At 64.0% G+C, this 115343-nt stretch carries 95 protein-coding genes, 1 tRNA gene, 1 rRNA gene and 1 pseudogene (1 of these 98 running past the window's edge); 70 read left to right on the forward strand and 28 right to left on the reverse strand.

The genetic code is table 11. The features are described from left to right. Positions 1-87 precede the first annotated feature (87 nt). The 10 genes from rrf to AB0Y14_RS00050 all read left to right on the forward strand — a co-directional run bounded on the left by rrf (position 88) and on the right by AB0Y14_RS00050 (position 10935). Positions 88-205 (forward strand): 5S ribosomal RNA (rrf, locus tag AB0Y14_RS00005). 281 nt (positions 206-486) lie between these two features. Next, entirely contained in the window at positions 487-1704 is a 1218-nt protein-coding gene (locus AB0Y14_RS00010) for a CaiB/BaiF CoA transferase family protein (protein ID WP_436587262.1), read from the forward strand. A 12-nt stretch (positions 1705-1716) separates the two neighbouring features. Then, positions 1717-2919, forward strand: coding sequence for an acyl-CoA dehydrogenase family protein (locus AB0Y14_RS00015; protein ID WP_436587263.1), 1203 nt, complete (start codon positions 1717-1719; stop codon positions 2917-2919). 142 nt (positions 2920-3061) lie between these two features. After that, positions 3062-4285, forward strand: coding sequence for a hypothetical protein (locus tag AB0Y14_RS00020; protein WP_436587264.1), 1224 nt, complete (start codon positions 3062-3064; stop codon positions 4283-4285). A gap of 7 nt (positions 4286-4292) precedes the next feature. Further along, positions 4293-5291: an HAD-IIA family hydrolase gene (locus AB0Y14_RS00025; RefSeq protein WP_436587265.1), complete on the forward strand. Its 999-nt coding sequence runs from the start codon at positions 4293-4295 to the stop codon at positions 5289-5291. Continuing rightward, a complete protein-coding gene (locus AB0Y14_RS00030; protein ID WP_436587266.1) occupies positions 5288-5632 on the forward strand; it encodes a hypothetical protein in 345 nt (114 codons plus the stop codon). The genes AB0Y14_RS00025 and AB0Y14_RS00030 overlap by 4 nt, the downstream gene beginning before the upstream one ends. Beyond that, positions 5629-6423, forward strand: a complete 795-nt coding sequence (locus AB0Y14_RS00035) for a TlyA family RNA methyltransferase (protein ID WP_436587267.1) — start codon at positions 5629-5631, stop codon at positions 6421-6423. The genes AB0Y14_RS00030 and AB0Y14_RS00035 overlap by 4 nt, the downstream gene beginning before the upstream one ends. An 81-nt stretch (positions 6424-6504) precedes the next feature. Continuing rightward, positions 6505-7449: an NAD kinase gene (locus tag AB0Y14_RS00040; RefSeq protein ID WP_436587268.1), complete on the forward strand. Its 945-nt coding sequence runs from the start codon at positions 6505-6507 to the stop codon at positions 7447-7449. Then, complete coding sequence (recN, locus tag AB0Y14_RS00045) at positions 7446-9170, forward strand: DNA repair protein RecN (protein WP_436587269.1); 1725 nt, start codon at positions 7446-7448, stop codon at positions 9168-9170. The genes AB0Y14_RS00040 and recN overlap by 4 nt, the downstream gene beginning before the upstream one ends. A gap of 67 nt (positions 9171-9237) precedes the next feature. Next, on the forward strand, positions 9238-10935 hold the full coding sequence (locus AB0Y14_RS00050; RefSeq protein WP_436587270.1) for a CTP synthase: 1698 nt from the start codon (positions 9238-9240) through the stop codon (positions 10933-10935). Between the two features lie 5 nt (positions 10936-10940). Here the strand turns inward: AB0Y14_RS00050 and AB0Y14_RS00055 are convergent, their stop codons facing one another. Further along, on the reverse strand, positions 10941-11492 hold the full coding sequence (locus AB0Y14_RS00055; RefSeq protein WP_436587271.1) for a hypothetical protein: 552 nt from the start codon (positions 11490-11492) through the stop codon (positions 10941-10943). Between the two features lie 528 nt (positions 11493-12020). Between AB0Y14_RS00055 and AB0Y14_RS00060 the strand changes: the two genes are divergently transcribed. Together AB0Y14_RS00060 and xerD are read left to right on the forward strand one after the other, a co-directional pair. Beyond that, positions 12021-12716 (forward strand): NUDIX domain-containing protein, encoded by a 696-nt coding sequence (locus AB0Y14_RS00060; protein ID WP_436587272.1) that lies wholly within the window; start codon positions 12021-12023, stop codon positions 12714-12716. Further along, the gene (xerD, locus tag AB0Y14_RS00065; RefSeq protein WP_436587273.1) at positions 12709-13707 is read left to right on the forward strand and encodes a site-specific tyrosine recombinase XerD; all 999 of its coding nucleotides are present in this window, start codon (positions 12709-12711) and stop codon (positions 13705-13707) included. Before AB0Y14_RS00060 ends, xerD begins: the two co-directional genes overlap by 8 nt. 369 nt (positions 13708-14076) lie before the next feature. On the opposite strand, the gene AB0Y14_RS00070 is transcribed toward xerD, so the two are convergent. From AB0Y14_RS00070 to AB0Y14_RS00085, 4 genes are read right to left on the reverse strand one after another with little or no spacing between them, the layout of a single operon-like run. Continuing rightward, positions 14077-15222, reverse strand: coding sequence for a bifunctional 2-methylcitrate synthase/citrate synthase (locus AB0Y14_RS00070; RefSeq protein ID WP_436587274.1), 1146 nt, complete (start codon positions 15220-15222; stop codon positions 14077-14079). A gap of 50 nt (positions 15223-15272) precedes the next feature. Beyond that, positions 15273-16196, reverse strand: a complete 924-nt coding sequence (gene prpB / locus AB0Y14_RS00075) for a methylisocitrate lyase (RefSeq protein WP_436587275.1) — start codon at positions 16194-16196, stop codon at positions 15273-15275. A 1-nt stretch (position 16197) separates the two neighbouring features. Then, the gene (locus AB0Y14_RS00080; RefSeq protein ID WP_436587276.1) at positions 16198-17718 is read right to left on the reverse strand and encodes an MmgE/PrpD family protein; all 1521 of its coding nucleotides are present in this window, start codon (positions 17716-17718) and stop codon (positions 16198-16200) included. 49 nt (positions 17719-17767) lie between these two features. Continuing rightward, complete coding sequence (locus AB0Y14_RS00085) at positions 17768-18460, reverse strand: GntR family transcriptional regulator (protein WP_436587277.1); 693 nt, start codon at positions 18458-18460, stop codon at positions 17768-17770. Positions 18461-18697: 237 nt separating this feature from the next. On the opposite strand from AB0Y14_RS00085, the gene AB0Y14_RS00090 reads away from it, so the two are divergent. Next, positions 18698-20611: a propionyl-CoA synthetase gene (locus tag AB0Y14_RS00090; protein WP_436587278.1), complete on the forward strand. Its 1914-nt coding sequence runs from the start codon at positions 18698-18700 to the stop codon at positions 20609-20611. Between the two features lie 13 nt (positions 20612-20624). On the opposite strand, the gene AB0Y14_RS00095 is transcribed toward AB0Y14_RS00090, so the two are convergent. Then, positions 20625-21314 (reverse strand): response regulator, encoded by a 690-nt coding sequence (locus AB0Y14_RS00095; protein WP_436587279.1) that lies wholly within the window; start codon positions 21312-21314, stop codon positions 20625-20627. Next, on the reverse strand, positions 21311-22606 hold the full coding sequence (locus AB0Y14_RS00100) for an ATP-binding protein (RefSeq protein ID WP_436587280.1): 1296 nt from the start codon (positions 22604-22606) through the stop codon (positions 21311-21313). Before AB0Y14_RS00100 ends, AB0Y14_RS00095 begins: the two co-directional genes overlap by 4 nt. A 172-nt stretch (positions 22607-22778) precedes the next feature. Here AB0Y14_RS00100 and AB0Y14_RS00105 point away from each other — a divergent pair, with 172 nt between their 5' ends. The 12 genes from AB0Y14_RS00105 to AB0Y14_RS00160 all read left to right on the forward strand — a co-directional run bounded on the left by AB0Y14_RS00105 (position 22779) and on the right by AB0Y14_RS00160 (position 35352). Then, complete coding sequence (locus AB0Y14_RS00105) at positions 22779-24209, forward strand: cation:dicarboxylate symporter family transporter (RefSeq protein ID WP_436587281.1); 1431 nt, start codon at positions 22779-22781, stop codon at positions 24207-24209. A gap of 147 nt (positions 24210-24356) precedes the next feature. After that, positions 24357-25220, forward strand: coding sequence for a ParA family protein (locus AB0Y14_RS00110; RefSeq protein WP_436587282.1), 864 nt, complete (start codon positions 24357-24359; stop codon positions 25218-25220). A gap of 98 nt (positions 25221-25318) precedes the next feature. Continuing rightward, positions 25319-26146: a segregation and condensation protein A gene (locus tag AB0Y14_RS00115; protein ID WP_436587283.1), complete on the forward strand. Its 828-nt coding sequence runs from the start codon at positions 25319-25321 to the stop codon at positions 26144-26146. Beyond that, on the forward strand, positions 26143-26838 hold the full coding sequence (gene scpB / locus AB0Y14_RS00120) for an SMC-Scp complex subunit ScpB (protein ID WP_436587284.1): 696 nt from the start codon (positions 26143-26145) through the stop codon (positions 26836-26838). Before AB0Y14_RS00115 ends, scpB begins: the two co-directional genes overlap by 4 nt. A gap of 75 nt (positions 26839-26913) precedes the next feature. Continuing rightward, positions 26914-27984 carry a pseudouridine synthase gene (locus AB0Y14_RS00125; protein WP_436587285.1) on the forward strand — a complete coding sequence of 357 codons (1071 nt, stop codon included), beginning with the start codon at positions 26914-26916 and terminating at the stop codon, positions 27982-27984. A 2-nt stretch (positions 27985-27986) separates the two neighbouring features. Next, positions 27987-29117, forward strand: a complete 1131-nt coding sequence (locus AB0Y14_RS00130; RefSeq protein ID WP_436587286.1) for a prephenate dehydrogenase — start codon at positions 27987-27989, stop codon at positions 29115-29117. A gap of 49 nt (positions 29118-29166) precedes the next feature. Beyond that, positions 29167-29967: a (d)CMP kinase gene (gene cmk / locus AB0Y14_RS00135; protein WP_436587287.1), complete on the forward strand. Its 801-nt coding sequence runs from the start codon at positions 29167-29169 to the stop codon at positions 29965-29967. Then, positions 29960-31522 (forward strand): ribosome biogenesis GTPase Der, encoded by a 1563-nt coding sequence (der, locus tag AB0Y14_RS00140; RefSeq protein WP_436587288.1) that lies wholly within the window; start codon positions 29960-29962, stop codon positions 31520-31522. Before cmk ends, der begins: the two co-directional genes overlap by 8 nt. Positions 31523-31596: 74 nt before the next feature. Beyond that, a tRNA-Pro gene (locus tag AB0Y14_RS00145) sits at positions 31597-31670 on the forward strand. A 210-nt stretch (positions 31671-31880) separates the two neighbouring features. After that, the gene (locus AB0Y14_RS00150; protein WP_436587289.1) at positions 31881-32870 is read left to right on the forward strand and encodes a serine hydrolase; all 990 of its coding nucleotides are present in this window, start codon (positions 31881-31883) and stop codon (positions 32868-32870) included. Positions 32871-32938: 68 nt separating this feature from the next. After that, entirely contained in the window at positions 32939-34780 is a 1842-nt protein-coding gene (recQ, locus tag AB0Y14_RS00155) for a DNA helicase RecQ (RefSeq protein WP_436587290.1), read from the forward strand. Positions 34781-34845: 65 nt separating this feature from the next. Further along, the gene (locus AB0Y14_RS00160) at positions 34846-35352 is read left to right on the forward strand and encodes a hypothetical protein (RefSeq protein ID WP_436587291.1); all 507 of its coding nucleotides are present in this window, start codon (positions 34846-34848) and stop codon (positions 35350-35352) included. Here the strand turns inward: AB0Y14_RS00160 and AB0Y14_RS00165 are convergent. Both AB0Y14_RS00165 and AB0Y14_RS00170 read right to left on the reverse strand, forming a co-directional pair. Then, the gene (locus AB0Y14_RS00165) at positions 35349-35954 is read right to left on the reverse strand and encodes a methylated-DNA--[protein]-cysteine S-methyltransferase (protein WP_436587292.1); all 606 of its coding nucleotides are present in this window, start codon (positions 35952-35954) and stop codon (positions 35349-35351) included. The genes AB0Y14_RS00160 and AB0Y14_RS00165 overlap by 4 nt on opposite strands. Beyond that, the gene (locus AB0Y14_RS00170; protein ID WP_436588777.1) at positions 35951-36520 is read right to left on the reverse strand and encodes an RNA polymerase sigma factor; all 570 of its coding nucleotides are present in this window, start codon (positions 36518-36520) and stop codon (positions 35951-35953) included. Before AB0Y14_RS00170 ends, AB0Y14_RS00165 begins: the two co-directional genes overlap by 4 nt. 204 nt (positions 36521-36724) lie before the next feature. Between AB0Y14_RS00170 and AB0Y14_RS00175 the strand changes: the two genes are divergently transcribed. Continuing rightward, positions 36725-38131, forward strand: a complete 1407-nt coding sequence (locus tag AB0Y14_RS00175; protein WP_436587293.1) for an MFS transporter — start codon at positions 36725-36727, stop codon at positions 38129-38131. Here the strand turns inward: AB0Y14_RS00175 and AB0Y14_RS00180 are convergent. Further along, the gene (locus AB0Y14_RS00180; protein ID WP_436587294.1) at positions 38128-39168 is read right to left on the reverse strand and encodes an arsenic resistance protein; all 1041 of its coding nucleotides are present in this window, start codon (positions 39166-39168) and stop codon (positions 38128-38130) included. The genes AB0Y14_RS00175 and AB0Y14_RS00180 overlap by 4 nt on opposite strands. Position 39169: 1 nt before the next feature. Continuing rightward, positions 39170-39742 carry a helix-turn-helix domain-containing protein gene (locus AB0Y14_RS00185; RefSeq protein ID WP_436587295.1) on the reverse strand — a complete coding sequence of 191 codons (573 nt, stop codon included), beginning with the start codon at positions 39740-39742 and terminating at the stop codon, positions 39170-39172. 70 nt (positions 39743-39812) lie between these two features. Between AB0Y14_RS00185 and AB0Y14_RS00190 the strand changes: the two genes are divergently transcribed. Next, on the forward strand, positions 39813-41342 hold the full coding sequence (locus AB0Y14_RS00190; protein ID WP_436587296.1) for an FAD-dependent oxidoreductase: 1530 nt from the start codon (positions 39813-39815) through the stop codon (positions 41340-41342). On the opposite strand, the gene AB0Y14_RS00195 is transcribed toward AB0Y14_RS00190, so the two are convergent. Both AB0Y14_RS00195 and AB0Y14_RS00200 read right to left on the reverse strand, forming a co-directional pair. Next, entirely contained in the window at positions 41339-41524 is a 186-nt protein-coding gene (locus tag AB0Y14_RS00195; protein ID WP_436587297.1) for a PspC domain-containing protein, read from the reverse strand. The two genes, AB0Y14_RS00190 and AB0Y14_RS00195, sit on opposite strands and share 4 nt — an antisense overlap. An 86-nt stretch (positions 41525-41610) precedes the next feature. Then, complete coding sequence (locus AB0Y14_RS00200; RefSeq protein ID WP_436587298.1) at positions 41611-43299, reverse strand: ABC-ATPase domain-containing protein; 1689 nt, start codon at positions 43297-43299, stop codon at positions 41611-41613. A gap of 77 nt (positions 43300-43376) precedes the next feature. Here AB0Y14_RS00200 and AB0Y14_RS00205 point away from each other — a divergent pair, with 77 nt between their 5' ends. Continuing rightward, on the forward strand, positions 43377-44393 hold the full coding sequence (locus tag AB0Y14_RS00205) for an NADP-dependent oxidoreductase (RefSeq protein ID WP_436587299.1): 1017 nt from the start codon (positions 43377-43379) through the stop codon (positions 44391-44393). Positions 44394-44404: 11 nt separating this feature from the next. On the opposite strand, the gene AB0Y14_RS00210 is transcribed toward AB0Y14_RS00205, so the two are convergent. After that, the gene (locus tag AB0Y14_RS00210; RefSeq protein ID WP_436587300.1) at positions 44405-45253 is read right to left on the reverse strand and encodes a PhzF family phenazine biosynthesis protein; all 849 of its coding nucleotides are present in this window, start codon (positions 45251-45253) and stop codon (positions 44405-44407) included. Positions 45254-45415: 162 nt separating this feature from the next. Here AB0Y14_RS00210 and AB0Y14_RS00215 point away from each other — a divergent pair, with 162 nt between their 5' ends. From AB0Y14_RS00215 to AB0Y14_RS00225, 3 genes are all read left to right on the forward strand, one after another. After that, positions 45416-46318, forward strand: a complete 903-nt coding sequence (locus AB0Y14_RS00215; RefSeq protein ID WP_436587301.1) for an alpha/beta hydrolase family protein — start codon at positions 45416-45418, stop codon at positions 46316-46318. Between the two features lie 33 nt (positions 46319-46351). Continuing rightward, entirely contained in the window at positions 46352-46831 is a 480-nt protein-coding gene (locus AB0Y14_RS00220; RefSeq protein WP_436587302.1) for a MarR family winged helix-turn-helix transcriptional regulator, read from the forward strand. A gap of 170 nt (positions 46832-47001) precedes the next feature. After that, on the forward strand, positions 47002-48327 hold the full coding sequence (locus AB0Y14_RS00225; protein WP_436587303.1) for an MFS transporter: 1326 nt from the start codon (positions 47002-47004) through the stop codon (positions 48325-48327). Between the two features lie 169 nt (positions 48328-48496). Here AB0Y14_RS00225 and AB0Y14_RS00230 read toward each other — a convergent pair whose 3' ends face one another. The 5 genes from AB0Y14_RS00230 to AB0Y14_RS00250 form a co-directional block, all read right to left on the reverse strand. Continuing rightward, positions 48497-49222, reverse strand: coding sequence for a DNA-3-methyladenine glycosylase I (locus AB0Y14_RS00230; RefSeq protein WP_436587304.1), 726 nt, complete (start codon positions 49220-49222; stop codon positions 48497-48499). After that, on the reverse strand, positions 49219-49944 hold the full coding sequence (locus AB0Y14_RS00235; RefSeq protein WP_436587305.1) for an alpha-ketoglutarate-dependent dioxygenase AlkB: 726 nt from the start codon (positions 49942-49944) through the stop codon (positions 49219-49221). The genes AB0Y14_RS00230 and AB0Y14_RS00235 overlap by 4 nt, the downstream gene beginning before the upstream one ends. A gap of 131 nt (positions 49945-50075) precedes the next feature. Then, positions 50076-51605 carry a glycerol kinase GlpK gene (gene glpK / locus AB0Y14_RS00240; protein ID WP_436588778.1) on the reverse strand — a complete coding sequence of 510 codons (1530 nt, stop codon included), beginning with the start codon at positions 51603-51605 and terminating at the stop codon, positions 50076-50078. A gap of 96 nt (positions 51606-51701) precedes the next feature. After that, positions 51702-52508, reverse strand: coding sequence for an MIP/aquaporin family protein (locus AB0Y14_RS00245; protein ID WP_436587306.1), 807 nt, complete (start codon positions 52506-52508; stop codon positions 51702-51704). 141 nt (positions 52509-52649) lie between these two features. Further along, positions 52650-54401, reverse strand: a complete 1752-nt coding sequence (locus AB0Y14_RS00250) for an FAD-dependent oxidoreductase (protein WP_436587307.1) — start codon at positions 54399-54401, stop codon at positions 52650-52652. A 141-nt stretch (positions 54402-54542) separates the two neighbouring features. Here AB0Y14_RS00250 and AB0Y14_RS00255 point away from each other — a divergent pair, with 141 nt between their 5' ends. Then, entirely contained in the window at positions 54543-55529 is a 987-nt protein-coding gene (locus AB0Y14_RS00255) for a sugar-binding transcriptional regulator (protein ID WP_436587308.1), read from the forward strand. A 4-nt stretch (positions 55530-55533) separates the two neighbouring features. Here the strand turns inward: AB0Y14_RS00255 and AB0Y14_RS00260 are convergent, their stop codons facing one another. After that, positions 55534-56427 carry a LysR family transcriptional regulator gene (locus tag AB0Y14_RS00260; protein ID WP_436587309.1) on the reverse strand — a complete coding sequence of 298 codons (894 nt, stop codon included), beginning with the start codon at positions 56425-56427 and terminating at the stop codon, positions 55534-55536. Positions 56428-56633: 206 nt separating this feature from the next. On the opposite strand from AB0Y14_RS00260, the gene AB0Y14_RS00265 reads away from it, so the two are divergent. The 5 genes from AB0Y14_RS00265 to AB0Y14_RS00285 all read left to right on the forward strand — a co-directional run bounded on the left by AB0Y14_RS00265 (position 56634) and on the right by AB0Y14_RS00285 (position 62865). Next, a complete protein-coding gene (locus tag AB0Y14_RS00265) occupies positions 56634-60080 on the forward strand; it encodes a bifunctional proline dehydrogenase/L-glutamate gamma-semialdehyde dehydrogenase (protein WP_436588779.1) in 3447 nt (1148 codons plus the stop codon). Between the two features lie 99 nt (positions 60081-60179). After that, complete coding sequence (gcvH, locus tag AB0Y14_RS00270) at positions 60180-60566, forward strand: glycine cleavage system protein GcvH (RefSeq protein ID WP_436587310.1); 387 nt, start codon at positions 60180-60182, stop codon at positions 60564-60566. Positions 60567-60816: 250 nt separating this feature from the next. Next, entirely contained in the window at positions 60817-61269 is a 453-nt protein-coding gene (locus tag AB0Y14_RS00275; protein ID WP_436587311.1) for an FHA domain-containing protein, read from the forward strand. A gap of 12 nt (positions 61270-61281) precedes the next feature. After that, positions 61282-62025 carry a transcriptional regulator FtsR gene (gene ftsR / locus AB0Y14_RS00280; protein WP_436587312.1) on the forward strand — a complete coding sequence of 248 codons (744 nt, stop codon included), beginning with the start codon at positions 61282-61284 and terminating at the stop codon, positions 62023-62025. 258 nt (positions 62026-62283) lie between these two features. Further along, a complete protein-coding gene (locus tag AB0Y14_RS00285) occupies positions 62284-62865 on the forward strand; it encodes a MerR family transcriptional regulator (protein WP_436588780.1) in 582 nt (193 codons plus the stop codon). A 69-nt stretch (positions 62866-62934) separates the two neighbouring features. Here AB0Y14_RS00285 and AB0Y14_RS00290 read toward each other — a convergent pair whose 3' ends face one another. Then, positions 62935-63732: a ParA family protein gene (locus AB0Y14_RS00290; RefSeq protein ID WP_436587313.1), complete on the reverse strand. Its 798-nt coding sequence runs from the start codon at positions 63730-63732 to the stop codon at positions 62935-62937. A gap of 271 nt (positions 63733-64003) precedes the next feature. Here AB0Y14_RS00290 and AB0Y14_RS00295 point away from each other — a divergent pair, with 271 nt between their 5' ends. Further along, entirely contained in the window at positions 64004-67450 is a 3447-nt protein-coding gene (locus tag AB0Y14_RS00295) for a pyruvate carboxylase (RefSeq protein ID WP_436587314.1), read from the forward strand. Positions 67451-67647: 197 nt separating this feature from the next. Then, the gene (locus AB0Y14_RS00300) at positions 67648-69066 is read left to right on the forward strand and encodes a mycothione reductase (RefSeq protein ID WP_436587315.1); all 1419 of its coding nucleotides are present in this window, start codon (positions 67648-67650) and stop codon (positions 69064-69066) included. Between the two features lie 101 nt (positions 69067-69167). Here AB0Y14_RS00300 and AB0Y14_RS00305 read toward each other — a convergent pair whose 3' ends face one another. Continuing rightward, on the reverse strand, positions 69168-71003 hold the full coding sequence (locus AB0Y14_RS00305; protein WP_436587316.1) for an AMP-dependent synthetase/ligase: 1836 nt from the start codon (positions 71001-71003) through the stop codon (positions 69168-69170). Then, the gene (locus AB0Y14_RS00310) at positions 71000-71857 is read right to left on the reverse strand and encodes an alpha/beta hydrolase (RefSeq protein ID WP_436587317.1); all 858 of its coding nucleotides are present in this window, start codon (positions 71855-71857) and stop codon (positions 71000-71002) included. The genes AB0Y14_RS00305 and AB0Y14_RS00310 overlap by 4 nt, the downstream gene beginning before the upstream one ends. 143 nt (positions 71858-72000) lie before the next feature. Between AB0Y14_RS00310 and AB0Y14_RS00315 the strand changes: the two genes are divergently transcribed. Both AB0Y14_RS00315 and AB0Y14_RS00320 read left to right on the forward strand, forming a co-directional pair. Beyond that, the gene (locus AB0Y14_RS00315; protein ID WP_436588781.1) at positions 72001-72981 is read left to right on the forward strand and encodes a 1-acyl-sn-glycerol-3-phosphate acyltransferase; all 981 of its coding nucleotides are present in this window, start codon (positions 72001-72003) and stop codon (positions 72979-72981) included. 124 nt (positions 72982-73105) lie between these two features. Continuing rightward, entirely contained in the window at positions 73106-74497 is a 1392-nt protein-coding gene (locus AB0Y14_RS00320; protein ID WP_436587318.1) for a class II 3-deoxy-7-phosphoheptulonate synthase, read from the forward strand. A gap of 63 nt (positions 74498-74560) precedes the next feature. On the opposite strand, the gene AB0Y14_RS00325 is transcribed toward AB0Y14_RS00320, so the two are convergent. Then, positions 74561-75970 (reverse strand): protein kinase domain-containing protein, encoded by a 1410-nt coding sequence (locus AB0Y14_RS00325; RefSeq protein WP_436587319.1) that lies wholly within the window; start codon positions 75968-75970, stop codon positions 74561-74563. A 66-nt stretch (positions 75971-76036) separates the two neighbouring features. Here AB0Y14_RS00325 and AB0Y14_RS00330 point away from each other — a divergent pair, with 66 nt between their 5' ends. Then, positions 76037-76405 (forward strand): Rv2175c family DNA-binding protein, encoded by a 369-nt coding sequence (locus tag AB0Y14_RS00330; RefSeq protein WP_436587320.1) that lies wholly within the window; start codon positions 76037-76039, stop codon positions 76403-76405. 54 nt (positions 76406-76459) lie between these two features. On the opposite strand, the gene AB0Y14_RS00335 is transcribed toward AB0Y14_RS00330, so the two are convergent. Beyond that, complete coding sequence (locus AB0Y14_RS00335; RefSeq protein ID WP_436587321.1) at positions 76460-77599, reverse strand: polyprenyl synthetase family protein; 1140 nt, start codon at positions 77597-77599, stop codon at positions 76460-76462. 98 nt (positions 77600-77697) lie between these two features. Between AB0Y14_RS00335 and dinB the strand changes: the two genes are divergently transcribed. From dinB to nrdR, 25 genes and pseudogenes are all read left to right on the forward strand, one after another. Then, a complete protein-coding gene (gene dinB, locus AB0Y14_RS00340) occupies positions 77698-78999 on the forward strand; it encodes a DNA polymerase IV (protein WP_436587322.1) in 1302 nt (433 codons plus the stop codon). Between the two features lie 94 nt (positions 79000-79093). Beyond that, positions 79094-79489 (forward strand): DUF3040 domain-containing protein, encoded by a 396-nt coding sequence (locus AB0Y14_RS00345; protein ID WP_436587323.1) that lies wholly within the window; start codon positions 79094-79096, stop codon positions 79487-79489. A gap of 328 nt (positions 79490-79817) precedes the next feature. Continuing rightward, the gene (mraZ, locus tag AB0Y14_RS00350; RefSeq protein WP_129315338.1) at positions 79818-80249 is read left to right on the forward strand and encodes a division/cell wall cluster transcriptional repressor MraZ; all 432 of its coding nucleotides are present in this window, start codon (positions 79818-79820) and stop codon (positions 80247-80249) included. A 169-nt stretch (positions 80250-80418) separates the two neighbouring features. Then, positions 80419-81429 carry a 16S rRNA (cytosine(1402)-N(4))-methyltransferase RsmH gene (gene rsmH / locus AB0Y14_RS00355; protein WP_436588782.1) on the forward strand — a complete coding sequence of 337 codons (1011 nt, stop codon included), beginning with the start codon at positions 80419-80421 and terminating at the stop codon, positions 81427-81429. Continuing rightward, positions 81426-82181 (forward strand): hypothetical protein, encoded by a 756-nt coding sequence (locus AB0Y14_RS00360; RefSeq protein ID WP_436587324.1) that lies wholly within the window; start codon positions 81426-81428, stop codon positions 82179-82181. The genes rsmH and AB0Y14_RS00360 overlap by 4 nt, the downstream gene beginning before the upstream one ends. Before the next feature lie 207 nt (positions 82182-82388). Further along, positions 82389-84239, forward strand: a complete 1851-nt coding sequence (locus tag AB0Y14_RS00365) for a peptidoglycan D,D-transpeptidase FtsI family protein (RefSeq protein ID WP_436587325.1) — start codon at positions 82389-82391, stop codon at positions 84237-84239. Positions 84240-84334: 95 nt separating this feature from the next. Continuing rightward, positions 84335-86035 carry a UDP-N-acetylmuramoyl-L-alanyl-D-glutamate--2,6-diaminopimelate ligase gene (locus AB0Y14_RS00370; protein ID WP_436587326.1) on the forward strand — a complete coding sequence of 567 codons (1701 nt, stop codon included), beginning with the start codon at positions 84335-84337 and terminating at the stop codon, positions 86033-86035. Continuing rightward, a complete protein-coding gene (locus tag AB0Y14_RS00375) occupies positions 86032-87516 on the forward strand; it encodes a UDP-N-acetylmuramoyl-tripeptide--D-alanyl-D-alanine ligase (RefSeq protein ID WP_436587327.1) in 1485 nt (494 codons plus the stop codon). The genes AB0Y14_RS00370 and AB0Y14_RS00375 overlap by 4 nt, the downstream gene beginning before the upstream one ends. Positions 87517-87534: 18 nt before the next feature. Then, positions 87535-88656 carry a phospho-N-acetylmuramoyl-pentapeptide-transferase gene (gene mraY / locus AB0Y14_RS00380; RefSeq protein ID WP_436587328.1) on the forward strand — a complete coding sequence of 374 codons (1122 nt, stop codon included), beginning with the start codon at positions 87535-87537 and terminating at the stop codon, positions 88654-88656. Then, positions 88656-90218 carry a UDP-N-acetylmuramoyl-L-alanine--D-glutamate ligase gene (gene murD, locus AB0Y14_RS00385; RefSeq protein ID WP_436587329.1) on the forward strand — a complete coding sequence of 521 codons (1563 nt, stop codon included), beginning with the start codon at positions 88656-88658 and terminating at the stop codon, positions 90216-90218. Before mraY ends, murD begins: the two co-directional genes overlap by 1 nt. Continuing rightward, positions 90215-91477, forward strand: coding sequence for a putative lipid II flippase FtsW (ftsW, locus tag AB0Y14_RS00390; RefSeq protein WP_436587330.1), 1263 nt, complete (start codon positions 90215-90217; stop codon positions 91475-91477). Before murD ends, ftsW begins: the two co-directional genes overlap by 4 nt. 66 nt (positions 91478-91543) lie before the next feature. Beyond that, a complete protein-coding gene (gene murG / locus AB0Y14_RS00395) occupies positions 91544-92659 on the forward strand; it encodes an undecaprenyldiphospho-muramoylpentapeptide beta-N-acetylglucosaminyltransferase (protein WP_436587331.1) in 1116 nt (371 codons plus the stop codon). A 2-nt stretch (positions 92660-92661) separates the two neighbouring features. Further along, on the forward strand, positions 92662-94170 hold the full coding sequence (gene murC, locus AB0Y14_RS00400; RefSeq protein WP_436587332.1) for a UDP-N-acetylmuramate--L-alanine ligase: 1509 nt from the start codon (positions 92662-92664) through the stop codon (positions 94168-94170). Beyond that, positions 94167-95279: a cell division protein FtsQ/DivIB gene (locus tag AB0Y14_RS00405; RefSeq protein WP_436587333.1), complete on the forward strand. Its 1113-nt coding sequence runs from the start codon at positions 94167-94169 to the stop codon at positions 95277-95279. Before murC ends, AB0Y14_RS00405 begins: the two co-directional genes overlap by 4 nt. Before the next feature lie 246 nt (positions 95280-95525). Further along, the gene (ftsZ, locus tag AB0Y14_RS00410; RefSeq protein WP_436587334.1) at positions 95526-96785 is read left to right on the forward strand and encodes a cell division protein FtsZ; all 1260 of its coding nucleotides are present in this window, start codon (positions 95526-95528) and stop codon (positions 96783-96785) included. A 105-nt stretch (positions 96786-96890) separates the two neighbouring features. Beyond that, positions 96891-97685, forward strand: a complete 795-nt coding sequence (locus AB0Y14_RS00415; RefSeq protein ID WP_436587335.1) for a polyphenol oxidase family protein — start codon at positions 96891-96893, stop codon at positions 97683-97685. A 43-nt stretch (positions 97686-97728) separates the two neighbouring features. Further along, entirely contained in the window at positions 97729-98547 is an 819-nt protein-coding gene (locus AB0Y14_RS00420; RefSeq protein WP_436587336.1) for a YggS family pyridoxal phosphate-dependent enzyme, read from the forward strand. A 110-nt stretch (positions 98548-98657) separates the two neighbouring features. Next, positions 98658-99395, forward strand: a complete 738-nt coding sequence (gene sepF / locus AB0Y14_RS00425) for a cell division protein SepF (protein ID WP_436587337.1) — start codon at positions 98658-98660, stop codon at positions 99393-99395. 45 nt (positions 99396-99440) lie between these two features. Next, positions 99441-99743 carry a YggT family protein gene (locus tag AB0Y14_RS00430; RefSeq protein WP_436587338.1) on the forward strand — a complete coding sequence of 101 codons (303 nt, stop codon included), beginning with the start codon at positions 99441-99443 and terminating at the stop codon, positions 99741-99743. A gap of 232 nt (positions 99744-99975) precedes the next feature. Continuing rightward, entirely contained in the window at positions 99976-100782 is an 807-nt protein-coding gene (locus tag AB0Y14_RS00435; RefSeq protein ID WP_436587339.1) for a DivIVA domain-containing protein, read from the forward strand. A gap of 121 nt (positions 100783-100903) precedes the next feature. After that, positions 100904-101458 (forward strand): signal peptidase II, encoded by a 555-nt coding sequence (gene lspA / locus AB0Y14_RS00440; protein ID WP_436587340.1) that lies wholly within the window; start codon positions 100904-100906, stop codon positions 101456-101458. Next, positions 101455-102429, forward strand: coding sequence for an RluA family pseudouridine synthase (locus AB0Y14_RS00445; protein WP_436587341.1), 975 nt, complete (start codon positions 101455-101457; stop codon positions 102427-102429). The genes lspA and AB0Y14_RS00445 overlap by 4 nt, the downstream gene beginning before the upstream one ends. Before the next feature lie 69 nt (positions 102430-102498). Continuing rightward, positions 102499-106014, forward strand: a complete 3516-nt coding sequence (gene dnaE, locus AB0Y14_RS00450; protein WP_436588783.1) for a DNA polymerase III subunit alpha — start codon at positions 102499-102501, stop codon at positions 106012-106014. 84 nt (positions 106015-106098) lie between these two features. Next, a complete protein-coding gene (gene hisD, locus AB0Y14_RS00455; protein ID WP_436588784.1) occupies positions 106099-107430 on the forward strand; it encodes a histidinol dehydrogenase in 1332 nt (443 codons plus the stop codon). Between the two features lies 1 nt (position 107431). Then, positions 107432-107896: pseudogene (gene nrdR / locus AB0Y14_RS00460) on the forward strand (transcriptional regulator NrdR); the annotation flags it as partial. A 454-nt stretch (positions 107897-108350) separates the two neighbouring features. Here nrdR and ppgK read toward each other — a convergent pair. Both ppgK and map read right to left on the reverse strand, forming a co-directional pair. After that, the gene (gene ppgK / locus AB0Y14_RS00465; protein ID WP_436587342.1) at positions 108351-109235 is read right to left on the reverse strand and encodes a polyphosphate--glucose phosphotransferase; all 885 of its coding nucleotides are present in this window, start codon (positions 109233-109235) and stop codon (positions 108351-108353) included. A 37-nt stretch (positions 109236-109272) separates the two neighbouring features. Next, positions 109273-110187: a type I methionyl aminopeptidase gene (gene map, locus AB0Y14_RS00470; protein WP_436587343.1), complete on the reverse strand. Its 915-nt coding sequence runs from the start codon at positions 110185-110187 to the stop codon at positions 109273-109275. Between the two features lie 43 nt (positions 110188-110230). Here map and AB0Y14_RS00475 point away from each other — a divergent pair, with 43 nt between their 5' ends. Beyond that, on the forward strand, positions 110231-110443 hold the full coding sequence (locus AB0Y14_RS00475) for an SPOR domain-containing protein (protein WP_436587344.1): 213 nt from the start codon (positions 110231-110233) through the stop codon (positions 110441-110443). Between the two features lie 19 nt (positions 110444-110462). Here AB0Y14_RS00475 and panB read toward each other — a convergent pair whose 3' ends face one another. Continuing rightward, positions 110463-111326, reverse strand: a complete 864-nt coding sequence (gene panB / locus AB0Y14_RS00480) for a 3-methyl-2-oxobutanoate hydroxymethyltransferase (protein WP_436587345.1) — start codon at positions 111324-111326, stop codon at positions 110463-110465. An 89-nt stretch (positions 111327-111415) separates the two neighbouring features. On the opposite strand from panB, the gene glnA reads away from it, so the two are divergent. Both glnA and AB0Y14_RS00490 read left to right on the forward strand, forming a co-directional pair. Further along, entirely contained in the window at positions 111416-112756 is a 1341-nt protein-coding gene (gene glnA, locus AB0Y14_RS00485) for a type I glutamate--ammonia ligase (RefSeq protein ID WP_436587346.1), read from the forward strand. Positions 112757-112760: 4 nt separating this feature from the next. Then, positions 112761-115343 carry the 5' portion of a bifunctional [glutamine synthetase] adenylyltransferase/[glutamine synthetase]-adenylyl-L-tyrosine phosphorylase gene (locus tag AB0Y14_RS00490; RefSeq protein ID WP_436587347.1) on the forward strand. Its footprint extends 504 nt past the window's final position, so the window shows 2583 of its 3087 coding nt (coding positions 1-2583); it begins with the start codon at positions 112761-112763; its stop codon lies off the right edge, out of view.

Consider the following 115343-nt stretch of genomic DNA (forward strand, 5'->3'; position numbering starts at 1 on the left):
TTTTGAAGCAACGACCTGTTGTGGGTGTGTTGTTTGATTGGTTTTCGCCATGCTGGCCCGTGTGGGTTGGTGTGTGTGTTTGGTTTTTTCGGTGGTTATGGCAAGAGGGGTACACCCGGTCTCATTCCGAACCCGGTAGTTAAGGCTCTTAGCGCTGATGGTACTGCACCCGGAAGGTGTGTGGGAGAGTAGGTCGCCGCCGAAAATGTTTTTGGTGTGGGGGAGTGGTGTTGTCTGCCTGTTGTGGGCGGGTGGCACTGTTCCCCCACCTTTTTTGTTTAACCGTGTTTGAATCGCGTGTGTTCTTTGGGCCACGCCTCCACCGCTGCCGGGTCAATGCCCCGGGTAGTCGGTGGAGGCGTGGCCCTTTTTTCGTGCCATCAGGCGGGCCATCCTTTTGTGACCCGTCCTTTCCTCCGCGATTTGTGATCCGCATCCCGCCGGTGGTTATGTGGTCCCTGGCACATCTCGATGAGGAGGCTATGGATGTCCGATCAGGGGACCACGCTCGATCGCGATTCCGGAGGACCATTGTCCGGTATCGTCGTCGCGGATTTCTCGCGTGTGTTGGCGGGACCGTATTGCACGATGTTGTTGGCGGACCTCGGAGCGACGGTCATCAAGGTCGAAGGACCGACCGGGGACGATACCCGGCAGTGGAAGCCCCCTCAGCGAGACGGCGAAAGCACGTACTATCTCGGCGTGAACCGGGGCAAGCACGGTCTCCAATTGGACATGAAGGACCCGGAGGACCTGCGAACGGCCTACAGGCTGATTGATACCGCCGATGTCTTCATCGAGAACTACAAACCCGGCGGGCTGGAGAAATTCGGGTTGGATGAGGAATCGGTGGCCCGGAGGTGGCCCCGTCTCATTCATGCGAGCATCACCGGGTTCGGAACCCAAGGCGGTGCCGCACTGCCTGGATATGATCTGCTGGCACAGGCCGTTTCCGGCATGATGGACCTGACCGGGTCCGCCGACGGTCCTCCTCAGCGCATGGGCGTGGCGCTTTTCGACGTCGTCACCGGGTTGCACGCGGCCGTCGGCATACTGGCTGCACTGCGTGAGCGGGAGACCTCCGGCCAGGGTCAGCATCTGTCCCTCGATCTGCTCTCGTCGGCGCTGTCCGGACTGGCGAACCAAACGTCGGGTTACGTCGGTGCGGGCAACGTACCGCACAGGATGGGCAACGAACACCCCAGCCTCTTTCCGTACGGACCTTTCGACACCCACGACGGGCAGCTCGTCATTTGTGTCGGCAACGATGCCCAGTTCCGTGTGCTCGCGGGAGAGCTCGGGCGGCCGGAACTCGCAGAGGACCCGAAATACTCGACCATGCCCGAGCGCAACCGGCATCGTTCCGAGTTGAGGGGGATCATCGAAGAAGTTCTGCGTGGACAGAGTTCCGACGCATGGTTCCGGCAGCTGAGGGAAGCTGGGCTCCCGTGCTCTCCGATTCTCGACGTCGCCGGCGGAGTCGACTTCGCCCACGAACTCGGGCTCGACCCTGTGGTGAACGCAGGCACGGACGACGACGGCGTCCCCAGCATCAAGAACCCTATTGGTTTCAGTCGCACCCAGGTTTCCTACTCGAAGAGGCCCCCGGGCCTTGACCAGGACCGCGAAGCGATCCTGGCCTGGTTGGCACGGCGCGCCGACCACGGCACCGAATCCCCCGTCGAACAGACCACAGCAGAGTAAGGAATTCATCTCATGTCGAAACACCCCACCGATTTGCTCAACATCGAATCACAATTCACGGACACCGAGCTCGAGGTCAGGGATCGTGTAGCGGAGTTCGTCGACCGGCGGATTCGCCCCAGGATCGCCGAATGGTTCGATCAGGCAATACTTCCCACCGAGCTCTTGCCCGAGATGGCGGAGCTGGGTCTGTTCGGGATGCACTTGAACGGATACGGTTGCGCGGGACGGTCTGCCGTCGAATACGGTCTGGCGATGCAGGAGCTCGAGGCGGGCGACGCAGGGTTACGCACCGTCGTCTCCGTCCAAGGTTCTCTGGCCATGTCTGCCATCTACAAGAACGGCTCCGAGGAGCAGAAGCAGAAATGGTTGCCGAAGATGGCCTCGGGCGAGATCATCGGGTGTTTTGGGCTCACCGAGCCGACCGCCGGCTCCGACCCGGGGTCCATGCTGACCAACGCCCACAAGGAGGGCGACGAGTGGGTGCTCAACGGCCACAAGCGCTGGATCGGCCTGGCCAGCATTGCCGGCGTCGCCGTGATTTGGGCCAAGGTTCCCGCCGAGGATTCGGGTACCCCTGGTCACGGAAAAGACGGTCACGTCGTCCGCGGATTCATTGTCCCGACCGATACGCCTGGTTTCACCGCGGAGCCCATTCAACAGAAACTTTCTATGCGTGCGTCCTTGCAGTGCACCATTGATTTCGACAATGTGCGGTTGCCCGCCGACGCGATTCTCCCGGAGAACCCTGGATTGCGGGGGCCGTTCGCGTGCCTGACCGAAGCGAGATACGGGATCATCTGGGGTGCCATGGGGTCGGCCCGCGATTCCGTGGAGGCCGCCTTGGAGTATGCGCAGGAACGCGAACAGTTCGGTCGACCGCTGAGCTCCTACCAGTTGACGCAGAAGAAGCTGGTGGACATGTCCCTGGAGATCAACAAGGGACAGCTTCTGGCGCTGAGGATCGGGCGGGCCAAGGACGAGGGGACGATTGAGAACCACATGATCTCCGTCGGAAAGCTGAACAACGCCCGAGCTGCGATCGAGATCTGTCGCGAGGCGCGTACCGTGTTGGGCGGTAACGGTATCACTGGTGACTACCCGCCACTGCGGCATGCCAACAACCTCGAGTCCGTCAGGACCTATGAAGGAACAGATGAGGTTCACACGCTGATTCTTGGGCAGAAACTCACGGGACAGAATGCATTCCGGTAAGACGCCGAGGCGTACGTCATGCGCGAAGTCCGGTGGCCCGATGCCCTGAACGGCATCCGGGGTGCGTAAACTTTGTCCCAGGACCGGGCGGCGTCGACCGACGTCGACGCCGCCCGTACAACGCAGACAGAGGAGAACCAATTTGGCTCAGGACGACCGCAGGGATTCGCAACGCGGGGGAGACCGGAACCGTGGGTCGGAGCGGGGCGCCTTCGATCGCAAGGGCGGCAAAGCCTACCGGAACAGGGATGGCGGCCGCGGCAGCGATCGGGAGCGCCGCTTCAACGACCGCAAACCGTACGGCAGCTCCGACCGGGACCCGCGGCGCCGCGACCAAGATCCTCAGGGCCGATTCGAACGGGACCACCGTGAGCAGAAACCATCGAGGGCCGGTTATCGTCAGTCCCGTCCCAAGGCCCCCGAGATCGACGAAGAAGTCACCGGTAGGGAGCTGGACAAGTCGGTCCTGCGCGAGCTGCGTGTCCTGGAGAAGGACAACGCGGAGGCCGTCGGCAAGCACCTGGTCATGGTCAGTCAGTACCTCGAGGTCGACCCGGAATTCGCTCTCGAGCACGCTCAAGCAGCGGTGCGCCGCGGAGGCCGAGTCGCAGCAGTGAGAGAAGCTGCCGCGATCGCAGCCTATGTCGCGGAGCGCTTCGACACGGCGTTGCGGGAGCTCAGAACCCACCGCCGCATGACCGGCAGCAATGAGCACATTGCCCTGATCGTGGATTCGGAGAGAGCCCTCGGACGGGAGAAGAAGGCCCTTGAGACGGCTCAGGACCCGAGCCTCACTGATCTGAGCGGCTCACAGAAGGCGGAGCTGGCCATGGTCGTCTCCGGAATCTACCGGGACCAAGGTGACCTCGAGAAGGCCAAATCCGCCCTCGAGATCCCTGAGCTGAACCGCAACAAGGCATTTTCCTACAGTCCGCGCTTATTCAGCGCCTACGCGGACGTGCTCGAGGACATGGACCGCTCTAAGGAGGCAACCTCGTGGGCGCGCCTGGCGGTCGTCGCCGAAGCGGCCCTGGGCCAGGGGCAGTTCGAAGAACCGGAAATCTACGAGATCGAGGTTCTTCCGGACGAAGAACCTGCCGCACCTGCTCCGGACGGCGAAGAAGGCGTCGATCTCACCGAGGCCATGATCGACCAGAAGGAGACAAGGGCTCCAGGCCCCACGGACGAGCTGTCTTCTCCCGATCATGAGGAGCTGACCCCGGCCGGCGGACCGAATCCTGACCCTGAGGCCGTCGAGGACACCGCACAAGAGGCGAAGGAAGAGGGCGATGTCGTCGAACGAGACGAGACCGGCCGCGATCCGGAGACGCAACCCGTCCAGGAACCCCGTGGAGAGGACAACTGATCCGTCCATGAGTTCGCTGATTTCCTCTTTCGACGCGATACTCTCCGACCTCGATGGTGTGGTCTACGCGGGCCCGGATCCGATCGACGGCGCGGTCGAATCCCTGAACCGCGCGGCCGCCGACGGCATCGCGGTCGCCTATGTGACCAACAACGCCTCACGTTCGGTTGGTGCCGTGGCGGATCATCTGAACTCCCTGGGACTCTCGACCGATGGTCACCACGTCGTCAGCTCCGCCCAGGCCGCCGCCAGTCTCGCAGCCGACCACTTGGGCTCCGGCGCATCCGTGGGCATCTGCGGTTCCGAGGCTCTGGCCGAATGCGCGAGGTCGGCCGGGCTCGACGTGGTCGGGCTCGAGGACGGTCCTCAAGCCGTTCTCCAAGGATTCGACCCGAGTCTGGGCTGGCAGGAGCTCGCCGAAGCCTCGTACGCGCTGGCCGACAAGGACGTTCTGTGGGTCGTGTCCAACACGGACATGACGATCCCCAAGGAACGCGGTATTGCCCCTGGGAACGGGACCCTGGTTCATGCGGTGGCCACGGCCACGCGTCGCGAACCACTCGTTGCCGGCAAGCCCGGTGCCACTATTTTCTCCACGATTGTCGAGAGGCTCGACGTCGAACGCCCCGTCGTCATCGGTGACCGCCTGGACACGGACATTTCCGGCGCACACCAGGCGGGTCTCCCCAGCATCGCCGTCATGACCGGTGTCCAGTCGATGAACGATGTGTTGGAGGCACGGACTGAGGAGCGCCCCACGTACGTCGTGGGCAACCTGAGGGAACTGTTCGATGAATACCGGAATCCCGAGGTCCGTGGAGGCGAGGGGGCCGCGGTCGCTGAGATCGACGGTGCCGCCCGGGCGGAGGCCGACGCGACCACGGTCCGTACCCAGGTGAGCGAGGGGACTCCCAGCATCCTGGGCTGGAGGACGGCCATGGCTGCATGGTGGGCCGCGCACCCCCGGGAGAACGAAGCGACCCGTTCGGAGACCGTGTGGTCATGAGCGAGGTAGAGAACACGGCGGGCGGGGCATACGACGCCGGCCAGGAGTATGCCGACGCCGAAGAATTCTCAGACACAGGGGAGGCCCGCGCCGAGCAGCGAACGGCGGCTCTGGATGCTTTCGCGCATCGGGGTACCGCGGACTCGCTCGATGAGATTCTGGATCTGCTCGATGAGTCGCCCGTGGACGAGCACGCCGAAATCTTCGACAGGTTGCACGGGGAATTGCGTCGCCTGCTGGACCAGGACCCCTCGGCTCTCCCGAAGGGCCTCGTGGACAGCATCGCCAGACCCGCCGCGGCCGAGGGAGACGACCCGAAGACCACGGACGGGACCGAGTGAGGCTGGATAAGCACCTGGTGCTGCTCGGGAGCGCATCGTCGCGCACGCTGGCCACGAAAATCGTGGCCGATGGGCGGGTCGCCGTGAACGGGAAGATCATCCGCAAGGCCGCACACGAGGTGAACGACGGGGACGAGATCACGATCTCTCCGTCGGTCGACCACGAATATGTCAGCCGCGCGGGCCACAAGCTCGCGGGGGCGCTTCGGGCCTTCCCGGACGTCGTCGTCCGCGACCGCAGGTGCCTTGACGCTGGTGCCTCGACGGGCGGTTTCACCCAGGTCCTGCTGGAAGCAGGAGCCCGCCACGTTGTCGCGGTGGACGTGGGGCACGGACAGCTGAGCCCGGTGGTGGAACGCGACCCGCGGGTTGAGTCCATCGAGGGACTGAACGTTCGGAACATCGTTCCGGAGGCGATCGGCGGACCGGTGGACCTGACGGTCGGGGACCTCTCCTTCATCTCACTGACCCTGGTGATCGGCCCCTTGTCCGATGTCACACGCCCTGGCGGCGACCTGATCCTGATGGTCAAGCCGCAGTTCGAGGTCGGTCGGTCGAAGCTCGGCAAAGGTGGCGTGGTGCGAAACCGGGAGGACCGCACGGTGGCCATCGACGCGGTGCGCGCTGCCGCTCTGGAACACGGTCTCCAGATCGTGGCAGGCCAGGATTCGAGCCTGCCGGGCCAGGACGGAAACCTCGAATATTTCCTGCATCTTCGCAGGCCGGACACGGCACCGACGGGGCAAGCGGCCAACGCGCCGCCGGCGGGCACCGCATCCGGAAAGCCTTAAAGTGTCAGTCTCGTCGCCTAATGTAGGAATACGGATTCCGCATCGGAACCACACTTGCTCCCATCGGAAGGCACACAGCACATGAGTCGGAAGATCCTCTTGTTCGCGCACACCGGACGCCCGGAAGCCACCATGGCGGCGGCCCAGGCGTGCGTGCGCCTCCGGGAGGCCGGGTTGATCCCGGTCATGAGTCGAGGGGACCTGGAAATTATTCGGGGCACCGAGGCCGAATCCGTGGGTGTGCAGGTGATCAACGAAAACGTAGCTCTGGACGACATCGAATTGGGCGTCGTCCTGGGCGGTGACGGGTCCATCTTGCGGGCGGCCGAAATCATCCGTCACACCGATATTCCCCTGATCGGCGTGAACCTGGGGCACGTGGGATTCCTTGCCGAATCCGAGCGGAGCGATCTGGACGAGACGGTGGATCACATCGTCAACAGAACGTACACGGTCGAGGAACGTATGGCGATCGACGTCGTCGTGTGGAGCCAGGGCCAGATCCTGACCCACACCTGGGCTCTCAACGAGGCGTCCATCGAAAAGGGCAACCGGGAAAAGATGATCGAAGTCGTGATCGAAGTCGACGGGCGCCCGCTGAGCACTTTCGGGTGCGACGGCGTGGTGATGGCCACCCCCACCGGGTCCACCGCGTACGCCTTCTCCGGTGGGGGCCCGATCGTGTGGCCGGAGGTCGAGGCCATGCTCATGGTCCCCTTGAGCGCCCACGCGCTCTTCGCCCGCCCGATGGTGACTGCTCCGTCCTCGACGATGGCCGTGGAAGTTCTCCCGGCCAACGGTCACTATGGGGTCCTATGGTGCGATGGGCGCCGGACCAATGAGCTGCCCCCGGGATCCCGCATCGAAGTGAAGCGCTCGGACAAGCCGGTACGGCTCGCCCGGATCCACCCGGCGCCGTTCTCCGAGCGGCTGGTCAAGAAATTCGACCTCCCGACGCGGGGCTGGAGAGGACCCGTACGTCGGCACCGTGGCGACAACGACCGTGAGGAGACACAGGACTCATGATCGAAGAAATCCACATCCGGGACCTGGGCGTCATCACGGATGCGACCCTCCCGCTGGGACCAGGCCTGACGGTTCTGACGGGCGAGACCGGCGCGGGCAAAACCATGGTCGTCACCGCGCTGGGCATGCTTCTCGGCGCCAGGTCCGACGCCGCCGCGGTCCGTTCCGGCGCGAAATCGGCGTTGTCCCAAGCCGTCGTCCGCCTTCCGGATGATCACGCTGCCCTGAAACTGACAGATGAGGCCGGAGGTGAAGCCCACCCGATCGAAGGAGACGACCTCGCGGACAAGCTCCCTCACGAGCTGATCCTTTCGCGCACCGTCAATGCCTCCGGGAGGTCCAGGGCGACCATCGGCGGTGCCGCGGCCCCCATCGGTGTCCTGGCACGCGTGGGTGAGACCCTCGTGGCCGTCCATGGGCAGTCGGACCAACTCCGTCTGCGCTCCGCCGAAGCGCAACGCAGCGCGTTGGACTCCTATGCGGGCAGCAAGCTGGCGACCTCTCTCAAGAAATACCGCGCGAACTACGAAGAATACCGTTCTGCGGCCCGAGAGCTCCGTGAGGTCAGGGAGAACGCCAGGGCGCGAGCCTTCGAGGCCCAGAGCCTCGGCCAGGCGCTCAAGGAAATCGACTCCGTCAAGCCGCAACCGGGGGAGGAAGAATCTCTCGACGCCGAATCCGCGCGGCTGACCAACCTCGAACAATTGCGCGGGGCAGCTCAAACGGCTCAGGGCGCACTCGTGGGCGGGAACGACGCCGACCTGGAAGCCGTCACCGTGTCCGTGCTCCTGGATTCGGCGCATAGGGCGCTCGCCCAGGAGGCGGAAGAAGACCCCGCGCTCGCCGCACTCGCCAAAAGGGTCCGCGACCTGATGATCCAGGCCTCGGACATCGGGGATGAGCTCTCGGGTTACCTGTCGGACCTCAACGCCGAGGGGCCGGGGAGACTGAGCGAGGTCGAAGCCCGGCGCTCGGCGCTGAAGAAGCTCACTCGGAAGTACGGTGCCGACATCGCCGAGGTCCTGCAGTGGGCCGAGACCAACAGGGCTCGCCTCGACCAACTCAGTGATGATCCCGCCCGTTCCGAGGCTCTCGAGGAAAAACTGCGGACCCTCCGTCGGGACATGCACCAGCAGTCCCTGGAACTCATGGACTTGCGACGCGTTGCGGCCAAGAAACTTGCCGCCGCGGTTTCCACCGAGCTGAAAGCCTTGGCCATGCCCAACGCATCGCTGGTCGTGGAGATCGAGGAAGCCGAAAAATTCGGACCCGACGGCAAGGACACCATCGCTTTCAAACTCGCACCTCATCAGGACGCGAGCCCTCGGCCCTTGGGCAAGGGTGCCTCGGGCGGCGAGCTCTCGCGCGTCATGCTGGCTCTCGAGGTCGTTCTCGCGGAGGTCGATCCGGTGCCCACGTTTATTTTCGACGAGGTGGATGCCGGCGTGGGCGGCAAGGCCGCGGTGGAGATCGGAAAGCGACTCGCGCATTTGGCCAAACACGTCCAGGTCTTGGTGGTCACGCACCTGCCGCAAGTCGCGGCCTATGCGGATCGTCACGTGTTGGTTCTGAAGTCCGATGATTCAACGGTGAGTCAGGTCAACGTGCTCTCGGTCGACGAACGAACCGTGGAGCTGGCCCGAATGCTCGCGGGGCACGAGAATTCCGAGGCCGCACGCGCCCACGCGAAGGAGCTTTTGCAGGACGCTGACCAGCTGTGACGTCCCTTCCGGGTCGTCGCGGACACCTGCCTCCGGTCATAATTCCTGGGCAGGCAGAGACCCTCGCGTGCTAGGCTTGAATTCCGTGGTGAACGATACTCAGACATCCCCGGCAAGTACTCCAAACGACGAAAAACTGACTCGCCAGATCTTCGTGACGGGTGGTGTCGCGTCGTCCCTGGGCAAGGGGCTGACCGCGTCAAGCCTCGGTCGCCTTCTGCGATCCCGCGGTCTTTCGGTGACCATGCAGAAACTGGATCCCTATCTGAATGTGGATCCGGGAACCATGAATCCCTTCCAGCACGGCGAAGTCTTCGTGACCGACGACGGTGCCGAAACGGACCTGGACATCGGGCACTACGAGCGATTCCTGGATGAGAACCTGGACGCCTCGGCCAACGTGACCACCGGCCAGGTCTACTCCTCCGTGATCGCGAAGGAGCGCCGCGGCGAGTACCTGGGGGACACCGTCCAGGTCATCCCGCACATCACGGACGAGATCAAATCCCGCATGAGGCGCCGGGCCACAGGGACCGCCGACGCCCCGGACATCATCATCACCGAGATCGGCGGAACGGTCGGTGATATCGAGTCCCAGCCTTTCCTGGAGGCGGCACGCCAAGTACGCCGCGACGTCGGACGCAAGAACGTCTTCTTCCTCCACGTCTCGCTGATCCCGTACATCGGGCCCTCGGGCGAGCTCAAGACCAAACCGACCCAGCACTCCGTGGCCGCGCTCCGCGGGCTGGGTATTATCCCGGACGCCCTGGTCCTCCGGTGCGTTCAGGACATTCCGGAGCCGCTCAAGGCCAAGGTCGGGGGAGCGTGCGACGTCGATACCGAAGCCGTGATCTCCTGCCCCGACGCACCCAGCATCTACGACATCCCGAAGACCCTGTTCAACCAGGATTTGGACACCTACATCCTCGACTACCTGGGCCTGGACCACCAGGACGCCGACTTCGAGGAATGGGACAAATTGCTCAAGGTTGTCCACGAGCCGACGCACGAGGTCACGGTCGGTTTGGTCGGCAAGTACATCGATCTGCCCGATGCGTATCTCTCGGTCTCGGAAGCGCTCCGGGCCGGCGGTTTCGCCAACGATGCGAAGGTCAGGCTCAAGTGGATCGCTTCTGACCTCTGCGCGCAGCCGGACGGAGCCGCCCACCAGCTTGGCGACGTGGACGCGATCTGTGTTCCCGGCGGATTCGGGATCCGTGGTCTCGAAGGAAAACTCGGCGCGCTCACGTACGCCCGGGAGAATGGCATTCCCGCTCTCGGTCTGTGCCTGGGGCTCCAGTGCATGGTCATCGAGTACGCCCGGAACGTCGTCGGCCTCGAGGATGCGTCCTCGACCGAATTTGAACCCGAAACGACGACCCCGATGATCGCGACCATGGAGGAACAGAAGCAGTTCGTCGAGGGCGCCGGGGACTTGGGCGGAACCATGCGACTGGGTCTGTACCCAGCCAAGCTGGTCGAGGGGTCCGTGACCGCTGCGGCCTACGGCACGACGGAGGTCGAGGAGAGGCACCGTCACCGCTACGAGGTCAACAACGCCTACCGCGCGGATCTCGAAAAGGCGGGACTCGTGGTCTCCGGGACAAGCCCCGACGGGCGTCTCGTCGAATTCGTGGAGCTACCCGCCACGGAACATCCGTACTACGTGGCGACGCAGGCTCACCCCGAGTTGTTGTCGCGCCCGACACGGTCGCACCCGCTGTTCAGCGGACTGGTCGCGGCGGCCCTCGAACGCACCAAGTAGGCCGCCTACCAGAGGACGCAGGGTCGTCGCCTCCCGATCACGGGATGACGGCGGCCCTGCGTTTCCGTGCGGTCAGGACCTGGCCGGGACCGCGAACTGGTCGAGGTCCACGACGCGATCGCAGGGACCGGAACCCGACACAATAGTCCCAGAGCCACGAGCCTGCCCGCGAGTGCGGTGGCGATGAAGAACGCGGTGAATGCGGCGTAGACGGCAAGATAGATGCCGAATGATTCCACGGCGGTGACCACGTAGCCCGGGGTGAAGGGAGAATACCCGTTGTCCAAAAGCCTCTGTGAGTGATGCTCGGGATTGGTGATCAGGAGGTGCAATTCCGCCCCGCCGGCGGAAGATTCGGGGCTGTCCAGAAACTTGGCGATATTCAGGTGCCGGTTTCTGGCCACATCCTCCAGCCTGCGGACGAGCTTTGGAGTGGTCGCCGGGGTTTTGGCCGCCGGAGCATTGATATCCGAGGCAATCCACAGGACGTGACTCGCGATGAGAGGCGCGGAATTTTCGATAATCCAGAGTGATGCGAAGGCAAAGATGGCCGCCACCAGCGGGACGAAAAGCAGAGTGAGGAATCTTCAAAGGAAATTCATGGGTGACCTACTGATAATTTCGATGGAATAGGGATTTCAGCAGTAATTCCAGTACACTTTGTTGCCTCTCGGTGCCCTTGGTGCGGAGGCTGTTGCCCACCCCCCCGCTGGGTGCTGAAACCCTGCTGTCGGCCTCCTGGTCGCCGCGACTCCGTGGCGCCGTGGCATGAGATGGTGTGCCGACAGCCGGACCAGACATGACGGCGATCCACGCCGATCGAGCATAGTGTTGCGTTTCGCGATCGGTCGCTTTTCATATGCAACAGCAGGTTGGTGACAGGACTGTAATACACACCACGGAATCGCGGGCAGCACTTTTCGGACGAGTGTGCGGAAAGTTGCTTCGGAAAAATTGCGTCAACCATTTTTTTGCGTTAAACCCCCAGGTCAGTCAAAACTTTTCTCCTGCCTCGGCGGATGCCCCGCTCTTGTCCCGCGGAGGCCGACTCCGGGGAACCCTCGCTCCGGCGGTAGCCTGGGGGCATGACTGCATCCCACGACGAGACCCAGACCCCCGACCTTTCGGCCATCGGGCTGCCTCAGGACAGGGTCAATCCGCGCAAGCTCATCTCCCGGGAGACCGCGTTCGAGGGCCAGATCTTCGACGTCGTCCGCGAGACATTCGCCCTCACCGAGGGCGGTGACGAACTCGTCCGCGATTACATGCGGCACCCCGGCGCCGTCGCGATTGTTGCCCTCAACGAGGACAACGAAATCCTGCTCATCAACCAGTACCGCCAACCGGTGGAAATGAACATGTGGGAGATCCCCGCGGGCCTGCTCGACGTTGAGGGCGAATCTCCTCTCGCCGCGGCCCAGCGCGAGCTGGCGGAAGAGACCGATCTCAAGGCATCGACCTGGCACACGCTCGCCGAATTCAACAATTCGCCGGGATGCTCGACCGAGGCGAACCGTATTTTCTTGGCCCGCGGAATCAACGACGTCGCGGAAGAGGACCTGACTGAGCGCACGGATGAGGAGGCAGAGATCGTGAAGAGGTGGGTTCCCATGGAAGAAGCCGTCAGCGCCGTCCTGGCCACTGGTCTGCACTCACCCACCGCCAATATCGCGATCCTCGCGACCTGGGCGAGTATTCACCGCGACCACGCCGATCTGCGTGACCCCGAAGAGCCCTGGCCGGCGCACAAACATCTGCGTGAGTCGAAGTCCGGTGAGTGAGCAGGAACGCCCCACGGGCCTCGATCGACCCGTTCGCCGCTATCTCCAACACCTCACCGTGGAACGCGGACTCTCGGACAACACGCTGACCTCGTACCGCCGTGACCTCGACCGATACCTGAGCTTCCTCGTCGGTCAGCGACACGTGCGGGAACCTCGTGACATCACCACGGACGATGTGCGGGATTACATCCAATACTTGGCACGGCCCAAGACTGACGGCGGCTGCGGGTTGTCGACCCGAAGCGTTGCACGCGGCGTCGTCTCGGCGAGGGGGCTGCACAAATTCTGGTTGCTCGAGGGCCTCACGGAGCACGACCCTGCCGAAACCGTCACACCGCCCAGCGCAGGGGAGCGTCTTCCCAAGGCATTGCCGGTCGAGACCGTGACCAGGATACTGGAGGCCCCCGACCGGGAAACGCCTGCCGGACTTCGTGACGCCGCACTCCTGGAATTCCTGTACTCGACGGGCGCACGAATCTCGGAAAGCATCGGCGTCGACCGGGACGACCTGTCCTCGGATTTCGGCCCGGATGGCCGCGACGTCCAGGAAGATCCGAACGGCGACCCTGTGGCGGGCGGCGTCGTACGATTGCTGGGCAAAGGAGGAAAAGAGCGTCTCGTACCGGTGGGCTCCTACGCGCACGAGGCAATATCCTCTTATCTCGTCCGGGCCCGTCCGCTCTTTGCATCCAAGGGAAAAGGCACTCCCGCGCTCTTCCTCAACGCACGCGGGGGGCGCCTGACCCGGCAAGGAGCCTGGCTCGTGCTCAAGAAGGCCGCGGAGCGGGCAAACATCACGGCCGAGCTTTCCCCTCACACGCTTCGGCATTCCTTCGCGACGCACCTGATCGAAGGCGGTGCGGACATTCGGGTCGTCCAAGAGCTGCTCGGTCACTCGTCGCTGACCACGACACAGATATATACCAAGGTCACCGCCGATACCCTCCGCGAGGTGTTTCTCACGAGCCATCCGCGGGCACTCGGTTAGGCGCTACGGCAGACCGCCCCTAGGTGGGTGGGATCGCACAGGGGCGGTCCGACGTCTCCATCGCGCTCGCCGAGCACGAGTGCCCCGTTGAGAGTCGGCGAAAAGACGGTCCCGAGCGCGCGATCCGATGCCGACGACGTTGAGAAGATCCTTGTCCGGACACCGGAAACCTACCGATCTCGTCTGCCTGGAGACCTCGGAGAGAAGGCCACGTACGGCGCCTTCCGAGCCTCCGGTTGACGGTCAGGGCCAGAAAGATCGAGGTTCTGGGCGGCAGGCGGCGCAACGAGCAGTGGCGCGCACGCAAGATACGCAGGTCTCGCATGCGCGCCACGGCTCTCCTCGGGTCCGGTCGTGAGGTTCAGGCCATCACTTCTCGACGTGGCGTTCGTCCGGTCCGTTGTAATCGGACAGCGGGCGAATCAGCGAGTTGTCGGCCAGCTGTTCCATCACGTGTGCCGTCCAGCCCGTCATGCGAGCCGCCACGAAGAGCGGCGTGAAGGTCTGGGTATCGAAACCCATGAGGTGATAGGTCGGACCAGCGGGGTAGTCCAGGTTGGGCTTGATGCCTTTGGCCTCGTCCATCGAGTTGGCCAGACCGTTGTACAGGCCCAGCATCTCTTCCCGGCCGAAGTACTTGATCATGTCGGTCAGGGCGTCCTGCATCGTGGGAACTCGGGAGTCGCCGTTCTTGTACACACGGTGTCCGAATCCCATGACCTTCTTCTTCTGAGCCAGGGCATCATCCATCCACTCCTTGGCCCTCTTCTCGGCCTCCTGCTCGGACTCATCCTTCCGGATCCCGATCTCGTCGAAGGTTTCCATCACAGCCTCGTTGGCACCACCGTGCAGGGGTCCCTTGAGAGCACCGATGGCGCCGGTGATGGCCGAATGCAGATCGGAGAGCGATGATGCAATCGTCCGCGCGGTGAACGTCGAACAATTGAAGGAATGCTCGGCGTAGAGAACCATCGAGACCTGGAAAGCCTTCTTGACCTCCGCGGCCGGAACCTCACCGAAAGTCATGTAAAGGAAGTTGTCGCAGTAGTCCAGGTCCGCACGTGGCGAGATGATCTCCTCGCCGCGTCGCCGCCGCTGGTCGTAGGCCACCACGGCGGGCATCGCGGCGAACAGCTTCTTGGATTTCGTGAGGTTGGCTTCCTGGGAGTCGTCCTCCGACGCCGGGTCCTGTGCACCCAGCACAGAGACCGCGGTGCGGCAGACGTCCATGGGGTGGCAGTCCGTGGGGAGCGCGTCGATGACTGCTTTGAGCTCCGGGGAGAGCTCACGGTGCGCCGCCTCGAATTCGGAGAACTCCTTCAGATCCGCCGCCCCGGGAAGCTCGCCCGTCCACAGAAGCAACGCGACCTCTTCGAAGGAACAATTCGCGGCAAGCTCCTGGACGGGGTAACCGCGGTACAGCAGGGAATTGGAGTCAGGGTTGACTTTCGAGATCGCGGTCGTGTCCGCGACGACGCCGGCCAGGCCCTTCTTGATGTCGTCTTGCGTGGTCATGTGATTCTCCTTCGAATCGGTTGTGCCTGTGTCGTGCAGATGCTTCCGGGTTACTGGAACCGTTCGGGCACCTCGAAATTGAAGATTCCGGTATCGAACGCGTTGTAGGCCTCGTAGTCCACCAGTTCGTAGAGACGCTGTCTGGTGAGCATCTCATCCACGGATGCCTCTTGGGTACCGTGTGCTGCGATGTCGTCCAGTACTCTCTCCATGGCCCCGAGGGAGCTGCGCAACAAGGTCACCGGGTAGATGACCATATCCACGCCGGAATCGGACAGTTCATCGGTCGTGTACAACCTGGACTTTCCGAACTCCGTCATATTGGCCAGGACGGGGACGTCCACGGCCTCACGGACCGCTTCGAATTCGCCCAGGTCCTTCATGGCCTCCGGGAAGATCGCATCGGCCCCGGCGTCGACCAGCGCCTTCATACGGTCGACCGCGGCATCCAAGCCGTCGACGCCGCGAAGGTCTGTGCGAGCCATGATCAGGAAGTTCTCGTCCCTGCGAGCCTGGGCCGCGGCACGGATGCGTTTGATCGCCGTGTCCTCGTCCACAATGTTCTTGTTGTCCAGGTGACCGCAACGCTTCGGATTGAACTGGTCCTCGATGTGGCAACCGGCCAGGCCGGCGTCCTCGAGCTCTTGGACGGTCCGGGCCACATTCATCGGCTCTCCGAACCCGGTGTCGGCGTCGACGATGGCCGGAAGGTTCGTCATGCGCGCGATCTGGCCGGCGCGATGGGCTACCTCGGTGAGAGTCGTCAGGCCGATATCGGGGAACCCCAGCTCGTTGGCGATGACCGCCCCGGAGATGTAGACGCCGTCGTACCCTTTCTCCTCGATGAGCTTCGCGGAAATCGGGGTGTATGCGCCCGGGAACTGTTTGATGGTTCCGCCGTTGCGGGGGCCGTCAGCGAGAATGCGACGCAGATCGAGCCGTTTCTGTGCGGGGGATGTTGAGGGGTACAGCATGTCAGAACAGTCCTTTCGCTCCTGTATTCAGTTCCCCGGCCGCGGTCACGGTGAGCGCATCGAGATCGCCCGGGCCCAGGTCCGAAAGATTCTCGGCCGCCTGGATAAAGCGATCGAGCTCCGTGTCCGTGACCGACCCTTCCGCGAGGGACCGCAGTTTGCCGATGTACTGTTCGCGGGCGAAGGGCCGCGCTCCGAGGGGGTGGGCGTCGGCGACCGCGATCTCCTCGGTCACCACCGTTCCATCGGTGAGCGTGATCTCCGCTCGGCCACCGAAGGCTTTCTCCTCCGGATCCAGCGAGTGGTAACGACGCGTCCACTCGGGGTCCTCTTCGGTCGTGACCTTGTGCCACAGGGCAACGGTGTCCCTGCGACCTGCGCGCTCGGCGTCGTAGGAATGGTTGTGGTCCCACTCGCCGTCCTGCAGAGCCACGGTGAAGATATAGGGGATCGAATGGTCCAGGGTCTCCCGCGATGCCTTCGGGTCGTACTTCTGGGGGTCGTTGGCGCCCGAACCGATCACGTAATGCGTGTGGTGGGACGTATGGAGGACCACCGATTCGACCTTCTCCGGATCGGCGATCTCGGGGCGCTCGCGATGCAGCTTGCGGGCCAAGTCGATCCAGGCCTGAGCCTGGTACTCGGCCGAGTGCTCCTTGGTGTAGGAGTCCAGGATCGCGCGCTTCGCCTCTCCGTTCTCGGGGAGGGGGACGTCGTAGGATGCGTCCGGGCCGTCGAGCATCCATGCGATGACGCCGTCCTCGCCCTCGTAGATCGGTACCGGCGACGTCTGGCCCCGCATGGCACGGTCGACTGCTTCAACGGCCATCTTGCCGGCGAAGGCGGGGGCGTGGGACTTCCACGTCGAGATCTCGCCCTTGCGTGACTGCCTGGTCGCGGTCGTGGTGTGCAGTGCCTGGCCGACGGCCTGGAAAATCGTTTCCGTGTCCAAGCCGAGCAAGGTGCCGATGCCCGCCGCGGCCGAGGGACCGAGATGGGCCACATGGTCGATCTTGTGCTTGTGCAAGCAGATCGCCTTGGTCAGGTCGATCTGGATTTCGTACCCGGTGGCAATACCGCGGATCAGATCCGCCCCGGAGCGCCGAGCATGCTGCGCGACCGCGAGAATCGGCGGAATGTTGTCCCCCGGATGTGAGTACTCCGCCGCGAGGAAGGTGTCGTGGTAGTCGAGTTCCCTCACGGCCACGCCGTTGGCCCAGGCCGCCCACTCGGGGGAAACCTTGGTCCGTTCCGGGGCGATGCCGTAGAGGGTCGAGCCGGAGCCGCCGGGTCCGGGGCCGTGGGTCAGCGCCTGGTCCCGTGCCGCGATGATGGGGCCCCTGTTGAGGGACGCGATCGCGACGGACGCGTTGTCCAGGATGCGGTTGATCACCATGTCCTCGACAGCCGGGTCGATCGCCACGGGGTCGGAGGCGACTTCGGCGATCTTGTGGGCGAGTTGGTCCTCGCGAGCCAGGTTCTCTTCGCTGCGGTGCACACGCACGTGATGATTGACGGTCACGGGATATGTCCTTTCTTCCTCGGTCGAGGTGTTCGTACGGTGGATTGCCTCAGGCGGCGTTGATGCGGTCGCCCTCGTGGTCGTGGTCGTGGTCGTGGTCGTGTCGTTCCGGGACGGCGTCGAGAATCGCCGAGAGCGCGTTCGACAGGTGGATGCGCACGGCGGCTTGGGCAAGTTCGACGTCGCCCGCGCTGATGGCCCGGGAAATGGCGGCATGCTCGTGGGCCGCCGCCATGAGACGGTTCTCGTTGCCCTTGGACAGCTTCCGGACTCGTCCGAGGTGGGTGCGCAACTGTCGTTGGGCCTGGGTGAGATAGGTGTTCTGGGCCGCGAGGTCGATCTCGGTGTCCATCTCCTCGACGAGGAGGTAGTAGGAGCTGCGGTCTGCGTCGTCGTCATCCAGAAATGTGGCCGCCTCGTCGAGACGGGCGGCCAGTTGCCCGAAGGTTTCGGACCGGCCCTTGAGTGCCGCGAGGGCCGCCGCCTGGGTCTCCAGGGCGATGCGCAATTCGAACATGGCCTTCACGTTGGTCACCGAGACGGGCGTGACGACGACGCCGCGCCCCGGCCCGGGTTCGACCAGGCCCTCGGACATGAGTCGCGAGAAGGCCTCACGGATGGGCGTTCGTGAGACCCCGAGACGCTGGGCCTGCTCGACCTCGCTGACCGTGGTCCCCGGTTCGAGGTGCCATTCGATGATGTCGGTCCGCAGGGTCTGGTATGCGCGCTCGGAGGCTCTCATGAACTTGTTCTCCCTGCGTCGGCGTCGTCTGATCCGTGCCTCTATGTATACAGAAGTGCCCCTCGTCACGCAACGTGTCCGCAATATTGCGGGATGTCAGCGGCCAATTTTTCGTGGTGTGTATACAGAGCCTTGTTTTGTGTGAGTCAGACCACTACATTGGTGAAATCTTCCGCGCGTTCGGAACCTCCGGGCGCGGAACCATTTGCAACGGAGCACATGTGAGGAACCGGTGACATGACCACGTACCGCGAAGTCTTCGAACGAAGCGTCGAGCAACCCGAAGAATTCTGGCTCGAAGCCGCCCAAGGCATCGACTGGGCGACTCCTCCCACCCGGGCGCTGGACGAATCCAGGCCACCGATCTACCGGTGGTTCCCGGACGGCGAACTGAACACTTGCTACAACGCGGTCGATCGACACGTGGAAGCCGGTCGCGGAGACCGAGTGGCCATTCGATACGACTCGCCCGTGACCGGGACCCAGCAGGACATCACCTACGGTGAACTTCTCGAGCGGGTGAGTGGCTTCGCGGGCGCGCTCGCCGACGCCGGTATCGGCCATGGCGACCGAGTTCTTCTCTACATGCCGATGATCCCGGAGGCCATGGTCGCGATGCTCGCCTGCGCGCGAATCGGCGCCATCCACTCCGTGGTCTTCGGCGGATTCGCTCCCGCGGAGCTCGCGGCCCGCATCGACGACTGCGAGCCGAAGGCCGTGGTCACCACGAGTGGGGGCGTTGAACCGAAGCGGCGCGTCGAATACATTCCCGCCGTCGAGGAGGCGCTGAAGCTGGCGGAGCATCCGGTCGGCGCGGTGTTCGTCAGGGCGCGGACGGGCTTCGAGGCATCGGTCGCGGAAGCGGCTGCCAGGTCGCAGGGGTCACCGACCCGATGGCTGGACTGGGACGAGGCCGTGCGCGAGGCCGACCCCGCCGAATGCACGACCGTCCGGGCGACCGATCCGCTGTACATCCTCTACACCTCCGGAACCACCGGGTCGCCGAAGGGCGTGGTCCGGGACAACGGATCCCACGCCGTCGCACTCCGATGGTCGATGCAGAACATCTACGACGTCGGTCCCGGCGAGGTCATGTTCACCGCCTCCGACGTCGGGTGGGTCGTGGGCCATTCCTACATCGTCTATGCGCCCTTGCTGACGGGGGCAACGACGGTCCTGTACGAGGGGAAACCCATCGGCACTCCGGATGCGGGGGCCTTCTGGCGCGTGGTCGAAGAGGCCGGGGCCAAGGTCCTCTTTACTGCTCCAACCGCGATTCGGGCCATCCGCAAAGCGGATCCGAGCGGAGAATTGGCCGCAAATTACGACCTCTCCTCCCTGGAGACGCTCTTCGTGGCGGGGGAGAGGCTCGACCCGGACACCTACCAGTGGGCGGGGGAACTGCTGGGGGTTCCGGTGGTCGACAACTGGTGGCAGACGGAGACAGGGTGGCCGATCGCGGCCAACCCTCGGGGCCTCGAACCCCTGCCCATCAAATCCGGGTCACCGAGCGTGCCGGTGCCCGGGTACGACGTCGCCGTTCTGGACCCCTCGGGCGATCCGGTGGAGGCCGGTACGGAGGGGAATATCGCGTTGAAGCTGCCGCTGCCTCCGGGGACTCTGCCCACGTTGTGGGGCGATGACGACAGGTTCATCTCCTCCTACCTGACCGCTTTCGACGGCTACTATGCGACGGGCGACTCGGGGTACCTGGACGAAGAAGGGTATGTCTTCGTGATGGGGAGGACCGACGACGTCATCAACGTTTCGGGTCATCGCCTGTCGACTGGGGCCATGGAACAGGTGCTCGGCTCTCACCCGGCGGTGGCCGAGTGCGCAGTCATCGGCGTCGCCGATCCGCTCAAGGGGCAACGGCCGTCCGGCTACGTGGTGCTCAAGCAGGGCGAGAGCATCACGGAGGAGGATCTCGCGAGCGAGCTGGTCGGCATGGTCCGTTCCAGGATCGGGGCGGTCGCCGACTTCAAGGAGGTTCGTGTGGTCGAGGGGCTGCCCAAAACCCGATCCGGGAAGATCCTTCGGAAGACCATGAGGCAGATTGCGGATCGGGAGGACTACAAGGTCCCCTCGACGATCGAGGACATGTCCGTGCTCAACAATCTGAGAGACATCCTGACCCGCGAATCGTCGTAGGGGCTTCAGGGGGTCAACCGCGCCACGCGTACTCGAGTTCGGGGCGGCCCGGGGTGCCGTGGCGCGGTCGCCTCTCGACCCGGCGGGAGGCGTGCAGGAACTCGAGGTACCGGCGTGCCGTGACCCGGGAAAGGGTCATGCGGTCCGCGATTTCGCGCGCGGAATAGGCCGAGTCGTGTTCGGAGAGCGCCTGGACGATATTGACCAGGGTCTCTTGGGAGAGCCCCTTGGGCAGGGCTCGCGTTTCGTCCTCGCTCCGGTGGAAGAAACTGTCGATCGCGGCCTGATCGAGTTCGCCCGTGGCGGGGACCCTGCCCCGATGGGCCGAATAGGAGTCGAGCTTTCTGCCCAAGTGCTCCAGGGTGAACGGTTTGACCAGGTACCCGAACGCCCCGTGGAGGGAGGCGGTGCGCAGGCTCGAGGCGTCCCGGTCCGCCGTCACCATGATCACGTCGACCGGCAGCCCTTCGGCGCGCAAGAACTTGGCGACCTCGTGACCCGACCGATCCGGAAGATTGATGTCCAGAAGAAGCAGGTCCACGGGGGTTTTCCTGGCGAAGGAAGCTTTGACGGCCGCAATGGCGCCCTGTGCGTTGTACGCGGTGCCGGCGACCTCGAAGTCGGGACGTTCCCTGATGAATTGGGCATGGGCGGACGCGGTGATTTCCTCGTCGTCGATCACGATCACGCGGTAGGTGGTCATCGGGCCTCCTTCCGGGGTCTGGGGATTCTGGCGGTGAACACCGACCCGCCGTCACTGAGCACTCCGATGCTGCCACCGTGGCGGAGGAGCGTGCCTCGGACGAGGGCCAGGCCGACGCCGCGACCTTCGGGTCCCGAAGGCTTGGTGCTGTATCCCCATTCGAACACCTTCCGCTCGTCCTCCCTCGATACTCCGGATCCGGTGTCGGCGACGACGATCTCCCATCCCTCATGGGTTTCGGTCAGGTCGACCTCCACCTCCCGCGGTTCGGGCGAATCGGCCACGGCGTCCATCGCGTTGTCGACCAGGTTGCTGACCACGGACACGAGCTCGACCTCGGACAGCGGGATGTCGGACCATTCGCCCTCGATGTTGAGCCCGAGATCGATAAGGCGTTCCTCCGCTTCCGTTCTCTTGCCTGCAAGGAGTGCGGTGACGCCTGGGAGCTGCTTGTAGTTGCCCCAATGCACCTCGTTCTGCTCGGAGGAGGCCAAATCCTCGCGCGCGAAGTTTCGGGCATCGTCGAGCCTGCCCAGGTCCAAGAGGGACAACACGGTGTGCATGCGGTTTCGGTGTTCGTGATTCTGGGTTCGCAGCATCGCCGCCATCGAGCGGGTGGCCTCGGACTTCAGAATGTCATCGCGACTGTATCCCAGGGTGGCGCGGTTCAGGTACCGGTAGAGCAACAGGGTCGTGAACGTGGTCGTGAGCAGCAGGAGGCCGGCGATCATGGCGACGGCGGGCACGCCGTTGTGGGCCACGGCAGCGATCTCGCTGATGGTCACCCCGGTGGACACCAGCCCGATGATTGAGCCGTCGTCCCCACGGATCGGTGTGATGGTCCGCATCGAGACGCCCAGGCTGCCTTCTTCTTCCACGGTCATGGTCTCGCCGTGTTGGGCGCGGGAAATGTCCCCGATGTAATGCCGACCGATCTTGTCGTCGCTGGGGTGGGTGTAACGGATTCCGTCCGGGGACATGATCGTGATGAAGCTGACCGAGGAGTTCGACAGGACGTCCTTGACGTAGGGCTGGAGTCGATCCGTCGGGTGGCCCGACGTGATGTTTTCGACGATGAAGGGGTCGTGGGCCAGGGTCGCACTCTCGGCGCGCGTGATCTCCGAGGCCTGCTCCCGCGCCGAATCCTGGATCTGCCAATACAGAAGAGCGCCGACCGACGCGCACACGATGACCACGATCACCATTTGGGTCAGCAGGAAAATCCGAGCGATAGCCCACGAGGATCTCGTCCCTGCGACGAGGCGGGGATGGCTCGTTTCCTGGGGCGACACGGACTCTCCTCACGTGCGGATGCGAACAGGCATCGCTGGACGGTCAAGAACTTAATGACCACAATTGTCTCCTTGTGGCCTAGACCACCATACTTCTTGAATACCTTCGCCGAGCCCGACCATGGTTCGGGCCACGAAGCATCAATCGACTCGAACCTGAAAGGAGAGCGTCATGGACCAGTCCACAGCGAAGAAGCCGTGGTACAAAGACGGTACCCACATGCTCTACGTCTCGGTGATCCTGGCAGTCGTCCTCGGAGTCATCGTGGGCCTCGTCGCACCGGGTGTCGGAAAGTCCCTGGAGCCGCTCGGCAAGGGATTCGTCAAGCTCATCACGATGATGATCTCACCGATCATCTTCTGCACCCTCGTTCTCGGCGTGGGCTCGGTGGCCAAGGCCATCACCGTCGGGAAAGTCGGTGGCATGGCAATCATCTACTTCCTTGTCATGTCCACATTCGCCCTCGCCATCGGCCTGATCGTGGGCAATGTGCTCCACCCGGGAGACAACCTCCACTACGAACCCACCGGATACACGCCGGAGGGCGATTCCGAGGGTGGAGAGGCCGGAGGCCTCTCCGGATTCCTGATGGGGATCATTCCCACGTCCTTGCTCTCGTCGCTGACCTCCGGAAAGATCCTGCAGACATTGCTGGTGGCCCTCCTCGTCGGTTTCGCTCTCCAACGGATGGGGGAGGCGGGCAAGCCGATCCTCAAGTTCGTCGGTTACGTCCAGGCCCTCGTGTTCCGCTTGCTCGGAATGATTATGTGGGTTGCGCCGGTCGGCGCCTTCGGGGCCATGGCCGCCGTGGTCGGCTCGACCGGGCTCAAAGCCGTGGGGCAGATGGCGATCCTCATGATCGGCTTCTACATCACCTGTATCTTGTTCATCGTGGTCGTCCTGGGCGCGCTGCTGAAGTTCGCGACCGGGGTGAACATCCTCAAACTCATGAAGTATCTGGCGCGGGAGTACCTGCTGATCTTCTCGACGTCGTCCTCCGAAGCCGCGCTGCCCCGTCTGATCGCAAAGATGGAACACGTCGGAGTCTCGAAGCCCGTGGTCGGAATCGTGGTCCCGACCGGCTATTCCTTCAACCTGGATGGGACGGCGATCTACCTGACGATGGCGTCGATCTTCGTGTCCGATGCGATGGGCAAGCCCCTCGAACTCGGGCAGCAGATCTCGCTGTTGGTGTTTATGATCATCGCCTCGAAGGGTGCGGCCGGCGTCTCCGGCGCGGGAATCGCGACCCTCGCGGCCGGGCTCAAATCCCACCGTCCGGACCTGGTGGACGGGGTCGGTCTCATCCTCGGCATCGACCGCTTCATGTCCGAAGCCCGTGCGCTCACCAACTTCACGGGCAACGCCGTGGCCGCCCTCCTCATGGGCAAATGGTCGAAGGAAATCGACATGGGCCGAGTCCATCAGGTGCTCGACGGGAAATTGAAATTCGACGAATCGACGATGGGCGGTGACTTCCACGGCGACATCGATGGGGAGGACAAGCAGGCCGTCCCCGTCGAGAGCGCCTCGGCATCCGCGACCCAGGGGACAGGTTCTTCCGGGGGCACGGGGTCCGCAACCGCGGTCCAGGACCGATAACCTGCTCCTCCCGGCATCGAGGTGGCCCCGATCCGCACCCCATAGATGGGGCGTGCGCTTCGGGGCCACCTCGATCCGTATCTGAGGGATGGTGGGTTGTAGGGTTAAGGGCAGTCATATGTGCCCAACGATCTGAAAAGGGTGTGCGTGAGTACTCAGAACTCCGAACCAGAACTCGGCCCCACCGGGCGTCCCATCCGGCAGTTCCCGGAACCGGCCGTCTTGGACTCCCACGGGCCGGCACGGGTGATCGCCATGGTCAATCAGAAGGGCGGCGTCGGCAAGACGACCTCGACCATCAATCTCGGTGCGGCGCTCGCCGAATTGGGCCGCCGCGTTCTCATGGTCGATTTCGACCCGCAGGGCGCCCTGTCGGCAGGATTCGGCGTCAACCCCCACGAACTGGACACGACGATCTACAACGTGATGATGGACCGCAAGGTCGAGGTCCACGAGGCCGTTCGTCGTACCGAATTCGAGAACATGGATCTTCTGCCGGCCAATATCGACCTGTCTGCCGCCGAAGTGCAGCTGGTCAATGAGGTGGCTCGCGAACAGGTCCTCTCCGGTGCCCTCAGGAAACTCAAGGACGACTACGACGTCATCCTGATCGACTGCCAGCCGTCGCTCGGTCTCCTGACGGTCAACGCCCTGACCGCGGCGGACGGCGTCATCATCCCTCTGATTTGTGAGTTCTTCGCTCTGCGTGCGGTTGCTCTGCTCGTGGACTCGATCGAAAAGGTTCAGGACAGGCTGAACCCGGATTTGAAGATCGACGGCGTCCTGGCCACCATGTTCGACTCGCGAACCCTTCACTCCAAGGAAGTCATCGCGCGCATCATCGACGCGTTCGGGGACAAGGTCTTCGACACCGTGATCAAGCGCACGGTCAAATTCCCGGACGCGACCGTCTCCGCCGAGCCGATCCTCAGCTATGCGCCCACGCACACGGGCTCGGTCGCCTACCGAGAGCTGGCCAAGGAGCTCATCAGTCGAGGAGGGTCTCGCTGAGACCGACCGCTTCGGGGATTCCCGCCGACCCGGAACTCGTTCCGGACGAAGGGCGGTCGGGCTCCCAGGGCACGGACGAAGCCGTCGCCCAGGACCCGGTGCCCGCAGACTCTGCGGGCACCGGGTTCGCGGTGTCCCTGGAGAATTTTGCGGGGCCGTTCGAGGTCCTGCTCTCGATGATTTCCAAGCGGGAGATGGACATCACGGAAGTCGCGTTGGCGGCCGTGACGGACGAATTCATCGCATACGTTCGGGCGCTGCGCGACACGGGTCTGGAGAAGGCCCTGGACGAAGCGAGCGAGTTCCTGGTGATCGCCGCGACCCTCCTGGATCTCAAGGCCGCTCGTCTGCTCCCCGCGGGCGAGGTCGAGGACGAGGAAGACCTCGCGATGCTCGAGGCACGCGATCTGCTCTTCGCGCGGCTCCTGCAGTACAAGGCGTTCAAGGACATCTCACACGTTCTGGCGGGTCGCATGGAAGCCGAGAACAGCAGGTTCCCCCGGCCGGGAGGCCTGCAACCCGAGTTCGCGAACCTGCTCCCTGAACTCATTGTCACCACCAGTCCGCAACGACTGGCCGAGCTCGCCGAGAATGCCATGCGGCCCAAACGCGAGGAGTCGACCGAAGTCGGTCTGGACCACCTGCACGGGGCCCGGGTCACCGTGCGCGACGAGGCTGAACACATCGCCGCGCTCGTCATGGACGGAACGCCCGCCACGTTCACCCAATTGGTTTCGGACGCCGAGGACATGCTGGTCGTCGTCGTTCGCTTCCTCGCCCTGCTCGAGATGTACCGGGACCGCGTCGTCGGGTTCGCTCAGGAAGGTCCCCTGGAAGAATTGTCGGTCCGCTGGGTCGGCACGGAGGAGGGCTGGACGGCGGCGCGTCTGGCCGACGACGATTACGCGGGGGAGGACGGAGAATGAGCGAGACCACGGAGACCGACCAGGAGACGACGACGCCGGAGAAGTCAGAACCGGGTCGCGTGGATCTGGTGCCGGGCGGTATCAAAGCTGCAGTCGAGGCGATCCTGATGGTCTCGGAGACGGCGGTCAACGAATTCGAGCTGGTCGAAGCCCTGCTGGTGCCCGTGTCCCGAGTCGAACGAGCCCTCGATGAACTGGCCAGGGATTATGACGGGTATACTGAATCCTTCGCGAACGACGGCGTCACGGATGAGGACTCCTCAGACGGTCAAGGCACCCGAGAGCCACGAGGGATGGAACTGCGTCGCGTCGGCGGAGGGTGGCGACTCTACGCTCGGACAGAGTTCGCGCCGTGGGTCTCACGTTTCATCCTCGAGGGCCAGACCTCGAAGTTGTCGCAGGCCGCACTGGAAACCCTCGCGGTCATCGCTTATCGCCAGCCCGTCTCCCGAGCACGAGTTTCGTCCATTCGCGGGGTCAACGTGGACGGCGTCGTGCGAACCCTCAAGACCAGGGGGCTTGTCACGGAAGACGACGAACCGGGGGAATCCGGTTCGATTCTCTACGTGACGACACCGTTGTTTCTCGAGAAAATGGGGTTGGAGTCCTTGGACGAACTCCCCAAGATTTCGCCGTACCTTCCCGATGTGGAAGACATCGGCGAATACGAACAGCGCCTCCAGGGCGGCTGATCGGCGGAGCCTTGCCGACCCGGCACGGTTGCCGCGCACCAAAGAATTGGATCAACACCACCGAAAGAACACATCATGGCCAACAGATCGACGGGACGTCAGAACACCGGCAAGAATTCCTCGCGAGGAAGCTCGCGAGGAGCGCAGGGAAAACCCCCTGCGCGCGGTGGTGCGTCCAAGAACAACAAGAATTTCAAGGGTACGGGGCGCCCCGGAGCCCCGGGACGGTCGCAGAAGCCCTCCGTGAAATCGGGCGCCAACAAGTCCGACGCCAAGAAGTTCAAGCCCAGGAAGGGGCAGGCCGGGAGGATCTTCGCGCGGGAGCGCGGCGAATACCGGCCCGACAACGAGTACAAGGGACCGCACCGTCCCCGGCGCCCGCGCGCCGAACCGGCCGACCGCCTGGATGTCTACGACCGTGACGGCGTCCGTCTGCAGAAACTCATGGCCCAGGCCGGTGTCGCGTCGCGCCGTGTGTGCGAAATGATGATCTCCGAGGGCCGAGTGATGGTCGACGACGAGGTCGTCACCGAGCTCGGAGTCCGAGTGGACCCGCGCAAGGCACACATTCAGGTGGACGGCGTGACCATCCAGACGGACGATTCCAAGGTCTACTATGCCTTCAACAAGCCCGAGGGTGTCATCGCGACCATGGAGGACCCCGAGGGCCGTTCGTGCATCTCGGATTACCTGAATCCGCAGCGCAAGGAAAGAATCTTCCACGTCGGCCGCCTCGACGTTGCGACCGAAGGGCTGCTCCTGCTGACCAACGACGGCGAACTCGCCAACCGGCTGACCCACCCCTCCTACGAGGTGCCGAAGAAATACTTGGTGCAGGTGCGCGGACCCATGGAAAACGGCGTCGGTCACGAAATGAAGAAGGGGATACGCCTCGAGGACGGCGTCGCACGCGTGGACGATTTCCGGCTCGTCGATTCGACGCCGGGGCACCTCCTGGTTGAGGTCACGATCCATTCCGGCAAGAACCGCATTGTTCGCCGACTCTTCGACGCGGTCGGCCACCCCGTGGAGAAACTCGTGCGCACCGAGATGGGACCGGTACGGATCGGATCCCAGAAGCAAGGGACGGTCCGCAACTTGTCGAAGGTCGAAATCGGCGCCCTGCTGTCCTCGGTGGGTCTGTGACGATGAATCGGAATTCTTCCGCGACGGTGTCAGGGCCCGTGCTGGTCGTCGGTTCCGGACTGTTGGGCGCCTCCGTGGGGCTCGGCCTGTCCGTGCAGGGCGTGGAGACGTGGGTTTCCGATATCTCTCCGACCACCGAAGCCGTCGCCGCAGACATCGGGGCCGGTCGGTCGTTGGCGCGTCTGGTCGAACAGGTCGGGCAGGAGACGGCGCGAGACGACATTGATCCGCAATTGGTCGTCGTCGCGACCCCTCCGGATGTCGCGGCGCAGACCGTGGCCCAGGCGCTCGTGGACTACCCGCGGGCGGCGGTCGTGGACATCGCCTCCGTCAAGGAACCGGTTCTTCTGGCTCTGCGCGAGACTGGGGCGGATCTCAGCAGATACATTGGTACCCACCCCATGTCGGGTCGGGAGAAGTCTGGGCCTGTCGCGGCGCGCGGCGAGTTGTTCATGTCCCGCCCGTGGGTGATCTGCGAGCACGACGACGTCGCACCCGAAACGGTTCGTCTGGCCCGGGGGCTGGCTACGGATTTGGGCGCGAACGTGGCCACCATGGACGTCCGAGAGCATGACGCGACGGTCGCCCTGATCTCACACGTACCGCAGGTCATGTCGTCACTGTTGGCGTCCCGTCTGCGCGAAACGCCGCTCGAGTCCCTGAGCCTCGCCGGCCAGGGGCTCCGGGATACCACGCGCATCGCGGCGTCGGACCCGGGCATGTGGGTCCAGATCCTTTCCGCGAATGCCCGGCCCGTGGTCGAGACCCTGTACGGGGTGCGCGACGACCTGAACCGGCTCATCGCTACCCTCGAACGGCCCACGGCCGACGGCGCCCGACTGGACATCGCGGAGCTGATGACGGAGGGCAACGACGGCGTCGCGCGAATTCCGGGCAAACACGGCGGCGCACCCAAGGCGTTCTCCGCGCTCACGGTGCTCGTGGACGACACCCCGGGCCAGATCGCCCGCCTCCTCACGGAGGTTGGAGAGATCGGCGTCAATGTCGAAGACATGAGGATGGAGCACTCCCAGGGCCAACCGGTCGGTATGGTCGAGATATCCGTGGTCCCCACGGCCCGCGACGGCCTGGTCCACGATCTGACGGAGCGCGGTTGGAAGATCGCAGAGTAGACACTGCAGCGCCCGGCTACGGGCCGGAAACGACGAGTTGGAGGACACCATGAGCCAGGACAATCAGGAGGCCCTCGAGGAGGCGGCAGTACCCGCAGAACCGGCCGCATCCCAGTTCAAGCACGAGGACCAGACCGAAGCGTGGAGGACGGAGTTGGTCGTGGCCGTGGACGGCCCCTCCGGATCCGGCAAGTCCTCGGTTTCCCGGGAGGTTGCCAACCGCCTTGGGCTCGCATACCTGGACACGGGAGCGATGTATCGGGCCCTGACCTGGTGGTGCCTCGAGGCGAGTGTCGATCTGGACGACGAAGACGCCGTGGCTGCGGCCGCGAACGATTTCCAGCTCCAGATGGGCACCGATCCGATCGTCGAAACCATCATGGTCGGCGGCATCGATATCCGCGAAGCCATTCGGGAAGCTCGGGTCACCGAGAACGTCTCAGTGGTGGCCAAGAACCAGAAGGCGCGCGACGCCCTCATCGGTCGGCAGCGCATGGAGATCGTGTCCAACGGGCGCAGGATCGTAGCGGAGGGACGGGACATCACAACCGTCGTCGCTCCGGACGCCTCCGTGAGGATCCTGCTGACCGCCAGCGAGGAGGCGCGCATGAAGCGCCGCGGGGAGCAGATCGGAGCGACCGGGGACGAGGACCGGTTGAAGCTGGAGGTCGCCCAGCGCGACGCCGCCGATTCCAAGGTCAACAATTTCACCGAAGCAGCCGACGGGGTCACCTTGGTGGACTCGACCGAGCTGGATTTCGACCAGACGGTGCGGGCGGTCATCGACGTCATTCGGACGACGACCGCCGAGCACCATGGAGAGAGCGACAAGAGCAACGACAATGACTGAGAATTTCGACGAGTACCAGGAAAAATACTTGGGCGGTGCCGACGCCGAGGACGAGGTCGAGGAGCACCTGGCGAATCTCGACGACGAAGAGGCCGAGAAACGTGCGGAGGCGCTCCGTGCAGGGCTCGACGAGTACGAGCTCGAGGACGAAGACCGGGAACTTCTGGTCGACTGGGGATTCGACATCGGTTCCGAGCCCACCGACGAACCCGATCCCGTCGTAGCCGTGGTCGGTCGGCCCAACGTGGGCAAATCCACGGTGATCAACAGAATCCTCGGTCGGCGTGAAGCCGTGGTCGAGGACAAGCCTGGCGTCACCCGCGACCGCGTGTCCTACAAGGCCGAATGGAACGGCAAGCACTTCACTCTGGTGGACACCGGCGGGTGGGAGTCCGACGCGAAGGGCATCGACGCACAGGTCGCGGCGCAGGCGGAAATTGCGGTTGCGCACGCGGACGTCGTCGTGCTGGTGGTCGACGCCCTCGTGGGCATCACGACGATGGACGAGGCGATCGTCCAGATGCTCCGGCGCGTCAAGAAGCCCCTGCTGCTGGCAGCCAACAAGATCGACGATTCGTACCAAGAACCCGAGGCGGCCGCCCTGTGGAGCCTCGGGTTGGGCGAGCCCCACCCTGTGTCCGGTGTTCACGGTCGCGGCATTGCCGACCTTCTCGACGAGGTGCTCAAGGTCATGCCGGAGCACTCGCAGTACGCCGAACCCGAGCTGTTCGAAGGGCCCCGACGCGTCGCGATCATCGGACGACCGAACGTGGGCAAGTCGTCGTTGCTCAACAAGCTTGCGGGGGAGGATCGGGCAGTCGTCAACGACATCGCGGGTACGACCCGTGACCCGGTGGACGAACTGATCGAATTGGGCGGGCAACCCTTCCGTTTCGTGGACACGGCGGGGATCCGGCGTCGCCAGCACATGGCCAAGGGCGCGGAATTCTATGCATCCTTGCGGACCCAGACGGCGTTGGAACGTTCGGAGGTTGCACTGGTGCTCTTGGACGTCTCTGAGCCGCTCTCGGAGCAGGACGTCCGTATCCTTCAACTCGCGATCGACTCCGGGCGGGCCATGGTCCTGGTCTTCAACAAGTGGGACACCCTGGATGAGGACCGTCGTGATGAGCTCGAGCGTGAGATCGACCGGGATCTGTCCCATGTCTCATGGGCACCCAGGGTCAATATTTCTGCGAAGACCGGCTGGCACAAGGACAAGATGGTTCCGGCCCTGTTGAGGTCTCTGGATGCGTGGGACTCGCGTATTCCGACGGGCCGACTGAACGCGTTCCTGGGGGAGATCGTCGCGGCGCACCCGCACCCGCTGCGAGGGGGCAAGCAGCCGCGAATTCTCTTCGGCACGCAGGTTTCTTCCCGTCCGCCGAAGTTCGTGCTGTTCACGACCGGATTCCTGGACCCCGGGTACCGGAGGTTCATCATCCGGCGACTGCGCGAGACGTTCGATTTTGAAGGGACGCCGCTCGAAATCTCGATGCGAGTGCGCGAACGCCGATCGGCTTCCCGTGACGGCAAGGGCGGTCGACGCCGCTAGCCCCTCGGATGTGCGTTCGGGCGCCGGATCCTGTACTATTGATCGAGTGCTCGGGCGTTGTCCGAGCAAGGTTTCGGGTTGTGGCGCAGCTTGGTAGCGCACATCACTGGGGGTGATGGGGTCGCAGGTTCAAATCCTGTCAACCCGACGGAACTGCCCCGGACCACCGACCATGTGTTGGTGCTCCGGGGCTTTTTTGTATCCGGGGCCCAAAATTGCCGCCTCGATTCCACGGGCCGCCGAAGGATCGAATCCGACGGCGTCGTTGTTCACCTCATCGTGGCGTGTGCCCAAGGACATGCTCCAAAAGCACCTGCGGTATCGAGAAGTGCCTGAAAGCGACGTAAAGTGGAAGGTTATGTTTCCACACAGGCGAAACGGCATCGCCGACCATGCAGGGAAATCCCGCGGCGAACAGCACGAGGTGGACAACGCCTCTCCGATGCACGGGCACCGTCGCATCGGAATGATCTCTGCCGCAGAGCCGTCCCGCAGAACGTTCCTGGGATTGGCCGGGGGAGCGGCCGCGACTGGGTTGCTCGCCGCATGTTCGGGCGATATCTCCGGTACCAATGGTGACCGGCGCGACCCCAAGATCACCCTGGATGCCCTCCGCACGGAGTACTCGGCCAAAATCGGGCTGTCCGTTTTCGACCACTCACGTCAGAAGGAATTCGACGACCACGGTGACACGGAGAGCTATGAGGCCAGCGTGGTCAAGGTTCCGATCGCGCTGTCCGTGATGAGGCAGGTGGCAGAGCATGGCGGCAAGATCGACGATGATCAGCGGGAACTGATCCGTCGCTCCGTGGAACAATCTGACAATGAGGCCACCGCGGAGCTGTTCAGCTCGTTGGCGGACAACCCGTCGGACACTATCTCGTCCAATCAGGACGACCGGGAAGCGCTCTCTGCCAACGCAATCAATCTGACCTACACCAGATTGGGGGTCCAATACACGCGTTCCGCAAAAACATGGGGTGACAACACCACCTGTTCGGCAGACCAGGTGCAGGTGGCGCGTGCGCTGGTTGACGGCGTCGATTGGGTTCACCCGGACGACATGACGTACTTGAGATCCCTCATGTCCCCTGCGGACGAATCCCAGGGCTGGGGCGTCGGTTCCATGGAGAACGGGCGTGCCGGAGACAAGCAGGTGCGTACTGTCGAGGTCAAGAATGGCTGGCTTCCCAACGACGACGGAACCTGGAACATCACGTCCATGGGCGCGGTTTTCACAGACGATGCCGCCTACTCCGTGGCCGTGGTCTCGGTAGGATTCGAATCCTTCGAAGAGGGCCAGAAGATCGCCAATCAGGCAGTCAAAACATACTTCGACGCACTGTGACGGGCACGGGAGAGCATCCATCCACAGGGCCGCATCCGGTCGCGTGCCAGAACCGATACCGTGGACGGGTGAACCCCGGACCAGAAACGCCCACCACGCCCCAGGACGTCCTTCGCTCTACTTTCGGATACGAGCACTTTCGCGGAGACCAGGCCGAGATCATCGACCACGTGACCGAAGGCGGCGACGCCGTCGTGCTCATGCCTACGGGCGGTGGCAAGTCGCTGTGCTATCAGATTCCGGCGATCGTCCGTGAAGGCGTCGGAATCGTCATCTCGCCTCTGATCGCACTCATGCAGGACCAGGTCGATGCCCTGGAAGCGGTCGGTGTCAGGGCCGCCTGCCTCAACTCGACCTTGGCGCCGGAAGACGTTCGGTCCGTAGAACAGGGGTTGGTCGACAACGAATACGACCTCGTGTACATGGCCCCCGAACGTCTGGTTCAGGCACGGACGCTGGACCTCCTCGACAGGGTGCGTATCGGGCTCTTCGCCATCGACGAAGCACACTGCGTGGCCCAGTGGGGCCACGACTTCCGCAAGGACTATCTCGGGCTCAGCGTGCTGGCCGGTCGCTTTCCCCAGGTCCCGCGCATTGCCTTGACGGCGACGGCGACCGAGGCGACCCACCGCGAGCTGACGCAGAACCTGGAGCTCGACGGTGCGCGACACTTCGTCTCGAGCTTCGACCGGCCCAATATCCAGTACCGGATGACCGAGAAGAACAACGCCCGCCAGCAATTATTCGAGCTGATCCGCACCGAGCACGACGGCGACGCCGGCATCGTCTACTGCCTCTCCAGGAAGCGCGTCGACCAGACCGCCACCTGGTTGCGGAAACAGGGGGTCGACGCCGTCGCGTACCACGCCGGCCTGAGCGAATCGGAGCGTGCCGAAGGGCAGCGTCGGTTTCTGCGGGAGGATGGGGTTGTGGTGGTCGCGACCATCGCCTTCGGCATGGGCATAGACAAGCCCGACGTCAGGTTCGTGGCTCACCTGGACCTCCCCAAGTCCATCGAAGGCTACTACCAGGAGACGGGCCGCGCCGGACGAGACGGCCTCCCGGCGACCGCGTGGTTGGCCTACGGGCTCCAGGACGTCGTCCAGCTGCGTCGCATGATCGACGACTCCGAAGGCAGCGAGGACTTCCGGTGGATCCAGCGACGCCACCTCGATGCGATGCTGGCCCTGTGCGAGACCACCGACTGTCGCAGAGTGCAGATTCTGCGCTATTTCGGCCAGGAGATCGGACCCTGCGGAAATTGCGACACCTGCCTGAACCCGCCCGCCTCCTGGGATGCGACCGTCCCTGTCCAGAAGCTGCTCTCCGCCATCGTGAGGCTGGACCGCGAACGCGGGCAACGGTTCGGGGCCGGACAGATCATCGACGTACTTCGCGGCAAGGAGAATGATCGATCGACGCAGTACCGGCACGATGAATTGACCGTGTGGGGGATCGGCTCCGATTTGAGCGAGGTTGCCTGGCGCGCCGTCGTCCGGCAAATCTTGGCCAGGGGCATCATCTCGACGACGGGGGAGTTCGGCGCCCTGGTCCTGGCCCCCGCGGCCGGGCCGATTCTCCGCGGCGAAGAAACCTTGATGCTCCGGTCCGCACCGGACCGCCCGGTGACCAAGAAGGGTCGAGGCAGGAAGGCGAGCGGTGCGTCGCTGGCTTCGGCCGAGCTCAACGACGCGCAACGGGCCGTCTTCGACAGCCTGCGCACGTGGCGGACTGGCCAGGCCAAGGAGCAGCAAGTGCCGGCCTACGTCGTCTTCCCGGACGCGACGCTGATCGAGATCGCCCGTTCGGCCCCCGCCAGCCTCTCCGAATTGGGCGCGGTGAGCGGGATCGGCGAGAAAAAGCTCGAACACTACGGAGAAGCCGTGCTGTCCGTGGTCCGGGAAGCCTGACTGCGGCCAGGCGCCTTCTCGAGACCGCCCTGGACGCCCCATGATCTGACTGCAACGATGGTGGAATGAACGAACCACAGGCACAGACTCACACCGCAGAAAAATCCGTTTCGGCGTCCGGACTCGTTGCAGCGTCACCTCACGCTCTGTACGAATACTTGCGCGACCCGCGCAACCAGGCCGATGTGGACGGATCCGGAATGATTCGGGCGGCCAGCGCGGATCCCGGATCCAAGGGCGACGCCGTGCAGGGAGCCCTGGACTCCGAGGGCCAAGTCTTTGTCATGGACATGCTCTGGACCGACGGCACCACGAAGTACCAGGTCGAGAACACCGTGACGCGCATCGGAGACGACGGGATCGAATGGTTGGTCGCGGATTACGGCAACGACCCCCAGGGTTGGCGATGGGGGTGGCTCTTCGAGAAAGCCGACGGCGGCACGTCAGTGACCAACTACTGCGACTGGTCCGACATCACAGACCCCAAGGTCCTCGAGGCCAAAGGATTCCCAGTGGTCGATCCTGGGAAGATTGCGGGAACGGTTCGGAACCTCCAGGAGCGGTTCTCCTAGCCCGAGGCTTCCAGCTCCAAAAGGGCCGACTTGGCCTCGAGGCCGCCCACATACCCTCCCAAAGCTCCATCGGCTCGCAGGACCCTGTGGCAAGGGACGACGACCGGTAGTGGGTTGGTCGCGCAGGCCGAACCGACGGCCCGGACCGCGCGAGGATTCCCGACCCGTTGGGCGAGATCCCTGTAACTGAGGGTCTCTCCGTACCCAATCCGGGGGAGGTATTCGTGCACCTCACCCCTGAACCCGCGGGACAGTGTCCGGTCCAGGCGCAGGTCGAAGGTCCGGCGGCGGCCCCCGAAGTACTCGTCGATCTCCCGAGCCGGGGTGTCCAACGCCGCAGGTACTTCCAGGATGCGAGGGCTCACGCTGCCGGAAAGGGCATCCAGGACGGCGTCGAACCCTTCGTTCTCGAATGCCACGCGGAGCAAGCCTTCGGTCGTGGCGGCAAGCATCAACCGGCCGAGGGGGGTCTCGAGGGTCCTGTAGGAAATGTCGACGACGCCTTCTGCCGGGGCTCTTCGCTCCAGACGCCGATGCAACGCCTTCATGGTCTGATCATTCACCGGGAACGAGTCCGGGGTGAGTCCTTCTGGGGATGTCACGATGTGCCTCCCGTGTTCGCGTCGAGATCGTGGGGATCGTCTTCCTGGCCCGATACGCCGAGTCGTCGTCCCAGGGCCCGCATTCCGTCCGACGACGCTCGCCTCACCGCCGCCGGTGTGCCTCCGATGATGTCGGCGACCTCATCGTGGGGCAGCCCGCCGAGGTGGTGATAGGCCACCGCGAGTCGTTGCCGTTCGGGCAACGCATCGACGGCACCCCACAGCATGTCCTCGCGCTCCCGCGTCACGGCGGCATCCGCAGGATCGACCCCGGCGCGGGAAACCGCGTCGTCCTCCCATGCGGTCTCGGGCGGGGAGGCGGTCGGCACCGCGCGCCGAGCGGAGGAGCGGACGACGTCGACGGCCTTGTTCCGAGCGACGCGGACGAGCCACGCTTCGACGTTGGTGTCGGGCGGAAGCCCTTCCCAGACGGTCAGGGCCGCCACGAAAGTCTCGGCCCAAGCGTCCTCCGCGTCCTGGCCGGGTCCCAGAACGGCGCGGCACACCCGCCACACCGTGGGGCCGTGGTGCCGAACAATCGTCTCGAACGGAATTTTCTGATTCATCATGAGGCAGTCGCGTCTCACCGTGCGGAAGTGAGGTCACGTCCCAAAATTAATTTCATCAGCCTACTTCCCATCTATTCCGCGGAATACCGGTTCTGGGCGCCCGTATTCGTGTTGACTGCCACAAACCCTCCCTCTAGCGTCAGTCGGGACAAAGTACGCCGCAGGAGTGCGGTTGGGTCTACAGCGAGGCATTGGCCAACTATGGCACAGGAACCGAAGAACCATATTCACGCGAGTCGTACCAGCGTCAGCGACCCCTCGACCGCGCCCGCCCCGGTGGAGCCGGACCTGAAGACGGTTCGGAAGGCCGTGGGAGCATCGGCGATCGGCAATGCCACGGAGTGGTTCGATTACGGTCTCTATGCGGTGTCCACCGCCTACCTGACGCATCACTTCTTTCCCGGGGGAAACGGGCAGCTCTGGACGCTGTCCCTGCTGGCTCTCTCCTTCATCATGCGACCCATCGGTGGCATGGTCTGGGGGCCGATCGGCGACAAGCTCGGCCGCAAGGGCGTGCTGGCCATGACGATCGTGCTCATGGCGGGGGCGACCTTCTGCATCGGCCTGATTCCCGATGTGAACACCATCGGAGTCTTCGCGCCCATCCTGCTGGCCCTCCTGCGTGTCATCCAGGGCTTCTCCTCCGGTGGCGAATATGGGGGCGCGGCGACCTTCATGGCCGAGTACGCGCCGGACAAGCGCCGCGGATTCTACGGAAGCTTCCTCGAATTCGGGACTCTGGGCGGTTTCGCCTTCGGTTCGCTGATCGTTCTGATCGGTGAGCTCACGCTCGGAAACGACACGATGATGGAATGGGGATGGCGAGTTCCGTTCCTCGTTGCGGGCCCGCTCGGTCTGATCGGTTGGTACCTGAGGTCCAAACTCTCCGAATCGCCGATCTTCGAGGAGCTCGAGGACACGCAAAGGGAAAGCTCCGTGGGCGGCGGACTCAGGGATCTGTTCACGGGCCACTTCCGCCAGATGTCGATCGTGTTCGGCCTCGTCGTCGCGGTCAACGTCGTCAACTACACGTTGTTGACCTACATGCCCACCTATTTGGAGAGCTCGGTCGGCATGGAGAGCTCCACGACCCTGACGGTCATGTTCATCGCCCAGTTCGCCATGATGCTCGTGATGCCCTTCGGCGGGGCCCTCTCGGACAAGATCGGCCGCAAACCGATGTGGTTCACCTCGATGATCGCCTTGTTCGTGCTGGCCGTGCCGATGTACATGCTCATGGCCCAGGGGTTCTGGTTCGCGCTCATCGGCTTCGCGGTGCTGGGGCTGCTCTACATCCCTCAGCTGAGCACCATTTCGGCGACGTTCCCGGCCATGTTCCCGGCCCCGGTGCGCTACGCCGGCTTCGCCATCTCCTACAACGTCTCGACGATGATCTTCGGTGGCACCTCGCCCATGGTCAACGAGGCCTTGATCGGTGCAACGGGCAACGATCTGGTCCCGGCCTATTACATGATGGGCGCGTGCCTGATTGGCTTCGTGGCCTGCCTGTTCATGAAGGAGACCAAGGGGGCATCCCTCCGCGGAACCGACGTCCCGGAGACGGGCAAGGTTCCGGTCTTCGAGCCCGTGGCCGGGGCCGCGCGTTAGCGGGCCTCGACGACGTCGTCCGGAAAGAGGACACGGGGAACGAACCACAGGAAAACGATCATCCCGAGCAACTCGATGATCGACTGCATGATCACGACGACGGCCGCCAGGCCCCACCCCGCCGGAAGAGCGAGCGCGAGGGGCAGAACGACGAAGGAGTTCCGCGTACCGAAGGTGAAGGCCAGGGTGCGTGCGGGCTCCTTCGTCACATGGAGGGCGCGGGCCAGAACCTTGGCCAGGACCAGGGCAACCATAAGGTAGGCCACACACACGCGGCCGACCTTCGGCAAGAGGTCCAGCGAAGCCACGACCTCGCCCGCGTGCGAAGTCATCACGCAGAGGATGACGACCGCGAGGAGCGGCACGGGCAGGACACCGAGCTTTCCATGCCATAGAGCGGCAAGTCGGCCGAGTGCCACGGGGCGTCGCCCTCGGTGCCCCTGCGGCCGCTTCGAACCCTCTGCGCGAGACCCCCATGAAATCAGCGCCTCAGTGCACGCCACCATGGTCAACGGGACCAGGATGACGGTGGCGGCCGGGATCAGGGCGTCGGCGTCCAGGACCAGTCCGGCGGAATTGTTGGCGAACAGGCTGATGTACAGGGGTACGAGCGGCAGCTGGATGAGCATGTTGAGGGGCGCCAGGGCCGTGGCTCGGAGGGAATCCCCGCGACCCAGTTGCGCGAAAGTGATGAACCAATCCGTGCACGGCGCCACCAATGTCATGAGGAGGCCCAGACGGGCGGCGGGGGAGTCCGGCGCCCAGTGAACCAGGCCCCAAACGGCCCAAGGGATCAGAAGAAAGTTGCCGACCAGCGCCGCCGCCAGGAACCGGCCGTCCCGAATCGCTTGCGGAATCTCGGTCAGGGAAACTTGAGAGAACGTCGAATACATCAGGAGGGCGAGCCCGGGCCATATCAGGGCCTCCGCGAACGGCTGGGACCCGGGAACTCCCAGGCCGAGTCCGAGTCCGATCGCAATGGCCAACAGGTATACCCAGACCTGGGTCTTCTCCAACCGGTCTCGGAGCGATGACACCCTAGGCGTCATCCGGGAACCCATCCGCCCCGTGAGTGTGAAAGCGTGCACCGTCCCGGTTGAAGATGCTGATCACCTCGGCAGCCTGATTGCCGGCAGCGCACATGCTGTGCGGGGTGGTGGTGTCGAATTCGGCCGCTTCGCCGGGTTCGAGCGCGAGCTCGTCGTCCCCCAGCCGTAGTCGCAAGGTTCCCGAAAGCACGTACACCCAGTCGAATCCAGGGTGCACACCCGGTTCGGGCATCGTGCTCCGCGGTGGGTAGGTCATCTTGAACGCGTTGACGGGCGAATCCTCCGGGCTCAGGGGCGCAATGAGGGTCCCGTTGCGGCGGTATGCACGACGACGAACCCGTGGGTCCGGGGTATCCGCGCGAACGAGCTCGTCGATTCCGATGCCAAGCTGCCGGGTCAGGGGCAACAGCAGTTCGAGGCTCGATTGTCGTTTGCCGGACTCGAGTCTGGACAGCGTGCTCACGGACATGCCCGCGCGATCCGCCAGCTCATCCAGGGTCCAGCCCAGCCGTTGCCTTGCTGCCCGCAGTCGTGGGCCCACCTTGGACAACTGTTCGTCCACAAAAATCACTCCTTGCTATTTCCGCAAAACAGTTTGCCATGTCTGAGTGTTCAGGTCTAGCGTCGAGATCATGGAAAACACATGGGATGTCATTGTTGTTGGCGGTGGGTCCGCCGGGCTCAGCACCGCACTGATGCTGGGGCGTTCGCGGCGTCGGGCTCTCGTCCTGGACGAGGGGATGCCGCGGAACCGGTTCGCGGCCCACATGCACGGAGTGCTCGGACACGAAGGGAAGGACCCGGCACAGCTGCTGCGCGAGGGGAGAGAAGAAGTCGCAGCCTACGGCGTCGACTTCGTCGAGGCCCGGGTCGAGCGCGTCGACCGGGACGGGTGCGATTTCGTGCTCACGGACACCGAAGGGACGAGGCGGGGCGCTCGCGCCGTCGTCGTGGCGACGGGCCTGACCGACGTCTTGCCCGAGATCCCCGGCCTGGCCGAACGGTGGGGAACAAGCGTACTGCACTGCCCCTACTGCCACGGCTGGGAATTCGGCGACCGACGCCTCGGGCTGCTGGCCACGGCCCCGCACGACATCATGCGTGCCGAGTTGTTGCGGCAGTGGTCCGAAGACCTGACCGTCTTCACGTCCGGAATCGGCGGGGTCGATCCGGGGACGCAGGCGCGCCTCGAATCGCGGGGAGTTCGCCTGGCCCCTGAGCCGGTGGTCGCCGTGGACGGTCCCGGACAAGACCTGACGGAGGTTCGTACCGAGAACGGCGTGTATCCCATCGACGCCCTGTTCGCCGGCGGCGCCTCCCGCCCGCACGATGATTTCCTGGAGCCCCTGGGACCGGACAGAGCGGACGGGCCCCTGGGCAACTTTCTGTCCGTGGACGAGTTCGGGGCCACCTCGGTTCCGGGGCTCTGGGCCATCGGCAACGTCGTCAATCCGGCGCTGACGGTTCCGGGCACGATGGGTGCGGGATCGGTGACCGGCGGCATGGTGAACATGTATCTGGTCGGCCAAGATTTCGACGACGCCGCTCCCGAGCCCGCCAAGGACTTCTGGGAGAACAGGTATCGGTCCCAGGACAGAATCTGGTCGGGGAACGCGAATGCGACTCTCGTGGACCTTCTCGACGGCGTCGAGCCCGGGCTTGCGGTGGATCTCGGGTGTGGAGAGGGCGGCGACGTGCTGTGGCTCGCCGCCCGCGGGTGGAAGGCGACAGGGATCGATATCTCCGAGACGGCGGTCGACCGGGCACGTCAAGCGGCTCGGGAGGCGCAGCTTGAGGATCGAGCGACGTTCGTGGCCGAGGACCTCGAGCAGTGGATGCCATCGGAGGCCCTCGACCTGGTCACGGGCAGTTTCTTCCAGTCGCCCGTGGCATTGGACCGCGTGGCCGTCCTCCGGCGAGCAAGCCGTGCCGTGGCCCGGGGCGGTCGGATATGCCTCGTCTCCCATGCGGCACCTCCGCCCTGGGCCGAACATCACCACCACGCAGACTTCCCCGATCTGGGCGAAGAAGTGCGGGCCCTGGACCTCGGCCCCGAATGGGAGACCGAAGTCCAGGAGGTCCGGAAGCGTGAGGATACCGACCCCGAGGGGAACCCGGCGGTTCTCGAGGATGCCGTGGTCGTGCTCCGGAAGAAGGCCTAGATTCTGTCCTCCTTCGGGATGATGATCCAGGCCACCACGTAGAAGATCGCCTGTGGGCCGGGGATCAGGAAGGACAGGAGGAACAGGAACCGGACCCAGTTCGGGCTCCAATCGAGTGCCTCTGCGATGCCTCCGCAGACGCCGGCGATGACTTTGTGTTTGCGTGATCTCTTGAGTGCCATGGTTCCCACGCTAGGGGGTCGCGGCGGACGGACGCAGTGGAGCGGGCACTACCTTTGCAGGTAGTGCCCGCTCCACGTGCATGTTCTCAACGCAGCTTCAATTTTCTGTACCTGCTGATGGCTCCGTGGATTTCCTGGGGGCGGGGCATCGCCAGGTCACCGCGGGGCCGGCCTCCGCCGGTCAGACCGTCCAGGCCGTGCTCCCGAATCCGGCGCCACACGCGCTCCACGGCGTCCACGAGGCCCAGCTGTCCGTCGAGTTCCCGCGAAACCGCCTCGATGCACTGGGCGATCGCGCTGGTCTGCGAAGGATCGACCAGCTGGGCGAGGTAGGCGACGTCGATATCTTCCCGGCCCACCTGGATCGTCCCGAGCCCCCGGCCGCGGGCGCTCTTTTTCTTGTCCGAGGGGTTCAAGGCGCCGGCCGTGGGGATTCTCTCGTCGGACCCTACGAAGACACGCTCAGTGGATTCCGTGGCGCCCGCGTCCTCGGGGGCATCGTCGGCCGCAATGTGATGAGCCTGGTCGGTGACCTCCGAGGGTACGTATGCGTCCAAGGCAATCACATGGTCTGCCATGCCGAAGAATGCCCCTGTGCCTCCGGCCACCAGGATCGTTGAAATATCCCGTTCATCCAGCAGGGGGCGAATGCGTTCGACAAAGGGCGTGATCGGTTCGGAACCCGAGGGGATGAGCCGTCGCATCGCTGGGTCGCGAATCATGAAATTGGTGGCCGAAGTGTCTTCGTCGATGAGGAGCAGCGATGTCCCGATTTCCAAGGATTCCGCCAGATTGGCGGCCTGTGACGTCGAGCCTGACGCATTCGTGGTCGTGAAATGAGAGGTGTCGGCGCCGGACGGCAGGTTCGAGATGAAAGGTGAGATGTCCGTACCCGTGACGGCCCGCCCGTCTTCGGCACGGATGCTCATCGCATCGGGAACAGTCAGGACCCATTCGCGGCCGTCGCCACCGATATGCGGGTACACCCCACGTTCCATGGCCCTGAGCAGGGTGGATTTCCCGTGGTAGCCGCCGCCCACGATCACTGTGATCCCGCGGGGGACTCCCATGCCGGATACCGTCCGGCCGCTGGGCAGCGAGAAGTCGACCCGCATGCTGTCGGGGGAGCGGAAAACCACGGCGTCACGAAGAGGTACGTCGGAGTTGCCCGATGCGCGGGGAAGAACAGCGCCGTCGCCCACGAAGGATACGAGGCCCCGCTCCTTCAGCGCGGCCTGGAGCGCGAGCTGGTCCGTGTACAGCTCGATGTGGCGTTCGAGGGCCTCGAGATCCAAACCATCCAGCAGTGCGGATCCCTGAACGAGTTCGGGCAGGTCGTCCGTCAAAAGGTGCGCCGCAGCGCGCCCCTTGATGCGGCGCCCCGCCGCGGGCAGCGAAACCGAGAGGCGAACCTCGACCGAATCAGGGCGGACCACCACGCTGGACCGCTCGAGAACCTCTTGGCCCGGCTTGGTGATGTTGATGCCTCGGTAGGAGCATCCGCACAGAGTCTTGGTGAGATGACGTGCGATGAAGTCCGCGGCGGCGACGCGCTCCTCGGGCTCGTTCTCCAGGCGTTCGGGGAGCGAGGTTCCGTCGAGAGGAAGAATCACGCGGACCGAGGACGGCGGGGCGTACGGATCGGACTGCACATGGTCGATCGCGAGGTCGAAGGTCCCGAAGTCGTAGGTGCCTCTGATGCGTTTGTAGGCGCCGTACCCATTGCCGTCGAGACGCTGGAGAGAGGACCTGAGATCCTGCGTGGTTTGGTTCATTGATAGCTAATTCGGATCGGGGACATCAGTGTTTGGAAGTATAGTCGGTCACGAAATCACTGGAGAGGAATTGATTTATGACTACCCAAGTCAGCAAGCAGATCCAACTCGCTTCCCGGCCCAAGGGCTGGCCCTCCGAGGAAAATTTCGAGACCGTGTCGGTCGACCTTCCGGGCCTGTCCGAGGGGGAGGTTCGCGTCCAGAACCTGTACATGTCCGTCGATCCTTACATGCGCGGTCGGATGTCCGCGGGCAAGAGCTACGTCGCTCCTTTCGAGGTCGGCGAGACCATGACCGGTGGAGCGGTCGGCAAGGTCGTGGAATCCCGCAGCGACAACCTGTCCGAGGGCGCCCTCGTGCTGCACCAGTTCGGTTGGCGCGACATCGCTCAGGCTCCGGCAGAACAGTTCAACGAGGTTCCGGAGATCCCCGGCGTTGCGCCGTCTCTGTACCTCGGCATGCTGGGACTCACGGGTCTGACGGCCTATGTCGGGCTCACCCGGGTGGCGAAGATGCAGGAGGACGACGTCGTGTTCGTTTCGGGCGCGGCTGGTGCGGTGGGCTCGGCCGTCGGCCAGATCGCCCAATTGCTCGGCGCGTCGAAGGTCATCGGCTCGGCAGGGAGCAAGGAGAAGACGGACGTGCTCGTGCAGAAGTACGGGTACGACGTCGCACTGAACTACAAGGACGCACCGATTCGGGAGCAGCTGCCGAAGGCAGCGCCGGACGGCATTGACGTCTACTTCGACAATGTCGGTGGCGACCACCTCGAGGCCGCCCTGGACGTTCTGAACCGTTACGGCCGGGCGGCGCTGTGCGGCGCGATCAGCCAGTACAACAACACGGAACCGGCTCCGGGCCCGGACAACATGGCGAATTTCGTCAAGCAGTCTCTGGGCTTCAAGGGGTTCATCGTCGGCGACTACATGGAATACGCCGGCGAGTTCCAGGAGCGGATGAGCGCCTGGATCCGTGAGGGAAAGATCCGGTACGACGAGACCGTGGTCGACGGCCTGGAGAACGCGACCGATGCCTTCATCTCGATGATGCAAGGAGCCAACACCGGCAAGATGGTGGTCCGCATCCAGGACTGAAGGCGGTGGGGCTACCCGAGCGATTCGACCGAGCCCTTGATGATCGTTCGGGTTGCCCCTCCCACCCACACGTTCTCGCCATCGGCCTCGACGCGAACCATGCCGCGTCGGCCCAGAGCTGTGCCCTGGCGTGCGACGTAGGAGGCAGGGGCTCGTCCCTCGCGAATCATCCACTGCGCCAATCCCGCGTTGAGGCTTCCCGTGACGGGATCTTCCTGACTGCCGTCACCGGCGCCGAAGGCGCGCACTTCCACAGTCGCGGGGGAATCGGGAGAGTCGAAGAATCCCACGACGCCGATCTTCAGGCGGTTCTCACCGATCTCGCCCATGCGCGGTCTGAGGGCGAGCACGTCATCGGCCGAGGGAAGAACGACGCCGACCCACCCAGGGCCGTTGTCGATCCAGCGCATGCCTTCGATGCGGGCGACGTCGATATCGAGGAGCTGAGCGACCGTGCTCCGCGTGCTCTCGTCGGCCGGCTCGTCCCGCAACAGAGGCGGCGCCGCGAAGAAGAGCGCGTCGTCGGATCGGCGAACCGTGATCAGCCCGGCGGCGGTCTCTTGGACGAGTCCGTTCTCGGCGCCGGGCCGGCCGCCGGCTTCGAGCCACGCGTGGGCCGTACCCAGTGTCGGGTGGCCCGCGAAGGGCAACTCCCTCTCGGGGGTGAAGATGCGAACTCTGTAGTCGGCACCGGGTTGAGTCGGCCCCAACAGGAATGTGGTCTCTGAAAGATTGGTCCAGTGGGCGAAGGTCTGCATCTGGTGGTCAGTGAGCCCGTCGGCATCGCGAACCACAGCGACGGGATTCCCCGGTTGCGGTCCCGGCGCGAAGACGTCGACTTGCCGGAATGGTCGTGACATGGTTTTCCTCTCTTCTCGCCCGGAGCCGATGCCCAGGCTCCCGGTACCTTGCGGTGAGCTGGCTCATACCCGATACGCTCGGTATCGTGAAGTGATCGGTGGGTTCACCCCTCCAGATCCACAGTACGCGGCCCTCGAAAGCGCCGCCGGAAGGAGCCTCGAGTGACAGCCGAAACGCCCACGACCGCGGAGACGGCCACCGAACCCAAGCGCTTCGAACTGATCAGTCAGCGCGGTTTGCCGATTTCGGTATCGAGCTGGGGCGACTGGACTTCGGCCGAGGGCGTGGTCCTGGTGGTCCCGGCCATAGCCACTCGCGCTCGGCACTACAACGCGTTTGCACGCTGGCTCGTTCGCCAAGGGTTTGTGGCCGTTACCTTCGACTTCTCCGGCTACGGGGATTCACTGCGGGGGTCGCTCAAGGACTCACCGGTGGACATCTTGGACTGGGCGCGGGACGCGCGCACGGTTCTCGACTGGGTGGCCGAGAAAGACTCGACGCTGCCCGTGACCTGGGTCGGTCACAGCCTGGGCGGCCAGCTTCTGGGCCTTGCCGGTGATCGCGGCGTAACACAGTGCCTTTTTGCCGCGACCGGTGTCGGCTCTGGCTGGAAGTCCCCCTGGCAGACCGCTGTGCCTGGAATGGTGATGTTCTTCCTTGTCGGACCGATCGCTCAGAAGCTCTGCGGCTACTATCCGGGGCGCCGGCTCAGGTTCTTCGGGAACTTGCCCTCCGGCGTCATGAGCCAGTGGAGAACATGGGTCGCCTACCCTCGGTATATTCTGGGGGAGCGGCCGTGGTTGGCTCCGCGGTACGCGAGTGTCACGTCGCCGATCACGGTGGTGTCCTTCACCGACGACATCGTCATGTCCAAAGCGGCGTTGCGAATGTTGCTGTCCTTTTATTCGGGGGCCCGCAAGATGCACTTCCGGTTCTCGCCGAAGCGGCTGGGAGTGGGGTCCATCGGTCACATGGGACCGTTCCGGGCCGCGAACGCCAGCATCTGGGGCACCATTTTCCTTCCTTATCTCGCGAGTCGCCGGGGACGAGCGGCAGGTAATTAGCCAAGCTACGTTTCTTGGGGTATGGTGGATGCTATGTCAGACTCGCACCTGAATACCAGCCCTTCGGAAGCCAACGAACTGTCCGCTTCCGATTCCCAAAAAGCTACGGAATTGATCGTGCTGGCCAGCCGATTCGTTCGCGCGGCATCCCGTCGCAGCGGCCGTGAGCGCTCGACCATTGTCCTGCGCACGCTGTCGAACCTGACCTTGGCGGGGCCCATGCGGATCGGTGACCTCGCCAGTGCGGAACACATCACACAGCCGACCATGACCGGTGTGCTGAAGCGCCTGGAGGCCGAGGGCCTCGTCAAGAGGAAGGCGGATCCGTTCGACGGTCGTGCTCAGCTCATCGATATCACCCCGATGGGCAAAGAGGCGCTCGATGACTTCCGGAAGAAGGCCACGCGGCGAATCCAACCCGCGTTGGCCCAGCTGACCCTCGAAGAACGGCAGACCCTGTGGAGGGCATCGGGCATCTTCGAGGCCCTGAGCAAACAGCTCGACGTTTTGTAGTAATCAGCAGGATCCGACCGGGGCCCGCAGGAACTGACGAGGCTCTGGTCGGATCCACCGAGAAATCACTCTGGAGCGGCCAGAGTGCTTTCTTCTACACATTTATATAGTGAGGCAATGTGTGACGGCTTCGCATTGAGGCAGTCGCACGCAGTGGAGGCAATAACCGAATGAGTACCAGTACACCTACCGGATCGCACCCCGTGGTGGAGACACGGACCCAGGAGCCGGAATCGGCCCCGGAGGAGAAGCAATCCATCTTGCGCCAGCCCATTGCGGTATGGGCGATTGCTTTCGCTTGCATGGTCTCCTTCATGGGAATCGGCCTGGTCGACCCGATCCTGCCCGCCATCAGCAAGGAGCTGGACGCGAGTGCGGGGCAGACCATGTTGCTCTTCACGAGCTATCTCTTCATCACGGGCATCGCGATGTTCTTCACCGGCTGGGTATCCAGCCGCATTGGCGTCAAGACGACCCTTCTGGTCGGCCTGATCCTGATCATTGCCTTCGCCGCACTGGCAGGCGCATCGGGAAGCGTCGGCGAGATCATCGGCTTCCGTGCCGGGTGGGGCTTGGGCAACGCGCTGTTCATCTCCACGGCACTCTCGGCCATCGTCGGAGCCGCGGCGGGTGGAAGCAGCCAGGCCGTGATGCTGTACGAGGCTGCTCTCGGCGTCGGAATGGCCGTGGGTCCGCTCGTCGGAGGGCTGTTGGGCTCCATTTCCTGGCGCGGCCCGTTCTTCGGCACCGCGGCACTCATGGCTATCGGGTTCATCGCGATCATCTGCCTTCTGCGAGCGCCCAAGAAGGACACCTCCGCACCCGTTCAAAAGCACGCCTTCACTGCTGGTATCAAGGCTCTCAAGGACCCGGCGCTGCGCGTTCTGGCATTCACGGCCCTGTTCTACAATTTCGCTTTCTTTGTGCTCCTGGCCTACAGCCCCTATCCTCTAGAGGCCGCTGCGGCCAAGCACGGCACTGAATTCGGAGCTCACGAACTCGGGCTGGTCTTCTTCGGTTGGGGTGTCGCCCTGGCCATCGCCTCCGTCTTCCTTGCACCGATCCTGACACGTCGGTTCGGTCTCCGCCCGGTCCTGTTTGCGATGCTCGGGCTTCTGGCGGTCATGATGGCATGTGCCGCGGTGTGGCACGAGTCCGTGGTTGCCTTGATCGTGTTCATCGTGATCGCCGGCTTGGGGCAGGGTGTTATGAATACCGCGCTCACCGAGACGGTCATGGAAGCGACAACCCTGCCTCGCTCGATCGCGTCGTCCACGTACTCAGGCGTGCGTTTCATCGGCGGTGCTATCGCCCCCGCGGTTGCCGGTCCCGTGTCCGACGCCGTGGGAGCCGGCGCTCCCTACTGGATGGCCGTGGTGACGTTGGTGGTTTCCATCCTGGTGCTCGTCTTCGGTGGCCACCTCCTGACCCGCGCCCATCGTCCCCACGAGACGGCCGTCGCCGAGGCGGAGGCGATCACTCGCGGCGTCGACTGACCGCCCAAGTGCTGCCTGGTGACTGCGTTGCCAAGGAGCCACGTCCAGGACCGACCGTCGGGGGCATCTCCGGCGGTCGGTCCTTTTTTGACGCCAGCCGAGCCCGGAGGTCGGTACCTTCGCGCTCGGATGACGGCGCGCCGGTCGAGGGGGCTGGGCCGGAACGCTATCAGTCGACCACGAACGCGTGGCGGCGGCCCTCCGGTGAATAGATTTTCGACACGGCTCGCTTGTGGCTTCCCACCCAGTGCGTGTCGACCATGCCCACCGCTTCCATGAGCGCGAAGATTGTCGTGGGTCCGACGAAGCGGAAACCGTGCTTCTTCAACGCCCGGGCGAGAGCAACGGACTCGGGGGACTGGGTGGGAACCTCTTCGGCGCGTGTCGGAGAGGGCGTGGTCTCCGGGGCATGGGACCACACGAGAGCCGGAAGCCCGGAGCCTATCTGCAAGGAACTCCCGTTCTGCAGGGGGAGCGAGAACCCTTGGAGCATCGGATCCTGGTCCGCTGCTCCCCGAAGGTCCAGAGTTGCCCGAGCATTGCCGATCGCGGCCATGATCTTGGGCTTGCTTCTGATGATGGAAGCGTCCCGGAGAAGTGCCTCGACGGTCCGATCTGTGTACTTCGCGACGACGTCGGGGTCGAAATCGGCGAAAGCCCGACGGAACGCGTCCCTCCGGGCGAGGATCGTCGCCCAGGACAGCCCGGCCTGGAATCCCTCCAGGCACACGCGCTCGTAGAGGCCCGCTTCCGTGGTCACAGGGAGGCCCCACTCGTGGTCGTAATAGTCCCGCATCATTGCGCTGCCATTGGCCCACGCGGTCCGCGGCAGATTCTCTGCGCGTGCCGTCGAATCGTCCGAGGCCGTTGTGCCTGAAGAAGGCGAAGCCGTCATTGCGTATCCCATCCCGTCATCCGCAGGGTCATATTGAACCGGCCGCTCCGTACAGGGCAGTCCGCCGGTGCCGTATTCGGCAGGATTCGTGGCACACCGTGGAACATGTAGCGGCTTGGTCCACCGAAAACTACCAGGTCGCCGGAGGCCAGCCGGATGTCCCGGTACGGTTTGGACTTCGTTTGTGGATTTCCGACCCTGAAAATCGCGGTGTCCCCAACGCTGAAACTGACCACGGGTTCACCGGAGCGTTCATCCTTGTCCTGGTGCATTCCCATTCTCGCGGTCGGTTCGTAGTAGTTGATGAGTACGACGTCGGGTGTGTAATCTCGCGCCCATTCTGCCACTCCCTCTTCGGAGAGGGCGGGCCAACTTCCTCCATGGCTGGGGGAGTAGGCTTCCTGGACGGCTTTCCGTCCCCAACGGACGAGCCAGTCGGGAACCGGGAGCGGAGCAGCGTGATCGAAGTGCTCGGCCCGCGGGGCAAGACCGTTTGAATCCCAATGCCAGCCGAGCGTCGTCAGCCGAACCGACATCGGGTGGCCATTGATGAGGGGTGAGTGCGGAGGAATCGGACCACGACCCCACGCGTCCCATTGCCGTGCGAGCCAGCCCTGACTCCGCGGCGTCAACCATCCGGGCAGATGCATGACGCCCGGCACGACCTCCCGCGGTTCGCGGTCGAAGGCGTCGTCCGAGAAGAGCCCTTCGGTCTCGGTCATCGCGCGTCCTTTCCGCATCGGGGCCCGGAGTCGAAGACGGAACCCGGGCCATAACGAGCGAAACCCCGGACCGCGCCGGTCGGGATGACCCGGCCGATCGCGCTCCGGGGTTCGAATCAGCACGTCACAGGCTACTCGGTGGACGTGTCCTCATCCACCCAGTCGAAGGCCCGCGTGACAGCCTTCTTCCAGAGCCGGTACTGGCGCTCAACCTCCTCGTTGTCCATTTCGGGCATCCAGCGCTTGTCCTCCTGCCAGTTGGCGACGACGTCGTCCTCACCCTTCCAGAAGCCGACGGCGATACCCGCGGCGTACGCGGCACCAAGGGCTGTGGTCTCGACGACCTGCGGCCGAATCACCGGAACGCGCAGCAAGTCCGCCTGGAACTGCATCAGGAATTCGTTGGCAGTCATGCCACCGTCGACACGCAACTCGGTCAGATCGACACCGGAATCCGCGTTCATCGCGTCGATGACCTCACGAGTCTGGAACGCCGTGGCCTCGAGGGCCGCTCGGACAATGTGGGCCTTCTTGACGTACCGGGTCATGCCGACGAGCACCCCGCGCGCGTCGGGGCGCCAGTACGGCGCGAACAGCCCCGAGAACGCCGGGACGAAGTAGGTCCCGCCCGAGTCCTCAACAGATGTTGCGAGAGCCTCGGAGTCCGCGGCATTGTCGATCAGTTCCAGGTTGTCGCGAAGCCACTGGATCAGTGATCCGGAGACCGCGATGGAACCCTCGAGCGCGTAGACCTGCTTCTGGTCGCCGATCTTGTACGCGACAGTGGTCAGCAACCCGTTCTCCGAGAACACAGGATCGGTTCCAGTGTTCATGAGCATGAAGTTGCCGGTGCCGTACGTGTTCTTGGACTGTCCTTCTCCGAAGCAGGCCTGGCCGAAGGTCGCTGCCTGCTGATCGCCGAGAATGCCGGCGATCGGAGTTCCCCGCAGGAAACCACGGGCACGACCGTATCCATACACCTCGGCGGAGGACTTGATCTCCGGCAGCATCGACATCGGAATTCCGAAGTCGTCCGCGATGTCCTTCTCCCACTCGAGGGTACGAATGTTCATGAGCATCGTGCGAGAAGCGTTCGTGACGTCGGTTACGTGCACGCCGCCCTCGGTTCCGCCGGTCAGATTCCACAGGACCCAGGAGTCCGTGGTGCCGAACAGCAGGTCGCCCTTCTCCGCGCGCTCGCGGGCACCCTCGACGTTGTCCAGGATCCACTTGACCTTGGGGCCGGCGAAGTAGGTGTTCAGGGACAGACCGACGCGATCGTGGTACTTGTCGTAACCCTCGTCGCCGGCGAGCTCGTCGCAGATCTTCTGCGTCCGGGTGTCCTGCCACACGATCGCGTTGTACACGGGTTCGCCGGTGTTCTTGTCCCAGACGACCGCGGTCTCACGCTGGTTCGTGATACCTACCGAGGCGATTTCGTGGTGGTTGATCTCGACATCGGAGAAGCAGTCCGCAACGGACTTGCGGACGTTGCGCCAGATCTCGAGCGGGTCGTGTTCGACCCAGCCGGCCCGAGGGAAAATCTGTTCGTGCTCGTATTGGCCGACCGTGATGATCTGGCCGTTCTTGTCGAAGACTATGGCCCGGGAGCTGGTCGTTCCCTGGTCAATGGCGAGGATGTATTTCTTGTTTGTATTCATAGTCTCGGAGAACAACGCGTTGTTCCTTGTGCCGTCTTTCTGGTTCGTCATTCGGATTGCCTTTCCTGATGGGCCGCGTCCTTGCGGCCCGGTTTTCTAGAGAGCCACCATGAGCGGAACCGCCAGTGCTGCGAGGAGACCGCCGGCGATCGGTCCGAGGACCGGGATCCAGGAGTAGGACCAGTCGGAGGACCCCTTGCCCCGAATCGGAAGGATGGCGTGAGCGATGCGCGGCCCCAGGTCACGGGCGGGGTTGATCGCGTAGCCGGTCGGTCCGCCGAGCGAGATACCGATGGCCACCACGACGAGAGCGACCGGAAGCGGCCCGATCTCGCTGGGAGTCTTGTCGGAAAAGAGGATGAACGCAATCAGCACGAAGGTCGCGACGACCTCCGTGAGGAAGTTCCAGCCGTAGGCCCGGATTTCCGGACCGGTCGAGAAGACGCCGAGCTTGTCGGCGGCAGGCGCCTCGAGGTCGAAGTGCTTCTTGTGCGTCAGGTAGACGAGGATGGCACCGACGATCGCGCCGATCATCTGGGCAACAATGTAGATGACCACGTTGCCGAAGGTCGCGGGGATGCCATCGCTGAGATCCTTGTGGGCGGCCCAGAAGGACAAGGTGACCACGGGGTTCAGGTGGCCGCCGGTCGCGTAGGCCGCGTACGCTCCCGCATACACACCGAGACCCCAACCGAAAGCGACCATGAGCCAGCCACCGGCGTTGTTCTTGGTGCGTGACAGGACCTGGCCGGCAACGACGCCGCAACCCAGCAGCACCAGCAAAAGGGTGCCGATGAATTCTGAGGCGAACATGCCGAGCGTTGTCGGTACCCCGTTGTCCAGGAGTTGCGGGGCGAAGCCGAGGATCCCGGTGGACCCGTCGGCGAGCAATGAACCGGTCATGACCGCTCACTTTCCGGCACGTCTTCGTGCCTTGTCTGTGTTACTGACACCGGATCTCGACCGGTGGGTAGGTGTGGGATGGATGGAACAAGGGCCGGGCAGTTGGCGCTCTGGCTTCCCGCCCGGCCCGGCAGCATCGGATCAGTCGGAACCCAGGACCTTGCGCGGCATGATCTCCGGGTCTGAGGTGATGACGTCGGACGCACCGGCGTCATCCTTTTCCTCCTCCGCGCGGGCGATGTTGCGAACCCGCTGCGCATAGTTGTCCAGCTCGCGCTGGCGTTCGTTCTCGCCCCACCCGAGCTCGGCCGCCAAAATGTCGACGATCTCGGGGGCCGCGGCAAGACCGCGGTCCCGCTGTTCGAGGTCCAGGCGGACCCGTCGCATCAGGACGTCTTCGAGGTGGAGCGCGCCTTCGTACCGGACCGCAAGCAGAACCTCGGCCCGCAGGAACATGGAGGCATGGCTCAGCGGCTGTGCGAGCTCCGGGTCCTCGCGGACGAGGTCGAGCACGTCGTCGATCTCGGAACCGTAACGATCCAGAAGGCTCTCGACGCGAGCGGCGGTCCAACCGTTCTCCTCCGCGATGTCCCCGGCACGCGCCACGGCGGCGCGGTACCCCTGGGCCCCGACCAAGGGGATGTCCTCCGTGACCGAGGGTCGGGCCCCGGCGACGGAACCCAGCGCAAAGTCCACGGCGTCCTTGGCCATCACGCGGTAGGTCGTGAGCTTGCCGCCCGCGATGGCCGACATGCCCGGTACCACCTCGGCCACCGTGTGCTCACGCGAAACCTTGGTCGATTGGGTGGAATCCTGGCCCTTGACTCCCGGCTGGAGCAAGGGGCGGAGGCCTGCATAGGTCGAAATGATGTCGTCCCTCGTCAGAGGGGCATCGAGGATCGCGTTGGCGTGGTCGAGGATGTAGTCGATGTCCTCGGCCGTGGCCACTGGACGGGCGACGTCCTGGTCGTAGGGCGTGTCCGTGGTGCCGATGACCCAGTAGCGCTGCCACGGGATGATGAACAGCACCGACTTCTCGGTTCGCAGGAAGATTCCCGACTCCGCGTTGATGCGCTCGCGGGGCACCACGATGTGGACTCCCTTGGAGGCCAGGACCTGCAGGCCGCGTTCCTCACCCGTCAGGCTCTCGGTCTCCTCCGTCCACACGCCCGTCGCATTGATGACGTGCTTCGCCTTGACCTCGTGGACCTCCTGGGTCTCCAGGTCGGTGATGTTGGCTCCGACCACGCGCCCGGTCTCGGACTTCAGGAGGCCGGTGACCTGGGTGCGGCTTGCGGCCAGCGCGCCGTATCCGGCCGCGGTGCGGATGAGGTCGATGACGAGTCGGGCGTCATCGACGCGGGCGTCGTAGAACTGGATGGCGCCGGTCAGGGCGGAGTCCTTGATGTCCGGGAAAATCTGCTTGGCACCCTTTTTGGAGTAGTGCTTCTGCGTCGGCACGGTCTTGTGCCCGCGGGCGCCGGCAATGGCCATGGCGTCGTACATTCCGATACCGACGGCCGAGTAGCTGCGTTCGATGACCGGCATCTTCAGCGGCCACAGGAAGGGCTGGGCCTTGACGAGGTGCGGGGCCAGACTCGTCAGGAGCAGCCCGCGTTCCTTGAGGGCCTCCGCGACGAGTTTGAAGTCCAGGTTGAGTAGGTAGCGCAGGCCACCGTGGACGAGCTTGGAGGACCAGGCCGACGTGCCGGAAGCCCAGTCGCCGGCGTCGACGACGGCCGTGCGCAGACCGCGCGTCGCCGCGTCGAGAGCGATGCCTGCGCCCGTGACTCCACCGCCGATGATGAGGACGTCCACGCCTTCGGCATCCGACATTTCCTGCAGAGCCTGGTGGCGGGAAGCCGCGGTGAGGTGGGTTGCGGCGGTTTTCATGGAGCCTCCTTGATCGTGGTGGTTCATTCCGATCGCGTCCGCGCGGCGCGGTGGCGCCGAGGACCCGATTCCTCCATTCTTACCCAATCGTGAAAGAATGATCATCACTTCTGCACGAACGTTCACCTCAAGGGTTCAAACATGAACAAACGTGATGACTTGGCTCACAAAGCGGCGACGATGTACTACGTCCAGGAACAGACGATGGATGCGGTCGCCAAGGAGTTCGACGTGTCCCGGGCAACCGTGTCCCGGTTGCTGAAGTACGCTCGCGATTCCGGGCTCGTTCGAATCACCGTGGCCGACGCGCCCAGTGAACGCAACGAGCTGGGCGGTCGTCTGGAAAAGATCTTCGGGATCCACGCGCAGGTCGTTCCGATCCGGGGGAGTTCCTCGCCGATCGGGCAGATGGAGCAAGTCTCCCGGGTCGCGGCGTCGGCCCTCGACGGGATGATGGAGCCGGGTACGGTCCTCGGCATGGCTTGGGGGTCGACCGTCACGGAGATGTCGCGTCACCTCGTTCCGCGCAAGGTTCCGGACTCGGTTGTGGTGCAGCTCAACGGCGCGGGCAATGCCCGTCGATCAGGAATCCCGTACACGGGGGCGATCCTGAATTCGGTGGCCGAGGCATTCGGCTCCCAGATTGTCCACTTCCCCGTGCCGGCCTTCTTTGACTACGCCGACACGAAGCAGGCCATGTGGCGCGAGCGGAGTATTCGGAGCGTTCTCCACCTTCAATCTCAAGTCGATGTTGCCGTCTTCGGGGTCGGAGCGCTGAATGGTCCGGTTCCGTCCCACGTCTACAGTTCCGGGTACCTCGACGAAAGGGATTTCGACGTGCTCTCCAGAGAGGGCGTTGTGGGTGACATCTGTACCGTGCTTCTCAGGGAGGACGGGACGTGGCAGGACATTGAGATGAACAGGAGGGCGTCGGGGCCGACGCCGGTCGAGCTGTCTCGTGTCCGTCGGCGGCTGTGCGTCGTTTCCGGCCCTCACCGGGCCGGTGCGCTCCTCGGTGCTCTGCGTGCCAGAGCGGTAACCGACCTCGTCGTGGACTCCTTGACCGCCAAGATTCTGCTCGACAAGAGTGCGGCCGCGCGTACTTCCCAACCCCGCGGCCACGAGTGAGGTTCTACAAGAGCTTGACCTTCATGGCCGAGGTTTCGAGCGCGCGTCGAACGGCTTCGATGGCCGGCCTCTGGGCCATGTCACGCCTGGCCGACGTGAAGACTCGTCGGTGCGGCAGATTCGGGAGCTCGATGAGGCGGACTCGGGGTGTCGACCCGGCCCAGGCGAAACCGGGGAGGAGGCCTATCGCCCGGCCGCATTCCACGAGGTCGATGTGCGTCCTGACGTCGTCGAATTCGAATCGGACATCCGGTTCGAATCCTGCGGACCGACAGACATGCTCCGCCCAGCTGCGGCTGGCGTTCGAGCGGGTCTCCATGACCCACGGTGCGCTGGCGGCGTCCTCGATCGAGTAGACCTCGGACTCGGGCGCGACGGCCAGCATGACGGGATCTTCGTTCAGGGGGCGAGAGTCGAGCTCGGCGAATTCTCTGACCGCGTGGTGCGGGTACTGCTCCGCGATCACCAGGTCCACGTCTCTCATATAGGTGTGCTCCAGGGCCGCCTCCGGTTCGCGTTGGAGCACTTCGACCTTGAGGTCAGGGTGTGTCTCGGCCAGGGCCTCGAGCGTGTCCGTCAGCAACGCCATCGCCGCGGTCTGAAAAATGGCGAGACGGACAGTGCCCGCGGGGGAGTCGTCCGTGGACTCGAGAGCGGTCTGTGCAAGCGTCAGCTCGTGCAGTATTTTCTCGGTATGCTCGACAAGGATCCGGGCCTTCGGTGTGAGCGCGACCGTCCGCCCTTGTTTCATGAGGAGTCGGTGTCCGCACTCCTTCTCCAGGGCGGTCAGTTGCTGGGAAACGGCTGACGGGGTGTACCCCAGGACATCCGCCGTTTCCGCGAGGGTTCCTCGGGCGGATAATTCCTGGAGGACGCGCAGTTTCCGGACGTCGAGCATGTTCCTCAATCCATGAGCCGAACTTACGGGTAATCGTAAATTTCAGTAACTTTTTCTAACTGAAATCATGGTACATACTGGACCGGAGCGCGCTGTGCGCACACGTCAATGGAGACGTACGCTGTCGGCTGTCTTTGCGGCACCGCAACTTCTAGAGGAGGCATTTTTTGTCGTCGAACCCTTTCGCTTCCGTGGAATACCAGAAGATGGCCACAGAGGCCGGAAAGATTGTCAGGGGCTGGTTGGAAGCCTCTCGGGACGTTCCGGAGGACAAGGCTGCGGCGCAGCTGGCCGGCGTCCTCAAGGACCCCCACGGGCTCGAATTCACTGTGGGTTTCGTTGACGAGGTCATTCGTCCCGAGGACGACGCCGCGGCGGGCAAGAACCTCGGACGGCTCGCGCCCATCGTGCCCAAATTCCTTCCGCCGCACCTGCGCGCGGCCGTCCGTGCGGGCGGAGTCGTGGCCCCCAAGATGCCCTGGCCCACGATTCCCGTGGCGCGCAAGGCGATGAGGGACATGGTCGGTCACCTGATCGTGGACGCCCGGGACGAGAAGCTCGGTCCCGCGATCAAGCATCTGACGTCCGGGGGAAACAAGCTCAACATCAACCTCTTGGGCGAGGCCGTTCTCGGCAACGAGGAGGCCGAGCATCGCCTGCGCGAGACCGAGCGCATCCTGCGCCGGGACGACGTCGACTACGTGTCCATCAAGGTCTCTGCCGTCTCGGGACCGCACTCTCCCTGGTCCTTCGATGCGGTCGTCGATCGCGCCGTCGAACGCCTGACTCCCCTCTACGAGTACGCGGCCCAGGCCGGGACGCAGAAGTTCATCAACATGGACATGGAGGAGTACAAGGACCTCGACATGACGATCGAGGTCTTCACTCGGATTCTGGACCAGCCGCACCTGAAGAACCTCGAGGCCGGAATTGTGCTCCAGGCCTATCTGCCGGACACCCTCGAGGCCATGGAGCGCCTTCAGGAGTGGGCGGCACGACGCGTCGAGAGCGGCGGCTCGCGGATCAAGGTTCGTTTGGTCAAGGGGGCCAACCTCTCGCTCGAAATGGTCGAAGCCGTGGTGCACAAGTGGCCTTTGACCACCTGGGACTCGAAGGAGGCCACGGACACCAATTACAAGCGGGTCCTGGACTATGCGCTCAGGCCCGAGCACACCAAGAACATCCGCCTCGGCGTCGCGGGCCACAACCTGTTCGACATCGCGTTCTCCTGGTTGCTGGCCGAACACCGCGGCGTCCTCGACGACGTCGAGTACGAAATGCTCATCGGCATGGCGGCCCAGCAGGCCGAGGTGGTCCGGAGAGACGTCGGCCAGCTGCTGCTGTACACGCCCGTGGTGCGTCCCGAAGAATTCGACGTCGCCATCTCCTACTTGGTCCGCCGCCTCGAGGAGAACGCCTCGAGCGAGAACTTCATGTCGGCCATTTTCGATCTGAACGACAGCCAGTTCCTCTTCGACCGCGAGAAGGCGCGCTTCGAGCGCTCGCTCGAGAAGGTCACCTCCGAGATTCCCGCGCCGAAGAGGCAGCAGAACCGCTCGGAGGAGACCGTGGACAACGTCTACTCCCCGGGCGAAGTCTTTGACAACACGCCGGACACCGACACGTCCCTCGCCCACAACCGTGAGTGGGGCAAGCAGATTCTGGCCCGGGCCGAGAACTCGGACCTGGGACGTGAACTCGTGGAGAAGTCGGTTCTCACCTCGGAAGACCAGGTCCTCGACGCCGTCGCTCGCGCCAAGGAGGCCGGTCGGGAATGGGGATCGCGCCCGGCCCATGAGCGTGCCGAGATCCTGCGGAAGGCAGGTCGAGTTCTCGGTGCAAGGCGCGCGGAGCTGCTCGAGGTCATGGCGTCCGAGGCGGGCAAATTGCTGGATCAGGGGGACCCGGAGGTCTCCGAGGCGATCGACTTCGCGAACTACTATGCGGGACTTGCCGAAGCCCTGGAGAAGGTCGACGGCGCCCAGTACCACCCCTCCCAGGTCACCATGGTCACCCCGCCGTGGAACTTCCCGGTCGCCATCCCCACGGGCTCGACCCTGGCGGCGCTGGCGGCAGGCTCAGCGGTCCTCTTCAAGCCCGCTGGCGAATCGAAGCGTTGCGGCGCCGTCATCGCCGATGCCCTGTGGGAGGCCGGCGTCCCGCGGGACGTCCTCCAGTTGGTCCAGCTGTCCGAGCGGGACCTGGGGCGCACGATGGTCTCCCACCCCGACATCGATCGGCTGATCCTCACCGGAGGATACGAGACCGCCGAACTGTTCCGGTCCTTCCGCAAGGATCTGCCGCTTCTCGGCGAGACCTCGGGGAAGAATTCGATCATCGTGACCCCGAACGCCGACTTGGACCTCGCCGTCAAGGACGTCGTGAATTCGGCGTTCGGACATGCCGGCCAGAAATGCTCCGCCTGCTCGACCGTGATTCTGGTCGGCACGGCAGCGACCTCAAAGCGTTTCAGGAACCAGCTGGTCGATGCGGTCAAGTCCCTCCACATCGCATACCCGACCGACATCCGGGCGGAGATGGGACCGGTGATCAAGGCTCCGGAAGGGAAGCTCAAGCGCGGCTTGACCACGCTGGGTGACGGCGAGCAGTGGATCATCGAACCGAAGCAACTGGACGAGTCCGGCAAGCTGTGGTCGCCAGGGGTCCGCTCCGGCGTGAAGCCCGGAAGCGAATACCACATGACGGAATACTTCGGGCCGATCCTCGGCGTGATGACGGCGAAGACGCTCGAGGAAGCCATCGAGCTCCAGAACGCGCCGGAGTACGGCCTGACCGCGGGCCTTCACTCGCTGAACTCGGACGAGCTGGCTACGTGGTTGGACCGTGTCCAGGCAGGAAACCTGTACGTGAACCGGGGGATCACCGGCGCGATCGTGCGCCGTCAGCCCTTCGGCGGGTGGAAGAAGTCCACGGTCGGTTCGGGGACCAAGGCGGGTGGACCCAATTACCTGGTCGCCCTGGGCGAGTGGACTTCCCAGCCCGCTTCCGCGATTGCCTCGCCGTCCAACGAGAACGTGAACCAGCTCCTCAACAGGGCACGCGAGCCGCATGCCCTGACCCGCGAGGAGATCGAGTTCCTCTCGCGGTCCGTGTCGGCGGACGCCGAAGCGTGGAGCTCGGAGTTCGGCGTTCGCCACGATCCTTCCCAGCTGGGTATCGAACGGAATATTCTCCGCTACGTCCCGCAGAAGGTGCATGTGCGCGGGGACGAGGACGCCTCGTTGGCGGAGGTCCTGCGCGTCGTGGCCGCCGGGCTGGCCGCCGAGGCCCCCGTCGAACTCTCCGTTTCCCGGCAACTGCCGGTATACGTCCGGGGTGCCCTCGACTCGGCCGGAGTGAACATTACGGTGGAGACCGACGAGGCCTGGCGCACTGCATTGCGCGGAATCCGGGACATCAAGCCCAGGGATCTCGACGGAACCCGTTTCGAGGGATGTCGTATCCGCTACATCGGAAATGACTCCGGGTCGGTATTCGACTCCCTCAACGGCCGCCCCGACGTCGCGGTCTACCACGGTGAGGTCACCGAAGCCGGACGGGTCGAAATGCTCCCGTTCGTTCGCGAACAAGCAGTGTCGATCACGGCCCATCGTTTCGGTAATCCGAACCACTTCTCGGATGGTGTGATCTAGCACCCCGCCCCACGTGGCCCGTGTAATATTGATGCCGGTGTCGACCTCGGTCGACACCGGCATCATCACTGCAATCCTTCATTGTCGAGAGGGCGATTCATGAGCACTATCCCTGCCGAACTTTCCTACACCTCTGAGCACGAATGGATCTCGGCCGCGGACTCGGACGGAGTCGTCAGCGTGGGCATCACCGATCACGCCCAGGACTCTTTGGGCGACGTCGTCTACGTTGATCTTCCGGACAGCGGGTCGGCGTTCGAGGCCAACGAATCCTTCGGCGAGGTCGAATCGACCAAGTCGGTCTCCGACCTGTACATGCCGGTTGCGGGCGAAATCGTGGAGGTCAACACGGAACTCGCGGATCGGCCGGAGGTTCTCAACTCGGATCCGTACGGCGCGGGCTGGCTCGTTCGCGTGCGCCCTTCCGACCCCGAGTCCCTGAACGAGTTGCTCGACGCGAAGGCCTACGAAGCCGAAATCTCCTGATCTGACGGAGTTGTCAGGGAATTCATCACTATTGCCGAGTCCAGTGGGCAGTCCTTTTCAGGCCTGAACGCTAGACTTTAAGTCTCAGGTCCAGGTCCAACCTCACGCGCCGCTGTCTCCCGCAACGGGAGAATGCATGACGCCGTGTCGGAGTGGACGGACCCGGCTCCGGGGGAAGGCCCCTCAGCCTTCTCCCGCTGAGCCATGCTGAGGCGCCCGCGTGCGCCCACGATCGAAGGGGAAGAATCATATGACCGATCATCAGGATCCGAGCCCGGATACGACCGCGTTCGGCGTGACCGCGCCCGGCGCGAATGCCGGACACCAACGACAACTGGCCGAAGAAGAGATCGCGGCGATCAAGGCCCTGCCTTCCGAATCGGCGTTGCTCATCGCGCAGGAAGGGCCTCAGCACAGCGCCCGTTTCCTGCTGGACGCGAGCATGGCCAAAGGCGGCACGAACGACGACGGCATCGTCGCCGGCCGTCACCCGGAGGCGGATATCTTCCTCGACGACGTGACCGTCTCGCGCCGCCACGCACTGTTCCAGTTCAACGCGGGTCGTTTCGACCTCACGGACGTGGGCTCGCTCAATGGAACGTATGTGAACGGGGACCGCGTGGACCACGTGACGCTCAAGAACGGCGACGAGGTCCGCATCGGGAAGTTCGCCTTCATCTACTACGCGAGCGACGCTCAGTAGGGCGGCGTCGAAATGACGACGACGCAACACGACAACAACGACGATTCGTCCGAGCGCGACTCCGGCAGGAAAACCAAGGACAAGACCATTGGCCAGGTCCTGAGCCACCTCGAAGAGTCTTTCCCGGACCTGAGCGCTTCCAAAATCAGGTTTCTCGAAGATCGAGGTCTCGTCTTCCCCCAACGGACCAACACGGGATACCGCAAGTATTCGAGCGAAGACATCGAACGTCTCCGTATCGTCCTGACCCTCCAGCGCGACCAGTACCTCCCGCTCAAGGTCATCAAGGCGAAGGTCGACGAGCTCGAGCGCCAGGGTTTCCCCGAGAGCGGGTCCGAAGCCGGTGAACCCGGTGGGGAAATCCCCGCGGTGAGAGCGCGCCCGCAGCAGCCGCGCCGGTACACGATGCGGGAGCTGTCCCGTCACACCTCGGTGGATCTCCCCATGCTCCGCGAACTGATCAATTACGGCCTGATTCAGGAGCAGTCGGACGGGACCTTCGACGAATACGCGGCCCAGGTGACCTCCCTGTGTTCCCAACTCACCGCGCATGGTCTCCAGCCCAGGCACTTGCGACCGTTCCGTGCGGCTGCCGACCGAGAGGTCGCCTTGGTGGGGCAGACGATTGCGCCCATGGCGAGCCGTCGGGACGAGGAATCCCAGGAGAAGGCGTCGCGCACGGCTCGGGAGCTTTCGGCGCTGTGCACGAACCTGCACGCCACGCTGGTCGCGGACCTCGTCGAGAAGAGTTGGTAGAGTAGGGCACACTCGCACGGCAAGGCGCGGGGGACGTGACCGACGAGCAACCGGCAAGACACGGACGAATGTCTTTGATTAGCCCGCTCCGTCGCTCTAACGTCTAATTCGGACGATGACCTCACTGATTGAAGGAGGACCCGCGTGGGCCAGCATGGATCGGACAACGACCCGCAGCGGGATCGTCTCACCATCGCATCCTCGGAGGTCCCTCACACGGTCGAGCCTCCCGAGTTCGACGAACAGCTCCTCCCCGGAATGGAAGGCATCGTCCCGGCCCCTCCGACGGGCCGCCAGGGCATGTTGTTCGATGACGATCTCGTGGCCCTCGATGAAAACATCGGGTACCGGGGCCCCATCGCATGCAAGGCCGCGGGTATCACCTACCGCCAGCTCGATTACTGGGCCCGGACGAAACTGGTGGAGCCCACGGTCCGCGGGGCCAAGGGGTCGGGGACCCAGCGTCTCTATTCCTTTCGTGACGTCCTGGTCCTGAAGATCGTCAAGCGCCTGCTGGACACCGGAGTCTCGCTCCAGCAGATTCGTTCCTCGGTCGAGCACCTGCGCGCCAGGGGCGTCGAAGACCTGGCCCAGATCACGCTCATGTCCGATGGTGCGAGTGTTTACGAATGCACGTCACCCGACGAGGTCATCGATCTCGTCCAGGCCGGACAGGGAGTTTTCGGAATCGCCGTCGGGCGAGTCTGGCGAGAGCTGGAGACCAACCTCTCGACCATGCCCGGCGAGGACATGCGCGGACCTCTCGCGGAAGAGGGCAAGGATTTCCCCGGGGACGAGCTCTCGGCACGACGTGCCGCTCGAAACAACGCCGCGGGCTGATCCGCCCCGCCAGCGATTGGTCGCGGACCACGTGGCGGATAATGCCCGCCATGTCGCCGCGCAACGGGATCAGCCGGCCACAAGACCCTTGAGAATCGTGTCGAAGGCCACGGCCATGGTCTCTGCTGACCGGTAGTCGGTCCACGCGTGAACAGGGGAGGCCGAACCCTGGATCTGTTGCCACAAGGGGTCATCCGTGATCGTCGGAGAGACCACCAGGCGGCCGAACATTCCTTTCATCTCCTCGATGCGGTACCGGTGCTCGGCCGAGCCTTCCTGGACCTTGTTGACGACGACGCTGGCTGCCTCGACCTTGAACTCATTCTCGGATTCGAACCTGGCGATGGCGCGCATCGTTCGCTCGGTGCCGGCAACGGAGAACAGGCTCGGTTCGGCGACCGCGAGGACCTTCTGCGATGCTGCCCATGCGATCATCGTCAGCGTGTTGAGTGTGGGTGGGCAGTCGATCAGGACCACGTCATAGTCCTCCGTTGCAGACAGCGCCGTCCGCAATCGACTCAAGTTCTTCCGGGTCGCCGGGAGGTGGTCGAAGGCCACGGACCCGGAGGAACCGACGATGACGTCCAGGCGGGGCCGAGGGCCAGCGGCGGGGTCCCAGCGCCAGCCTGCGGGAACACGTGCCGATCGGATGGCTTTCTTTCTGGGCGATCTCAGGACCGTGGCGGCGTCGGCGCCTTCCGAAGTGTGTGTGGAGACTGCCAGGCCGGTGCTGGCGTCCCCATGAGGATCCAGGTCGACCACCAGAGTGCTGAGCCCTTGAACGGCGGCGGCAGAGGCCAGCCCCAAAGTCACCGAGGTCTTCCCGACGCCGCCCTTGAGGGAACTGATACTGACAACCTGCGTCACACGAACCTCGCGATGATGTCGACGACCAAATGCCCCAACATCATACCGGGCTCGGAATCGAAATCATGACCGCAGGATCCGCAATTGAACACTCCGGAATGCGAACGGTGATCGGACGTCACAAAGTTTTGGACCGCGGGGTGGTCTACTAAGTTAGTGCAATCACGGAAGCCCGTAAGATACGACATACCACTGAGCTGAAGTGCTCCGATCGTCGAGACAAGTCCGGTGCTCGCAAACCTTTCGCGAGCCGGGGCGGAAACGGTTATCAATGTTCTCCAAGATCCTGGTCGCCAACCGCGGCGAGATCGCCATCCGTGCCTACCGCGCGGCGTACGAGCTGGGCGCCAAAACTGTTGGCGTATTTCCCTACGAGGACCGTCACTCCATTCATCGCCAGCAGGCGGATGAGGCCTACCCGATAGGCGAGGAAGGTCATCCCGTGCGGGCCTACCTCGATGTGGAGGAGATCATTCGTGTGGCCAAAGAAGCCGGGGTCGACGCCATCTATCCCGGTTACGGATTCCTGTCGGAAAACCCCGATCTGGCCAAGGCCGCGGAGCGGGAAGGCATAGCCTTCATCGGACCTCCCGCGGACGTCCTGGACCTCGCTGGAAACAAGGTCGAAGCGCTCAGGGCAGCGAGGCGAGCCGGAATCCCGGTACTGGATTCCACCGAGCCCTCAGCGGACAAGGACAAGCTCATCAAGGAAGCCGACGAAATCGGCGTCCCGATTTTCGTCAAGGCCGTTGCCGGCGGTGGCGGACGAGGCATGCGGCGGGTCAACACTCGTGAGGAGCTTCCGGATGCCCTCGCTGCGGCCATGCGCGAAGCGGAGACCGCATTCGGCGACCCGACGGTCTTCCTGGAACAAGCCGTGCTGCGACCGCGCCACATCGAGGTGCAGATCCTGGCCGACGCCGAGGGGGAGACCGTTCACCTCTTCGAGCGCGATTGCTCGCTCCAGCGCCGTCACCAGAAGGTCGTCGAGATCGCTCCCGCACCCCACCTGGACGAGGAGATCAGGCAGAACCTGTACCGGGACGCCGTCAAATTTGCCAAGGAGCTGGGTTACGTCAACGCGGGAACCGTTGAGTTCCTGGTCGACACGGTCGGCGAACGCGCCGGGCAGCACGTGTTCATCGAGATGAACCCGCGTATCCAGGTCGAGCACACCGTGACCGAAGAGATCACCGACATTGACCTCGTGCAGTCCCAGATGAGGATCGCCGCAGGCCAGAGCCTCGAGGACCTGGGCATCAGCCAGGATTCGTTGCGTGTTCGAGGTGCCGCGCTCCAGTGCCGCATCACCACGGAGGATCCGACCAACGGCTTCCGGCCCGACGTCGGCAAGATCAACGCGTACCGATCAGCCGGTGGCGCGGGGGTGCGCCTGGATGGCGGCACGGTCTACGCGGGCGCCGAAATCTCCCCGCACTTCGACTCGATGCTTTGCAAGGTGACCTGTCGGGGAAAGGACTTCGGTACGGCGGTCCAGCGAGCCCAGCGCGCCTTGGCCGAATTTCGGATTCGAGGCGTCGCCACGAACATCCCGTTCATCGCCGCGGTGCTCGAAGACCCGACCTTCCAAGCGGGCGACGTCTCGACGCCCTTCATCGACGAGCACCCCGAACTGCTGACCAAGAAGCATTCTTCGGACCGCGGGACGAGGGCGCTGACCTACCTGGCGAACGTCACGGTCAATCAGCCCAATGGGCCCAGGATCGAGGGCATCGACCCTCGGACGAAACTGCCGAGGTTCCCCGGTGACAAGGTCGAGGAGCCCTTCCGCAGCCCCTTCGACGGCTCGGACCATGTACCTCCGGCTGGGTGGCGTCAGAAGCTGCTTGACCTCGGTCCCGAAGGATTTGCCCAGGCTCTGCGCGATTACAAGCCCCTTGCGGTCACGGATACGACGTTCCGCGATGCCCACCAGTCCCTGCTCGCGACGCGCATCCGCACCCGTGACCTCTTGGCGGCCGCGCCCGCCGTCGCGCACGTGACGCCGGAACTGTTCTCGATGGAGGCCTGGGGAGGCGCGACGTACGACGTGGCCCTTCGGTTCCTGAGTGAGGATCCGTGGGAGCGACTCCGCCTGCTGCGGGAGGCGATGCCCAATATTCCGATCCAGATGCTGCTGCGCGGCCGGAACACGGTGGGGTACACCCCGTACCCCACCGACGTGACGGACGCTTTCGTCCAGGAAGCGGCCGAAACCGGCGTCGACATCTTCCGGATCTTCGACGCCCTCAACGACGTGTCGCAGATGGAGCCGGCCATCAAGGCCGTCCGCGGCACCGGGACGGCCGTGGCCGAGGTCGCCATGTGCTATACCGGTAATTTGCTGGACCCGGACGAGCAGACCTACACGCTCGACTACTACCTGGATCTGGCGGAAAAGATCGTCGAGGCCGGCGCCCACATCCTCGCGATCAAGGACATGGCCGGGCTTCTCAGGCCAGAGGCCGCTCGTCGTTTGGTTTCCGCCCTGCGCGAGAAATTCCCGACCATCCCGGTCCACTTGCACACCCACGACACCGCGGGAGGCCAGCTGGCGACCTTGTTGGCCGCCTCCGACGCCGGGGTCGACGCGGTCGACGTCGCCTGTGCCGCGCTGGCCGGAACCACGAGCCAGCCATCGGCCTCGGCCCTGGTCGCGGCCATGGCCAATACGGATCGTGACACGGGGATGTCCTTGGACGCGGTCTCCTCCCTCGAACCGTATTGGGAATCCGTGCGATCGATCTATGCACCGTTCGAGAAGGGGCTGACCGCTCCTACGGGTCGTGTCTACCAGCACGAGATTCCAGGCGGCCAGCTGACGAACCTGCGTCAGCAGGCCATCTCCCTTGGTCTGGAAGAGCATTTCGAGGCCATCGAGGACATGTACACGTCGGCGAACCGGATGCTGGGAGACATCGTCAAGGTCACCCCGTCCTCCAAGGTGGTCGGCGACCTGGCACTGCAACTCGTGGGCATGAACGTCGATCCGAAGGAATTCGAGGAGAACCCCGCCAAATTCGACATCCCGGCGTCGGTGATCAGCTTCCTCAACGGCGAGCTCGGAACCCCGCCCGCGGGGTGGCCTGAGCCGTTCCGGTCGAAGGCGCTCGAGGGCCGCAAGGAACAACCGAAGATTACCGAGTTGTCCTCGGAAGACAAGGAGGCGCTCCAGGCAGATTCGGCGACCCGGCGTGCGACACTGAACCGTCTGCTCTTCCCCGGACCCACGGGAGATTTCGAGAAGGCAACCGAAGAATTCGGGGACGTCTCGGTACTGCACACCAGGGACTACCTGTACGGCATGGTGGAGAAGCGCGAGCACGTCATTTCCCTCGGCAAGGGCGTGCGATTGCTCGCGACGCTCCAGGCGATCTCGGAACCGAACGACAAGGGCGTGCGCCAGGTGATGTGCACCCTCAATGGCCAGCAGCGGTCCATTGACGTCCGGGACGAATCCGTGGAGTCCAACGTCAAGGCCGCAGAGAAGGCGGACACGTCGAATCCGGGTCACGTGGCAGCCCCCTTCGCAGGGGCCGTCACCATCACCGTCGCGGAGGGGGACGAGGTCAGCGAAGGCGACCAGGTTGCGACGATCGAAGCGATGAAGATGGAAGCATCGATCACCGCGCCGACATCCGGCAAGGTTTCGCGTGTCATGTTCAACGACATCCGACAGGCTGCCGGTGGAGATCTCGTCATCGTGATCGAGAGCTGAACCAGCGATCGCCCTCGTCCCGCGCCGCCGCGATGCGGTGACGGACTCGGGCAGCGATCGAGATGGCCGCCCCGGGCCCCGGCTCCATGGAATGAAGCCGGGGCCCGGTGCGTTCGCAAGGATGAAAGGCCAAGGGACCTGGTGCTGACGCAGGCCCCGGAGATGACCGCTCGATAGTCGCACGAGAAGGAGCTGACGTGACGGTGACGCATGAGGTACATGACTACGATCTGATCGTGGTGGGGTCCGGGTCGGGCAACAGCCTGATCGACGAAGAATGGAAGGACAAGAAGGTCGCGATCGTCGACGGCGGCGTCTTCGGCGGGACGTGCCTCAACAAGGGATGCATCCCCACGAAGATGTTCGCCTACCCGGCCACGACCGCGGTCCATGGGCTCGACGACGATCGTCTGGGGGTCTCGATGGAGCGCACCGACGTCCGGTGGTGCGAGATCAGGGACCGCATTTTCGGTCGGATCGACGCCATTTCCGAGTCCGGTCTGGAGTATCGAGAAAAACTCCCGAACGTGGATCTTTGGACCGAATTCGTCACCCTGCGCGACCCCCACACCGTAGAAACCGCTTCCGGTCAGCTTCTGCGGGGTCGACAAGTGGTTTTGGCGGCAGGATCACGATCCGTGCTCCCGGACGTCCCTGGAATCGATCTTCCGGGCGTGCACACCTCGGACACGATCATGCGCATCGAGGATCTCCCGCGACGGGTCGTGATCCTCGGCGGCGGATTCATCGCCGCGGAGTTCGCGGGTATTTTTCACGGGCTGGGTACCGAGGCTGTGCAGATCAACCGGTCTCGTCGTCTGTTGCGAGACCACGACGAGGATATCGCCGAGCGGTTTGTGCGTGAAGCCTCGGACCAGTGGGATCTGCGGCTGGACACCACCATCTCCTCGATCGTGCAGGGGAGAGACGGTCTGGAGGTGACCATCGAATCCGGTGGCTCCTCCGAAACGCTCGCGGCCGACGTGGTTCTGGCCGCCACCGGACGGGTCTCCAACGTGGACCGTCTGGACGCCGAGGGCGCAGGGCTGGACGTTCGTGACGGGGTCCTCGCCGTGGACGAGTACCAGCGGGTGCTCGCAGCCGGGGAACCCGTTGACGGCGTGTGGGCCTTGGGAGATGTCAGCTCCGTGACGCAACTGAAGCACTTGGCGAACGCCCAGGAACGCACCGTGCAGCACAATCTGCTGCACCCGGATGACCTGCGCAGCACGGACGAGCGGTATGTTCCGCACGCCGTCTTCACCAACCCCCAGATTGCCTCGGTGGGTATGAGCGAGAGCGACGCCAGGGACCTTGCGGCCGTCCAGGGATTCGACGTGACGGTCAAGGTCCAGGACTTCGGCGACGTCGCCTACGGCTGGGCGATGGAGGACGACCAGGGCTTCGTGAAGCTCGTGGCGAGAAAGGACACGGGGGAGCTCCTCGGGGCCCACATCATCGGCACCGAGGCGTCCCTGCTGATCCAGCCCCTGATCCAGGCCATGAGCTTCGGACTGACCGCCCACGAGATGGCTCGAGGACAGTTCTGGATCCACCCGGCGCTGACGGAGGCGGTCGAGAACGCCCTCCTCGGACTGGAGGTTCCGGGCAACTGAGCAATTCATGAACCGAGTCGGCCGCGCCGGCCAGGGCGGGGTCTACTCGGCTCATCGGGCCTTCGACGGAGCGGTCACCGCACGAGAGCGGTCGTCTCGAGTCAGGAAGGTTTGCCGGCCGCGTAGATGCTCTCCACGACGTCCGAGTAGTCCTTGAGGACCTGTGGCCTGCGGATCTTGAGCGACGGCGTCATGTGCCCGGACTCTTCCGTGAAATCCTGGGCAATGATGCGGAACGCGCGTATCGATTCGGCGCGGGAGACATTTTCGTTCGTCCGGTCGATGACGTTCTGGATCTCATCCTTGACCGCGTCCTTCTCCGCTGCCTGCTCCGGGGTGAGCCCAGGATCGAGACCGAGTCGGGGAAGCTCCCTTTCGAGCGCTTCCGCGTCCAAGGTCACCAGGGCAGAAATGAAAGGTCTCTGATCACCGATGACCAGGCACTGAGAGATCAGCGGCGATTTGCGCAACTCGTCCTCGACCGCTCCCGGAATCACGTTCTTGCCTCCGGCGGTCACGATGATTTCCTTCTTGCGGCCGGTGATCTTGAGCATTCCGCGATCCGTCAGCTCGCCGACATCTCCCGTGCGGAACCAGCCATCCTCGGTGAAACTCTGCCGGTTGGCCTCGGGATTGTTGTAATAGGTATCGATCACTCCGACGCCGCGGCAGAGGACCTCGCCGTCGTCGGCGATCTTGATCCCGATGCCCGGCAACGGGGGACCAACGGTCCCGATCTGAAAGTCCTTGACCGTTCCGACGGAGGCCGGGGCGGTCGTTTCGGTCAGGCCATACCCCTCGAGGATCTTGATGCCGACCGCGTGGAAGAAATGTCCTAGATGCCGCCCGAGGGGGCCGCCCCCGGAGACGGCGTACTGGACCCGTCCGCCCATCGCCGCGCGCAATTGCGAAAAGACCAACCGGTCGACCAGCGCATATTTGGCCTTCAGGATGGGCGAGACCTTGCCTCCGGACATGAGAGCCTCCGACCACGCGACGCCGATCTTCTCGGCCGCGTCGAAGATTCTTCCCTTCAACGATCCGGCGTCGTGGGCCTGAGCGCGGGCTCCGTTGTAGATCTTCTCGAACACACGAGGCACCACGAGGAGGAAGGTCGGGGCGAAACTCTTCAGATCGCTCGTGAGATTCTTCAGGTCCGGGCTGTGGCCTACCACGACCCCGACGTCGATCGACAGCACGTGGATGTACCGAGCGAAGACGTGTGCCAACGGCAGGAACATCAGCGTGGAGTTCTCATCGTTGGCGACCTCCGGAATCGCTTGCCTGGCCGAAGCGCACAGCTTCACGAAATTGGCGTGGGTCAGCACGCACCCCTTCGGTCTGCCGGTGGTTCCGGAGGTGTAAATGATGGTCGCCATGTCCTCGAGCCCGCTCGAGGTTCGTGCGGCCTCGAGAGTCTCATCGTCCACATCTGATCCCAGCGCTCGCAGTGAAGCCAGGGAATCCTTGTCCGAGTCCTTGGCATCGATCTGCCAGACATTCTCGACGTTGAGTTCCTCGTGCTGGGCTGCTCGGCGAACCGCCGCCGCGTGCTGCCGCGATTCCACGATGACGGCCGTGGCCCCAGAGTCCCCGAGATTCCAGGCCACCTGCGATGGGGACGAGGTCTCGTAGACCGGGACCGTCACGGCGCCGGCGTACATGATCGCGAAGTCCGCGACCGCCCACTCGTAGCGCGTGCGGGACATGATTCCGACCCGGTCCTTGGGACGAATGCCCGCAGCGATGAGGCCTTTGGCCAAGGACACGACGTCCTGACGAAAGCGAGCGGCCGTGATCCCTTCCCACTGTCCTTCCGAGCGCTGGATCTTGAACAGGAGCTGATCCATCAGCTCGGGGAATTTGGACTCCAGCAGATCGGTCGTGTTCGTGCGCGGATCGAACTGCTGATAGAGCTCAACCGTGGTTTCCTTCATGACGTCCTTTCTTTCGTTTCGAGAGTGGGGAACGGTGACGAGTCTTGGCCGGGCAGTCGCAGGCCGCACCGCTCCAGGAATGCGAGGGAGCCCCGAAAGATCGTTGGGGCGTCGTGGTCGAGGGTTGCCACGTGGTAGCTCGAGGGCAGCGGAACGAGCTCGGGTTCGGGAACCAGATGCGTCATGAGGTACTCGTGGCTCGCGTCCGAGACCACGTGGTCGACGAGGGACCGGTAAATTTGCACGGGAGCGGTCACCGCGGGCAGGACGCGACGGGTCTCCTTGAACAGTTCGTGCAGCTGGGCGGCGCCTCTCAGGGGCGTCTGAGGATAGGCCCCTTCGGTCACTCCGGGTTTCGCGATGTCGTCACCGACGCCGCGCATTTTCGGAATGGCGTAGGCCAACCAACGGGCCCAGGCCATTCCCTTGACGGGATCGACGACGCCGGGGTTCACCAGCACGACCGCCTCGACGCTGCGCCTGGCCGCGAGGTGGAGCGCCAGCGCCCCTCCCATCGAGAGACCCGCGACCGCTACCTTCTCCGCTCGGGACCGGAGATTCCAATACGCCTCATCGACCGCTTGGGTCCATTCCCTCCAGGTTCTCGTCGACATGTCGTGCGCCGTCGTCCCATGCCCAGGGAGCAACGGCATCTCGACGGCCAAGCCGGCCTCCGCGAAATTCGCCGCGAGCGGGCGGACGCTGTGCGGGGACCCCGTGAAGCCATGGAGAACCAGCACCCCGTCCGGGCCGCCGTCCCATTGGGCTGGTGACACGTCGACGTCGCCGGAATATCCCCGGCCAGCGGGAGCGACGTCGCGCCGTTTCCCGAGGTGATCTGTGATGTGGCCCATAGAATCATTGTGTCACGTCATACAGAATCGACGTGGCAACCGAATCGTGGGCAACATGCTCCGGAGCCGCTAGGCTCTTATACGTCACGCGGCGCAACCATGGCGTGCAGCAGTCACCCGAAAGGAAAACACCTGTGCTCTACATGTTCCTCAAGCGGTTCGTCGTCGGGCCATTGGTCAATGGAGTATTCCGTCCCGAGGCGGAAGGCTTGGAGAACATACCGGATCGCGGGGGCGCCATCCTGGCGTCCAACCATCTCTCCTTCGCGGACTCCGTGTTCTTGCCCGTGGCCGTCGACCGTCAGGTGTACTTCCTGGCCAAGTCGGAATACTTCACCGGTCAGGGGCTGGTCGGACGTGCGACCGCCGCATTCTTCAAGGGAATCAACCAGATTCCCATGGACCGATCCGGCGGGAACAAGTCCGCGAAATCGTTGGGTCAGGCCGCGCAGACTCTTCGTGACGGAAAGCTCTTGGGCATCTATCCGGAAGGCACACGCTCACCCGACGGCCGGCTCTACCGTCCCAAAATCGGCGTCGCCCGGCTCGCGATCCAGACCGGAGTGCCGGTGATTCCTGTGGCCATGGTCAATACCGAGAAGGTCCAGCCGAAGGGGAACAAGATCCCGCGCCGGACCTCACGCGACGGTCGCCGTATTGCCCCCGTCCGCACGATCATCGGGGAGCCCCTGGACTTCTCCCGGTTCGCCGGCCGCGAGGCCGAACATTCCGTTCAGCGTGAGGTCGCGGACGAGATCATTCGGGCCATTCAGGAACTGTCCGGCCAGGAGTACGTGGACCTGTATGCGTCCACGGTCAAGAACGCCATGGAGAAGCAGCGGGTAGCCGATGCCAAGGCCGCCGTGGCCGAGATCCTGGAGAACGCGAAGACGCGGACTCAGGCCTCGGTCGATTCCGCCAAAGCGAGCGTGGAGACCGCCCGGGATCGGATCCAACCCGGCCTCGACTCGGCGCGCGAACGCATCCGCCCCGGTCTCGACCGTGTGGAGGACAAATTCCACGAAGCCAGGATGCGTGTCGAGGACGGCGTGAAGAAGGCCCAGAACCGGCGCACCGGTTCGCACGGCGCGGCGGAGGACGACGCCGGCTCGGCGAAGGAGTAACTCCGGACAACCGCGTGGGCGCCGATGTGGCGCCGGTCGCAGGACGGCCCGATCGCTCGTCTCGATATTCGACACAAATGTTCTGAGTGCGCACGTTTTGACGTGTGTCCGTAAACTGGTCGACATGGCAGAACAGAATCAGAATCCGCTCACCCCGTTCCGGAACCAGCCCGCTCCCGAGGCCAAGAATTATCCGGGACTGGACGAGTGGCGTGAATTGTCTGCCGACCAGCAACCGAACTGGGCTGACCACCCCGATTTCGGCACGGTGGTCTCGGAGCTCGAGTCCGTGCCCCCGCTCGTGTTCGCCGGTGAGGTGGACCAGATGCGGCAGCGTCTGGCGGACGTCGCCGAAGGAAAAGCGTTCTTCCTCACGGGAGGCGATTGCGCGGAAACCTTCCTGGACGCGACGGCCGACAAAATCAGTGCCAGGGTTCGTACACTGCTTCAGATGGCCGTGGTCCTCACCTACGGAGCCTCCATGCCCGTGGTCAAGATGGGGCGCATGGCGGGACAGTTCTCCAAGCCTCGTTCTTCCGACAGCGAGACACGCGGGGACGTCACGTTGCCTTCGTTCCGTGGCGAAATGGTCAATGGCTTCGACTTCACCGAGGAATCGCGACGGCATGATCCGAATCGAATGTTGCGTGGTTACCACACGTCCGCATCGACGCTGAACCTGATTCGGGCCTTCACAACCGGTGGTTTCGCGGATCTTCGCCTTGTTCACGAGTGGAACAAGGGGTTTGTGTCCAACCCCGCCAACGCCCGGTACGAGTCCCTGGCGCGAGAAATCGATCGCGCGATCCGGTTCATGGACGCGTGCGGTGCGGACTTCGAGGCGATCAAGGGGACTGAATTCTACGCGGGCCACGAAGCCCTGCTCCTGGATTACGAGCGTGCGCTGACTCGCATCGATTCGCGGACGCATCTTCCGTACGGGACGAGCGGTCACTTCCTGTGGGTCGGGGAGCGAACCCGCAACCTGGAAGATGCCCACGTGAATTTCCTGTCCAAGGTCCACAACCCGGTCGGCGTCAAGCTCGGCCCGAATACGGACGTCGACGACGTCCTCCGACTCATCGATACCCTGGACCCCGAGCGTCGTCCGGGGCGCCTGACCTTCATCACCCGCATGGGTGCGTCGAAGATCCGCGAGAGCCTGCCCCGAATCGTCGAGGGCGTCCGGGACTCCGGGGCGAAGGTCGTCTGGGTTACCGACCCCATGCACGGCAACACGATCTCAGTGCCTTCGGGATACAAGACCCGACGTTTCAACGACGTGGTGGATGAGGTTCGCGGATTCTTCGAGGTCCACGAAGCCCTCGGCACCGTTCCTGGCGGAATCCACGTGGAAATGACAGGTGACGACGTGGCCGAGTGCCTCGGCGGATCGGATGCCGTGGACGAAACCGCTTTCGCCGACCACTATGAAACGCTGTGCGATCCCAGGCTGAACCACATGCAGTCCCTCGAGGTCGCTTTCCTGGTCGCCGAGTACCTCTCGAAGCGGTAGCTTCGTCGCGGCCGACGTCGCCCGGCCATGGTGCCTGCTGGGCCCGTCCGCCTGGTGCGTGAGCTAGGCGGGCGGAGCCTGAACGGCGAAGGTCGCGGCCCCTACGGACGGGTCGGCGGAGCCCTGGGCCAGAAAAGTCACGCCGGCCAACCAGCCAAGGTAAGCGACCATGCACGCCGCCAGGACGAAGATGAGCAACCACACCCAGGCCCGATACGGCTCGGTCGAGCCGAGGACATGAGTCGGTACCGCGGGATCCTGATGTGCGCTGGGTTCTGATCCGGAAGCCACGGACCCTTCCGCGTGCGCGGATGACCGTTCAGCCGACTCATCGGCCACGGCTCCCTCGGGCAGCACACGGGTGGCGTCGTCCAGAGACCTCCGTGCATGAACGCTCGTGGTGTCAGGGCCTGAGGGCTCGTCGGCGTCCTCAGCCGTCCGTGCCCCGTCCTTCTGCGTCGCGGAGGGTGCTTCGTGCACGCTCTGGGAAGAGCCCGGGGGACCGCCGTGAGCGAAGGGCGCCAATTGCATGGCGTTCGTGTGGCTCGCGGTCTCCAAGCCGCTGAAGAGGTCGGAAGCGTCGTCTCGATAGCCGGGTGGCCTTCGATCCAGCGCCTCCTCCGAGAACCGTTGAAGGAGATGCTCGAGCTCGCCCTGGAGTGCGTCCGCATCCTGAGGCCTCGCCTCCGGGTCCTTGGCACAGCACCAGGCGATGATCTCCGCGATCTCGGGGTCGACGTCGGGGAACCTCTGGCGCAGGTCGGGCATGGGGTCGTCCACGTGAGCCATGGATACGGCGTAGGGCGAGTCGCCGCGGAAGGGCGGGACGCCGGTGAGCATCTCGTAGAGGATGATTCCCACGGAGTAAATGTCCGCAGGCTTGCCCGCGGGATGCCGCCGCACGAGTTCGGGGGCAATGTAATTGGCCGATCCCACCAGGCTCAAGGTGGCCGATTCGGCTTGGACGTGGCGTGTCAGGCCGAAGTCCGTGACCTTGACCGAGCCCTCCGGGGAGGTGAGCACGTTTTCGGGCTTGACGTCCCTGTGCACGAGACCCGTCCGGTGCGCCGCGGCAAGTCCCTGGCTGAGAGGCCTCAGAACCCGAAGCGCTTCCCGAACGGTCATCGGAGACCGACGTTTGATCAGGTCGCGCAGCGTGGCACCGTCCACGAGTTCCATGACGAGATAGACCACCGGATCGGACGCGGATTCGTCCACGCCCTGGTCCCACACGGAGACGACGTGTGGATCCGAGATGGCCGCCGCGGCCTGGGCCTCACGGACGAATCGTTCCCGCGTGTCCGGCGCCGCGCCCACAGATTCCTTGAGCACCTTGATCGCCACGGGGCGGGCGAGGCGGGTGTCCTGGGCGCGGTAGACGACTCCCATCCCGCCGCGCGCGATGAGGTCGCCGAGGAGATATCTGCCCTCGAGTCTCCGGCCGGTCAAAGGCCCCGGTGCAGTCCTTTTCATTGAACCGATTCTAGGGGATCGCCGAGGGATGAGGAGCGAAGGGCCTGACTGGTTTAGCCTGGAGACGTGAATTCCAACGAAAACATTGCCGAGCTGTTCGACCTCGTGGGGGAATGGACGACCATCCCCGAGATCGCCGAGACCCTGGACGTCAAGGTCACACGAGTCCACACCCTGATCACCGAAGGGCAGTTGATCGCCGTCCGAGACCAGGAGGGAGTTCGCCGGGTGCCCGCGTTATTCATGCGCGAAGACGGCGTCCTGGATTCCCTCAAGGGGACCCTGACCGTGCTGAAGGATTCGGGTTTCGACGACGAAGAAACGATCCGGTGGCTGTACACGGAGGACGAGTCCCTGCCCGGACGGCCCATCGATGCATTGCACGCAGGAAAGAAGACCGAGATTCGACGGAGGGCACAGGCCCTGGCCTGGTGATCCGCTCGACCGCCGCAGTCCCTCCGGTTCCTCGCCCGAAGGACTGCGGCGGGTCTACGAGGAGCGGTGCAAGGCCCTGGAGGCCACATCCTCCAGAGCTCCAATGATTGACGGGTCCGAGTCGATCTTCCGCAAGGCGGCCTGCACCTGCCTCTCTGTGGTCCGGATGATGCTCTCCGCCTCGGCCAGGGCTCCGGTGTCTCGGATGATGTCCACCATTGCCTCCACTGTTTGATCGTCCATATCGGGTTGACCCAGGTGGTTTTCCAAGAACATCGCCTGCTCTTCCGTGGCGGTTCTTTCTGCGAGAGCGATGAGTACGGTGCGTTTGCCCTCACGCAGGTCGTCACCCGCTGGCTTCCCGGTGACTTCTGGTTCCCCGAAAACGCCGAGGACGTCGTCCCGAAGCTGGAATGCTTCCCCCAGGGGGAGCCCAAAGTCCGAGAGGCTCTTCAGGAGCGACTCGTCGGCACCGGCCAGAGCGGCTCCGAGGCTCAGGGGATGTTCGCAGGAATACTTGGCCGATTTGTACCGAATCACCGTGGACGCCCGATGGATGGCTTCCTCCGGGTCTTCCGTCCCCATGACCTCGGAAAGACCGTCGAGGTACTGGCCGGCCATGACTTCGGTCCGCATGATGTCGAATATGCGACGGGCGCGACCGATGGAGGCCTGCTGGCTGCCGATTGACGCGAAAACCGCCTCGGAGAACGACAGGCAGAGGTCCCCAGCGACGATCCCGCCCATCACTCCGAATTCCTCCCCATTGAGGGACCAGCCCTCGTCCCGATGCATCGCTTCGAAGGCGCGGTGTACTGAAGGACGCCCGCGACGGGTGTCCGAGTGGTCGATAATGTCGTCGTGAATCAGGGCAGCCGACTGGAAGAGCTCGATGGCCGCCCCGGCACGGACGATCTCAGAGGCTCGGGCGGATCCTCCCGCGGCCCGCCATCCCCAGTACGCGAGAAGCGCTCTCATACGTTTGCCGCCGGAACACAGGGTCTCGATGTGATCCACCAGCGGCATGGCCTCTGGTGAGATTTCGAGCATCACCAGGCGCTGCCTGGTCAGAAAATCCGTGATGGCTTCGTCGACCAATTCGACGTACCGCTTCTCAGCCTCTGCCCTGTCCGCATTCGAGGCGTTCGAGGGAGGGGTCGTGGATGCGTGAGGCTTCGGTCCGGAATCATTCACGGTAGCGGTTCCTGACTTCCTGTATGCGATGCGAGCAGGAATAGTAGGGGTGGAGAGCACGTTCCACTTTACTGGTCGGATGTGCGATTGGAGGAGCCGTGCCAGAACAGAAGGAGGCTTCCCGGGATCGCGTCATCATGCACGTGGACATGGACGCGTTCTTCGTGGGCGTGGAGCTGCTGACCCGGCCCGAACTCGTGGGGCGACAGGTCGTCGTCGCCGGTTCCGGGCCGAGATCCGTGGTGCTTTCCGCGTCCTATGAAGCACGGGCCCTCGGCGTCGGGTCCGCCATGCCCACGGCGAAGGCTCGACAACTGGCCCCTCACGCGGTGTACATCGAACCGTCCCACGGGCAGTACCGCGCGTATTCGGAAAAGGTCATGGAGATCCTCGGGTCCGTGACGGATCGGCTCGAACAAGTCAGCGTTGACGAGGCCTTTCTGGACGTCACCGGAGCAATTCGACGGCTGGGGCCTCCGGTGGGGATCGCACGGGACATCCGCCGCAGGATCAACGAAGAAACCGGGCTGGTGGCTTCGATCGGCATTTCGAGCAACAAGTTTCTGGCGAAGATGGCCTCGACCGGGTCCAAACCGGATGGCCTGTGGGTGGTGCCCGGGTCCATGGCCGAACAGTTCCTCGCCCCGTTGCCGGTTCGCAAGCTCTGGGGCGTTGGGGAAAAAACGGCACGGGTCCTCCACGACGCCGGGTTCGACACGGTCGGGGCGGTGCAGGAGGCCCCGTACTCCTTGCTCCAGCGGCGCCTGGGCAAAGCTGCAGGCGCCCATTTGTACGAACTGTGCCGGGGAATCGACGACCGCCCCGTGGTCACTGAGCGCGTTGAGAAGTCCATGGGCGCGGAACACACCTTCAGCTACGACACCGACGACGTGCGTGAGATCAAGTCTGCGATGCTCCAACTCAGCCACGATGTGGCCAGAAGAATCAGGGCCGCGGAGAGACGTGCCTATGGTGTTGCCATCAAGGTCCGCGACGAAGACTTCCACACGGTGAGTCGGGCACGAGCTCTCGAGCAGGGGGCCACCACGGGACGTGATGTCTACGAGGCTGCCGCAAGACTCTTCGACGACCTCGGGCCGCTTCCGCGCAGGATCCGGTTGGTCGGGGTCAGAGCGGAAAAGTTCGATGCCCACGACGCCGGGCGGCAGTTGTCGCTGTGGGATCAAGGGGCGGAGGATACGTTCGTGCACGAAGCAGAGTGGGGGCAGGCCGAATCCACCATGGACCTGATCTGGGCGAAATTCGGTCCCAGCGGTCTTCGTCCTGCGACCCTTTTGGAAGGCAGCATTTCCCCTCGCTACGAGAGGAAACAGGAAAAAGCGGAGGGGACCCGGACCGGTGATGGACCGGAGAGCGAGGAATGGCCGTCTCGGCAGTGAAATTGTGCGCGAGAAGCACTATTCTTAATGGACGGATGGAACACGGTGGTCCCCACCGTATTGACATCCCCCATCCCGGGAAGAGGAGATGACCATGCCACTGTCCGAACACGAGCAGAAGCTTCTCGAACAGCTGGAGCAGCAGCTGAACGCGGAGGATCCCAAATTCGCTCGATCGATGGATTCCGAAGGCTCGTCGTCGCGGGCTTCGGGCGGAGTGTCCGTGCGTTATCTGGTGCTCGGCATCGTCGTCGCGATCGTGGGCCTGGCCGTTGTCTTGGCCGGGGTAGCCACCAAACTCATCGTCCTGGGGGTCGTCGGATTCCTGCTGATGGGACTCGGCGTCTACATGGCCACGAGCAAGGGATCCTCCCGCAAGGGGAAGGGAAGGGCGAAGAGCCGCGGAGACCGCCCCACTTCTCCCCAGAACCAATCCACTCTGATGCAGAAACTTGAGAAAAAATGGGAGGAGCGCGGAGGACTGAGCTAAGTCCTCCACATTCCGCCCCACTTTCCTCCACGCGGGCGAAGGGCCGATACCTGGAAACGGTATCGGCCCTTTTTCGTGCCCACATCGGCCGCAATCCGCGGCGGTTCGAAGCGCGGTCAAATTTTCCTCCACCACGCCCCACCCCCGGGAACACGCGGCATTTTGGGGCTGATCTGCGGAAAGAGGGAATGAATGGGGGCGAAGGTGTTGCGTGTGGAGGGAAGTGGAGTAAAGTGGGGCAAGCAGGGGAGGCAAGGGTGGTTCCTTATCTTCCCTCGCATCCGAAACGGCGGATGCACGGAATGTGACCAGGGGAGGCGGTGGCGAGATGTTCCTCGGAACGTATTCGCCCCGTCTCGATGACAAAGGGCGACTGATCCTCCCCGCCAAATTCCGGGATGAGCTCTCGGAGGGTTTGGTTTTGACCAGGGGGCAGGAAAGGTGCTTGTACGTCTTCAGCGAGGCGGAATTCGAGCGGGTGCACGAACAGATGCGCCAGGCGCCGATTTCGTCGAAGCAGGCCCGAGATTACATTCGCGTGTTCCTCTCCGGCGCTTCGGATGAAGTCCCCGACAAGCAGGGGCGGGTCACCATCCCGCCGTCGCTTCGGGGGTATGCAGGACTTGAGAAAGAGCTCGCCGTGATTGGCGCCGGAACCCGGGCCGAGATTTGGGACGCTCAGGCTTGGGACGAGTACCTGCAGGAGAAGGAATCGGAATTCTCCGCGACCGACGAAGAAGTCATTCCCGGTCTGATGTGACCTCTGGTATGTGGTCTCCAGCCGGCAGTTCGGAATCGTCCTGGCTCAACTTCCCCTGAGCCAGGCCGAATGAGGGCCGAACTTGTTTGGATGGGGATCAGGTATCAGAGCTCTGCATCGCCGTGGGATGTCACGCAGCGAAAGCCAACGACCGGGCGTTGGCCGGACCATGGAACGGAGGCCCTGGGTGCACGCAGAGACCTCAGCCAATATGCGCCCGGCCCATGAGCGCCATGTGCCGGTTCTGCTCGAACGTTGCATCGGCCTTCTGGAACCCGCGCTGCAAGGATCTTCCCCGATCGTCGTCGATGCGACGTTGGGTATGGGCGGGCACACCGAGAATCTCCTGGATAGGTTCCCGCGACTCACCGTGATTGGAATCGACCGTGATCCACAGGCGCATGCGCTTGCGGCCCAGCGCCTGAAGCGATTCGGCAATCGGTTCGTGCCGGTCCAGGCCGTCTACGACGAGATCTCGGAAGTATTGTCCTCGCGCGGAATACCCAGCGTCGACGGAGTCCTCTTCGATCTGGGCGTCTCCTCCTTGCAATTGGACGAGAAGGAGAGGGGCTTCGCGTATTCATACGACGCACCCTTGGACATGCGCATGAATTCGAGTGATGCGCTGACCGCTGAAATCATCGTTAACGAATATGACGAAAACGACCTCCGACGCATCCTGAGGAACTGGGGCGAGGAGAAATTTGCCGGTCGAATTGCCAAAGCTCTGGTTGAGGTTCGCCAAGAACACCGAATTACGACGACCGATGAACTGGTCAGCATCCTCCGAAAGGCGATTCCGGCGGCGGCGCAACGCAATTCGGGGCATCCCGCCAAGCGTACTTTCCAGGCCCTGCGCATTGAAGTTAATGGTGAGCTTGAGACTCTCGAACGGGCCGTTCCCGATGCACTGAATTCTCTCAGTATTGGCGGCCGTGTCGTAGCGGTGAGCTATCACTCACTTGAGGACAAAATTGTGAAGCGAGCTGTGGCGGCGTTGGCCGTATCCAAGGCTCCCAAAGGTTTTCCGGTTGAGTTGGAAGAGCATCAGCCCGAAGTCAAGGTCTTGACACGGGGCGCCGAAGGTCCAACCGACCAAGAAATTGACAGCAACCCGCGTGCGGCATCCGCGAAACTGCGTGCCGCCGAACGTATCCGTGAATCAAGGACGGCAGCATGAGTGCAGAACCGCAGTACACAGACTCGGAAACCGAGAACGGTGTACCCGCCGCCCTCCATTTGAGCGCGGTCAAGGAGCGACGCAACCTTCGCGTCGTCGGCGACGCCGAGATTCAGGATGAGCAGCATGAGCTCGCCGAGGCCGCGGAACCCCGCCGCCGCAAGCCGCTGGCCGTGCAGCCGGTCGCTCGTCGGCGTCGTCGGCTGTCCATGGTGGTCGCGACCATCCTGGGTGTTTGCGTCACGCTGGGCGTGGTGCTGTTGCTGAACATCTCGATGTCGTCCAATCAGTACGACCTGGTGCAGCTTCGGGACCAGGAGCGCAGCCTCTCCGAGGAAAACCAGAAGATCAGCCAGGAGAACGAGTACCACCAGGCTCCGCAGAACCTGGCCATCAGGGCCTCGCAGCTCGGAATGGTCTCCGCGTCTGACCAGGCTCAGTTGGACCTGAAGAACTCGACCGTCTCCGGGACGCCGACTCCCGCCGAGAAGGCGCCGTCGGATCCGGAGGAGGCCAAGAAGAACGGCCAGACCAACCTCATCGATCCGCCCAAGGGCAGCGACACGGATGCTGCCAAGGATGCCGAGAAGCAGAAGAAGCAGGCCGAAGAGGACCAGAAGAAGCAGCAGGACAAGGACAAGAAGGACTCCGATTCCGAGAAGGACGAAGGATCCTCCAACTCCGACCAGCAAGCGAACAACGGTGGAGACCAGGGCGGCAACGGCCAGAACGCGAACCACGGCAACGGCTGACCCACGAGGTCACCCGAACCACGGCCGTGGCGGAGCATACAGGCCCACGTGATGCCGTATCGTCCGTGCCAGGCTTTAGACTGAGAACTTCCGCCACGACGGCACGTCATGTACCGGACGCGCCGGTCACCGTGAAGTGAGGCGCGAGCCAACCACCCGTTGCGACGTTTCCCCCGGTCGGTAGGCCCGGGGCAGGAAGAGGAGTCAGTGGATTCTACGGAGGATCGGCCGGGCGACCCCAGCCAAGAGGGTCCCCGCGATGGGCGCTACGTCGAAGAGGATCGCGATCCCCAGACGGGAGAGGCACAGGGAATCCTGCGGCGCAGTTTCATCGGCATCTCGGCGTTTTTGGCCATGCTTGCGCTTCTGGTCGGGCGCCTCTTTTATGTCCAGGCCATCGATCCCACGGGCCGCGCGAAGAAAGCCCTCGACGATCGGCGCCGCACCCAGAAGATCCCGGCCCTGCGTGGTGAAATCCACGACACCGAGGGCAATGTTCTGGCCCGCTCCATCCAACGCTACAAAATCACCGCCGACCAGACCGCGGTGGCTCCGGTCAAGCGGTACAACAAGGACAAGAAGCAGGAAGAGCTCAGTGTCCAGGACGTGGTCTACAAGTTGGCCGACATCCTCAAAAAGCCGGACAACGAGGTCAAGGAAAGCCTCGACGGGGACAGCAAGTACGCCGTCGTCGCCGAGGAGGTGACGCCGGACGTCTACAACGCGATCATGGACATCGGTGCGGATTTCATTTACAGCGAGCCCGTATCGAAGCGCAGTTATCCCGACGGATCCATCGGTGGCTCCGTGGTGGGCTTCCTGAATTCCGAGGGCGCCGCGGGCGGCATAGAACTCCAATTCGACAAGGACCTCACGGGCAAGGACGGCGAACGAGTCTACGAAATCAGTGCGGATGGCATCCGCATTCCTGTGGGCGAGGACATCAACCAGCCCGCCGAAGACGGCAAGACCGTCCGGCTGACGATCAATCGGGACATCCAGTACTTCGCACAGCAGCAGGTCAAGGCCCGAGCCGACGAACTGAAAGCGGAGTGGGGGACCGCCGTCGTCATGAGGATCAAGGACGCCTCGATCCTCGCCTTGGCCGATTCGTCGATGATTGACCCCAATAATTACGAGGACGCCGATTCCGGCGACTTTGCCGCGAGAGCGGTCAGCGCTGCGACGGAGCCGGGTTCGACCGAGAAGATCCTCACGACCTCAGCCGTCCTCGAAGAAGGCCTTTCCACGCCGACCTCCGGATTCGATGTTCCGGCCGAGCTGCACATTGACGGGCAGACCTTCACGGACGCCTTCGATCACGGCGCCGAGAAGAGAACTCTGACCGGTATTATCGCGGACTCGATGAACACGGGAACCGTGCTCGCGGGCAAGCAACTGGACAAGGACCAGCGACACGATTGGCTCAAGAAGTTCGGTGTCGGTTCCCTCACCGGTATCGAGCTGCCCGGCGAGAGCCGAGGAATTCTGACCCCTGCCAAGGAATGGGACGAACGCCAGCAGTACACGGTCTTGTTCGGGCAGGGCGTGTCCCAGACGCCGTTGCAGACGATGATGGCCTACCAGGCCGTGGCCAACGACGGAGTGCAGCTCAAGCCCCGAATCATCGATGCCGTGGTCGACAAGGACGGCAAGGAGAATAAGCATCCCGCCTCCGAGGGCAAGAGGATCGTCTCCAAGAAGACCTCCCAGCAGGTCAAGGACATTATGGAGACGGTTGTCACCGAAGGCGGAGCCAAAGAGGCCGCGGTCGAAGGCTGGCGCGTTGGTGGCAAGACCGGTACCGCCGAGGCCCCCGCGGACAAGGGCGGCGGTTATGACGGATATACGACGTCGTTCATCGGCGTCGCCCCCATCGATGACCCGCAGTACCTGGTCGGCATCGTGCTCCAACGGCCCCAGGGCGAGGTGACCGCCATTGGGTGCACCACGGTGTTCTCCAAGATCATGGAGAAGGTCCTGCAGTACTACAAGGTTCCGCACTCGACCTCGAAACCCGTCGAGATACCGAAGTTCACGGACGGCGATCATGAATAGAACGCGATACTAAGCTATTGCTCGGGGGAGCGCGCGGCGCAGGCCCCCACGAGTCACACACACAAAAACCACACGGAAGAGAAGGATCGCACCCCATGCCCCTTGAGGATGAGCCAGCGGAGAGTGGTTCCGGTATCGGCAGTACCGGTCTGGAGGGGACCGCACAGAGCTTGCGTCCGCGGTCCGTTGCCCCACGGAGCCTTCGAGAGCTGGCCGACGCGATCGGCGCTCAGGGCCATTCGGTGCGGACCGAGGGGACCCTTGAGGTGACCGCGACCGGTATCAGCATGGACTCCCGCGAAGTACAGGCAGGCGACCTGTACGTGGCCCTTCCGGGCGCGAACGCGCACGGAGCCGACTTCATCGAGGGCGCGACACGCCGGGGCGCCGTCGCCGTGCTGACGGACGAGACCGGGTTGTCGACCGTCCGGGCACTGGGGCTTCAGATCCCGGTACTCGTCGTCGAACGAGTCCGCGACGTCGTGGGGCCACTGGCCGCCTTGGTGTATGCGAGCCAGCCGTCCTCGCCCGAGGTCCAGCGTCTGTTCGCCGTGACCGGCACCAACGGCAAGACGACCACCACGTACATGATCAACGCGATCATGGCGGCTCTCGGGCACACGACCGGTCTCATCGGGACCATCGAAATCCTCGCCGGAGGCCACGCGATCCCCAGCCAGCTGACCACCCCCGAGTCCACTCACGTCCACTCGCTCGTATCGGTCATGAGGGAACACGGGATCACCTCCGCCTCGATGGAGGTCTCCTCCCACGCGCTGGACTACAAGCGGGTGGACGGGCTCGTGTACGACGTCGCCGGCTTCACCAACCTGACCCAGGACCACCTCGATCTCCACGGCACCATGGATGCTTACGCCTCCTCGAAGGCCCAGCTGTTCACGCCGTCCCACTCTCGCCGCAGTGTCATCACGGTCGACGATGCCTGGGGCCGTTCCATGGCCGACAAGGCCCGGGACGCCCAGGGGGAGCAGGCCGTGATCACCCTCTGGACCGACTACGGGCGAGGAAGCAAACAGCCTGCCGATCAGGAGCCGGCAGACTGGACGCTCACTGCCGTCCAACCGCACGGCATCGGACACAGCTTGGTGCTCACGCACCGCGACGGACGAGAACTTCGGGCAACGACCGGACTTCCGGCCGACTTCAACGTCTCCAACGCCGCCCTCGCGGTGGCCATGGTTGCAGAGTCGGGGGTCGATGAACGCGCCCTCCAAGACGTGCTGTCCGCCCCCGAATCCCTGACGCCCTTGGTCCCGGGACGGATGCAGGTCATTTCCCAGGAGCCAGTGGCAATTGTCGATTTCGCCCACAACGCCGATGCGCTCGAGCGAGCCTTGGGCGCGGTGGACCCCGGCACCGACAGTAAGGGCAAGGTCATTATCGTCTTCGGAGCCACGGGACAGCGCGACCAGACGAAGCGTCCCACGATGGGTGCGGTCGCTGCACGCAACTCGGACGTGGTGATCGTGACCGACGACGATCCCCACAACGAGGCGCCGGGCCCCATCCGAGATGCGGTGGCGGCCGGCGCGCGGGAGGCCATCGAAGCCGGCGCTCGGGCCGGAACGGTCGAGAACGTTGCCCCGAGGGCGAGAGCCATCGAACGCGCCGTGGAACTGGCCGGACCCGAAGACTCGATCCTCGTCGCGGGCCGTGGTCATGAAGTCAGTCAGGACATCGCCGGGGTGGACAACGCCCTCGACGATCGTGAGGAATTGCGGAGCGCGCTTCGCACGTGGCAGGCGCGCCGAAACGCCGCAGGAGGAAACCGATGATCGAACTGTCAGCACGAGAAATCGCCGATGCCGTCCAGGGCACCCTGGTCGGGCTCGAGGAAGGGGCGGAAGATTCGGTGCGATGCACCTCCGCCACCACCGACTCGCGCGAGGTCGTCGAAGGAACCCTGTTCATCGCCAAGCCGGGAGAGGTCACGGACGGGCACCGATTCATCGGCAGCGCACGGGAGGCTGGTTCCCCGCTCGCCCTCGCCGAACGGGAGATTCGCGACGACGAAGGCCGGATCCTTCCCAGCGTGATCGTTCCGGAGGTTGTCGAAGCCATGGGCCGTCTCGCCCACGACATCGTGCGTCGCCTCAAGTCCGAGGGCCAGGTGACCGTGCTCGGTATCACCGGGTCGGCGGGGAAGACGACCACGAAGGACCTGCTCCGGGGCATCTTCAACGAACACGGTCCCACCGTGGCACCCGTCGGCTCGTACAACGGCGAGGTCGGCGTTCCGCTGACCGTTTTCCGCGCAGACTGGGACACCCAGTTTCTCGTGATCGAGATGGGGGCCAATCACGTCGGGAACATTCGATACCTCTGCGACATCGTGAATCCCGATTTCGGGGCCATCCTCAAAGTCGGTACCGCCCACGCGGGCGAATTCGGCGGCGTCGAGAACATCGCGATCACCAAGTCGGAGCTGGCCGACGGCGTCGTGCCGACCGGCGGGGTCGCGCTCAATCTCGACGACCCCAGGGTTGCTGCCATGGAGGACAAGGCCACGGCCGAGGTGACCTGGTTCGGGGTCGAAGGACGCCACGTGCGGGACATCGAAGCGCCCGTGGTCCGCGCCTCCGAGGTGAGGACCGACCACAGCGGCTGTCCCCAATTCCGTCTGACGTTCCCCGAGGGGGACTCGTACGAGGTCGCGTCCAAACTCATTGGCGAACACCACGTGTACAACCTGTTGGCCGCGGCGACCCTTGCGCACGCCGCGGGAATTCCCGCGGGAGACATCGCCCGAGCTCTCAGCGAGCTGGGGGCGGTCAGCCGGTACCGCATGGAACGCACCGATCGGCCCGACGGCGTGACCGTGATCAACGACGCCTACAATGCGAATCCCGAGTCGATGGCCGCGGCACTGCGGACGTTGGCCCAGATGGGGCGCGATGCCGAACCGCCACGTCGCACCTGGGCTGTGCTCGGCGCCATGCTCGAACTGGGCGACGCCTCGCGCGATGAACACGATAAACTCGGTCGGGACGTCGTTCGCCTGAACATCCCCAAGCTGATCGCCATCGGCCAGGAAGCGGCGCCAATCTTCAACGCCGCCCACCTGGAGGGCTCCTGGGGAGAAGAAGCCGTGTGGGTCGAGACGACCGAGCAAGCATTCGAAATTCTCCGACGTGACCTGCGTGAAGGCGACATTGCCCTCTTCAAGTCCTCCAGAGATGCCGGCTTGCTCCACTTGGGGGATAGAGTTGCTCAGGACCGAACCGGCGTCGACCCGACCGGACCCGAAACAAGGTAGAAAGGCACAAAGTACCGCATGATCTCCATTCTGCTGGCGGCGGCCTTTGGCCTCATCCTCTCGCTCGTCGGAACGCCGCTGTTTACCAAATTGTTGGTCAGGCAGCAGTACGGCCAATTCATTCGTGAGGACGGCCCCACGAGCCACCAGACGAAGCGCGGCACGCCGACTATGGGCGGCGTCGTCATTATTGTCGCGACCCTTCTCGCGTTCTTCCTCGCATTGGCCATCAATGGCCTCGTATTCGGGGGAAACCCCGTTCCGTCGGTGTCCGCTCTGCTTCTGCTGTTCCTGATGATAGGAATGGCCGGCGTCGGGTTCATCGACGACTTCAAGAAGATCGCCCGGAAACAGTCCCTCGGCCTGACGCCCAAGGGGAAAATCCTGTTGCAGGGGACGGTGGGGATCATCTTCGGTGTCCTCGCCCTGACGATCCCCAACGAGAACGGATGGACACCGGCCTCGACCCACATTTCCTTCACGAGGGACATCCCGTGGCTGGATCTCTCCTTCGGTCTCCCGATCCTGGGCATCATTCTCTTCGTGGTGTGGGCGAACCTCATCTCGACGGCGACCACCAACGCCGTGAACCTCACCGACGGGCTCGATGGTCTCGCCACGGGCGCATCGATTCTGGTCTTCTCGGGGTACCTCATGATCTCGATGTGGCAGGCCAATCACCTGTGCGAATCCGTGTCGCCCGGGGCCGTCTGCTACGAGGTACGCGATCCCGCCCAGCTGTCCGTGGTCGCCGCGGCGCTCGTGGGCGCGCTGATCGGCTTCCTCTGGTGGAACACGTCTCCCGCGACGATCTTCATGGGCGACACGGGATCCCTGGGACTCGGCGGAGCCCTCGCGGCGTTCGCCATGCTGACCCGGACCGAGATCCTCCTGGTCCTGTTGGCCGGTCTTTTCGTCATGATCTCGGCATCCGTGATCATCCAGGTCGGATACTTCAAGATCTCGGGAGGAAAGCGTGTGTTCAAGATGGCACCGCTGCAGCACCACTTCGAGCTCAAGGGCTGGAAGGAAGTGACCGTGGTGGTTCGCTTCTGGATCATTGCCGGCCTCTTCGTCGCCCTTGCCCTGGGAGTGTTCTACGGTGACTGGCTCATCAGTCATGGAGGTGTGACGCTCTGATGCGATCGACCCAAGAGAATCCCGACGTCGGCAACCCGCGCCTCGAGTCCCTGACGACCTGGGACTCCGACTGGGCGGACCTGCGAGTCGTGGTCGCCGGGATTGGGGTGTCAGGTTTCGCGGCCGCGGATACGCTGATCGAACTCGGCGCACGAGTCGTGGTCGTCGACGGCAAGGACACCGAGGAGAACCGCTACAAACGCCAGACCCTCGAGATCGTCGGCGCGGCGGACGTCACGCTCGGCGACGGCGCGATGGACGCATTGCCCGACGTCGAGGGGCAACGTCCGGACGTCGTCGTGACCTCACCGGGCCTGCGGCCGAGCCTCGGAATCCTGGCCCAGGCCGCGCGCGAAGGCATCCAAATCTGGGGAGAGGTCGAGTTGGCCTGGAGGCTGCGCCGGCGCGAAGGCCGGAAGACCGCCGAATGGGTGTGCGTGACCGGGACCAACGGCAAGACGACAACGGTCGGAATGACGGAATCCATGCTGCAGGCGGCTGGGCTCAAGGCCATCGCCGTCGGCAACGTCGGCACACCCATCCTGGACGCACTTCGTGACCCGGTCGAGTACGAAGTCTTCGCCGTTGAGCTGTCGAGCTACCAATTGCACTGGTCCTCATCGCTCGAACCCTTGGCCTCCGTGGTCCTCAACATTGCGGAGGACCACATCGACTGGCACGGCAGTTACGAGAACTACCAGGCGGACAAGGCCAGGATCTACGAGAACACCAAGGTCGCGTGCGTCTACAACGCATCCGCACCCCTCACCGAGAAGATGGTCGAGGACGCCGACGTGCAGGAGGGATGCCGGGCGGTGTCCTTTACGACCGACACGCCGTACTTGTCCCAGCTCGGAGTCGTGGACGGTCTGCTGGTCGACAGAGCTTTCGTCGAAGAACGGCGGAGCTCCGCGGCCGAACTCGCCTCGGTCCAGGACACGGGCGAATTGCCGACCAAGCACACCGTGGAGAATGCCTTGGCCGCGGCGGCACTCGCCCGGGCTGCCAGTGTGGAGCCCGTCGCCGTGCGTGACGGCCTGCGTTCGTACGAACCCGGGGCACACCGGATTCAGCCTGTCGCCACCACGCACGGCGTTCTTTGGGTCAATGATTCCAAGGCCACGAACCCCCACGCCGCGGACGCTTCGCTGGCGTCCTTCTCTCCGGTGATCTGGATTGCCGGGGGCCTGTCGAAGGGCGTCGCCTATGACGAACTCGTCGAGAAGCACGCTGATCGGCTCAAGGGCGTCGTGCTGATCGGCACCGATACCGAGTCATTGCTCCAAGCACTGGACCGCCACGCGCCGCACGTTCCGGTGCTCCGTGCCGCCGAGGGAATCTCGGCCCCCGTCGAGGACGGCCGGGCCGTCATGGCTCAGGCCGTGCGTCTCGGACACGATCTGGCCGAACCCGGTGACACGGTGCTCATGGCGCCCGCGGCGGCGTCGATGGACCAGTTCACGACCTACGCCGAGCGCGGCAACGCTTTCATCGAATCGGTCACCGAGCTCGTAGAAAGCATCCAGGACCACGACCCCGACGAAGGCGACCGCTCCTCATGAGTACCGCAGCCCCGGAACAACCGCGGAACCGCCGCAAGGACACCCTGTGGACCCGACTCGCCGAGGGCTACAGGTACGTGACCAGGCCCCTGTACCGCTGGGTCGCCACGGGGTCGATGACGAGCGCCTCGGTGGGGATAGCGGTTTCCTCGATCGGTCTGACGATCCTCGGGTGCATGATGGTGCTCTCGGCCTCCTCGGTCGAACAGCTCAGCCACGGGCAGTCCCCGTACGGTCTGTTCCTGAGGCAGGGTCTCTTCGCCCTGGGAGGCATCGTCGCGATGTTCGTGGCAAGCCGGATCAGGATCTCCGTCTGGAAGAACCGGAAGCTGACGTATTGGCTGATGGGGATATCGCTGTTCATGCTTCTGCTGGTGCTTTCCCCCTTGGGCAAGGAGGTCAACGGAAACAGGAACTGGTTGGGCCTCGGACCGCTGAGCTTCCAGCCTTCCGAGATCGCCAAGTTCTCACTGCTTCTCTGGGTCGTCTGGTCACTGGCAAAATCCACGCGTGTTGCCACCAGCGCCCGGGAAGCACTGCTTCCCTCGTGCCTTGGTTTTCTCGGTGTCTGCGGGCTGGTGATCATCGGTGGTGACGCGGGTACCTGCATCGTCTTCGCACTGATCTATGTCAGTGCCCTGTGGTTCGCTCGTGCTCCGCGCAAGATTTTCACTCGGTCCCTGCTGATCGGGGCGGCGCTGATGGTGCTGATCGTCGTCGCTCGCCCACACCGCCTGAGCCGAGTCATTACCTGGCTCTTCCCCTCGACCTGCACGCAGGGGCAGGAGTGCTACCAGGCCAACTCGGGCATGGCGGCGCTGGCCACAGGATCGTGGTGGGGAGAAGGCCTGGGCCAATCCCGTCAGAAGTACAGCTACCTGCCCGAGGCGCACAACGACTACATCATCGCGATCCTCGGCGAGGAGCTCGGATTCATCGGTACCTGCGTGGTGATCGCTCTGTTCACCGTGCTGGCGCTCTGCCTGGCACGCATCATCCTCCGGTCGAGCGATCGCTTCGTCCGGTTGGCCGCCGCAGGAATCATGGCGTGGTTCGTCGGCGAGACCTTCGTCAACATCGGCATGGTCACCGGGCTGCTTCCTGTCATCGGCATTCCGTTGCCGTTCATCTCGTACGGAGGTACATCCTTGATGATGTCCTTATTCGCCTCCGGGTTCGCGATGTCTTTGGCCAAGACGCCCACGCACCCGGCCATGAGCCTCACATCCCTCGACCCCGACGACGCACACGTAAACTAGGGACCGCTCGCAGGGCCCTGATTCAGGGGGCAGACAGACCATTAGACCATTGGGAGAGACGAGACCATGACCAAGCCACTGTCCGTAGTCGTTGCGGGAGGCGGAACCGCGGGGCATATCTCTCCGATGCTCGCCATCGCCAACGCCGTCAGGGAGATGGAGCCGGAATCCCGCATCGTCGCGGTCGGGACGGCGTCGGGAATGGAAACCCGGCTGGTCCCGGAGGCCGGGTATGACCTCGAATTCGTCGATCGAGTTCCCATGCCGCGGAAGCCCACGGTGGATCTGCTCAAACTTCCGGTCAGGTTGCGCCGCGCCGTGAACCAGGGCCGCGAGATCTTGCGCCGGAATGAGGCCGACGTCGTGGTCGGCGTCGGCGGTTACGTGTGCACGCCCATGTATCTGGCGGCTGCCCAGGAGAAAATCCCAGTCGTGATCCACGAGGCCAATCAGCGCCCAGGTCTGGCCAACAAGGTCGGTGCGCGTCGGGCGGCGGTCGTGGCCACGGCCTTCGAAGGGACACCGATTCCTCACGGACAACACGTGGGCATGCCCATGCGTCCGCAGATCTCCGGTTGCGATCGGGCCGCCGAGCGCGCGGGGGCACGCCAGCTCCTCTCGCTCCAGGAGGATTTGCCGACCATCATTGTCACCGGCGGATCGCTGGGTGCCCAGAACATGAACCGAACGATCTCCGACGTCGTCGAGAGGCCCGAGTGGCAAGAATCCGGCGTCCAGATGCTGCACATCACGGGTCGGGGGAAACAACTTCTCGGCGCGGACGGGGCACCGCTCGAGGCCCCGGGCTACCATCAGGTCGAATACATCGACGGCATGGAGAACGTCTACGCCGCATGCGATCTCCTGGTGGCCCGTTCCGGAGCCGCGACGGTCAGTGAGGTCGCCGCAGTCGGTTGCCCTGCCGTTTTCGTGCCTCTGCCGATCGGCAACGGCGAACAATCCCTCAACGCCAAGGACCTGGTCGATTCCGGGGCCGGCCTCATGGTCGAGGACAAAAAATTCACGGCCGAATGGTTCGTCGACAACGTGCTGTCCACGGTGACCGACCAGGAGCGTTTGGACCGGATGTCCTCGAACGGTTACCGTCACGGTATTCGGGATGCTGCACAGCACATGGCCCGATTGATCGCACAATCGGCGCGACACGAAGGGAGCGCCTGACCATGGGCTCATCGCACAGATCGGGGGAGCAGCAGGGATTGCTGCCCGAATCCATGAACCCACCGTTTCCTGAACGCATTCGCCCCGAGGACCTCGGACGCGTGCACTTCATAGGGATGGGCGGGACAGGCATGTCCGCCGTGGCGGACCTGCTGGTCTCTCGCGGCCTCGACGTCAGCGGATCCGACATGAAACACAACGCGGCGCTGGACGTGCTCGAGGGCAAAGGCGCTCGCGTCTTCGTACCGCAGGACGCCGCCAATATCGAGGGTGCGCAGACCGTGGTCGTCTCCACCGCGATCAAGGAGTCGAACCCCGAGCTCGCCGCGGCGCGGTCCGCGGGCCTTCGCGTGATCCACCGTTCGGATGCTCTGGCAACGGCGATGGCGGATTCGAGGACGATTGCCGTCGCCGGCACGCATGGGAAAACGACCACGAGCTCGATGATTGCCGTGATGCTTGATGGTCTGGGTGCCCGTCCGTCTTTTGCAGTGGGATCGACGGTCGCTGCTCTCGGCACGAATGCCGCGCTGGGCGCCACGGGCCCCGAGAACTGGTTCGTCGCCGAAGCCGATGAATCCGACGGCTCTTTCGTCAAATACAACCCCTCGGTCGCCGTGGTCACCAACGTGGAACCCGACCACCTGGACTTCTACGGCAGCCCTGAGGCCGTGACGGCCGCATTCGATCGATTCGTGCAGACCATGACCGACGACGGCGTCTTGGTCGCCTGCGAGGATGACGCCGGCTCCCGCGCGCTCGCCGAATCCCGACGAGCTGAGAACCGTCCCGTGGTCACATACGGGACAAACGAGGGCGCCGACCTCCGTATCACGGACATCAGCGGCGAAGGCACCCGAAGCACAGCCAGGGTGGACTGGGACTTCCGAGCGGGCAGCACGAATCTGACCGGAACGGCCGATCTGGAGCTATCGGTCCCGGGCCAGCACAATCTGAGGAACGCCGCGGCAGCTCTGTGCTGCGCGCTCATCGGGGGGTTCGACGCGGCCGACGCCGCGAGGGCTCTGACCGCGTTCACCGGATCGGCACGCCGGTTCGAGTTCAAGGGCGAACGCCGCGGAGTCAGGGTCTACGACGACTACGCGCATCACCCGACGGAGGTCGCTGCGGCCCTCGAAGCCGCTCGGACGGCGTCGGGCGGGCACAACGTGTACGCGGTCTTCCAGCCTCATCTGTTCTCCCGCACGCGAGAATTTGCGGTCGAATTCGCCGAAGCCTTGTCTCTTGCCGACCGGGCGTACGTGGTCGATATCTTCCCGGCGCGAGAAGAGCCGATCGAGGGCGTGACGAGTCGCCTCATCACCGAGTCCGGTCACACCGAGGTCAGGTACGCGTCCAGCTCGGGCGAAGCCGCAGGACGTGTGGCCTCCGCGGCCTCCGAGGGCGACATCGTGATGACGATCGGGGCAGGTGACGTGACCACGTTCGGGGACAAGATCCTCAACGAACTGTCCGAAGGCGGGCCGTCCACGGCCCGGGATGAATCGTGAGTCCGGCACGCAGGCCGCGTCTGCCCCGCAGCAACCAGGGCAAGAAAGATACCGAGACGAAGCCGGCCGCAGGCACATCAGCATCCTCCGAGTCCGGAGAACAGGCGACGGTTCGTGTCAACGATCCGTCCAAGGTCCGTGTGGTACCGGTAGAAGAATCGGGCCAGGCCGAGTCGCCGGACACTGCAGAAACCACGCCCGGCGCGTTGACGAGGCACGAGGCATCGGGGGAAGAGGGCGGCCGGGAAACTCGGGCCGATCGATCATCCCATCCCGACCCCGAGGAAGGCGCTGCCGGCGAAAAATCGGATCAGGACAACATTGTTGCCTTCCCCGGACGCCGCGCCGATCGTGGCCGCAGGGTGGGGAGGAGCAGTGCAGACTCATCGTCTTCGGACGGAGATGCCCAGGGGAGGCCTCGGCGCAGCAGACGACGGAAAGTCCTCCTGAGCCTGGGCGTGTTCGTGGTGGCCGCAGTCCTGTTCCTCGGCATCGTCTTCTTCTCGCCATTGCTCGCGACACAGAAGGTCACGATCGAGGGGGCCAACCTGACGGACAAGGCCTCCCTCCAGAAGTCTCTGGACTCCCTCAAAGGCAAGCCTCTGACACGCGTCACGACAAAGGACGTCGAGAACAAGGTCGGTGACGACATCGCCGTGCAGAACGTGAGCATCGAGGCGCACCCGCCGCACGAACTCGTGGTGACCATCCACGAGCGGGCCCCCGTGGCGGTCGTGAAGTCCGGGGACCAGTACATTCTGGTCGACAAGGACGGCGTCGCCATCGGGTCGAAGAAGTCGGTTGAGGAAGCCGGAGTGCCGTTGCTCGACGGCGGCCCGGATGCGGTCAAGAGCGACGCCTTCGATTCCGCGGTGCAGGCCCTGCAGACGCTGCCACGGTCCCTGCTCAACCAGCTCAACAAGGTCGACGCCGAGTCATCCAACAACATTCAGCTGGACATGAAGGACGGGTCGAAGGTCAAGTGGGGCACCGGTGAAGACAGCGACTACAAGGCCGAGGTCCTGAACAGCTTGGTGCAGGGCCTGAAGGACAGCGGCGGTGCATCGGTCTACGATGTCTCGAGCCCAGACCGACCGGTCACCAAATAGTCGCGGAATCACAAACTGAAGGTTCTAGTAGAGGTTTAAATTTCTGAGTCAGGACACAATATTTGCCGGAAATTCTTAGACTCCAATCGGCAAATCGGTACGACACGGCAACAGGTGGTTGGTACTGTAGACCTGGTATAGGAACAAGCTGGGCGCAGGTGCCGAGCGTTGAATCTCAACCTTCAAGTGATGGTTCAAGCTACGGAATCATGTGTTTCGGCTTCACACGCTAAGACGAGGATCCCCATGGACGTAACAACTCCCCAGAATTACCTCGCCGTCATCAAGGTCGTCGGCATCGGCGGCGGCGGCGTCAATGCGGTCAACCGCATGATCGAGGTCGGTCTTCGCGGTGTCGAATTCATCGCGATCAACACCGACGCCCAGGCACTGCTGATGTCGGATGCCGACGTCAAGCTCGACGTCGGGCGCGAGATGACCCGCGGACTCGGCGCGGGTGCGAATCCGGAGGTCGGCCGTCAGGCCGCCGAGGATCACGACGAAGAGATCGAGGAGGTCCTCAAGGGGGCCGACATGGTCTTCGTCACGGCCGGCGAGGGCGGCGGAACCGGTACGGGCGGTGCTCCCGTTGTTGCCCGCATAGCACGGTCGCTCGGTGCGTTGACGATCGGCGTCGTGACCCGTCCGTTCACTTTCGAGGGGCGTCGTCGGTCCAACCAGGCCGAGACCGGTATCGAAGCACTGCGCGACGAGGTCGACACGCTCATCGTGATCCCCAACGATCGACTCCTGTCCATCTCCGACCGCAACGTGTCGATGCTTGACGCATTTAAGTCGGCAGACCAGGTTCTGCTCTCCGGTGTCCAAGGCATCACGGATCTCATTACGACTCCCGGTCTGATCAACCTCGACTTCGCGGACGTCAAGTCCGTGATGCAGGGGGCCGGGTCCGCTCTGATGGGTATCGGCTCCGCTCAGGGCGAGGATCGGGCCGTCAAGGCGGCCGAGTTGGCGATAGCTTCTCCGTTGCTCGAGGCCTCGATCGACGGCGCGCACGGTGTGCTCCTGTCGATTCAGGGCGGATCGGATCTCGGCCTGTTCGAGATCAACGAGGCCGCTCGCCTGGTGCAGGAAGTTGCCCACCCGGATGCCAACATCATCTTCGGCGCCGTGATCGATGACGCTCTGGGCGACGAAGCCCGTGTCACCGTCATCGCTGCGGGCTTCGACTCGCTCAACCCCGAGACGAACAGCAACGAGAACAACGCGGCGGCGAACCAGGCTCAGAAGACCCAGCAGACCTATGGCGGCGGTGCATCGCAGCCCGCCAAGGTCGCCGAGAACCCCCAGCGGGGTAGCGGCTCCTACTCGAGCAACTCCTTCGGCGGCGGGTCAGGGTCCCAGTGGCAGGACGACTCGGATGTTCCGGCCAACGCCGGCTTCGACCTGGACCTGCCCCCGGTCGTGGGCAACGACGGAGAGAGCTCCTCGTCGTCCAAGAAGTCCGGCAAGGATTCCCTGGACGTCCCCGACTTCCTGAAGTAACCCATAACGAGACGCGTGTGAAGCCGACGGGGCGGGACGAGATGATCGTCCCGCCCCGTTCTTTCTGTCCCGGACAGATACCGACCCCAGGGCCGAGGAGAAACCATGACCGACAAATCATCCTCTCTCGACGGAGCGGTTCCGCGCCCGAGATCGGAAGTCCTCCGCCATCGCGTGGACCTGCCCCATGGCGTGTCCATCGGGTTCACCGGACTGGGGGCTGGCAACCTCGGTCTGCATGTACCGGGAACTTCCGATCCGCAGGAGAATCGTCGCCTCCTCGAACAGGCCATGGGGGTTGAGGGTGGAACGCTGCTCTTCCTCGAGCAGGTCCACGGAACACGGGTGGCCGACGCCGATCAGGCGCCCGTGGTGCCGGCGGGGTTGAGCCCGCACGAGGAACGTGAATTCGCTCCTGTCGCCGATGCTGCGGTCACGGCCACGGGCCGACCTCTTGCGATCATGACGGCCGATTGCCTGCCGGTGGTCCTGGCCACTGAGCGCGAGGACCTGTTCGCCGTGGCCCACGCGGGGCGCAAGGGCCTGCTGGACGGGGTCCTGCCGAACGTCGTCGATGCCCTGAAGTCATACGATGCCCGAGAGATCCGCGCATGGATAGGGCCTGCGATTTGTGGCGACTGCTACGAGGTTCCGGAAGAGATGGTCGCTGCGTCGAGCCGGACGCATGCGGGGATCGCCTCGACCACGCGCTGGAACACGCCGGCTCTCGATCTGCCTCGTGCGGCCCGTATTCAGCTCCAGGACCTGGGGGTGGAGGTGCAACCGGGAGAGCACGATGAGTGCACGTACGAGACGCAGGATCTCTACTCGCACCGCCGCGCCCCAGGGCAAGGACGAATTGCGGGTCTCGTGTGGCGGTCCGAGGGCTCGGCGCGGTAGGCCGCTTCTCGGACGTCGCCCCTTTGACCGCCAAGGAAGGACAATGACCTTGAGTGAATTGAGTTACGCCCCCGAACGGGCGAAAGAGCTCGCCGAAGCGCACGCCCGCGTCCGGGCGGAGATCGACGAATGGGCGGCCGAGACGCCCCGAGATCTCCGCCCAGCCTCTGGTGGCGTGGAGTTGATGACCGTGACGAAATTCTTCCCGGCCTCCGACGTCGCAGCCCTGTACGACGCCGGGGTGCGCGTTTTCGGAGAGAACCGCGACCAGGAGGCCTCCGCCAAGGCGGCAGCGCTCGCCGGCTACGCGGAGGGGGACCCGCCCGCGTGGAACTACATCGGCCAGCTGCAGTCGAACAAGGCCAAGTCCGTGGTCAAGTACGCGACGGCGGTCCACTCGGTCGATCGATCCTCACTCGCCAGTGCGTTGGGCAAGGCCTACCGGTCCGCCGTGGCCCGGTACGAGTCCGAAGAGGGGCCCGAGCCGGCCTCAGCCGCCAGCGGAGGACTCGAATGCCTGATCCAGGTCGGTCTTGATGACGCCGGAGCAACGCCGGGAGAAGCCGCTCAAGGCGCCCGTGGCGGAGCTGACCCCGAGGACATCTGGCGAATCGCGGACCACATTGCCGAGGCTGACGGTCTCCGTGTCGGCGGCCTGATGGCCGTGGCCCCGCTCGGAACGGCTCCGGGGCAGGCGTTCGAGAAACTGTGGAACCTCAGCGTGCAATTGCGGCACCGCCATCCCGAGGCCTGGAAGATTTCGGCGGGGATGAGCAACGATATGCGCGAGGCGATACGATGGGGGTCGACCAGTGTCCGCGTGGGCAGCGCGATCATGGGTCGACGTCCCAGCAACACCTGAGTATTCCCTGGATCAGGCGTGTTGCCGACTGCAATTGCCCAAGTCGGTGGGAATAATGGAGCCATTGGCGGGTAGCGCCCGTCTCAACGAACAATTCTCGAGGAGTTCACATGGCCGGAACACTGCGCCAGGCGATGGTCTTTCTTGGCCTCGCCGACGACGGGTACGAGGCCCAGCCCGCGTCGCATCAACCCGCGCCTCAACAGCGCCGGGCCGAGCCCGAAACTGCGGCACAGCCGTATGCCCAGTACGAGGAACGAGCGCCGCGCGAGGCCGAAGCCGGGGAAGCCGCGACCGCGGTCTCGGCGCGACCCGAGGCTGAGGCCGAACCGCGTCGGTCGGAAGCCGCCAGAACCGAGGAGCGGAGAAATGGTGCGAGCCGACCCGCCCCTGAGCGGGGGGTGCGTGAGGCGGCTCCAGCCGTTCGGTCCTCCGAGGGCTCCGCGGCTCCTGCTCGTCGAGACACCGAACAAGCCAGGGACGAGGTGCGCGATGACTATCGCGCTCCCGTGACCCCGATCAACCGTGCCGCGGCACAGACCGAAAGCGACAACGAATTGCGACGTATCACCACCATTCATCCTCGTTCCTACAATGATGCGAAGGTGATCGGAGAATCTTTCCGGAACAACATCCCCGTGATCATGAACGTCACGGACATGGATGTGGCCGAGGCCAAGCGACTGGTCGATTTCTCGTCCGGTCTGACGTTCGCGCTGAACGGAAGCATCGAGAGGGTCACGGAGCAGGTCTTCCTGCTCACCCCCGCGAACCTTGAGGTCCTCGCTTCGGAAGATGTTTCGTCGTCGGCTCCCGACACGGACGACTCGCTCTTCAACCAGAGCTGAGGCCGATAATTATCGATCCGTCCGGCGTGAGAAAGGTGCAACCAGGTGATTTCGGCTCTGGCCATCATTGACTTCGTCCTCTACTTGGCGTTCCTGGTGCTGATGTTCAGGCTCATCCTGGACTGGGTGCAGACCTTCGCGCGTTTCTGGCGTCCGAAGGGTGTCGCCCTGGTGTTCGCTTCGTCCGTCTATACCGTCACTGATCCTCCGATGAGGCTCATGCGCAAGTGGATTCCGCCGTTGCGCATCGGGACCGTTTCCCTGGATATGGGGTTCCTGGTCCTGTTGATCGCGTTGAGCATCGTACGTGCCATCGTCGGATCGTCCCTGGGCTCCATGCTCATGTAGACGGTTACCGGGCCGTGAGCCCGGACCGGACGCCGCATTCGGCGCTCAGCGTATACCCAGATATTTCTCATAGCCTCGCGTGTGAATCATTAAGATGTGATGCAGGGACGAGCCGCGCGACATCAGCCCTGGGCTCGGAGACACAGACTTGCGGGAATCCTCTACCGAGGGTTGCCCGCGCAGACCTATGGTGCGACTGCCGCCGCATCGACGAAACAAGAGGTGTTTATTCATGGCATTGACTCCGGAAGAGGTCATCAACAAGACCTTTCAACCCACGAAGTTCCGCGAAGGGTACGACCAGGAAGAGGTCGATCTCTTCCTGGACGAGGTCGTCGCCGAACTCCGCCGCCTGAACAAGGAGAACGAGGAGCTTCGCGGAAAGCTTGAGGAATCGGGGATCGACCCCGCGGCCGGTGGGGCCTCCGCCGATGGCGCGAACAGCACCTCGAGCTCGCAGAGCGCCGATTCGGCCGGGGCCCAGGGCGCCGACGCCGCCTCCGTGGCAGCCTTGAACGTCGAATCGGACTCGAGCTCCGACGTCGAACCGGAGAACCTCGATTCCGAAATCCACCCCAGCAACGAGCAGGTTCCGACCGCGGCCGAGAAGGATGAGTCAGCTCCGGCCGATTCCTCGGTGTCGGGCGAGAACTCGGGTTCCGCGGCCGGCGTCCAGACGGCCGGGGCCACCGGACAGAATACCGTCCAGGGCCAGTCGACCGAGTCCGCGGCATCCGCCGCCGCCGTGATCGCGATGGCCCAGCGTCTGCACGACGATTACGTGTCGCAGGGCGAGTCCGAGAAGGCACGCCTCATCGAAGAAGGCCAGACCACGGCCAATTCCATGCTGAGCGAGGCCGAGGCCAAGCGCTCCGAGATTCTCGCCTCCCTCGAGGAGTCCAAGACCAATCTGGAGACCGACGTCGAGACCCTGCGCAGTTTCGAGACCAAGTACCGCCGCGATCTGAAGGCCTACTTGGAAGGCAAGCTCACGGATCTGGAGCAGTCGCCCCGCGTGGAGCCGACCGAGGCCCGCTAGGCCGACGGTCCGCACAGCGTAGGACCGGCATTGACGGGGCCAGCAGAGTTTCTCTGCTGGCCCCGTTGCCGGATCGGGCACCATGATCCCTTCAAGAGCATCGTCAGGAGTACGAGCAAGCGTGAGCGAAGCAGCCGCACGGACCGCGACCACCGGGCGTCGTCGTGTCTACCACATGGCCGGATTGGTGCTCCTGGTGGTCCTCTACCTCGGAGACCAGTTGTCCAAACTGGCCGTGGTGACTCACATGGTCGAGGGACAAGCGATACCGGTGGTGGATGGTCTCTTGTGGTGGCGTTTCATCCGCAACCCTGGGGCCGCTTTCTCGATGGGCGAGTCGGTGACCTGGGTCTTCACGATCATCATGGTTGTGGTCGCGGCTATTGTTCTCTACTACCTGCCGCGCGCGGGCACACGGGGGTGGATTCTTTCCCTGTTCGGACTCTTGTCGGGAGTTCTGGGCAACCTCACCGACCGGCTTTTCCGGGAGCCCGGATTCGGGAGGGGACACGTGGTGGATTTCGTATCGGTGCCGCACTATGCGATTTTCAACGTGGCCGATGCGTGTATTTGTGTGAGCATTGCGGTGATTGCCATCCTCGTGCTCCGGGGGATTCCCCTGGAGGGGCGTCATGGTGATTCCGCGGGCACCGAGGCCGAAGGAGGCGCATCGTGAGCGAATACGTCGTGGGACAGCACGAATGGACGGTGTCCTCTGAAGACGCCGGTACCCGGCTGGACGCCTTCCTCGCGGATCGCACGAACCAGTCCCGCTCCGCGGCGGCGTCGTGGTGCGCGGACGGCCGCGTGACGGTGACCGAACGGGGCCGGTCGGTCAAGGTCGCCAAGTCCCTCAAGGTCAACGAGGGAGCCGTGATTTCGGCTGATGTACCGGATCCGGCGGACAAGGTCCGGGTCGTTCCGGAGAGCGTCGACGGCTTCCGCATCATCCACGAGGACTCGGACCTTGTGGTGGTGGACAAGCCTTCGGGCGTGGCCGCGCATCCTTCGCCCGGCTGGCACGGCCCGACCGTCTTGGGCGCCCTGTCAGCGGCCGGAGTCGGTATCACCACGTCCGGAGCCGGCGAACGTCAGGGGATCGTGCACCGATTGGACGTCGGGACCTCGGGCCTCATGGTCGTGGCCAAGAACGAGAATTCCTATTCCCTGCTCAAACGTGCCTTCAAGGAACGGACCGTCACGAAGGTCTACCACACGCTGGTCCAGGGCATCCCGGACCCCCTCCAAGGAACCATTGACGCACCCATCGGCCGCCATCCCGGTCATGAGTGGAAGTTCGCGGTGGTCGACGACGGCCGTTCTGCCGTGACTCACTACGAGGTCATTGAGGCGTTCGGGCCGGCGTCCCTGGCGGAGGTTCACCTGGAGACCGGCAGGACACATCAGATCCGCGTGCACTTCTCGGCCCTCAACCACCCGTGCTGCGGAGACCTGACGTACGGGGCCGACCCGAAACTTGCCGCGAGGCTCGGCCTGACTCGGCAGTGGTTGCACGCCCACCGGCTCGGCTTCCACCACCCTGGCACGGGTCGATACACCGAATTCGACAGCCAATACTCGCCTGACCTGCGGTTTGCCCTCGAGTCGATGAGATCCGGGGATGCTCTGGGCACCTGGAAGTCCTAATATGGTTCAGTGACTTCCGCGGCAAAATCCAAAGGCTTTACCCACCTCCACGTCCACACCGAGTATTCGATGCTCGACGGCGCGGCGCGCCTCGACGACTTGTTCGAACATGCCAACGAACTGGGCATGGACTCCATGGCCACGACCGACCACGGATTCCTGTTCGGGGCATTCGATTTCTGGAACAAGGCCCGTAACGCCGGCATCAAGCCCATCGTCGGTGTGGAAGCCTACGTGACTCCCGGGACCGCTCGGCAGGACCGTACCCGTGTGAAATTTGCCGATGGTGGCCGCAACGACGTCTCCGGCGGTGGCGCTTACACGCACATGACCCTGCTCGCGGAGACCACCAACGGGATGCACAACCTGTTCAGGGCATCCTCGAGGGCGTCGCTGGAAGGGCAGTTGTACAAGCCCCGCATGGACCGCGAACTCCTCAACCTCTATTCGGACGGTCTGATTGCCACCACGGGATGCCCGTCGGGAGAGGTGCAGACCCGACTCCGTCTGGGTCAGTACAAGGAAGCGCGGGAAGCCGCCGCGGAATTCCGGGACATCTTCGGCAAGGACAATTACTACTGCGAGCTGATGGACCACGGCCTGGGCATCGAGAAGCAGGTCACCAGCGACTTGTTGCGTCTGGCCAAGGACCTCGAGCTGCCGTTGGTCGCCACCAATGACCTGCACTACACGCACGCCGAGGATGCCAAGGCGCATGCGGCCTTGCTCTGCGTCCAGTCCGGAGCGACGATCCAGGATCCCAAGCGGTTCAAGTTCGACGCCGACGAGTTCTACCTCAAGTCTGCCGCGGAGATGCGGGAACTCTTCCGGGATTTCCCCGAGGCGTGTGACAACACCCTGGAGATTGCCGAGCGTTGCAACGTCGAGTTCGACACGAGCGCGAACTACATGCCCAATTTCCCGTGCCCTCCCGGTGAGAACGAGGAATCGTGGTTCGTCAAGGAAGTCGAGAACGGGCTGCACTATCGTTTCCCGGACGGCGTCCCGGACCAGGTGCGCAAGCAGGCCGAGTACGAGGTCGGGATCATCACCCAGATGGGCTTCCCGGGCTACTTCCTGGTGGTGGCGGACTTCATCAACTGGGCCAAGAACAACGGGATCCGGGTCGGTCCGGGCCGCGGATCCGGCGCTGGCTCCATGGTCGCGTACGCGATGCGCATCACCGAGCTGAACCCGCTCGAACACGATCTCATCTTTGAGCGCTTCCTCAACCCGGATCGTGTTTCGATGCCCGACTTCGACGTCGACTTCGACGATCGCCGCCGGTCAGAGGTCATCCATTACGTGACCGAGAAATACGGCGAGGACAAGGTCGCACAGATCGTGACCTACGGGACCATCAAGGCCAAGCAGGCGCTCAAGGACTCCTCCCGCGTGCTGGGCTACCCGTTCTCCATGGGGGAGCGGCTGACCAAAGCGATGCCGCCGGACGTCATGGGGAAGGGCATCTCCCTGCAGGACGTCTACAACAAGGAAGCCCCGCGCTACGGCGAGGCCGAGGAGCTGCGGGAACTTCTGTCTTCGGACGAGGATTCCAAGAAGGTTTTCGAGACTGCCGAGGGGCTGGAAGGCCTCAAGCGTCAGTGGGGAGTGCACGCGGCCGGCGTCATCATGTCCAGCCACGACATCATCGACGTCATCCCGATCATGCGTCGTGAGCAGGACGGCCAGGTCATCACGCAGTTCGACTATCCGACCTGCGAGGGACTCGGCCTGATCAAGATGGACTTCCTCGGCCTGAGGAACCTGACGATCATTTCGGACGCGATTGAGAACATTCAGGCCAACCGAGATTTCTCGCTGGACCTCGAAAGTCTGGATACCGACGACGCCGAGTCGTACCGTCTCCTGGCACGCGGCGACACCCTCGGCGTTTTCCAGCTCGACGGCGGCCCCATGCGGCAGCTGCTCAAGCTCATGCAACCGGACCACTTCGAGCACATCTCGGCCGTGTTGGCCCTGTACCGCCCCGGACCCATGGGCGCGAATTCGCACACGAATTATGCGTTGCGCAAGAACGGGCTCCAGGAAGTCTCGCCGATTCACTCGGAGCTCGAGGAACCGCTCGCCGAGATCCTGGATACGACCTACGGCCTGATCGTTTACCAGGAGCAGGTCATGGCCATCGCGCAGAAGGTCGCCGGCTACTCGCTCGGTGAAGCGGATATTCTGCGACGAGCCATGGGCAAGAAGAAAAAGGCCGAACTGGATCGCCAGTACGTGACGTTCCATCAGGGCATGTTGGACAACGGCTACTCCGAAGAGGCCATCAAGGCGTTGTGGGACATTCTCCTGCCGTTCTCCGACTACGCCTTCAACAAGGCTCACACGGCCGCCTACGGGCTGGTCTCCTACTGGACGGCGTACCTCAAGGCCCACTATCCGCAGGAATACATGGCGGCACTCCTGACCTCGGTGGGCGACGACAAGGACAAGCTCGCGCTCTACCTCAACGAGTGCCGGCGCATGGGCATCACCGTGCTGCCTCCGGACGTCAACGAATCGGCTTTGAACTTCACGCCAGTGGGGGAGGACATCCGTTTCGGTATGGGAGCGGTGCGCAACGTCGGCGCCAACGTGGTCTCCGCACTCGTGGAGACCAGGGAGGAGAAAGGAAAGTTCGCCTCCTTCCACGACTTCCTCAAGAAGGTCCCGGCGGTGTGCTGCAACAAGCGGACCATCGAGTCGTTGATCAAGGCGGGTGCCTTCGACGACTTGGGGCACCGGCGTCGTGCGTTGTCACTGATCCACGAGGAAGCCATTGATTCCACGGTCTCGGTCAAGCGCCAAGAGGCCGCCGGCCAATTCGACCTATTCGGTGGATTCGGCGCGGAAGAAGAGGACCCCACCACGGATCTGTCCGTGGCGATTCCCGATGTTCCCGAATGGGAGCGCCGGGACAAACTGAATTTCGAGAGGGAAATGCTCGGGCTGTATGTCTCCGACCATCCCCTGAGAGGGCTCGACGACACTCTGGGCCAGCTCTCGGACTCCTCCGTGCAGTCGCTTCTGGACGAGGACGGAAAACCGGACGGCTCGATCGTCACCATTGCCGGGATGATCACCTCGGTACAGCGCAAGGTGGCCAAGACCAGCGGCAATGCCTACGCGCGGGTCGAACTGGAGGACCGGACCGGTTCGATGGAAGTCATGTTCTTCGGGAAGGTCTACACCCCGATTTCGGGCGTGCTCGCCGAGGACCTGATCTGCACGATCAAGGGGCGTCTGCAACGCCGTGACGATGGAAGCGTCACCATCACCGCCATGGAGCTCAAGGTCCCCGACATCGACGCCGACGGGCAGAAGGGGCCGATCATCCTCACGCTCCCGGAGCACCGTGCGACCGAGCAGAACCTGCGCGAGCTGGAGACGATCCTGCTGAATCATCGGGGAGACGCGGAGGTGCGCATCAACCTGACGTGCAGGACGAAGGATGTTCTGATGCGTCTCTCGCCGAGGCTGAGGGTGAACCCGAATCCGGCACTGTACGGAGACCTGAAGGTCCTCTTCGGGTCCTCGTGCTTGGAGAAGTCGTCGTCACCGGCCGTCGAAGTCGGTGTGTGAACCCTCCGGGCCGTACGTGACGGCGACGGACGATAAGCTGGACGGGTGACTACTACAGAACCGAGACCTGTCCAGCCTCCGTCGATGCGCGTTCTCGACCTTCGAGGACAGCGGCCGAGCCAAGCTCGGCTGAGGTCGATCGTGCCCCGCCAGACGAGCGAGTTCGTCTCCTCGGCGGAGGAATCTGTGGCCTCGATTCTCTCCGACGTCAAGTCCCGCGGATCCGTTGCCCTGCGAGAGCTCGCGGCCAAGTTTGACGGCGTCGAACAGGGTGAACTCCGGGTTCCCCAGGACGCGATCGATCGGGCCGTTGAAGATCTCGACCCTGCGGTGCGCGAGGGACTCGAGACCGCCATCGAACGGACGCGAGCCTTTGCCGCGGTCCAAAGACCGGATGATGCGCACCTCGAGGTAGCCCCCGGCGCGCGCCTAACACATCGGTGGACTCCTGTTCGGCGCGTGGGACTGTACGTTCCTGGCGGCCTGGCCGTGTACCCTTCCTCCGTGATCATGAATGCGGTTCCGGCCCAGGCGGCCGGCGTCGAATCGGTGGTACTGAGCACGCCGCCGCAAATGGAATTCGGCGGGCTGCCGCACCCGACCACGTTGGCCGCTGCCGGTTTGTTGGGCATCGACGAGGTCTGGGCCGTCGGAGGCGCGCAGGCCCTCGGCGCAATGGCCTACGGATTCGACGACTCCGAAACCCTCGAACCGGTCGACACGATTACCGGACCAGGCAATATCTTCGTCGCGATGGCCAAGCGGCAACTGCGTTCTCTGGTGGGTGTGGACGGCGAAGCGGGCACCACGGAGATCGCCGTCATCGCGGATCGGCACGCGAACCCGGACTACGTGGCGGCCGACCTCCTGTCGCAGGCCGAACACGACCCTCACGCAGGGTCCTTGCTGATTACCGATTCCGGAGACCTGGCGGATCGGGTTGCCCAGGCGCTCGCGGAGCGGGTCTCCCGAACCAAGCACCGCGAAAGGGTCGAGACGGCGCTGACCGGTCCGCAATCTGGGGTGATCCTGACCGACTCCCTGGACCAGAGCATCGACGTCGCCAATGCCTACGCTCCCGAGCATCTCGAGGTCCAGACGGAGAGTCCGGGTGATGTGGCCGCGAGGATCAGGAACGCGGGCGCGATCTTTTTGGGCCCTTACAGCCCGGTTCCCCTGGGCGACTATGCCGCGGGTTCCAACCACGTGTTGCCCACGGGCGGTTCCGCCAGGTACAGCAGTGGGCTGTGCACGACGTCGTTCATGAAGGCCGTGCAGATCATCGACTACTCCGCGGAGGCCCTGGACCAGGTGGGTCCGGCCGTCGAAGCCCTGTCCCACGCAGAGGATCTCCCGGCCCATGGGGCGGCCGTTGCGGCCCGAACCAAGGATTCCGACACCGAAGGGGACTCCTGATATGCATTGTCCGTATTGTCGCCATCCCGACTCGCGCGTTGTCGACTCGCGGGTCGCCGACGACGGTTCGTCGATCAGGCGTCGCCGGCAGTGCTCCTCGTGCGGACGTCGATTCTCGACCCTGGAGACGACCTCCGTGAACGTGATCAAACGTTCGGGGGCCACGGAACCATTCAAACGCGCCAAGATCATTTCGGGGGTGCGCAAGGCCTGCCAGGGGCGTCCGGTCAGCGAGGACGATCTGGCTCTGCTTGCCCAGGAAGTGGAGGAATCCATTCGCGCCCAAGGGCTGGCCGAGATCGACGCGAACGACGTCGGCCTGGCGATTCTGGATCCTCTCCAGCGCCTCGACGAGGTTGCCTATCTTCGATTCGCGAGCGTTTACCAGGCCTTCGACGGTCTGACGGACTTCGAGAGGGCCATCGAGAACTTGCGCGAGGGATCCGAGAGGCCCGCCGCGTCGACGACCCAGTCCGGCGACGGTCCGACGAATTCCGCGTCCGAGGCCGCCGCGGCGGATGCCGGATCGGGCGAGACCGAGGTATCTGCAAGCGCCGGGACCGGGAACAAGGCCGAGGGGACGCAGAAGAAATCCAAGACGGCGTCGCAGAAGCGTACCCGGACATCGCCCGCCAAACCCGCCCAGGAACCGGAAGACCCGGATCAGCCGACTCTGCTCTAGACCTCGACGAAAGAGTGTGGTTAGATAGGAATCAGTCGCCGGTACTTGCGGAGGGGAAGCCGTCAGGTACCGGCGCTTCACTTTAACGGGAAACGGGCCAGGTCTCTGACCTGGCCCGTTCTCGTGCCGTGTGGCGGAATTGTCGGTCGTCATGCCCGCCCGTTGGGAAACGGGGCATCCGACCCACAGGACACCATGCACGACGGCGAAACCGCCGCGCGACCCCAGCGGAGTGGGATCAGCTGCGCAGGTCCTGGTCGTGATGCTCGCGTTCTCCCGGCTGGCCGGCGGCCCACAGCGCCGCACCGACGATTCCTGCGTTGTTTCGCAACGCGGCGGGAACCATGGGCGTCCGGATGTCCTCGAGATACGGCATGAACTTTTCCGGTTTCTTCGACACGCCGCCACCGATCACGAAGAGATCAGGGGAGAAGAGCGCCTCGACTCGGGAGAAGTAGGTGTGCAACCGTGCGCCGTATTCTTTCCAGGACAGGTCGTCGCGTTCGCGGGCCCTCACGGAAGCGCGGGACTCGGCGTCGTAGCCGTCGATCTCCAGGTGGCCCAGTTCGGAATTCGGAACCAGGACGCCGTTGTGGACGATCGCGGAGCCAATGCCCGTGCCCAGCGTGATGACCATGATCAGGCCGTCGTTGTCTCGCCCTTGTCCGTAGATTCCCTCCGCGAGCCCGGCGGCGTCGGCGTCGTTGACGGCGTAGACGGTCCTTCCCAGATGGTCCTCGGCGAGGTTCCGCAGCTCGGCACCGATCCAGGACTCGTCCACGTTTGCCGCGGACCAGGTGACACCGTTCTTGACGATCGCCGGGAAGTCCACACCGATGGCGCTTTCGGCCACAGGGACGGTCTCGCGGGACTGGAGCTCCTCCACGATGTCGCGCACCACGGGAAGCACATTGTCCGGAGTCGCGGGACTCGGGGTGTCGATCCGGTACCGTTCGCCGACCAAAGAACCGTTGCGCAGATCCACCACGCCACCCTTGATTCCGGTCCCGCCGATGTCGACGCCGATGGCCAATTCGTGCGGTTTGGGCTGGGGCAACTCGTGACCGGCGCTGAGATCCTGCTGTACTGCGACCTCGGGGCGGTCCGGCGAAGAATGAGGCATGAGGCTCCTAGAGGGTGTTCTGTATATCTCGGGCGGGCTACGGGAGGGTCAGGATGTCGACGCCGTCCGCGGTCACGAGCATGGTGTGCTCGAACTGGGCGCTCCGTTTGCGGTCCTTGGTCACGACGGTCCAGTCGTCGTCCCACATTTCCCAATCGACGGTTCCCAGGTTCAGCATGGGCTCGATGGTGAAGACCATGCCCTCCTCGATCACGGTGTTGTAGGCCGGAGCGGCGTCGTAGTGGGGGATGATCAGGCCCGAATGGAATTCGCGACCGACGCCGTGCCCGGTGAAGTCACGGACCACTCCATACCCGAAACGGGAGGCGTATTTTTCGATCACGCGCCCGATTACGTTGATCTCGCGGCCCGGCTTCACGGCCTTCATGGCCCTGTTCAAGGATTCCTCGGTCCGCTCGACCAGCAAACGGGATTCTTCGTCGACATCGCCGACCAACAGCGTTCGGTTGGTGTCACCGTGCATGCCGTTCTTGTACGCCGTGACGTCAAGATTGATGATGTCCCCGTCCTCAAGGACCGTGGAATCGGGAATCCCGTGGCAGATCACCTCGTTGAGGGACGTGCAGACCGACTTCCAGAAATTTCTGTAGCCGAGGGTCGAAGGATAGGCCCCGTGGTCGCACATGTACTCGTGAACGACCCGGTCGATCTCTTCCGTGGTCCGGCCGGGAACGCAGTACTCTTCCGCAGCGACGATCGATCCGGCGGCAATCCGGCCCGACTCACGGATCAGCTCGACTTCTTCCGGGGTGTAGAAATTCGAGCCCTCGCCTTCCTGAGCGGTCGCCTTGCCGACGTACTCGGGCCGTTCGATGGTCCGGGGGACCTTCCGGGTCGGACCGACGACGCCGGGCGTCAGATTGCCGAGAGGAGCGCCGCCCTTGCCCGTGGGCACATTGTGGGATGTCGTGGAAGTATTGGTACGGGACATATAGTCAACTCTAGGACAATTTCGTCGGCGAGGAGGTCATGGGATGGGCATCATCGACAGCGCTGAGGGTGAGGAAGAACGGCAGTTCTGGTTCAACACCTACACGCATCAGGTCGAGGAAGGCGCGCAGTCGGACTACCGCAAGTTGCTGGGCCCCTACGCGACCCGCAAGGACGCGGAGAACGCCTTGGAGACCGTGCAGGAGCGCAACGAGAAGTGGGACGAGGACGACGCTCGTTGGAGAGGCGAATCCTGATCAGAGCGTGAGCAACTACTCACTCGTCGAAGACGTGCTCCGGGGCGGGGAAACTGCCCTCGAGCACGTCTTTTCTGTATGACCCCGCTGCCTCGGCGATGACTGAGCGCAGGTCGGCATACTTCTTGACGAAACGCGGCGCCTTACCTGGGGTGAGTCCCACCATGTCCTGCCACACGAGAACCTGACCCGTGGTCGAGGCGCCCGCACCGATACCGACCGTCGGCACGGTCATTGCGGACGTAACTGCTTCCACGGCCGGGCTGGCTGTCATTTCGATGAGCACGGCAAAGGCGCCCGCTTGCGTCAGGGCACGGGCGTCCTCGAGCAGGACGGCGGCGGCGTCATCGCGGCCCTGGACGCGGAAACCGCCCAGTGAATTCGTGGATTGTGGGGTGAACCCGATGTGCGCCATCACGGGGATGCCGGCCTGCACCATGGCGCGGACGTGGTCGGCGTAGTAGGCGCCGCCTTCCATCTTGACGCCGTGCGCCCCGCCTTCCTTCATGAGGCGGACCGAGCTGGCGACCGCCTGGGCGGGGGACTCCTCATAGCTGCCGAACGGCAGATCAACGAGGACCATGGCCCGCTGAGCGGCTCCTGAGACGGCTCGGGTCAGGGGAATCAGTTCATCCAGCGTCACAGGGACCGTGGACTCGTACCCGTAGACGGTATTGCCCGCGGAATCGCCGATCAGGAGAACCTCGATCCCGGCCCCGTCGAAGATCCCGGCCGTCAGGGCGTCGTAGCACGTCAGCATGGAGAAACGTTGGTCTCGGTCCTTGCATCGTTGCAGGTGCGTGGTTCGGATCCTGCGTACGGAGCCGAGCCAATCGTCGTCGTCGGGTGTGTTCTGCTGGGGGTCCTGGAGGTACGAAGCCATGGTGCCCAGTCTACGCGGGGTCGAGGTCGCGTCTCGGATAGAGTTGGGAGCGGACCGCCAACCCGGCACATCGACCACGGAGGAGTGTCATGGACCGTCAGCAGGAATTCGTTCTTCGGACGATCGAGGAAAGAGACGTTCGATTCGTCCGCATGTGGTTCACCGACGTCGTCGGCACGCTCAAATCCGTCGCCTTGGCGCCCGCCGAGGTCGAGACGGTTTTCGAGGAGGGGCTGGGCTTCGACGGCTCGTCCATCGAGGGGCTCTCCCGCGTCCACGAATCCGACATGCTCCTCCAACCTGACCCATCCACGTTCCAGTTGCTCCCGTGGAGGGGAGAGACCGAGCCGACCTCGCGGATGTTCTGCGACATCCTCACGCCGGACGGGGAGCCTTCCTCGGCGGACTCCCGTGGAGTGCTCAAACGCATCCTGTCCAAGGCCGGCGACATGGGGTTCACCTGCTACACGGCTCCCGAGGTCGAGTTCTACCTGTTGAAGTCGGCCGAGCTGAACGCCGAGGGCAGCCCCGTCCCCGTCGATCGTGAAGGGTACTTCGACCACGTGTACGGCGGCGTCGTCCAAGATTTCCGACGCCGAGCCGTCACGATGCTCGAGGCCGTCGGGATCTCCGTGGAGTTCAGTCATCACGAGGGCGGACCGGGGCAGAACGAGATCGATCTCCGCCATGCGGACGCCCTCCAGACGGCCGACAACATTATGACGTTCCGTTCGGTGATCAAGGAAGTCGCATTTTCGCAGGGCATCTATGCGACCTTCATGCCCAAGCCGTTCACCGAATTCCCCGGGTCCGGAATGCACACGCACTTCTCGCTCTTCGAAGGGGACACCAACGCATTCTTCGAGGCGGGAGCCGAGTACCAGCTTTCCCGCACAGCACGCCACTTCATCGCCGGAGTGCTGAAGCATGCACCGGAATTCACGTCGGTCACGAACCAGTTCGTGAACTCGTACAAGCGTCTCTGGGGCGGTGGCGAGGCGCCGAGCTACCTTTCCTGGGGCCACAACAACCGCTCCGCGCTCGTCCGGGTGCCGCTCTACAAGCCCAATAAGATGCAGTCGGCCCGCATCGAGTACCGGGGCATCGATTCGGCGGCCAACCCCTACCTGGCCTACGCCGTGCTGCTCGCCGCGGGCCTCAAGGGTATTGAGAACGAGTACGAACTGCCGGAGGCCGAAGCAGAGGACGTCGCGTCGATGTCGGCGACGGAGCGGCGTAGCCTGGGGCACGATCCGTTGCCCTCCTCCCTGCACGACGCCATCCGCCAGACCGAGGACTCGGAATTCATGGCCGAGACGCTGGGGGAGCAGGTGTTCAACCAGTTCCTGCGCAATAAGCAGGACGACTGGACGGCCTACCGCATGGAAGTGACCCCGTACGAGCTGAAGTACAACCTGGGTCTCCTGTAACGACATGGTGGCCCAGGAAAGCAGCAAGGACCGCGCCGGGCACGAGGCCAAGAGACGCCTGGCCGCCGTCGGGTTCAGCGATCTCGGCGGCGCCAACCGGTGGTTGGATTCGCCCGAGCTGGAGGGTATCGACAAGGCGGCACTCTTCGACGGGCTCACCCTGAGCCCGTCCCCGGACCTGGCGCTCAAAGCCATTGTCCGCATGCTCACGGATTCTCCCGAGCTACGGAAATACGTCGAACGCGGCCGTGAGGCTTCGGGCCTGTTCAGGGTCCTGGGGGCCTCCGAAGCGCTCGGTGAGTTCCTCATGCGACACCCGCAGCATCTGCGTCTTTTCGACGGAGAACCGCGCCCGCTGCCTGATCCCTCGGACACCGGCCTTGCTGACGAGTACCGCGACAAACTACTCGGGGCGGTCGGTGCGGATGCCGCATCCCCGCAGCCCGTCGCCACCATGACCGGCGACGACGCCAAACTGGCCGTACGGACCTCGTATCGTGAGCATCTGACGCGGATAGCTTTGGCCGACCTCATGTCGGACAATCCGGTCGAGGATCTGCCCAAGGTCGGTGCGGCCCTCGCCGACCTGGCGGGTGCCGCGCTCGACGCCGCTCTCGCCGTGGCCCGGGCCGAGGTCTGCGAGGAGGAACCGGACACCGCCTCGGTGGACCTGTCGGTCATCGCCATGGGCAAATGCGGCGCCCGAGAACTCAATTACATTTCCGACGTCGACGTCGTCTACGCCGTCGGTCCCGCACCGGCCGAGGTCCGTGGTGACCTCGACGAGCCGGACGAACGAGTCATGGGCAGGATCGGCACCGAACTGGTCAAGGCCATGACCAAAGTGGTCCACGGCGTAGGACCGGAGCCTGGGCTGTGGGAAGTCGACCCGAACCTGCGCCCCGAAGGCAAGGACGGCCCGCTGGTCAGGACGGTCGAGTCCCACCGCGTCTATTACGAGCGATGGGCCGAGAACTGGGAATTCCAGGCACTTCTCAAGGCCCGGCCCGTGGCCGGGTCCCGGCCTCTGGGAGAAGAGTACATCCAGGCGATCTGGCCGTTTGTCTGGGACGCCTCCGGCCGACCCCACTTCGTGGACTCGGTACAATCCATGCGTCACCGGGTGACGGACAATATCCCCGACGACGAACGCGATCGCCAGATCAAACTGGGCCCGGGCGGCCTCCGCGACGTCGAATTCACGGTCCAGCTTCTGCAACTGGTCCACGGCCGAACCGACGAATGCGTGCGTGAACGGTCGACGACGCAAGCGCTCGCCGCACTGAGAGACCGGTCCTACGTGGGCAGAGACGCATCGAGCAGCCTCGACCACGAATACCGCTGGCAGCGCACGCTCGAGCACCGGGTGCAACTGTTGCGTCTGCGGCGTACACATTTGATGCCGGTCAAGGAGATCGAGCAGGCAGCCGTTGCTCGCGGCATGCGAGGGCTGAGCGACAGGACGAGGGTCACGCCCGAGGACCTCCTCAAGCAGCGACGGCGTTCTCAACGGACCGTGCGGGGACTCCACGAGCGGCTGTTCTTCCGCCCGCTCCTGGCCGCCGTGTCCAAGTTGTCGGCGGACGAGGTCGCGCTGACGCCCGAGGCGGCCCAGGATCGCCTGGCGGCGTTGGGCTACTTGGACCCCAAGGGAGCGATGCGCCACATCGAGGCCATGACCAAGGGGCTCTCGCGCCGTGCCGAGATCCAGAGAACGATTCTGCCGGTGCTCCTCGGCTGGTTTGCACGGGGAGTCGATCCCGATGCCGGTCTGTTGGGGTTTCGTCGTGTCTCAGAGTCGCTCGGCCAGACCCAGTGGTACCTGCGAATGCTGCGGGATTCGCCGGCGGCGGCCGAACGCCTCTGCGCCGTCCTTTCGTCGTCCAGGTTCGTCATGGACCTCCTGGAGGACGAGCCGGAATCGATTTCCTGGTTGGACCGGGACGAGAGGCTCCGACCGGAGACCTTCGAGGCGCTCTGGGCCGAAATCAGATCCAAGATATCCAGGCACTCCGATGCTATGTCCGCGATCCGGATGATCCGGCTCATCCGCCGTCGGGAGATCCTGCGGACAGCTCTGGGGGAGACCGCCGGAGTGACCGAGCTGGACGACGTCATGAAAGGACTCTCCGACGCCGACCAGGCAACGATCCTGGGGGCCTTGCACACCGCCGAGCGGGAGCTCTACCAGGAGAAGGGCGAGGAGGTGCTGACCGATGTCGCCGTGATCGGCATGGGGCGCCAGGGAGGCGCCGAGATCGGCTACGGCTCGGACGCGGACGTCATGTACGTGCACGAGCCGCGAGAAGGCGCCGATGAGGGCCAGGCGGTGGCCCAGGCGAACGCGCTGATCAGCCGCACGTCGCAACTGTTGAAGATCCCCATGAAACCTGCCATTCGGGCGGAGAAGGCGCTGGAGATCGACGCCGACCTTCGACCGGAAGGAAAATCCGGTCCCATGGTCCGAACCCTGGATTCCTACGCCGAGTACTACGCACGGTGGGCCGATACCTGGGAATACCAGGCGCTGTTGCGTGCGCGGCCGCTGGCGGGGTCGGCCGAGGTGGCCGACAAGTTCATCAGGTTG

This window comes from Rothia sp. HC945 (assembly GCF_051370785.1).
Classification (GTDB): domain Bacteria; phylum Actinomycetota; class Actinomycetes; order Actinomycetales; family Micrococcaceae; genus Rothia.

Coding starts and splice junctions, on each gene's coding strand:
- AB0Y14_RS00010 (WP_436587262.1), top strand. CDS start 487: ATGTCCGATCAGGGGACCACGCTCGATCGCGATTCCGGAGGACCATTG.
- AB0Y14_RS00015 (WP_436587263.1), top strand. CDS start 1,717: ATGTCGAAACACCCCACCGATTTGCTCAACATCGAATCACAATTCACG.
- AB0Y14_RS00025 (WP_436587265.1), top strand. CDS start 4,293: ATGAGTTCGCTGATTTCCTCTTTCGACGCGATACTCTCCGACCTCGAT.
- AB0Y14_RS00030 (WP_436587266.1), top strand. CDS start 5,288: ATGAGCGAGGTAGAGAACACGGCGGGCGGGGCATACGACGCCGGCCAG.
- AB0Y14_RS00040 (WP_436587268.1), top strand. CDS start 6,505: ATGAGTCGGAAGATCCTCTTGTTCGCGCACACCGGACGCCCGGAAGCC.
- recN (WP_436587269.1), top strand. CDS start 7,446: ATGATCGAAGAAATCCACATCCGGGACCTGGGCGTCATCACGGATGCG.
- AB0Y14_RS00060 (WP_436587272.1), top strand. CDS start 12,021: ATGACTGCATCCCACGACGAGACCCAGACCCCCGACCTTTCGGCCATC.
- AB0Y14_RS00070 (WP_436587274.1), bottom strand. CDS start 15,222: ATGACCACGCAAGACGACATCAAGAAGGGCCTGGCCGGCGTCGTCGCG.
- prpB (WP_436587275.1), bottom strand. CDS start 16,196: ATGCTGTACCCCTCAACATCCCCCGCACAGAAACGGCTCGATCTGCGT.
- AB0Y14_RS00085 (WP_436587277.1), bottom strand. CDS start 18,460: ATGAGAGCCTCCGAGCGCGCATACCAGACCCTGCGGACCGACATCATC.
- AB0Y14_RS00090 (WP_436587278.1), top strand. CDS start 18,698: ATGACCACGTACCGCGAAGTCTTCGAACGAAGCGTCGAGCAACCCGAA.
- AB0Y14_RS00095 (WP_436587279.1), bottom strand. CDS start 21,314: ATGACCACCTACCGCGTGATCGTGATCGACGACGAGGAAATCACCGCG.
- AB0Y14_RS00105 (WP_436587281.1), top strand. CDS start 22,779: ATGGACCAGTCCACAGCGAAGAAGCCGTGGTACAAAGACGGTACCCAC.
- scpB (WP_436587284.1), top strand. CDS start 26,143: ATGAGCGAGACCACGGAGACCGACCAGGAGACGACGACGCCGGAGAAG.
- AB0Y14_RS00125 (WP_436587285.1), top strand. CDS start 26,914: ATGGCCAACAGATCGACGGGACGTCAGAACACCGGCAAGAATTCCTCG.
- AB0Y14_RS00130 (WP_436587286.1), top strand. CDS start 27,987: ATGAATCGGAATTCTTCCGCGACGGTGTCAGGGCCCGTGCTGGTCGTC.
- cmk (WP_436587287.1), top strand. CDS start 29,167: ATGAGCCAGGACAATCAGGAGGCCCTCGAGGAGGCGGCAGTACCCGCA.
- der (WP_436587288.1), top strand. CDS start 29,960: ATGACTGAGAATTTCGACGAGTACCAGGAAAAATACTTGGGCGGTGCC.
- AB0Y14_RS00150 (WP_436587289.1), top strand. CDS start 31,881: ATGTTTCCACACAGGCGAAACGGCATCGCCGACCATGCAGGGAAATCC.
- AB0Y14_RS00160 (WP_436587291.1), top strand. CDS start 34,846: ATGAACGAACCACAGGCACAGACTCACACCGCAGAAAAATCCGTTTCG.
- AB0Y14_RS00170 (WP_436588777.1), bottom strand. CDS start 36,520: ATGAATCAGAAAATTCCGTTCGAGACGATTGTTCGGCACCACGGCCCC.
- AB0Y14_RS00175 (WP_436587293.1), top strand. CDS start 36,725: ATGGCACAGGAACCGAAGAACCATATTCACGCGAGTCGTACCAGCGTC.
- AB0Y14_RS00190 (WP_436587296.1), top strand. CDS start 39,813: ATGGAAAACACATGGGATGTCATTGTTGTTGGCGGTGGGTCCGCCGGG.
- AB0Y14_RS00195 (WP_436587297.1), bottom strand. CDS start 41,524: ATGGCACTCAAGAGATCACGCAAACACAAAGTCATCGCCGGCGTCTGC.
- AB0Y14_RS00200 (WP_436587298.1), bottom strand. CDS start 43,299: ATGAACCAAACCACGCAGGATCTCAGGTCCTCTCTCCAGCGTCTCGAC.
- AB0Y14_RS00205 (WP_436587299.1), top strand. CDS start 43,377: ATGACTACCCAAGTCAGCAAGCAGATCCAACTCGCTTCCCGGCCCAAG.
- AB0Y14_RS00210 (WP_436587300.1), bottom strand. CDS start 45,253: ATGTCACGACCATTCCGGCAAGTCGACGTCTTCGCGCCGGGACCGCAA.
- AB0Y14_RS00220 (WP_436587302.1), top strand. CDS start 46,352: ATGTCAGACTCGCACCTGAATACCAGCCCTTCGGAAGCCAACGAACTG.
- AB0Y14_RS00225 (WP_436587303.1), top strand. CDS start 47,002: ATGAGTACCAGTACACCTACCGGATCGCACCCCGTGGTGGAGACACGG.
- AB0Y14_RS00230 (WP_436587304.1), bottom strand. CDS start 49,222: ATGACGGCTTCGCCTTCTTCAGGCACAACGGCCTCGGACGATTCGACG.
- AB0Y14_RS00235 (WP_436587305.1), bottom strand. CDS start 49,944: ATGACCGAGACCGAAGGGCTCTTCTCGGACGACGCCTTCGACCGCGAA.
- glpK (WP_436588778.1), bottom strand. CDS start 51,605: ATGAATACAAACAAGAAATACATCCTCGCCATTGACCAGGGAACGACC.
- AB0Y14_RS00245 (WP_436587306.1), bottom strand. CDS start 52,508: ATGACCGGTTCATTGCTCGCCGACGGGTCCACCGGGATCCTCGGCTTC.
- AB0Y14_RS00250 (WP_436587307.1), bottom strand. CDS start 54,401: ATGAAAACCGCCGCAACCCACCTCACCGCGGCTTCCCGCCACCAGGCT.
- AB0Y14_RS00255 (WP_436587308.1), top strand. CDS start 54,543: ATGAACAAACGTGATGACTTGGCTCACAAAGCGGCGACGATGTACTAC.
- AB0Y14_RS00260 (WP_436587309.1), bottom strand. CDS start 56,427: ATGCTCGACGTCCGGAAACTGCGCGTCCTCCAGGAATTATCCGCCCGA.
- AB0Y14_RS00265 (WP_436588779.1), top strand. CDS start 56,634: ATGGCCACAGAGGCCGGAAAGATTGTCAGGGGCTGGTTGGAAGCCTCT.
- gcvH (WP_436587310.1), top strand. CDS start 60,180: ATGAGCACTATCCCTGCCGAACTTTCCTACACCTCTGAGCACGAATGG.
- AB0Y14_RS00275 (WP_436587311.1), top strand. CDS start 60,817: ATGACCGATCATCAGGATCCGAGCCCGGATACGACCGCGTTCGGCGTG.
- ftsR (WP_436587312.1), top strand. CDS start 61,282: ATGACGACGACGCAACACGACAACAACGACGATTCGTCCGAGCGCGAC.
- AB0Y14_RS00285 (WP_436588780.1), top strand. CDS start 62,284: ATGGAAGGCATCGTCCCGGCCCCTCCGACGGGCCGCCAGGGCATGTTG.
- AB0Y14_RS00295 (WP_436587314.1), top strand. CDS start 64,004: ATGTTCTCCAAGATCCTGGTCGCCAACCGCGGCGAGATCGCCATCCGT.
- AB0Y14_RS00305 (WP_436587316.1), bottom strand. CDS start 71,003: ATGAAGGAAACCACGGTTGAGCTCTATCAGCAGTTCGATCCGCGCACG.
- AB0Y14_RS00310 (WP_436587317.1), bottom strand. CDS start 71,857: ATGGGCCACATCACAGATCACCTCGGGAAACGGCGCGACGTCGCTCCC.
- AB0Y14_RS00315 (WP_436588781.1), top strand. CDS start 72,001: ATGTTCCTCAAGCGGTTCGTCGTCGGGCCATTGGTCAATGGAGTATTC.
- AB0Y14_RS00320 (WP_436587318.1), top strand. CDS start 73,106: ATGGCAGAACAGAATCAGAATCCGCTCACCCCGTTCCGGAACCAGCCC.
- AB0Y14_RS00325 (WP_436587319.1), bottom strand. CDS start 75,970: ATGAAAAGGACTGCACCGGGGCCTTTGACCGGCCGGAGACTCGAGGGC.
- AB0Y14_RS00345 (WP_436587323.1), top strand. CDS start 79,094: ATGCCACTGTCCGAACACGAGCAGAAGCTTCTCGAACAGCTGGAGCAG.
- mraZ (WP_129315338.1), top strand. CDS start 79,818: ATGTTCCTCGGAACGTATTCGCCCCGTCTCGATGACAAAGGGCGACTG.
- rsmH (WP_436588782.1), top strand. CDS start 80,419: ATGGAACGGAGGCCCTGGGTGCACGCAGAGACCTCAGCCAATATGCGC.
- AB0Y14_RS00360 (WP_436587324.1), top strand. CDS start 81,426: ATGAGTGCAGAACCGCAGTACACAGACTCGGAAACCGAGAACGGTGTA.
- AB0Y14_RS00370 (WP_436587326.1), top strand. CDS start 84,335: ATGCCCCTTGAGGATGAGCCAGCGGAGAGTGGTTCCGGTATCGGCAGT.
- AB0Y14_RS00375 (WP_436587327.1), top strand. CDS start 86,032: ATGATCGAACTGTCAGCACGAGAAATCGCCGATGCCGTCCAGGGCACC.
- mraY (WP_436587328.1), top strand. CDS start 87,535: ATGATCTCCATTCTGCTGGCGGCGGCCTTTGGCCTCATCCTCTCGCTC.
- murD (WP_436587329.1), top strand. CDS start 88,656: ATGCGATCGACCCAAGAGAATCCCGACGTCGGCAACCCGCGCCTCGAG.
- ftsW (WP_436587330.1), top strand. CDS start 90,215: ATGAGTACCGCAGCCCCGGAACAACCGCGGAACCGCCGCAAGGACACC.
- murG (WP_436587331.1), top strand. CDS start 91,544: ATGACCAAGCCACTGTCCGTAGTCGTTGCGGGAGGCGGAACCGCGGGG.
- murC (WP_436587332.1), top strand. CDS start 92,662: ATGGGCTCATCGCACAGATCGGGGGAGCAGCAGGGATTGCTGCCCGAA.
- ftsZ (WP_436587334.1), top strand. CDS start 95,526: ATGGACGTAACAACTCCCCAGAATTACCTCGCCGTCATCAAGGTCGTC.
- AB0Y14_RS00415 (WP_436587335.1), top strand. CDS start 96,891: ATGACCGACAAATCATCCTCTCTCGACGGAGCGGTTCCGCGCCCGAGA.
- AB0Y14_RS00420 (WP_436587336.1), top strand. CDS start 97,729: ATGACCTTGAGTGAATTGAGTTACGCCCCCGAACGGGCGAAAGAGCTC.
- sepF (WP_436587337.1), top strand. CDS start 98,658: ATGGCCGGAACACTGCGCCAGGCGATGGTCTTTCTTGGCCTCGCCGAC.
- AB0Y14_RS00435 (WP_436587339.1), top strand. CDS start 99,976: ATGGCATTGACTCCGGAAGAGGTCATCAACAAGACCTTTCAACCCACG.
- dnaE (WP_436588783.1), top strand. CDS start 102,499: ATGCTCGACGGCGCGGCGCGCCTCGACGACTTGTTCGAACATGCCAAC.
- hisD (WP_436588784.1), top strand. CDS start 106,099: ATGCGCGTTCTCGACCTTCGAGGACAGCGGCCGAGCCAAGCTCGGCTG.
- ppgK (WP_436587342.1), bottom strand. CDS start 109,235: ATGCCTCATTCTTCGCCGGACCGCCCCGAGGTCGCAGTACAGCAGGAT.
- map (WP_436587343.1), bottom strand. CDS start 110,187: ATGTCCCGTACCAATACTTCCACGACATCCCACAATGTGCCCACGGGC.
- AB0Y14_RS00475 (WP_436587344.1), top strand. CDS start 110,231: ATGGGCATCATCGACAGCGCTGAGGGTGAGGAAGAACGGCAGTTCTGG.
- panB (WP_436587345.1), bottom strand. CDS start 111,326: ATGGCTTCGTACCTCCAGGACCCCCAGCAGAACACACCCGACGACGAC.
- glnA (WP_436587346.1), top strand. CDS start 111,416: ATGGACCGTCAGCAGGAATTCGTTCTTCGGACGATCGAGGAAAGAGAC.